We start from the raw sequence: 115,343 nt of genomic DNA, 5'->3' as shown, positions 1-115,343 counted from the left end.
CTCCGGGTCGCTCCGCACGCGCGCCTCGTGGATCTCACGCACGCGGTCCCCGCGCAGGACGTGAGAGCAGGCGCCTTCCTGCTGTGGAGCGCGGTGGAAGCCTTCGCCGAGGGCTCGCTGCACCTCGCGGTGGTGGATCCCGGCGTGGGCTCCGCGCGACGGGCCGTGGCCGTGAGAAGCCACCGGGGCGACGTCCTCGTGGGCCCGGACAACGGCCTGCTGGTGCCCGCGCTCCTCCTGCTCGGCGGACTGGCCGACGCCGTCGAGCTGAACGACCCCGCATGGTGGGGACCCCGTCGCTCGCGGACCTTTCATGGCAGGGATCTCTTCGCCCCCGTGGTGGGCCACCTCGCGGCGGGCGTGCCACTCGAGAAGCTCGGCCGGCGTCTGGAGCGACTGGAGACGCCCTTCACCTTCCCCGAGCCGCGAGAGGAAGGCGGAGGCAGCGCACTCGTGGGCGAGGTGCTGCACGTGGATACCTACGGCAACCTCATCACCAATCTGCCGGTGGCGCGGCTGCCGGCCCGCTTCGACGTCCAGGTCGGCGACCGCCTCGTCCCGGGCGCGCCCCTCGCCCACTATCAGGCCGTCGCTCCCGGGGAGCTCCTCTCCCTGGGAGGCAGCACGGGACTGCTGGAGGTGTCCGTGCGGGACGGCGACGCGGCGCGGGTGCTCGGCGTGGGCCGGGGCACCCGGGTGCGCGTCGCCGCGCGCGGATAGCCCGCCTCAGCGCTTGGTGGGCTTCTTCTTCGGGGGGGTGGGCTTCTTCACCTGATTCTTCGTGGGCAGGTTCGGGCCGGAGGCGAGGTCGAACTCGTAGGTGCCGCCGAGCAGGACGCGGAAGTTGTAGATGTCGGAGAGGTCCGGCGTCACCGCGATGCCCGCCACGGCCTCGAGCACCAGTCCCGGGAAGAGCTCGCGGCGCACCACGGGGATGATCTCCACCTGGTTGGCGTTGTTCGTCCACGTCGGGGTGATGGTGGGCGCGAAGTAGCGGCGGCCGATGACCTCCAGGCCCACGAGGGTCTGGTCGTTGATGTTGTACGTGCCCGCCACGGCGAGCTGGAGCGCGTCCGGGACATCGAAGTCCGGCCGGGACCCGCGGTCACGCGTCCCATGGTGGAGGTAGCTCGGGTTGAGCATGAAGCGCAGGTCCTTGGTCACCCGCAGCTCGGCGATGAGCGTGCCCTCGATGTCCCACGTTCCGTCCGACAGCAGCGGCTGGATGGCGTCCTGGTCGCTCGGCCCGGTGGGGAAGGTGACGCGGCCATAGGCGCCCAGCGCCAGGGGGCCCGCTTCCAGGAACGTCCACTGCAGGCCGAGCGGGATGTCTCCGAAGGCCACCTGGAAGTTGCTCTCCCCGGGCGTGCCGATGCCCAGGACCTCGAAGTAGACGTTGGCCTCCACGTTGTCGACGATGCCCCAGCGGATGCTCGGGGAGACCTGGTGGTAGGGCAGCGACTTGCCCTGCTCGAGCGAGAAGAAGCCCTGGTAGCGCAAACCGAGCTCCAGGTTGCCCGGCCGGGTCGTCGACGCGGTGCGCGTCACCATCGCCCGGTAGGGCTTGGCCGACACGGCGGAGGAGAGAAGGCAGACAGCGACAGTGAGAGCGAAGGAGTAGTACCTGGCGTTCATGCGGCGGGACCATAGTTCGGCGCCCGCGCTCGTGGCGCACGGAGTGAAGGTGTGGTCTCGCCTGCTCCCCGGGCCCACTTCATTCACCGGGCGCGAGACTCCTCCACTCCAGGAGCAGGCACTCGTCGGAGGCGCCCCTCCGCCCGGCCGTCGATGTCTCGAATCAATGCCTCGGAGCCCTCGTTGTCGAGTGCTATACAACCCACCCATTTGTGTTGCATATTGTTTCGAGGTGGTCTTCCAGGGGGAGCCAAACCACGTCCAGCCAGCGTTCGAGCGAGGACCTTCGCAGTGAGTACGTGTCGAGACGACGAGGCGAGCGTGGTGGCGGAAGGCTCCGCCGCCAGAAGGACGAAGGAAACAACCGTCGAGGAGTTGCTCGAGCAGATCCGGCGGATGGCCGCTCGCGAGCCGCATGCCCGATGCTCCGAGGCAAGCGGGCCACTGGCCCCCGTCGTGGTGGCCCTCAACCACCTGTCCACCCAACTCACCGTGGAGCGCACGAGGTCGGAGGACGCGTTTGGCACCCAGGCGCTGATCGCCCAGTCGCCCAACAGCATGTTCTGCTGTGACGTCGAAGCGCGCATCCGCTTCATCAACTTCACCATACCGGGCCTGACGGTGGAGCAGGTGCTCGGCCAGAACCTCTACGACTGGATCGCCCCGGAGTCGCGCGAGACGGCCCGGAGCGTCATCCAGCGGGTGCTCGCCACGGGGGAGACGGGAGGCTACGAGGCCAGGCCCAACGTCAGCGGGGGCCCCGAGTGGTTCGCCGCCCGGGTGGGGCCCATCCAGGTGGGCCAGCGGATCGTCGGCTTCACCGTCATCCTCACCGACATCACCGAGCTCAAGCGGGCGCAGCTGCGCCTGGAGCAGTCCAACCGCGAGCTGGAGAGCTTCGCGTACGTGGCCTCGCACGACCTGCAGGAGCCGCTGCGGAAGATCCAGACCTTCGGCGAGCGCCTGTCGAAGACGGCCACCTCCTTGAGCCCCGAGGCACAGGACTACCTCACGCGGATGCAGGGCGCCGCGACGCGCATGCGCCGGCTCATCGACGATCTGCTCGCCTTCTCGCGCGTGTCCGCCAGGGGTCAGCCGTTCAAGCGGGTGGACCTGTCCACCATCGCGCGCGAGGTGATCGAGGACCTCGAGGCCACCATCGAACAGACCGGGGCGGAGGTGTCGCTCGAGCCGCTGCCCGTGTTCGACGCGGATCCCACCCAGATGCGCCAGCTCTTGCAGAACCTGGTGGGCAATGCCCTCAAGTTCCGCCGCGAGGGCGTGACGCCCCGCGTGTCCATCGGGGCCCAGGTGGAAGCCCAGGGCGGCCGGTGCGAGCTGGTGGTGCGCGACAACGGCATCGGCTTCGAGGAGAAGTACCGGGAGCGCATCTTCAACGTCTTCCAGCGTCTGCACGGCCGGGGCCAGTACGAGGGAACGGGAATCGGCCTCGCCATCTGCCGGAAGATCGCCGAGCGGCATGGCGGAAACATCGAGGCCCGGAGCACGCCCGGAGAGGGCACGGCCTTCCACATCACGCTGCCCATGCGGCAGCCCTTGCACGGATAGAAAGAGCCATGGAGCCGAAACGAGCTGTCACCATCCTGATGGCGGATGACGACCCGGATGACCGGGACTTCGCACGCTCGGCCATGGAGGAGAGCCGGCTCGCCAACGATCTGCGCTTCGTCGAGGACGGCGAGGAGCTCATCGACTACCTGCGCCGCCTCGGCCGCTACGCCAACCCCAAGGACTCCCCACGGCCCGGGTTGATCCTCCTGGACCTGAACATGCCGCGCAAGGATGGCCGCGAGGCGCTCCGGGAGATCAAGTCCGACCCGGAGCTCAAGAACATCCCCATCGTCGTGCTGACCACGTCCAAGGCCGAGGAGGACATCCTGCGCAGCTACAACCTCGGGGCCAACTGCTTCATCACCAAGCCGGTGACCTTCGATGGGCTCGTCGAGGTCGTGAAGGTCCTCAACCGGCACTGGCTGCAGATCGTCGAACTGCCCCCCGAAACACCCCACGAATGAGACGTGAGGCCGATGCACACGCCATCCGCGTCCTGCTCGTCGAGGACGACGAGGATGATTACGTCCTGACCCAGGACTGCCTGCGGCAACTGGGACCGCGGCGGGTGGTGCTCGAGTGGGTGTCCACCTGCGAGCGGGCCCTGGAGGAGCTGGAGTCCGGCAACCATGACGTGTGTCTGGTGGACTACCGGCTCGGCTCCATGACGGGGCTCGAGCTGCTCCAGCAGGCCCGGAGCAGGGGCTGGGAGGGTCCATTCATCCTGTTGACCGGACAGGAGGACGACGACATCGACCATCAGGCCCAGCAGGCCGGGGCCACCGACTTCCTCGGGAAGTCCCAGCTCACCCCGACGCTCCTGGAGCGCTCCATCCGCTATGGGCTCCAGCACACGCGCACGCTGGAGGCCCTGCGCCGCTCCCAGGAGAGCTTCCGCGAGCTCATCGAGCGGCTGCCCGACGGCGTCTGCGTGATGCACGACACGCGGCTCGTCTACATGAACCCCACCTACGTCCGCCTGCTGGGCTACTCGTCCCAGAAGGAGCTGCTGGGCAAGACCCTGCTGGAGCTGGGACAGAAGTTCCTCCGTCCGGAGGATTGGAACCCCCTCCAGGCGGATGTCCAGCGCGCGGAGTCCACGGGCGAGCCCATCCCGCCCCGGGAAGTCCTGCTGCTGGCCCGTGGGGGTGGCCGCGTTCCCGCGGACCTCTTCCATCTCCCCCTGATGTTCGACGGACAGCCGTCCCATGTGTGGCTCGTCCGGGACCTGACCGAGCGCAAGCAGATGGAGGGACGGCTGCTGCGCGCGGACCGCATGGGCTCGCTCGGACTGCTCGCCGCGGGAGTCGCGCATGAGATCAACAACCCGCTCGCCTACACGATGGCCAACCTGGACCACCTGGAGAGCCAGGTGCTGCCCCGGCTGGGGTTGTGCGCCACCGAGCGACGGGAGATCCACGAGCTGGTGGCGGATACCCGGCTCGGCATCACCCGGGTACGCGACATCGTGCGGCAGTTGAAGATGTTCTCGCGAGGGGACGAGGACGGGGCACTGGCGCCCGTGGACGTGCACCGGGTGCTCGAGTCCTCCATCGACATGGCGGTGAACGAGCTCAAGCACCGCACGCGGCTGGTGCGCGACTACGGAGAGCCGGTCCAGGTCCAGGCGAAGGAAGGCCGGCTCGGGCAGGTGTTCCTCAACCTGCTCGTCAACGCGGCCCATGCCATTCCCGAGGGGAACGCGGCGGGCAACGAGGTGCGCGTCGTCACGCGGCGCGAGGGAGCGCGCGTGCGCATCGAGGTGCGCGACACGGGCGTGGGCATCTCCCCGGAGCACCTGGGACGGATGTTCGAGCCGTTCTTCACCACCAAGCCCGTGGGCGTGGGCACCGGGCTCGGCCTGTCCATCTGCCACGACATCGTGACGAGCTTCGGCGGACAGCTGGGGGTGGAGAGCCGCGAGGGACACGGCAGCACCTTCTGGATCCTCCTCGACGCGCTCGGCCCCGAGGCCCGGGCGGAGGCCCCCACAGCGCCCGCCGAGGCGACCCCCGCCGTGCGCAGGGGCCGCGTGCTCGTCGTGGATGACGAGCCGATGATTGGCACGGCCATCCGCCGCACGCTCCAGAGGGATCACGAGGTCGTGACGCTGACGAGCGCGCACGAGGCCTTCGCGCGGCTCATGAGCGGAGAGCGCTTCGACGTCATCCTGTGTGACGTGATGATGCCGGAGATGAGCGGGGTGGACCTGCACCAGCAGCTCGCGCAGCACCTGCCCGCGCTGGCCGAGCAGCTCATCTTCCTGTCCGGAGGCGCCTTCACGCCCAAGGCCCGCGAGTTCCTCGCGCAGGCGGGCAACCGCCGGGTGGACAAGCCGTTCTCCGCCCGGGAGCTGCGGGACGTGGTGCAGTCGGTGCTGGCGCGCTCACTGGACGCCTAGCTGACCGCTCGAGAGTGCATCGCTCCTCACAGGCCCGGTTCGCCGGTGACGGAGTGCCCCGGGGTACGTAGCCCCTCCGGCGGCCGCGGCCCTAACTCCCCGTTTCTGGAATTCCTTCGCCCACGGGAGTCGAGCATGTCCTGGTATCGCGTCGTCCATGGGGTCGTGGCCATCGGTATGGGAGTGGGCTTCGCGCGCGTCGCGGAGGCACAAGGGTGCTCCCCCGCGGCCTGCACCGGCTCCACCGTGGTGGATCACACCTTCGCGTCGGGCTCGAGGTGGAACTTCTCCGTCCAGAATTGTCCCTGTGAGGGGATGGTCATCCAGAAGGCCAGCTACATGCCCGTGGGAGGCACGTCGCGACTGGTGCTCGGCCAGGGGAGCATCGCGGAGCTCCACGTCCCCTATGTCATGGGCACCCCCCGCCCCCTCGACGTCACCAACGCGGGGTTGGGGTTCAATGCCCTCACGCTCACCGAGGCGGAGTGCGCGGGAGGGACGCTGCTGGCCAACAACCAGATCTGCCAGAACGTCGACGATCGCGGCTACGCCTGGAAGTTCAGGGACAACTTCCAGCGGGGAGAGAGCGTCTCGGTGAGCATGGCCTCACAACTCGGCCAGTACACGTACATCAACCAGTGGGAGTTCCATGATGACGGGACCATCGAGCCACGGATGGGGCTGTCGGGCCGGCTCCAGCAGGTCCGCTCGGGCGCGGGCTATGCGCCCTATGGCAGCCGCATGGACTCCGAGACGAACGAGACGCCGGTCTATGGAATCTCCCACCTGCACAACATCTATTACCGGCTGGACTTCGACATCGATGGAGCGGCGAACGACGCGGTCGAGCAGATGACCTTCCAGCCGTCCACGTCCCCTTCTCCCGACAGCTCCTGCGCCACGCCGGGCACCTGCGGGGTGAACGTGAGGACGCCCATCCCGCTCGAGGCCGCCCAGGACCTCGCCCCGGAGAGCTATACGTCGTGGTTCATCTACGACAAGACGAGCACCAACGCCGACGGGCGGAACGTGGGCTATGAGCTCGTCCCGCACATCGAGGGGCTGTGGACCGGCGAGGTCTCCACCACGGAGCCCTGGTCCGCGCACGAGTTCTGGGTCACCCGCTACAACGGGTGCGAGAGTCTCGCGGTGGGCAACTTCCCTCCACACATCGCCTCGGGTTGCAGCACCGCGCCAACGAATGTCAGCGCCATGGTGGACGGGCAATCCGTGGATGGGCAGGACGTGGTGGTGTGGTACGTCAACCGGCACCTGCACGTCCCTCGGGACGAGGACCAGGACAACATGCCCATGAGCTGGCTGTCCTTCGAGCTCAGGCCGAGGAGCTTCCACCACAAGAACCCGCTCGAGCCCTGAGCCGTCCGCGGCACGACACGTCCCGGCTTCCACCCGGTGAGAAAACCCACCTGGGGGACTGGCGCGCCCGCCTTCGAGGGTGCATACCGCACCTGACCGTGAAGAAGCCATCACGGGAGAAGGCAGACACATGAAACCGAAGTTCGGGACAGATTTGACCACGGGCAGCATCCCCCGGCACATCGTGACGTTCTCCCTGCCGATGCTCATTGGCAGCCTGCTGCAGACGGCCTACAGCTTCATCAACGCCATCTGGGTGGGGCAGTTCCTCGGCACCGGGGCGCTGGCCACCGTCACGGTGAGCTTCCCCGTCGTCTTCACCCTCTTCGGTATCGGGATGGGCATGACGCTCGCGACGAACATCCTCGTGTCGCAGAGCTACGGCGCCAAACGCTTCGACGAGCTGCGGCGGGTGGTGGACAGCTCCACCGTGTTGATCCTCGGCCTGGGCATCCTGCTGACCCTGCTGGGCGAGTTCTTCACGCCCCACATCCTGCGCGCCATGGACACGCCGGAGGACATCTTCCAGCCCTCGGTGGACTACCTGCGCATCTTCCTGCTGTCGATGCCCACCAGCTTCGCCATGTTCGCGCTGCGCAGCATGTTGCAGGGCATGGGGGACTCGAAGACGCCCCTGTACTTCCAGCTCATCTCCGTCGTGCTCACCACGGTGTTGGATCCGCTCCTCATCTTCGGCCACCTGGGCCTGCCACGTCTGGGGCTCAACGGCACCGCCTGGGCCACCATCGTCTCCCAGGTGCTCGTGCTGACCGTGCTGGTGGTCTGGCTGCACCGCCAGAAGTCCCCCGTCGCGCCCGGCTGGCCGAGCCTGCGCCACCTCGGTCCGGCCACCTGGCAGACCTTCCGCATCGGCGTGCCCGCCTCCATCCAGCAGTCCCTGGTGTCGCTCGGCATGGTGATGGTGACCGGCATCGTGAACGGCTTCGGGGAGATCTCCACGGCGGCCTTCGGCGCGGCCTCGCGCATCGATCAGATCGCCTTCATGCCGGCCATCAACTTCGGCATGGCCATCTCGACGCTCGCCGGACAGAACCTGGGGGCGGGCCACCTGCCCCGCGTCCGGCAGATCTTCGCGTGGGGATGTGCCTTCAGCGGGGCCATCACCCTCGTCATCTCCCTGGTGGCCGTCCTCTTCCCGGAGACGCTCCTGAAGGTGTTCATCACGGATCCCGTCGTCGTCGAGCTGGGGACCTCGTATCTGCACATCGTGGGCGCCTGCTACGTCTTGTTCGGCCTCACCTTCGTGAGCAACGGCATCATCAACGGAGCCGGCTCGACGATGATCACCACCCTCATCTCCCTGCTCAGCCTCTGGGTGGTCCGGGTGCCCCTGGCCTACACGCTGTCGCGCCAGATGCACGACGTGAAGGGCGTCTGGTACGCCATCGCCATCAGCTTCTTCGTCTCGCTCGGCTGCAGCATGGCCTACTACTTCTCCGGGCGCTGGAAGAAGGCGGTGGCCCACCACAAGCCGACCGTCCTCGAGCAGGCCAAGCCGGACCCCGCCGAGGTCTTCGCCAACGAGGCGGGCGAGGCCTGAGGGTTCAGGGAACCATCAGCGCGGCGAGCTTGGACGCCAGCTCCGCCTCGGCGCGCAGCGCGGCGTCGTCCAACTGCTCCGCGTGGGTGCGCAGCAGCTCCGCCGTCCGGTCCGCCAGCTCCCGGGCCCGGGCCTTGTCCCCCGCATGCCAGGACGAGCACGCCGCCCGGGCGCCGAGGATGAAGTTCGTCAGGGCCGCCGTCTTGCGCACCGTGTCCTCGGAGTACCACGTGCCGGTGGACGAGAGCGGCTCGCTGCCCTCGTAGCTCGCCGTCACGAGCGTGGGCGGGCTCGCCTCGCCGCGAGCGGGTGTGAAGGAGAGCCCCCCCGACATCATCCGTTGTCCGGGCTGGATGTCCGCCTCCCGGGAGAAGCGCGCGAGGATGGCGCCGCGCCGCCGGGAGAGGAAGACCGTGGAGATCTCCAGCGAGGCCTGGCCCGCGCCGGGCTCCACCCCGGGCACGCCATACACCGCCTCCACCCGGAAGCCCGGGGCGGGAGTGAGCACCATCTTCAGGTCATACGCGATGGGCGTCACCAGGTAGTCGAAGTCCTCGTCGAAGACCGTTCGCGTGCGCTCGGCGTCACGCAGGTAGAAGGCATTGGCGCCCCGCACGGAGGAGATGGCCGTGACGAAGGACTGATCGAACGCGATGTTCACCCCGAAGAGCGTCAGGTCCCGGCCCTCCTGGGAGTGGTCGCGCAACAGCTTCATGAACCCGCCCTCTTGCGTCTGGCCCACGTTGGGCATCGCGTCCGTGAAGAGGAAGACGCGGCGGGCGCGTGACGCGTCCGGCGCGCGCGTGGCGAGTTGCGCGTAGCCATCGGCCAGTCCGCACTCGATGCAGGTCGAGCCGTCCACCTGGATGGTGTCGATGGCGCGCAGCAGGGCCGCGCGGTCGCGCACGGGCGTCTGCTTCACCAGCACCTGGGAGACGTCATCGAAGATGACCAGCGAGAAGGTGTCGCTCTCGTCCAGCTTCGCCACCAACCGGCGAGCCGCCTCCTTCACGGCCGCCATCGGCTCGCCCTGCATGGACCCGGAGTGGTCGATGACCAGCGCCGCGTCGAGCGGCTTGCGGTGGAAGGTGGAGGGCTCCACGTTGGACGAGAACCCCACCTGCACGAACACCTCCTGGCGGCCCGTGTCGATGGCCGTCGCGATGCCCTTCGCCGTGCGCAGACACAACACCTGCTCACAGGGCGGGCCCTCCAGGGGAAGATCATGCTCCGCGTAGAGCCCCTCGGCGGTGAAGTCCTCCGCGAGGGGAATCTGCCCCGCCGCGATCTTCGTCCGCGCCAGCGCGATGTCCTGGATTCCGCCAGGAGTCGCTCCCATGTCCCCAGCGGAGGGAGCACCTACCGAACCCAGCCCAGAACAACCTACCAGTGTCAGTACCGTCAGCCCTGTGATCCACAACCGCCGTGTCCTGCTCATGCACATGCTCCGGGTGAAGGGGTGGACCCAGGCCCAAAGCAAGACATGTTCCAGGAATGAACCACTCGGAGGGCGGCGCTCCCCCGCCTCCCCGGCCCCACCGCGCCCTGACACCCGTGTCATGCCCCGGGTGAAACGTTGACGCGGGTGGGGAAGCGACGACGCCGGCCCTTCAGTGCTCGAACAGGCGGTTGAGTCCGTTGAGCGCCGCCACCCGGTAGGCCTCGGCCATGGTGGGGTAGTTGAAGGTGGTGTTGATGAAGTAGTCGATGGAGTTGCCCGGCCCGTCCTGGGACATGATCGCCTGGCCGATGTGGATGATCTCCGAGGCGTTGTCCCCGAAGCAGTGGATGCCGAGGATCTCCCGCGTGTCGCGGTGGAAGAGGAGCTTGAGCATGCCCACCGTGCGGCCGGTGATTTGCGCGCGCGCCAGGCTCTTGAAGAACGCGTGGCCCACTTCGTAGGGCACGCCCTGGCGCGTGAGCTCCTGCTCGGTGCGACCCAGGCTGCTGATCTCCGGGCTGGTGTAGATGCCGCTGGGGATGTCCTTGACCAGCTTGTGCTCCAGCCGCCCCTCGACGATGTGCGTGGCGGCGAAGCGGCCCTGGTCATACGAGGCGCTCGCCAGCGAGGGAATGCCCACCACGTCGCCCACCGCGTAGATGTGCGGTACCACCGTCTGGTAGGCGTCGTTCACCTGGATGTTGCCGCGCGAGTCCAGTTGGATGCCCAGCGCCTCCAGCCCGATGTCCTGGGTGTTGCCGGTGCGCCCGTTGGCCCACAGGAAGACGTCCGCGCGCAGGCGCTTGCCACTCTTGAGGTGCAGCACCACCCCGTCGTCCCGCGTCTCCACGCGCTCCATCTGCTCCTGGTGGCGGATGAGCACGCCCTGCTCGCGCAGGTGGTAGGACAGCGCGTCGGAGATCTCATCGTCCAGGAAGGACAGCAGCCGCTCGCGCGTGTTCACCAGGTCCACCTTCACGCCCAGCTGCCGGAACATGGACGCGTACTCGCACCCGATGACGCCCGCGCCGTAGATGATCATCGTCATCGGCGTCTCGCGCAGGTTGAAGATGGTGTCCGAGTCGAAGACGCGCGGGTGCTGGAAGTCCAGGTCCGGCGGGTGGTAGGGCCGCGAGCCCGTGGCCAGCACGAACGCCTTGGCGGACAGTTGCTCGCTCGCGCCCCGGGGCTCATCCACCTCGAGCGTATGGGCATCCAGGAAGCGCGCCCGCCCCACCACCAGCTCCACCCGGTTGCGCTCGTAGAAGGTGGTGCGCAACTGCACCTGGCGCGACACCACCGTGGACGCCGAGCGCATCATGTCCTTGAACTTCCACTTCTGGCCCAGCTCCACGCGCAGCTCGGGGTGATCCATCTGCACGTCCACGAGGCGTTGGATGGCGTGCCGGAGCGCCTTGGAGGGAATGGTGGCCGTATGGGTACAGGCGCCGCCCACCAGCGGACGCTGCTCCACCACGCACACCCGCTTGCCGGACTTGGCCGCCTTCATGGCCGCGCCCTCCCCGCCGGGGCCCGAGCCGATCACCACGATGTCGAAATGCCGCACGCTCATATTGGCTGGATACTTCTCCACCCCTGGCGCATCGGGAAGAAATCATTCCCGTGCTTGCTAGGATGAGGGCGGAACAGGATGGGGCAAGAGCCCATTCCACCCTCCCACGAGGAACCCTTCCCCATGCCGTTGCGCTTCAAGAACCTGGATGGCAGTGGTCCCCACCCGCTGTCCACCGTCTTCAAGTGGGCGGTGGCGGACAAGGTGGCCGGCAAGCGCCGCAAGAGCGAGGCCACCTGCGCCATGCGCCGCGTGGAGCCGGACCTCGCCGTCCTGGCCGTGCCCCCCGCCCCCGGCGAGGGCGCGCGCCTCACCTGGCTGGGCCACGCCAGCTGGCTCGTCCAGCTCGAGGGCGTGTCGCTGCTCATCGATCCCGTGCTGCGCGACAGCATTCCCGGCTTCATCCGCCGCAACGTGCCCCCCGGAGTGCCGACCGGCCAGCTCCCCCCCATCCAGGCCACCCTGGTGTCCCACAACCACTATGATCACCTGGACATGCCCACCGTGTGCCAGGTGGGCGCGCCCGTCATCGGGGGACTCGGCCTGACGCGCTACTTCCAGCGCACCGGCCTGTCCGTCACCGAGCTGGACTGGTGGGGCTCCACGCGCGTGGGCCCCGTCACCGTGCACTTCGTCCCCGCCCAGCACTGGAGCCGCCGCGGCCTCGCGGACGTGAACGAGACGCTCTGGGGCGGCTTCGTGGTGGAGGGCGCCCACACCCGCGTCTACCACTCGGGCGACACCGCCTACTTCGAGGGCTTCCGGGAGATCGGCCGGCGCTTTCCCGGCATCGACGCCGCCCTGCTGCCCATCGGCGCCTATGACCCGGAGTGGTTCATGGAGAAGCAGCACATGAACCCCGAGCAGGCGGTGCGGGCCTATGAGGACCTCGGGGCCCGGCGCTTCCTCGCCATGCACTGGGGAACCTTCAAGCTCACCGACGAGCCCCTCGACGAGCCGCCCCAGCGTCTGGACGCCGAGTGGAAGCGGCGCGCGCTCCCGGTGGAGCCCCTGCACGTGCTCGCCGTGGGCGAGAGCCTCACCGTCCCACCGGGCGCCCCACGACGAGGTTGAGCGGACCCGGGGGGTGTGCTCAACAGGCGGCCGACATGCTCCTGTCCGCCCTCCTCGCCCTGACGCTCCACCAGACGCCCCTGACCACCGTCGCCGAGCAGAGCGGGTGGCTCCGCACCGGCCGCTACGCCGAGGTGGAGACGCTCTGCCACGCCTTCCCCAAGCGCTACCCCGGCAAGGTGCGCTGTGACTCCTTCGGCACCACCCCCGAGGGCCGCCCCCTGCTGGTGCTCACCGCGAGCGCGGACGGCACCCTCACCCCCGCCGCGGCGGCGAAGAAGGGCCGCCCCGTCGTCTTCTTCCAGGGCGGCATCCACGCCGGGGAGATCGATGGCAAGGACGCGGGCTTCTGGCTCCTGCGCGACCTGCTCGATGGCAAGGCGCTGCCGGGGGTACTCCAGGGCGTGACGGCCGTCTTCGTGCCCGTCTTCAACGTGGATGGCCACGAGCGCTTCGGCCTCAACAACCGCCCCAACCAGGTGGGCCCCGAGGAGATGGGCTGGCGTGTCACCGCGCAGGGCTTCAACCTCAACCGCGACTACGTCAAGGCGGACGCCCCGGAGATGGGCGCCCTGCTCACCCTGCTGCACACGTGGGATCCCCTCGTCTCCATCGACCTGCACGTCACCGACGGCGCCCAGTTCGAGCACGACGTGAGCGTGCAGTTGGAGCCGCAGAAGACGGGCCCCGAGCCGCTCCGGGCCGCCGGCGAGAAGCTGCGCCAGGAGCTGTTCACCGCCCTGGAGGCCCAGGGCCACCTGCCCCTGCCCTTCTATCCCTCGTTCCGCAAGGAGGATGATCCCCGCTCGGGCGTGGGCTACGGCGTGGCGCCGCCGCGCTTCAGCAACGCCTACTGGATGGTGAACCGGCGCTACGGCGTGCTGGTGGAGACCCACTCGTGGAAGCCCTACGCGCACCGCGTGGCCACCACGCGCCACGTGCTGGAGGGGCTCTTGCGGCTCGTCGCCCGGGACGGCCAGGCGCTCATGAAGGCCCGCGCGGCGGTGGACGCCGAGGCCGAGGCCGGCAAGGCACGCGAGGTGGTGCTCGCCTGGGAGAACACGGACAAGAGCCGCCCCATCGACTTCCGCGGCTATGCCTATGAGCGCTCGCCCTCCGAGCTCACCCAGCAGCCGTGGATCCGCTACGACCCCACCCGCCCCCAGGTGTGGACCCTTCCCTACTTCGAGGAGCTCCGCCCCGCCCTCACCACCACCCTGCCCGCGGGCGGCTACCTCGTGCCCCCGGCCCACGCGGAGTGGGTGGCCCGCAAGCTCACCGTCCACGGCCTGCGCTTCCAGCGGCTCGGCCAGGCCCTGCCCCCCACCGGGGTGGAGGTGTTCCGCGCCACCGAGGCCACCTTCCGCCCCGGCTCCTACGAGGGCCGACAGCCCCTGTCCGTGAAGGGCCAGTGGACGAAGGAGACCTGGCCGCTGCCCGCCGGCACGCTCTATGTCCCCGCTGCCCAGAAGAGCGCGCCCCTGCTCGCCCACCTGTTCGAGCCCCTCGGGCCGGACTCGCTCCTCGCCTGGGGCTTCTTCAACAACCACTTCGAGCAGAAGGAGTACATCGAGGACTACGTGGTGGAGCCCTTCGCCCGGGAGTTGCTGGCGAAGGACCCCGCCGTGAAGGCCGCCTGGGAGGAGCGCCTGAAGGACAAGGCCTTCGCCGGGGATGCACGCGCCCGCCTGCGCTTCTTCGCCGAGCGGCACCCCGCCTGGGACTCGCGGCTCCACCTCTACCCCGTCTTCCGCACGGACACCGCGCCCACGGGCCTGAAACCCGGACGGTGAGAAAGAGCGGAATTTTCTTCTCCCACTCGACGTCACCCGCCCTGATTGGTTGTAATGACGAGGGCCCTGGCCCGGCTCCCCACCGGAGGACGATGAGCAACGAACGCGACCTGCTCGAGCAGGCCATGGCGGTATTGGAAACCCAGCGCACGGTGCTCGGCCACGAGGCCACCGAGGCCGCGCTGGCCGCCCTGCGCGTCCGGATCGCCGCCCTCGCCCCGCACGTCCCCTTCGAGCGCCGGCACGTCACCGTGCTCTTCGGCGACCTGTGCGGCTTCACCGCGCTGAGCGAGCGGATGGATCCCGAGGACGTCAGCGAGCTGATGAACCGGCTGTGGGAGCGCGTGGACGGGGCCATCCTCCGGCACGGCGGGCACATCGACAAACACATCGGGGATGCCGTCATGGCGCTCTGGGGCACGGAGGGCGCGAGCGAGGACGACGCCGAGCAGGCGCTCCACGCGGCCCTGGACATCCAGGCGCAGCTGGCCTCCTTCCCCGCGGCGCCCCCGGAAGGGCTGCACATGCGCATCGGCATCCACACGGGGCCGGTGCTGCTGGGCGTGGTGGGCACGCGCGGGGAGCTCACGGTGATGGGCGACACCGTGAACACCGCGAGCCGCCTGGAGCAGGCCGCGCCCGTGGACGGAATCCTCATCTCGCACAACACCTGGCGCCACGTGAGCGGGGCCTTCGCGGCCGAGCCCCTGGCGCCCCTGCGTCTCAAGGGCAAACAGGAGCCCCTGCAGGTGTACCGGGTGACGGCGGCCAAGCCCCGGGCCTTCCTCCGGCGGGGCCGCGGTCTGGATGGGGTCTGGGCCCGGCTGGTGGGACGCGAGCAGGAGACACGCCAGCTGCGCGCGGCGCTCCAGGCGGTGCTCGCGGGCAACGGCAGCCACCGGGTGACGCTCACGGGCGAGGCGGGCATCGGCAAGTCGCGGCTGCTCGGCGAGTTCGAGACGTGGCTCGAGTCGCTGGACACGCCCCCCCTCTGCCTCCGGGGACGCGCCAGTCCGGAAATGCGCCGGCACCCCAACGCCCTCTTGCGCGACCTGTTCTCCTTCCACCTCCAGGTGCAGGAGAGCGACCCACCCAGCGTGGTGCGCGCCCGGCTGGAGGACAGCTTCCACGAGGCGCTCGGCCCCGGGGAGTCGAGCCGCATCCGCGCCCACCTCGCCGGCTCGCTCATCGGCTTCGACTTCAGCAACAGCCCCCACCTCAAGGGCACGCCCATGGACGAGCAGAGCCTCCGGGCCCGGGGCCTGGAGTCGCTCGGCGAGTACTTTCGCGCCCTCTTGCGGCGCGAGCCCATGGTGCTCTTCCTGGAGGACATCCACTGGGCGGACGACAGCGCGTTGGATCTGCTCGAGCGCCTGCACGAGACGCTCGCGCCCGAGCAGCTGCTCGTGGTGTGCACCGCGCGGCCCGAGTTCTTCGAGCGGCGCCCCGGCTGGGCCCACGCCCCCGCCCATGTCCGGCTGGAGCTGCGGCCCCTGTCCCCGGACGACAGCCACCGGCTGGTGGCGGAGCTGCTGCGCAAGGTGGAGTCCATCCCCCCGGCGCTCGAGGAGCTCGTCGTCACGCGCGCCGAGGGCAATCCCTTCTACCTGGAGGAGCTCATCCAGATGCTCCTGGAGGAGGGCGTCATCCTCGCCGGCAAGGAGCACTGGCACGTCGAGCCCCACCGGCTCACCTCGCTCAAGGTGCCCCCCACGCTCAGTGGCGTGCTCCAGGCGCGGCTGGACAGCCTGCCCGCGCACGAGCGCGAGGTGCTCCAGCGCGCCTCGGTGGTGGGCCGCGTCTTCTGGGACGAGCCCCTCTTGATGATGGGCGGCGCCCTGCCCGAGGGCGTGTCCCTGCATGACACGCTGGCGGCGCTCCAGGAGCGCGAGCTCATCTTCGAGCAGTCCAGCTCCGCCTTCGCCGGGGCGCACGAGTACACCTTCAAGCACGCCATCGTGCGCGAGGTGGCCTATGACACCGTGCTCAAGCGCGAGCGACGCGCCTTCCACGGGTGGATCGCCGAGTGGTTGCAGGCGCGCGGAGGCGAGCGCTCGCGCGAGCACCTGGGACTGCTCGCGGATCACCTGGAGGCGTCCGGCCAGGGTGAGCGCGCGGCGACGTTCCTGCGGCGCGCCGCGGAGGAGGCCCTGTCCCTGTTCGCCCACGCCGAGGCGCGCGCCTTCCTCCAGCGGGCGCTCGCCCTGAGCACCGAGGACAATGTCACCGAGCGCTACGCCATCGTGGCGGCGCGTGAGCGCGTCCACGCCATCCAGGGCGAGCGGCGCGAGCAACACATGGCCCTGGACCACATGGAGGAGTGGGCCGAGCGGCTCGACGACGATCGGCGGCGGACCGAGGCGGCCCTGCGCCGGGCGCTGTATGCCGTGGAGGTCGGCGAGTTCGCGATGGGGGAGCAGGCGGTGCAGCGGGCCATCCGGCTCGCCCAGCAGCAGGGGGACGTGGCCAGCGAGGCCCTCGCCCATCTGAGCTGGGGACGGATGCTGCGCCACCTCCGGGGCGACTTCACGAGCGCCCGCGAGCACCTGGAGCGCAGCCTCGCGCTCGCCGAGTCGGCGCGGCTGCCCCAACTGGAGGTGGAGAGCCTGCTCAACCTCAGCGCCGTCATGCACGAGGGGGGTGAGCTGTCGGCGAGCCTCCAGCCCATCCAGCGCGTCATCCCCTTCTGCCAGTCCATGGGGGACCGCTGGCTGGAGTGCTCGGCGCGGCGCTACCTCGCCTACGTGCGCAAGAGCCTGGGAGACTTCGCCGCGTCCCGCGCCGGCTTCGAGCAGACGCTCCAGTTCAGCCGGGTCATCGGCTACCGGTTCTGGGAGGCCATGGACTACACCAACCTCGCGCGGATCCACTACCACCTGGGCGATCCCGCCGGCGCGCTCGAGCTGAGCGAGCAGGGCCTGCGCATCGGCGAGGACATCGGCAGCCTGCGCTACCAGGGCTACGCGTGGATGAGCCGGGGCCTCGCCCTGGGCGCCCTGGAGCGCCTGTCCGAGGCACGCGAGGCCTACCAGCGCTCGCGCGACATCCGGGCGCGCATCCGCATGCCCCACCTGGAGCACGAGGCCATGACGGGGCTGGCCGCCGTGGCGCTGATGGGCGGGGAGTTGCACGAGGCGCTCGAGCTCGTCGAGCAGCTCCTGCCCCACCTGGAAGGCATGCACCGGGGCGTGGAGGAGCCCTTCTGGATCTGGCTCACCTGCTTCCGGGTGCTCCGGGCCCACCAGGACGCGCGCGCGCCCCACCTGCTGGAAGCAGCCCACCAGCGGCTCCAGGCCCAGGCCGACAAGATGCACGAGGAGGAGCTGCGGCGCTCCTTCCTGTCCATTCCCACCCACCGGACGATCCAGGTGGAGTGGCGCCGACAAAAGGATGTACGGGGCTCGCCCGGCCGGGAGCGGCTACTCCTGGAGAGCTCCTAGTTCCCATGACAGTGCGTCCACACGGCGAGGCCACGCGAACGAAGCCGGACAAGACGACCCTCTTGTTCGCGGCGGTGCTCCCGCTGCTGTCCGTGCTGGACGTGCTCATCTTCTCGAGCGTCAACCTCGGGGCGCTCGGCGTGCGCGTGCTGTGGGCGGTGGAGCTGGTGGCCTGCGCGTTCTGGATGGGCCGGCTCTCCGGGTGGCGCCGACGCCTGTTCTTCCTGGTCAACAGCGCGCTCGGCTCGGGCTTCTACCTGGCCATCGTCGCCTGCACCGGGGACGTGGACAGTCCGTACGTCCACCTGGTGATGTGCCTGCCCCTGCTCGTGGCCCTCATCTACGCGGAGGAGGCGGGCGCGGCCATCGTCAGCGGCTGCGTCTGCATGCTGGGCATTGGCGCGCTGGTGGTGCTCACCGGGCACCCTCCGGCCCAGGCCATCACCTGGGCTTCCCTGGTCGCGATGACCAGCTTCTTCGGCGTGGCGGGCTCCACCCAGTTCCGCCGGGCGCTCGAGGCGCGCAACGAGGCCCGGCTGGAGCGCACCCGCCGCGAGGCCGCGGAGAAGTTCGCCCGGACGCTGGCGGATCAAGCCCTCTCCGAGCGGCTCGCCACCGTGGGGCGGCTGGCCGCCAGCGTGATGCACGAAATCAACAACCCGCTGGCCTTCGTCCACGCCAACCTGCGCTTCCTCCAGGAGGAGCTGCACGCCCAGCCCCTGACCCCCGGGGCCCGCGCGGAGCTGGAGCAGGTGCTCGCCGAGACGCGCTCGGGCGTGGAGCGCGTCCAGCGGATCGTCCTGGACCTCAAGGGCTTCTCGCGCCGGGACACGGAGGAGTCCACCGCCTGCGCCCTGGCGGACGTGGTGGCGGACGCGGTGCGGCTGGCGGCGGTACGGCTCAAGCACATGGCCCACGTGAAGGTCGAGCTGCCTCCCGGACTGCCGCCCGTGCTCGCCACGCCCCGGCGGCTCGTCCAGGTGCTGCTCAACCTGCTCGTCAACGCGGGCGACGCCCTCGAGGAGTCCGGCCGGGTGCCGGGGCAGATCCTGGTGCGCGGCGAGGCGCGCGGGCAGCGCGTGATGCTCTTCGTCGAGGACAACGGCCCGGGCTTTCCTCCCGAGGTGCTGCCGCGCCTCTTCGAGACCTTCTTCACCACCAAGGGCCCGGAGAAGGGCACGGGCCTGGGGCTCGTCATCTCGCGCGAGCTGCTGGAGCACTGCGGCGCGACGCTCACCGCGGAGAACCGGGAAGAGGGCGGCGCCCGCCTGCGCATCGAATGGCCCGCCCACGGCCAGACGTCGCGCGACGGCGCCGCCAGCGTGTAGACGCGCTCAGGGACTCGAGGGCGCCGCGGGCTTGTCGATGTCGAGCTGGAAGCGGTAGCCCGCGTCCCGGACATAGACGCTGTTGCCCTGGAGCGACTCGACGGGGGAGATGTCACCCTGGGCGTCGAGCGCGCCCACGCGGACGTAGCGCGAGTCCTGGTTCACCCGGCGGGCCAGACGCACGAGCCAGTGGGCCGCCGGACTCACCTCCTCCGTCAGGCGCAGCTCGTGGCGCTCCACGTCCCGCCCGGCCGCGTCGAAGACCCGGAGCGTCACCGTGCTGCCCGCGCGCAGGTCCTCACGGGCCCGCACCGGCTCGGCTTCCTTCCACTCGGAGGCGGCGAGCGTGGTGCCGATCTCCACGTCCACGCAGGCGTAGAAGGCCTCCGGGCTGTCGGAGCGCTGCCAGATGTTGTAGATGACGTGCCGGCCCGTCCTCCCCGTGGGGAAGGGACAGTTCAACGTGTAGCGGTTGTTCTGCAGGGGCGTGGTGCCCACGGTGCAGAAGGGCGTCGCCTCCAGGTCCGACCACTTGAGCGGCTGCGTGGGATTGTAGCCCTGCCTGGTGACGAAGAACTGGAAGCTGCGCGCGGCATGGGGCGCCGTGGCGTGGTAGACGAAATCGAAGCGGCCCTGGGCATTGGGCGCGATGCGCTTGGCCGGCCAGTCCGACCGCGCGAGATCCAACCCCTTGTGCGACTCATTGGCCGCGCTGCACAGCTTCCCATCCGGGATGAGGGCGCGGTGCTGGCCATTGGCGTTGCCCTGCCGGACGCCATTCCAGTCATAGAAGGCCTGGGTGCCACCGTAGGCGATGGCGGCCTTGCAGGCGGCGGACTGGGGAGTCTCCGGGCCCTCCTTGTAACAGTTGTACACGCGGCTGATGGGAATCTCGATGGAGCCGTGTGCGAGGGATTGCCCGGCGGACAGCGCGGACACCAGGGCGAGGGACGGCGCCAGCATGGACTTGAGCATGAGGACGAACTCCTGTTCGGACAGGGGACGGACCCGGGATTCACCGCGTTCGCGCGGAGTACGGGTATGGAGTTCGTCGCGTGATTATTCGGGTCACCTCCTGGAGCCGAAAAAGGACCGGGGCCGGGCGCCGCTGACGGCTCAGCGGTACCCGGCCCCGGCTGGCTCATCCCTGGCGGGCCTCAGCTCCAGGCCCGCCGGGGGAGTGACTCAGTTCGGCTTCGGCCGGCAGGCGCAGGTGCTCTCGTTGCACACCGTGTCGGACGGGCAGTTGCCACCGCAGTTGGGCTTGCAGACGCAGGCGCAGGCGTTGGCATCGGCCTGGTAGTTCGAGCCGCAGTTGAGCGCCCCCGTGTCACAGACACAACCACAGGCCGCCGCGTCGAACTTGAAGCCCGGCGAGCAGGTGGCGGACTGCACGCAGGTGCACGCGCACGTGGTCGGGTTGCACGTCTCGAAGCTGCCGCAGGCGCCCGCGCATTCCGAGCCGCAGGACCAGCTGCACACGTCCCGGTTGGTGTTGCACACCTGGCCGGGCGCGCCGCCACCGCCGCAATCCGCGGGGCACTCGCACCGGTTCGTCTGCCGGTTGCACACGAGCTTGCCCTTGCAGAAGTCCGCCTGGGTGGAGTCGTAGTACCCCGTGTCGCTATAGCAGGGCGGCTGGTTGCCATCCGTGTTGGCCGTCAGGTCGCTCCAGTAGCGGTAGGAGATGGCGCCCAGGGTGGTGCCCGTCTCGGGCGGACGACACGCACCATAGAAGGACAGGGCCTGGCTGCGGCCGTCCACGTCGAAGCCATCCGTGCGGCTGCGCGGCAGGTCGCTCGGGTTGCACTTCGAGGAGTCACGCACCTTCGCCAGCGCCACGCGCACGGAGGCGCCGATGGGCGGCTTGAGCGTCTTGTAGCCCGCGGAGCCGATCACGCTGTCCATGATGCTGTTGATGGCCGTCTGGATGCCCGTCGCGGTGCGGATGCTGCCCACGATGCCACCCAACGCCTGGATGGCGTCCTTGTGCACCGGGATGAGGTGATCCTCCTGGCTGTTGCACCGGGTGGCGCTGTCGGCGGGATCGCAGATGATGCCGTGCATCTGGATGGCAGCGCCCGTGGGGTTGCCGCTCTTGAAGTAGTTGATGAACTCCGGGAGCGTGTTCCCAGACCCGGCCACGGCATCATCCGTGGATTGATCGCGCGTGTCCGTGAGGATGATGACGACCAGGCGGGCGCCAGTGCGGTACTTCTTGTTGGGATCCGTCGTGCTGGCGGCGGTCATGTCGTTGACCGCCTTGCGCGCCGGCCTCAGGTGGACTTCGTCGGCGATGCCGTTGACACCAATCCAGCAACCCTGCGTGGTGTCCGGGCACGCGGCGTTCTGATCCAGCCAGGCCTTGAACTGGTTGATGTCCCGGGTGAAGCCCCGGAAGATGTTGCGGTTGTTGCTGTAGGTCGCACCGTAGGAAGTGGTGACCAGGGCGATGCGCCAGTCGAGCTGCGAGTTGCCCAATCGCGAGGCCACGGCATTGGCCGCGTTGGCCAGCGCCGTCTGGGACGAGGCCATGGAGCCGCTGTCGTCCACCACGAACAGGAAGTCCGTGGGGCCACTGCCGGCGGAGGCGAAGGTCTCGCACTGCACCGCGTCCGCGTCACCGAACTGGGCCAGCGCCGTGCCACCCGCGGTGTCGCTCATGACGAACACCCCCGGCTCCACGAAGCGGGCCTTGGGAGTGATGGCCAGCACCACGAGCACGCTCGAGTTGGAGCGGTGCACGTACTGCGCCTGGATCTTGAACGGACCCGACACGTCCGTGCCACCGGAGAGCGTCCCCGCCCCCGAGCCGACGATGACGTTGGCCACCGCGTTGGTGTAGGCACCCAGGGTGGTGGTCACCGACTGCTCGTAGTTGCCCTGCACGGCGGCATGACCGTCCCAGGTCGTGAACGTCTGCGTGGTCTCCGTCACCGAGGGATTCAACTGGCCACGAACGAACAGCTCGTCGCCCGCCGCCGTGGTGGAGGTGCCCGCCTGGCCACGCTTGTAGGCGATGAAGGCCACCTTGTTGGTGTTGTCGAAGCCGATGTAGCCCTTGACGTTGCCCGAGGAGATCGTCTTCACCTCATTGAAGGTGGGGCGGAGCGCCAGGCGGATGTCACTGCCGTTGTCCTCCTTGAAGGTCACCTGACGCAGGTTCTGCGCGGAGCACGCCTGGCCCGCGGGAGAAGTGCCGGTGCCGTCCGCGCCATTGCTCGGGTCGAGCTCGCCCGGATCCACGCGGCCGTTCTGGTTGGAGTCCTCGGCGCCGTCGGCGATGCCATCGCCGTCGCTGTCCGCGTTGGTGGGGTTCGTCTTGGTGCCCGGGTCCAGGTCGCCGACATAGCCGCAGGTGGTGATGGGCGCCGCGTTGGTGGCCACGCCACGCTCCACGCCATCCACCAGACCATCTCCGTCCGTGTCGCGGTTGGTGGGGTCCGTCTCGCCCGAGTCGCGCCCACCGCTGGCGTTCAGGTCCTCGCCCAGGAAGGTGCCCTGGTTGGGTCCATCCAACAGCCCGTCGCAGTCCGAGTCCTTCGAGCGGGGATCCGTCTCGCCCAGGTCCACCCGGCCATTGCGGTTGCGGTCCTCCTGACCATCGCGCAGCCCGTCACCATCCGTGTCCGCGTTGCGCCAGTCGGTGCCATTGGCCTGCTCGACCTCGTCCGAGATGCCGTCACCGTCCGTGTCCGTGCCCGTGGCCCCGCCGCAGTCGCCAGCCTTCTTCGGGTCCGTCTCGCCCGGATCCACCAGGCCGTTGCCGTTGCGGTCCTCCTGCCCGTCCACGCAGGTGTCGCCGTCCATGTCGGCGTTGAGCGGATCCGTCTTGCTGTTCTTGAGCTCGACGAAGTCCGACAGGCCGTCGCCGTCCGTGTCGCGCTTGCGGGGATCCGTCTCGCCCGCCTCCACGATGCCGTTCTTGTTGGTGTCCTCCTCGCTGTCCGACAGGCCGTCACCATCCGAGTCCCGGTTGGCGGGATCCGTCTCGCCCGGGTCCAGCCGGCCGTTGCGGTTGCGGTCCTCCACGCCGTCCAGGATGCCGTCGCCGTCCGTGTCCGGATTGGTCGGGTTGGTGCGGCTCGTGGGATCCGCGTCCGCGATGAAGAGCGAGGCGCACAGCGGGAGCGGGTTGAGGGTGGTGGTGCGAGCGGCTTCCACACCATCGCGCAGGCCGTCGCCGTCCGTGTCCCACTTGTCCGGGTCGGTGCGCTTGTCGCCCGCGTAGATGTTGCCCCACTCCTCCGCGTCCGACAGACCGTCACAGTCGGTGTCGATCGTCTTGTTGGTCGGATTGAGGGGACCTGGGGGCTTCTCGAAGGGATCGTCCGTCGGCTGCTGGACGTCGCCGCCGTCGGTGCCACCGTCGTCGGGAGTGGTGGGGCCACCATCGGAGGTGCCACCGTCACCAGTGGGATCCGGATCGGGCTCCGTGGTCGGCGGCTGAGGACAACCAGCGAGGAATGCGACCAGGGCGGCCGCGAGTAAACGTTTAGGGGCTCTCATGAACAGCCTCACGGGGGAAGGGGGGGCGAATTTGGGAATGGGGTTGTCTGTTGCCTAGTGGGTGATTGTGTAACCTGCCCTCCTGTTCCATACGCCGGCCCGCACGGAAACAGAAGAGTACGAAACTCCGCCCCCTGCTGTGCAGATGCGACAGAGGCGTTCACTCCTGAAGAGTGCAGAAGGGTCGAAGAATTTTCCCATCGTCCCAATCTGAGTCTCACCCCGGACAATCCGGGGAGGGGGATTCATCCACTACCATTCTATCCCATCGCCAGCGAGCGCCGGGACGCGGACGCCCGAGCACCTGGCAGGCCCGCTTCGCCCACGACCTGGAGGCGGCTGCGACCCGCGCCCTGCTTCACCACGCGTACCTGCACACCGATGCGCTCGGCGAGCCCCGACACGTGGGAGATGATGCCCACCTGCCTCCCCGTGGCCTGGAGCGCGTCGAGCGTGGCCAGGGCCACTTCCAGCGTCTCGGGGTCCAGCGTGCCGAAGCCCTCGTCGATGAAGAGCGTCTCCACCTGGGTCGTCTCCGAGGAGAGCGAGGCGAGGCCGAGGGCGAGCGCGAGCGAGACGAGGAAGCTCTCTCCGCCGGAGAGGCTGGAGACGGCGCGCACCTCGTCGCCCATGTCTCGATCCACCACCTGGAGGTCCAGGTCGTACCCAGGCACACGCATGAGGTGGTAGCGAGGCGCCAGTTGCTCGAGGTGTGCGTTGGCGTGGTGCAGGAGCGCGTCCAGGGTGAGGCTCTGGGCGAACACCTTGAACTTCTTGCCGTCATGCGAGCCGATGAGTTCACTGAGCGTGCGCCACACGCCGCTCTTGCGCTGCGCCTCCTCCAGCAGCCGGGCCTGCTCGCCGTGGCTCCGCCGGGCGTCATCGTCCTGCTTGAGCCGGGCCCGGAGGCGGGCGGCGGCGTCCACACGGGCCTGGGTGTCCGCGATGGCCCGCTCGCGCGCGGACGCGGCCTCCTCCTCGGAGAGGGAGGGCCGCGCGGAGGACTCGTGCTCGAGGCGCTGGCGCTGGCGCTCCTCGACGAGCAGGAGGGACTTGTCGTGGGCCTGCCGCAGTTGGCCCAGCACCCGCTCCTCGTCCGCGCACCAGGCGGCGCCCCGCGAGAGCAGGCTCCGCACGGTCTCCAGGGAGAGGCCGCGCTCGGCGAGGCGCGTGCCCAGGGTGGCCTCGGCCCTGTCCCGGGAGGTACTCGCCGTGTCCCGTGCCGCGAGCGAGGCCTCGGTCCGGGCGAGCGCCACCGCCACGGCCCGTGCCGCCCGCGCGGCGTCCTCGCGCCGGGACTCGAGGGCCTGGACGAGCGCCTCCCGCTCCTGACGAAGGGCCGCGCGCACCTCGGCGGTGGCACGTCCCCCGAACAGCGCCCCACGTGAGGCGCGCGCGCGCGCGAGGGCCTCTTCCCGCCCGGTCGCGGCCTGGGCACGGGCCGTGCTCTGCGCGTGCAGCAGCTCCACCGTGGCTTGCACCGGGCCCCGCTTCTCCGCCGCGCTCCGCGACTCGGCCTCGGCCTGGCGCAGCTCCTCGTCCTTCGCGTTCCACTCCTTCACGGCCTTCACGCAGCGCGCCTGGAAGGTCGCCGTGTCGGTGGACAGCTCCTTCTCCCAACGGGGCCAGCCCGAGAAGGCCACCGACAGCGCGGCCAGCAGCTCCTCGCGACCGCGCGCCGCCTGCTCCACGTCCCGCAGGTGCAGGGCCTCGGCCTCGACGTTCCTGCGCCACGCCTCGTCCGCCTGGCGCCAGAGCGACTCCGCCGCCTCCGCGTCCGTCCGCGCGGCCTCCCTCCGGACCCGGGCCTCCTTCGCCTTCCGGGCCTGGGCCTCGGCGAGTTCCTCCTCGGCCCTCGACCGCTCGGAGTGGACGCGCACCTCGGCGAGTGCCTCCGCCAGCCAGGCCTCGACCTCCGGGGCATCCACGGACTCGGCGGGAAGCGCACCCGTGAGCTTCGCGCGCAAGAGGCTCCAGCGCTCGCGGGGCGAGGTGCTCCGCCGCGCCGCGGCCTCCCCACGCTCCTCGGCCCGCGCCGCGCGCTGCTCCGCGCCCTGGGCCCGGGCGGTGGCGGCGGATTCGGTCCGCGTCACCTCCTGGAGCTCGTTCTCCAACGACGTCACCCGGCCGCGCCCCTCCTCGACGAGTCCCGCCAGGGGCCCTTCCTCGCGAGCGTAGGGGTGCTCCTTGGAACCACACAGGGGACAGGGCTCGCCCTCGCGCAGGTCCGCCCGACGCGCGCTGAGCTCCAGCGCGGCCCGCGTCCGGTCGAACGCGAGCCGTGCCTCCCTCAGCGCCGGGTCGAGCCCGGTGCGCCGCGCCTTCGCGGCCTCCGCCTCGGCGGTCGCGGTGGCCTGCTCCTTCCGGGCCTCGTCCACCTCCCGGGAGGCCTCGCGCAGCGCCTGGGCCGCTTCCCACGCTTCCTTCCGCGCGAGCTCCAGCTCCTTCAACACCTCCTGCCGGGCACCCAGCTCCTCACGCCGCAGCCTCCGCGCCGCGTCGGCCTCCGCGCCGAGCGCCGACTCCGCCCGCGCGGCCTCCTCCTCGGCCACACGCAGCGCCTCGGACGACTCGCGCCGCGCCGCCTCACGGCGCTCCGCCTCGAGGCGAAGCGGCTCGGCCTCGGCGCGCGTGCGCGTGAGCAGTGCCTGGGCCGCGACCTCCTGCCGTGCCTGTTGCTGATAGCGCTGGAGCTCCGTCTCCCACCGGGACCACTCCCGGGCCACGGGCTCCACGGGCCCGCGCTTGTCCCGCCACGCCTGGATGTCCTCGAGCCGCTTGCGCGCGGAGGCTTCCTGGTCGCTCAGCACCGAGAGCTCGGCCCGGGCCCGCTGCTCGCTCGCGAGCGCCTCGTCCCGCGCACGCACCGCGTCCCGCGCCTGCTCCTCGGCGCGCTGGATCTCCCCATCCAACGCCTCGGCCGCTTCCAGCTCCGGCCGCGCGGCCTCCTCCGCCTTCACCGCCGCGTCCCGCCGGGACTCCGCCTCGAGCCGAACCACCTCGGCCCCGCGATCCACCTCGCGCGCCACCGCCTCCTCGGAGCGCCGCGCGGTCAGCTCCGCGTCCCTCGCCGTCAGGGCCGCCGTGGCCTCGTCCAGCGCCGAGACCGGAGCACGCAGGTCCTCCGCCGCGCGAACCCGCTCCCATTCGAGCCGCCGGGGCTCCGCGTCCTCGAGGGCCCGCCGCGCGCGCTCCAGCTCCGCTTCCGCCTCGCGCTCACGGGAAACCAGGTCCGCCCGCGTCCGGTACCAGCCCACCGCGTGCTCCGCGCGGGACTGCACCGCCTGGGCCTCCGCGCGCGCCGCCTCCTCGCGCGCCAGTCCCTCCTCCTCCTGCCGGCGCGCCTCCTCGCTCAGCAAGGAGATGGCCTCCACGCCCCGCTGCAACTTCTCCAGCGCCTCCTGCACCTGGCGGTGGCGCTGGTGCGCGGCGAGCGACATGCGGCTGTACACCTCCGTGCCCGTCATGCGCTCGAGCAGCTCCGCGCGGTCCTTCTCCTTGGCGCGCAGGAAGGCGGCGAACTCGCCCTGGGCCAGCAGCGCCGAGCGCCGGAACTGCTCGAAGGACAGGCCGAGCTTCTCCTCGATGGCCTTGAGCACCTCGCCCTTCTTGGCACCGAAGCGCTGTCCGGACGCCACCTCGGTGAGGCTCATCTCCGGAGACTGGATGGCGCCATCCAGCCGCTTGTGCGCCCGGCGCACGGACCAGTTGGCCACGTAGCGCTTCCCATCGCGTCCGAGGAACTCCACCTCGGCGAGGCCCTCGGCGGCGCCGCGCCGCAACATGCCCCTCGCGTCGGTGTCCTTGACGCGCGCCTTCTCGTCCTCCCCGGCGCGTCCCACGAGCACCCCGCCGCCCTGCTCCAACCGGGGCGTGCAGTCGAAGAGGGCCAGGCACATGGCGTCCAACAGGGTGCTCTTGCCCGCGCCCGTGGCGCCGGTGATGGCGAACAGCCCCATGCGATCGAGCGGCGGCTTGTCCAGCTCCAGGGCGAAGTCGCCCGCGAGGCTCGTGAGGTTGCGACCCCGGATGACGAGGATCTTCATGACGCGTCCTCCTGCACCTGGGTGAGCAGCTCGTGGAAGGCCTCGAGCAGCGCGGGAGCGAGGGGCTCGGAGTAGTCCTGGGCGTAGCGGGCGTGGAACACGTCCTCGGGGGTGCGATCCTTGAGCGAGGGCCCGGGCCGCGACTCGGCGAGCGCCAGGCCCGTGCCGGTGTACTGGGGAGTGATCTTCACCAGCCGCGCGGCCTTGCCCTCCAGCGCGGCCTCCACCTGCCGGCGCAGGGCGGGCTCGGGCCTGGGCAGCTCCACGCACACCTCCAGATAGGGGCGCTTCCACTCCACCATTCCGGCCTCGGCGGAGGGCAGGGCCTGGAGCGCCTTCACCACGGTGGCGAGGTCCATCGCGGGCGCGCCGCGCTCGGGCACCCGGAGGATCTCCGCCTGACGGGGCACGCGCACGGACTCCACGGAGGCGAGGTGCTCACCCTCGAGTTCCACGAGCAGCACCTGGTGCACGTAGCTCGCCTCGGACAGGGACAGGGGCAGGGGCGAGCCGCTGTAGCGCACTCCCTCGCGACCACCCACGCGCTGGGCCTTGTGCAGGTGCCCGAGCGCCACGTACGCCATGTCCTCGGGGAAGAGGTCCACTGGGAGCGCGTGCTGGTTGCCGCCGAGGATCCGGCGCTCGCTCAGCTCGCTCAGCTCGGTGCCCACCATGTAGCAATGGCCCATGGCCACGAGCGCCTGTCCGGACTCGCGCCGCGCCCGCGCGCCATCGAGCACCTCGGCGTACACCGCGCGCACGCCCTCGATGAGCCGGTCGCCCACCTCGTCTGGGAGGAAGGGGAGGTCCGCGGGCCGCAGGTAGGGCACCGCCGCCACCCACGCGCCCACCTGGCCCCGGGCATCGTGCAGCGGCACCAGCAGCCGCTCCAGGCCGCGGTCATCCCGGGAGCGAGTGAGGCCACCCACCACGCGCACGCCGAGCGCGGTGAGCAGGGGGTCCGGCGCATCCAGCCGCGCCGCCGAGTCGTGGTTGCCGCCGATGACGACGACGTCCAGCTTCGGGCAGCGCTGGCGGGCCTGGGCGACGAACTCGTACCAGGCGGCCTGGGCCTCGGCGCTGGGGTTGGAGGTGTCGAAGATGTCACCGGCCACGAGCAGCGCGTCCACCTCGCGTGCCGCCAGGGTGTCGAGCAACCACGCGAGGAAGGCCGCGTGCTCGGCCTCGCGCGAGGTGTCGTACAGTGAGTGACCCAGGTGCCAGTCCGACGTGTGCAGCAGGCGCATCCGTGCGTACCCCTCCAGGAGCGATGCGAGCGGGACGGGAGAGCCCCTGCCTGCTCGCACGTTCAGGCCGCGCCAGTGTGCCCGTTGGCGTGCGTGGAGCCAAATGCGGAGTGCCCCTCCCCCGTTCTCTCCCGCGAGGAGCAGGCGGGCAGGCGGCTTCGGACGTGCGGAGTGGCGTCCGGGCGGGCATCATGACGCGCCGCCTCCCGCTGCCGGGGGGCGGATGTGCCCCCTGCTGACCGCGAGACACCGAGAATGAGGTACCTGGCCACCCTGTGGTTCTGGCTCGTCTTCCTGAGCACCGCCCCGTTCTGTACGGCGATCGGAGCGCTGATCTGGCTCGTCACCTGGCCCTTCGACCGGAACCGCAACGCGCTGCACGCCTTCGTGTGCGGCTGGTGCCACGTGCTCTACCTGTCGTGGCCGGGCTGGCGGGTGCGCATCGAGGGCCGTGAGCACCTGCCCCCGGGGCCCTCGGTGCTCGTGGCCAACCACCAGTCCGCGTCGGACATCCTCGCGTCCATGGGGCTCAACCACCCGTTCAAGTTCGTCGCCAAGGAGGCGGTCTTCCGCACGCCGTGCGTCGGGTGGCTGATGCAGTTGATGGAGTACATCCCGGTGAAGCGGGGCCATCCCCAGGCGATGGAGCGGATGCTGGAGGACTGCCGCGGGTGGCTGCGGCGGGGGGTGGCGGTGTTCATCTACCCGGAGGGCACCTACGCACGCACGCGCGAGCCCCTGCCCTTCAAGCGCGGCGCCTTCCAACTGGCCATCGCGGAGCAGGTGCCCGTGGTGCCGGTGGTCATCGAGGGCACGACGGACGTCATCGCGGGGGACGGGCCGTTGATGGGGGCGAGTGCCCGGGTGCGGGTGCGCGTGCTGCCGCCGGTGCTGGCGCAGGCACTCGGGGAGGATCCGGTGGAGCTGGCCGGACGCGTGCGCGACATGCACCTCGAGGCGCTGGGCCTGAGCGCGAAGCAGGGCGAGGCGCCCGAGCAACGGGTGGCCTGAGCCCAGGCGGCGAAACACCTTGGCTCCGCCCAAGCCCGTCGGATACGAGAGACGAACGCGATCGAGCGAGAATGAAGGCAGGAGCCCACGTTGATCCCCGACTGGTCACGACTCGCCCCCAACCGCCCACTCAACCCGGGTAACGAGGCGTACGTTCCCCGGCCCGTGGGGGCTCCTCGAATCGCCGACTGGATTCTCGCCGGGCGCTCACCGCTGCTCGTGGTGGGTCCTGTCGGCGTCGGGAAAAGCACGGAACTGGCATTCGCGGTACAAGCGCTCGCAACCAGCCGCTTCGTCTGCCGCATCCCTCTTGACCGCGTTGAAAACATGCGGACCCTGACGGCCGAACGTGCACTGCTTCAAATCGCAGATGTGATCGCTCGGGGCGCACAACATATCTACAAGATAGAGATCAGTCCGAAACTGCTCAATGAACTCGAGCTAGCGACCAGAAATGCTCCACTGGGCGGCGAAGTATCGCAGCAGAGAAACGCTGAGGATCTCGCGGTTCTTATCATACGAGAAGTCAATCAGAAAAGCACTCTAGGCCACGTCGCGCTGCTCATCGATGGGCTTGAAAAAACACCACCTGCTCCCGCCCAGCTTGTTTTCGATGCCCTCCAGCGTCTGCTCTTTAAAACAGAAGTCGAGCTTGTCGTCGTCGTGCCCTGGCATGCCGCTTATGGTCCGGGGGCCGAGACAGTTATCGGTCCAGGAGAGAAGCTAATTGTCGTACCGCCTGTCGAAATTGAGGGCACAGCAGGGTCCGAGGGAGTCGCGTTTCTCCGCACTGTGGCGATACGCCGATTACAGCTAGACCAAGAGGCAATCGCACAGGCTCCAACCGACTTTGGCCAGCCAGGGGGAGTTCTCGACCAGTGCGCACAGTGGAGCGGAGGAATTCCACGTTCGTTCCTTCAACTCCTCGCGGATGCAGCATCCTACGCCCGCGTGACCGACAGCGCAGACTGGCCAACACTCTCCCATGTCGCACAAGCAGTCGCGGATCAACGTGAGAGCTTTCGTCGATTGTTGACTCCAGGAGATGACGCCGCACTTCGCCAAGTCGATGGCACAGACGGGCGCGACATGGCGCTCGATCAGAAACTCCGGATGCTCGCGCATGGCGTTCTTCTGGAGCGGCACGAGAACGGACAGCCTGTCATGCGACCGCACCCCATTGTCCGGTTCCTGATCTGAGCTGTCCATGAATAATCCCGTAGCGAGCATTGCAAACGCGATTCAGCGTGATGGCGGGGACGGCATCGTCGTCGTGTACTACCCAGATCTCGGGACACGTGACTGGCTCGTCGATGAAGTCGAATCGATCGCGGGTGCCGATATGTCCGTGCGCACGGATTCAGTGGCGGAAGCGCGTCAACGTCCAGACGCCCTGGTGCTGCTGACCCCAGTAAACGAGAGGGCTGCGATCGAGGAACTCGATGGGACTCGCGATCAGTTGCTCGAGCCGCGGCGCAAGCACCCCGTCGTGTTGTTCCTTCTGCGAGACGGCGATGGTACGCGCGCGCTCCGTGAGGCACCGAGCCTGGCGAGCTGGATTCGAGGCAGCGATCCCGACCCCGAGAGGCTCGCCGAAGTCGACGTGGAGGCGGAGCGCCAGGCTTTTGAAGCCGAGAACGGCGCTTCTCCTGAAGAGTGGCTCTCACGGTGGCGCGCGAACGGGATTCCACGGGATGCGAGGACAGTTGTGCTCAGCTACCGCGCATCTCTGCTGGAGAAGCGATGAGCGACTGGCTCGAGCTTCACCAGGCACATCGAAAGCTCCGGGCGGAGGGCGGCTCGTCGCTGGGTGACATTCGCCGCGTGCTGCGCCAGCTCACCACTCGCAAGCACGCCGAACCCTCACTCAACAATCGATTCACCTACTTGAAGAACTCGGAGACGGGCCTGCGCGATTGGTACATCGCCGCGCCGCGTAGCGGCGTGAAGGCCAAGGAGTGGTCGGAGCCACTGCACCAACTCGCTCCCGACATCGCCGAGGCGCGCCTGACGCTCCTCGCGCTGACCGACACGTCCAACACCCGGCTGGGCAAGCTCTCGGTGATGATCGAGGGCAAGAGCGTCACCAGCGGCCCCTTCGTCGTGGCGGCCCATCTGGACGACCGGCACATGGGCTCGGGCGCGTGCGGCCACTCCCTGTTCCATTGCCACGTCGGCCCCTCTTTCGAGACGCCGCCCGCGGTCCGGGTTCCCCTTCCCGCGCTCCGGCCCGCCGCGACGCTCGAGTGGGCATTGTCCGTGGTCCTACCTGACTGGGAACCCGTCCCCTGGCCCGACGTGGTCGTGGACACCGAGCGCCGCCGCGCCCAGGGGCTCACAACGTGATGTGGCCCTCGAGGTAGAGCACCGCCTGACCGCCGATGCCCACGCGCTCGCCGCGGTCCTCGCACTGGAGCACGCCGCCGCGGGCGGAGAGCTGGTGGGCGAGCAACTGGCGCTTGCCCAGCACGCGCGCCCAGTAGGGCACCAGCGAGCAGTGCGCCGAGCCCGTCACCGGATCCTCCAGCACGCCCACGCGCGGCGCGAAGAAGCGCGAGACGAAGTCCGCCTCCGTACCCCGCGCCGTCGCCACCACCCCGAAGTACTCCAGCGCGGCGAGCTTCGCCATGTCCGGCGCGAGCGCGCGCACCTGCTCCTCGGTGTCGAAGACGGCCAACAAGTCGCGCGTCGCCAATGTCTCTCGCGGCTCGGCGCCCAGGGCCTCGGCGAGCCCCTCCGGCGCCGCGCACGGCTCGGGCGCCCAGGAGGGGAAGTCCATCTCCATCCACTCGCCCTCCTGCTGCGTCACCACCAGCGGACCCGAGCGCGAGTGGAACTCGGCCTTCTCCAGGCCCGGCGCCAGACGCGTGAAGAGGATGTAGGCCGCGGCCAGCGTGGCATGACCGCACAGGTCCACCTCCTGGGTGGGGGTGAACCAGCGGATCTGCCAGCCGCGCACCTCGTCGCGCAGCACGAAGGCCGTCTCGGAGAGGTTGTTCTCCGCGGCGACCGCCTGGAGCACCTCATCCGGCAGCCAGGCATCCAGCGGACACACGGCGGCGGGGTTGCCGCCAAAGACCTGGGAGGAGAAGGCGTCGACCTGATAGAGGCGCAGACGAGTGGGCATTCGTGGTCCCCTATCTACCCTACCCCGGAGGCCATGCGAAGCCGGGGGGGTTCACTTGGAGGACGAGGTGAGGGCGCTGGCGAACTGCATGGCGTAGTTGATCTCCAGGCCGCCATCCACCACCAGGGTCTGGCCGTTCACGTACGAGGAGCCCTCGGAGCACAACCACTCGATGGCCTTGGCGATCTCGTCCCCGTCGGCCACGCGGCCCACGGGCACGCTGTCGCGCACCTTGGCCTCGAGCGTGGCCCAGGCATCGCCCATGTAGAAGCGGCTGGAGTCGGTGTCGATGTAGCCCGGATTGACGGCGTTGACGCGGATGCCGTTCGGGGCCAGCTCGGCGGCGAGGTACTTCACCAGGATTTCCATGGCGCCCTTCATCGAGCCCAGGAAGCCATGGAAGGGCAGCGGCATGCGCGAGTCCATGCCGGACACCGCGACCATGCGGCCCTTGCGCCCCTCCATCAGCGGCACGGAGCGCTGGGCGCCCAGCAGGAAGCTCTTCACCGTGACGTTGAAGGTCTTGTCCATCTGGTGGAGCTTCATCTGCATGAGCGGCGTGAAGGCAGTGGAGGCGGCGTTGGCCACGAAGACGTCCAGCGCGCCGAACTCCTGCTGCACGAGGTCGAAGGCGGCATGGAGGCTGGCGGGCTCGAGCTGATCCGCGACGACGGTGCGGCAGCGCCGGCCGAGCGCCTCGACGTCACGGGCGAGCAGGGAAGCGGACTCGGCGTCGCGCCGGTAGGTGGACACGATGTCATAGCCCGCCTTCGCGAGCCGCAGGGACAGCGCGCGGCCCACGCCTCGCGAGCCACCAGTGATGAGCGCCACGGGAGCAGTCGTCATACGGACGGGCATAGCACCTTCTCCTCCAAGGGGTAGAGTGCGCCCCCTATGACTGTTCTCCCCGGACCCAAGTGGCTCTACCTGCACGGCTTCGCCTCGGGGCCCGAGTCCGCCAAGGGCGTGAGGCTCGCCGCGCACTATGCCCGCCAGGGCATCCACCTGGAGCGGCTGAACCTGCGCCAGCCCTCGCTCGAGCGCTTGAGCTTCAGCGCGATGGTGAGCACGGTGCGCGAGGCCCTGGGGGGAGAGCGGGATCGGGCCATCCTCATCGGCTCCAGCATGGGAGGGCTGACCGCGTGCCACGTGGCGCAGGAGGACGCGCGGGTGTGCGCGCTCGTCCTGCTCGCGCCCGCCCTGAGCATCGCCCGGCAGATGCGGCGCACGGTGGGCGAGCCGGGCCTGCACCGGTGGCGCGAGACGGGCTGGTTGGAGATTCACGACTACGCGCAGAAGCGGCAGACGCAGGTGCACGCCGGCCTCCTGGATGAACTCGACGCGCTGGAGGCCCGCTCGGGAGGAGGACCCGACGTGCGCGTGCCCACGCTCCTCGTCCACGGCCGGCAGGACACCACCACGGAGATTTCCTACTCACGTGAGTGGGCCCAGGGCCGGCGCCACGTGCGGCTCGTCGAGGTGGACGACGGCCACGAGCTGGTGGCCTCGCTCGAGCGCATTACCGCCGAAGCGGATGACTTCCTCCGCCCCTTCCTCGCCAGCCCGGCCGCCCGGTAGACAGGCTTCAGAATCCTCGACAGGGATTGGAATGACGCGGGTGCGTCATCGCTTTGGGCACCCACGATGCACAAAGCCAATCCGTTGATTTCGTCCGCTTGTCTGCTGGGCGTGCTGCTGGTCACGGCCTGTGAGCAGTCGTCCCCCTCCCCGGTGAAGGAGCCGTCCGTCACGGAGCCCGCCCCCGCGGCGCCTCGCGAGGACGTGGGTTCCGAGAAGAGCGAATCCCTTCCGCCTGGAACGACCACCGGCGGCCCCCCCGCGCCGGGTTTCTCCGCGAGCAATTGCCAGGCGATGACCACCCAGAGCACGTCCGCGAGTGGTGATGACGGCGCGGGCAGCGTGGCCGCCAATACCCAGGACGACAACCTGGGCACGCGTTGGAGCGGGCCGGGCAAGGGGGCCTGGCTCACGCTCGACCTGGGCAGCGCGCAATCGCTCTCGGGCGCCGCCATTGCCTGGCACCAGGGAGACACGCGCCAGAACCACTTCACGCTCGCCACCTCCACGGATGGCACCACCTTCACCCAGGCGTACGCCGGGGACAGCGCCCTGACGGCCGAGGCCCAGACGTACGCCTTCCCCAGCGCGCGCCAGGCGCGCTACGTGCGCGTCACCGTCAACGGCAATACCGTCAATGACTGGGCCTCCATCGCCGAGGCGCGCGCATGCGCCGGAGGGGGGACGACGCCCACGCCCGCGCCCACCACGGACTCGGGCCCGGTACTGCCCCGCCAGCCGTACCTGCAGAGCGTGGGCACCACCAGCGCGCTCGTGGCCTTCCGCACCAGCACCTCCTGCACGCCCTTCGTGCGCTTCGGCGAGGGCGCGTACCTGTCGCGCTCGGCCTCGGCCACGGTCACGGGCTACCGCCACGCGGTGAAGCTGGACGGACTGTCCCCGGGCCGCACGTACAGCTACGTGGTCGAGGCGTGTGGCTCGGTCACGGGCGCGCGCACCTTCCAGACCGCCACGGGTCCGGACATCCCGCGCGTGCACTTCACCGCCATGGGGGACTTCGGCACGGGCGGCTCGCTGCAGCGCAAGGTGCTCCAGGTGCTCACCCCCTCGCGCGCGGGCGAGTTCCTCCTCACGCTCGGCGACAACGCGTACTCCTCCGGCACGGACGCGGAGTTCCAGAGCAACATGTTCACCCCCATGGCGACCCTGCTGCGGCAGACGCCCCTGTTCCCCACGCCGGGCAACCACGAGTACCTCACCAACAACGCCCAGCCCTACCTGGACAACTTCTACCTGCCGGCCAACAACTCCGCGCGCACCGAGCGCTACTACTCGTTCGACTGGGGTCCGGTGCACTTCGTCTCGCTCGACTCCAACTGCCTGAGCTACCCCACCACCGAGTGCACCAAGGCGATTCAACAGGACTGGGTGGCCAAGGATCTCGCCGCCACCACGCGGCCCTGGAAGATCGTCTTCTTCCACCACCCGCTCTGGTCCAGCGGCGAGCACGGCTCGAGCACGTCCATGCGCAAGGCGTTCGCCGCCACCTTCGAGCAGTACGGGGTGGACCTGGTGCTCACCGGGCATGATCACAACTACGAGCGCTCCAAGCCGATGAAGGGCGACGCGGTGGCGGCCTCGGGCACGAAGGGCATTCCCTACCTCGTGGTGGGCAGCGGCGGCGCCACCATGCGTCCCTTCGAGACCTCGCAGCCGAGCTGGTCCGCCTTCCGCGACGACACCAACGTGGGCTTCCTCGACGTGACGGTGGACGGCGGCACGCTGACGGCGAAGTTCATCACCTCCAGCAACACCGTGCGCGACAGCCTCACGCTGACCAAGACGGTGAGCGCCAATGCGAAGGCCACCCTGAGCACCGCGACGCCGGCGTCGGACACGCCTCCGGGCCCGGTGGACAGCCCCTACCGGCAGCCCACGTTCCTCAAGCAGGGGCCGGTGTCTCCCGCCGACACCGCGGAGTCCGTGGCGGACCAGCCCGAGCCCGCGCACCAGTTCGTTCACGATCAGCCGTGACGGCGCTCCCCGCCCGCATCCGGAGGCTTGCCGGTTGGCAGGCCGTCCGGACGCGGCGAGGATGGATGGATGAACGGCATGCACTGGCTGGACGCGCTCGGCGCGAGATGGGTGGTGGCGCGCCAGCCGCGCTTCTTCGAGGACGGATGGGGCTCGTCCGCCCTCCTGGAGAAGCTCACCCGGGGACCCCAGGGCTTCGCCTTCCCGGAGTTGTCCGACGTGCGGATGAGCCCGCCGCGGCACGAGGGGCACCTGCTCGTCCAGGAGGGACGCTTTCCGAGCCCCGCGGCCGTGGGCTCGCTGCCCGCCGCCTGCCAGGAGGCACGCTTCCAGTTGCTGCTCCCCCACGAGGCCGGCCCGCTGCCTCCGGTGTGTGTCTTCCTCGCGTCCTCGGGAGACGAGGGCTTCGGCCTGCGCCGCTTCATCGCCGGGAAGCTGGCCCGCTCGGGCGTGGGCGCGCTGCTGCTGGAGAATCCCTACTACGGCTCGCGCCGTCCCCCCTCCCAGAAGGGCCCCGCGGTGCGCACCGTGGCGGACCTGCTGCTCATGTTCCGCGCCACGGCGGTGGAGGCGACGGCGCTGCTCGGGTGGCTGCTCGCGCGGGGACACCCCAAGGTGGGCATCTGCGGCTACAGCATGGGGGGCAGCATCGCCGCCTACGCCGCCGCCCTGTTCCCCCTGCCCGTGGCCGTCATCCCCCTGGCCGCCGCCCACGCCGCGGCCCCCGTCTTCACCGAGGGCGTGATGTCCGCCCTCCCCGACTGGGAGACCCTGGGCCGGCCCCTGGGAAGCATCGAGGCCGCGCGCCAACGGCTCCACGAGCTGCTCTCCGCCGCGGCCACCACCGCGCTGCCGCCCCTGCCCCACCCCAAGCGGGCCATCTTCATGGCCGCGCGCCAGGATGGCTTCGTCCCCGCCGCCTCCACCCTGCGCCTGCTCCAACACTGGCGGGGAGCCGAGCTGCGCTACCTGTCCGGGGGACACCTGAGCGCCTTCGTCACCAGCCGCGGCGCCATCGTCCGCGCCATCCTCGATGCCTTCTCGCGCGTCGAGGCCCTTCAACTCCCTCCCGACGAGGAGCCGCCGCCGGGTCCCCCGTGAGCCCGGGTCGCCTCAGCGCCTGTTGCCTGGCGCCTGCCCCTGCCCGTCCCCACGGTCACGTCCGCCCCCCCGCCGATCCTCGCGGCGCATCTGGTCGTACTGGGCCTGCTGGGACTCATCGAGCAGGGCCTTGATCTGCGTGTCCGTCTGCTCGCGCAACTGCCGCAGCTCCTGACGCGTGTTCTGCGGCTCCGATCCGCTCTGCATCGCCTGGAAGAGCTCCTGGCGCCGGGTGGACTCGTTCTCCAGGTGGCGCAGGACATCGCGCTCCTGGCTGGAGCTCAACCGCGCCTCGGTGGCGAAGCGGCGCACGCGCTCGGCCTGCTGCGCCTGCGCCTGCGCCATGCCCTGAATCATCCGCTCCTGCCGCTGCTGCCGCTGCTCGGTGCGCATCTCGTCCTGCACCGAGCGCATCACGCCCTTGAGGTACTCGCGTCCCCCCTCGGACTGCAGCGCCTCGCCCGCCACCATGGAGCGCACTTCCGAGCGGAGCTGCTCCACCTCCGAGGCCAGCCCCGCCGGAGCGGCGGCGCCCCCATCCGCCCCCGCGACCGCCGGCCGCTGCTCCAGCAGCATCAACCGCCGCGACAGGCTCAGCGCGTTCTCCTCCAGCATCTTCACCCGGAGTTCCAGATCCTTCACCGCTTGAGGAGCGGACGCGGAGGGCGGGGAAGCAGGAGGCGGGGCAACGGGCGCCTCGTCCCCTCCTCGAGGGCTCCAGACGGCCACGGTGAGGGCCAGCAGGGACACGGCAAGGGACGCGGGGCCAAGGAACCGGTTCATATGTCTCCCAGACGGGTCAACGCTCCTTGTATTCGATGCCCTTCCCGGATGCATCCCGCGACGAGGGGTGGGAGTGGACGACACATGAAACATGGCCGTGGGCGGAGACGGGCGAATGTGCTCCAGATCTCCCCATGCGCTCGTCCTTCCGGATCCTCCTCTCCAGTTGCCTGTTGTTGCTCACCCACTGTGCCCACACGGGGCCCGCGCTGGCCGAGGGGCCCGCGCCCGTGGTCGAGACCGGCCGGGGACCCGTCCAGGGCCTGGCCTATGCGGATGGCAGCGCCGCCTTCCTCGGCATCCCCTTCGCCCAGCCCCCCACCGGCGAGCGCCGCTGGCGCGCCCCCGAGCCCGCCACTGCGTGGAGCACCCCGCGCGATGCCTCGCACTTCGGCCTTCCCTGCCCCCAGGCGGACCTGCGCAACGGCAAGCCCGTCGAGGGCACCAGCGAGGACTGCCTCACCCTCAACGTCTGGACATCCGCGCTCAGGCCCCAGAAGCCCGCGCCGGTGATGGTCTACATCCACGGTGGCGCCTTCACCCTCGGCTCGTCCCGGGACGAGCTGTACGACGGCTCGGCACTGGCCCACGCGGGTGTGGTGGTGGTGAGCATGAACTACCGGCTGGGCGCGCTGGGCTTCCTCGCCCACCCCGCGCTCGGCGCCGGAGCACCCGCGGAGTCCTCGGGCAACTATGGCCTCATGGACCAGCGGCTCGCGCTCGAGTGGGTGCGTGACCACGTCTCCGCCTTCGGGGGAGATCCCACCAACGTCACGCTCTTCGGCGAGTCCGCGGGTGCCATCTCCGCGTGCCTACAGATGCTCTCGCCCGCGGCGCAGGGCCTCTTCCACCGCGTCATCGCCGAGAGCGGCACCTGCTACCTGGGCACCACGCCGCTGAGGGATCCGGGCACGCCCGAGCAGGAGGACAGCGCCGAGGAGCGCGGGGTGCGCTTCGCCCACGAGGTGGGCTGCACGGAGGGAGACATCGCCGCGTGCCTGCGCACCCGGACGCCCGAGCAACTGCTCGCCGCGAGTGGGGCCGCGCTCGACCTGATCAAGCCCCGGGTGGGCTTCGGGCCGGTGGTGGATGGGAACGTCATTCCCGCGGCGCCGCGCCAGCTCCTCGCGGAGGGCAGGTACGCGCGGGTGCCCCTGCTGCTCGGCGCCAACCGGGACGAGGGCACGATCTTCACCCTCCAGGCGAAGATCGACACGCCCGAGCAGTACGAGGCCGCGGTGAACGTGCGCGCGCCGGGCAACGCCGAGCCCCTGCTGCGCGCCTATCCGGCGAAGGACTTCGCCTCGCCCAAGGCGGCCTTCAGCCGGCTGCTGGGGGACGCGATGTTCGTGTGTCCCACCCGCCGACTCGCGCGCACGCTGGTGGAGCAGGGACAGCCCGTGCATGCCTATTTCTTCACCTACGAGCCCAGGAAGGCCTTCGGCAGCATCTTCGGCGGGTTGCTGAAGCTGGGCGCGTACCACTCCGCCGAGCTGCCCTTCGTCTTCGGCCTGAGCCGGGGCCGCTTCGCCCTGGACTCCGATTCCGAGCGGGAGCTGTCCACGAAGCTCATCGGCTACTGGACCCGCTTCGCCACCGGGGGAAACCCGAACGCCGAGGGCACGGTGGAGTGGCCCTCGTATACGCGGGAGGAGGAGAAGTACCTCGAGATCAACACGCAGCTCGGGCACGGCTCGAACCTGAACGCCCAGCGCTGCGACGTGCTGGATTCGCTCGGGCTCTGAGCGACCCGGCGCGAGCGCGCGTCACCGGGTGGAGCGCCAGAAGAACGTGGTGCCCTCTGCCCCCTTCACGGTGAGCCGCTGGAAGCCCAGCCGCTCGTAGAAACGCACCGCCCGGGTGTTGTCGCTGCCCGTGCCCAGGTGCAGGGAGGGGGCGCCCGCGGCCGCCGCGGCGGCGAGGAAGGTCTCCACGAGGCGCCGGCCGTGCCCGGCCCCCTGCGCATGCGGAAGCAGATCGACGTGCAGGTGCGCCGGGTGGAGGGCCAGCTCGGACAGGAGCATCCGCTCGGGGTGGTGCAGCGTGGAGATGAGCCGATCATCCGCGGTGAGTGCCGGCTCGACCGGAGGGGGATGGCGGCCGGCCACGAGGGGCAGCCACCGGGCGCGCCAGGCCTTCACGAAGGACGGCGTGTCGGCGGTGCCGAGCACGTACCCGACCGCGCGTCCGCCCTCGTCGAGCACGAACGCGAGGCGCGGCTCGAGTTCCAGGTAGGGGCCGGCGTAGACGTCGGGGAGCAGGTCGTCGCTCCGGTAGTGGCCCCGGGCGTCCTGGCCGGACGCGCCCGTGCGCACACAGATGTCATACACGGCATCGCGATCGCTCGGGCGGTAGGGACGAAGCTGCATGGGCGGGCTCATCTCCTCCGAGCCTACCCGACGTGCGGCAGCTTCTTCATCGACTCCTGGATGGCCTCACCTGGGTAGGCGAAGTCCTCGAGCTGGCCGGCGAGGTATTGATCATAGGCCCCCAGATCGAAGTGGCCGTGGCCAGAGAGGTTGAAGAGGATCACCCGCTCGTGACCCTCGGCGTCCGCGCGACGGGCCTCCTCGATGGCCGCCTTGATCGCGTGCGAGCTCTCCGGAGCGGGGAGGATGCCCTCGGCACTGGCGAAGAGCATGGCGGCCTCGAAGCAGGCGCGCTGGGGGTAGGCGACGGCCTCCACCAGCCCGGCGGCCACCAACTGGGACACCAGCGGACTGGCGCCGTGGTAGCGCAGGCCGCCCGCGTGGATGCCCGGCGGCATGAAATCGTGCCCCAGCGTGTGCATCTTCATCACCGGCGTCATCTTCACGGTGTCGCCGAAGTCGTAGGCGTAGACACCCCGCGTGAGGGTCGGACAGCTCGTGGGCTCGGCGGCCACCAGCCGCACCTGCTTGCCGTGCATCTTGTCGCGCGCGAAGGGAAACGCGATGCCCGCGAAGTTGCTGCCACCGCCGTGACAGCCGATGACGACATCCGGGTACTCGCCGGCCAGCTTCATCTGCGCCTGGGCCTCCTGGCCCACCACCGTCTGGTGCAGACACACGTGGTTGAGCACCGAGCCGAGCGCGTACTTCGTGTCCTCGTGAGAGGCCGCGTCCTCCACGGCCTCGGAGATGGCGATGCCCAACGAGCCCTGGCTGTCCGGATGCTGGCCGCGGATGACGCGCCCCGCGTTCGTCTTGTCCGTGGGCGAGGCGAACACCTCGGCGCCCCAGGTGCGCATGAGCGAGCGGCGATAGGGCTTCTGCTCGTAGCTGACCTTCACCATGTACACGGTGACGGCGAGTCCGAAGAGCTGCCCCGCGAAGGCCAGCGAGCTGCCCCACTGCCCCGCGCCGGTCTCCGTGGCCAGCCGCCGCACTCCCGCCCTCGCGTTGTAGAAGGCCTGGGCCACGGCGGTGTTGGGCTTGTGGCTGCCCGCGGGGGAGACGCCCTCGTACTTGTAGTAGATGTGCGAGCGCGTCCCGAGCTTGCGCTCCAGCGCCACGGCACGGAACAGCGGCGAGGGTCTCCAGAGGGCCAGCGCGGAGCGGACCTCCTCGGGGATGGGAATCTCCCGCTGGGCGCTCATCTCCTGCTCGATGAGCGGCATGGGGAACAGCGGCGACAGATCGTCCGGCTTGACGGGCTGGAGCGTGCCCGGGTGCAGCACGGGGGCCGGCGGCGAGGGGAGATCCGGGATGATGTTGTACCAGTGGCGGGGGATCTGCTCCTCGGGCAGCAGGTACTTCAACGGCATGGGAGGACCTCCTGGGGAAGGAAAGCCCGTGAAATCTATCTACCCGGGCTGGAACTGTCTCAATCCAGCTCGATGCCCCTGAGCGCGAGCCCCGAATGGTTGGCCCGCAACCCATAACCCCAGTGGACATCCACATGCGGCTGGCGGTCAGCGCGCTCCCCGATATATGGCCGCCTCACGGACGCACGAGCACCTCGCTTTATCACCCCTACATCCGGAATCCGGAGGGCGACATGGACGACAAGGGCCTGCACATCGAGACCCATCCCCGCGAAGGAGATCCCCTGCTGCGCGCGGGGAAACCCGACCCCTGCATCATCGTGCTCTTCGGAGCCACGGGAGACCTGGCCCAGCGCAAGCTCTTCCCCGCGCTCTTCGAACTGGCGCGCCAGGGCTCACTGCCCGACAACTTCGCCGTCGTCGCCTTCAGCCGCTCCAAGCACAACGTGGACAAGCTGCGCGCCCAGGTGAAGGAGGGCCTGCAGAAGTACGCCCGCACCCAGCCCCTGGACGAGGCCACCTGGGAGAAGCTCTCCTCCAAGCTGGAGATGCTGTCGGGCGCCTACGACGACCCCGAGTCCTTCATCCGCCTGCGCGAGCACCTGGACGACACGGCGAAGCGCCTCGGAACCCAGGGCAATCAGCTCTACTACCTGGCCACGCCCGCCTCCACGTTCTCCACCATCCTCAATGGCCTGGCGCAGTCCGGTCTGCTCTACCGCGAGAACGCCGAGGTGAAGAAGCCCTGGCGCCGCATCATCGTGGAGAAGCCCTTCGGCAGGGACCTGGCGAGCGCCAGGGCGCTCAACCGCGAGCTGGCCGCGGTGCTGGAGGAGAAGCAGATCTTCCGCATCGACCACTACCTGGGCAAGGAGACGGTGCAGAACATCCTCGTCTTCCGCTTCGCCAACGCCATCTTCGAGCCGCTGTGGAACCGCCAGCACATCGACCACGTGGAGATCACCGCGGCGGAGAAGGTGGGCGTGGAGGGGCGCGGAGGCTTCTACGACGAGACGGGCGTCATCCGCGACATGGTGCAGAACCACCTGTTGCAGGTGCTGGCCCTGTGCGCCATGGAGCCGCCCATCTCCTTCGGCGCGGAGGACATCCGGGACGAGAAGAACAAGGTGTTCCGCGCGCTGCGCTCCATCGAGGGCAATGAGATCGCCCACTCGGTGGTGCAGGGGCAGTACCAGGGCTACCTCGACGAGGAGGGCGTGTCGAAGGACTCCAAGGTGCCCACCTACGTGGCGTTCAAGGCCTATATCGACACGTGGCGCTGGCAGGGCGTGCCCTTCTACGTGCGCGCGGGCAAGAGCCTGAGCAAGCGCGTGACCCAGGTGTCCATCCACTTCAAGTCCGTGCCGCACTGCCTCTTCAACACCAGCGACACCTGCCAGCGGCTGCAACCCAACGTGCTCACGCTGCGCATCCAGCCGCGCGAGGGCATCGCGCTGAGCTTCGAGTCCAAGGTGCCCGGCGAGGACATCAACATCGCGGGCGTCACCATGGACTTCGACTACGCCCAGAGCTTCGACAAGCCGGTGCCGGAGGCCTACGAGCGGCTGATGCTCGACTGCATGCGGGGCAACCCCACGCTCTTCGCCCGCCAGGACAGCGTGGAGCAGGCGTGGGCCTGGGTCACCCCCATCATCGAGGCGCTGGAAGGGGGCAAGGGCGGCCCGATGCACACCTACGCGCCCGGCAGCGTGGGGCCGGACGCGGCGAGGGACTTGCTGTCGCGGGATGGCCGGCGCTGGATGGAGCTGAAGGGATGAGTTCCACGCCCGTGGTGGTGCAGAAGGACGAGCTGGGCCGGCGGGGCGCGGAGTGGATCTCCCGCGCCCTGCTCGAGGCCGTGGCGGGAGGCCAGCGCGCCAGCCTCGCCCTGTCCGGTGGAAGCACGACGGGACAGGTGTACCGGGAGCTGGCGAAGCAGGACGTGCCCTGGGCGCTGGTGGACTTCTACTTCGTGGACGAGCGCTTCGTGCCGCCGGACAGCCCGGACAGCAACTACCTGCTGGCGAAGCAGACGCTGCTCGAGCCCCTGGGCATCCAGCCCCATCAGGTGTTCCGGATGCAGGGCGAGCGCGAGGACCGCGAGCAGGCGGCTCGCGACTACGAGAAGCTCCTGCCCGAGGTGCTGGACGTGGTGGTGCTGGGCATGGGCGAGGATGGCCACACGGCCTCGCTCTTCCCCGGCCACGCCGCGCTCCAGGAGAAGGAGCGGCGGGTGCTCGCGGTGGTGGGCCCCAAGCCGCCCCCGTGGCGCATGACGCTGACGCTGCCCGTGCTCCAGTCCGCCCGGAAGGTACTGGGGCTGGTGAGTGGGGCGGGCAAGAAGGACATCGTGCAGCGCTTCCGCGCGGGCGAGGACCTGCCGGCGGCGCGGGTGAAGCAGACGCAGTGGATGATGGATGAGGCCGCGGCGGGACAGACGCCCGGGCCCTCGGCGAACACCGGAGCCAAGGACATGAGCACGAAGACACCGCCCCTCGCGCAGTTCGGCGTGGTGGGCATGGGGGTGATGGGACAGAGCCTCGCGCTCAACGTGGCGGACCGGGGCTTCCGCGTCGCCGTCTGGGACATCGAGCCCAAGCGCTTCGAGGACCTGCGCCACAAGGGCGCGCCGCCGAGCCTCCAGGGCCACGCCGCGCTGGAGGACTTCGTGGGCGCGCTGGAGCGGCCCCGCCGCATCCTGATGATGGTGACGGCCGGAGCGCCGGTGGACTCGGTGATGGAGCGCCTGGCGCCGCTGCTCGCGCCGGGGGACATCGTCCTGGACGGCGGCAACTCCTGGTTCCAGGACACCCGGCGGCGCGAGGCGGCGTGGAAGCAGAAGGGGCTGCACTTCCTCGGCGTGGGCGTGTCCGGCGGCGAGGAGGGCGCGCGCCATGGCCCCTCGCTCATGCCGGGTGGCCCCGCCGAGGCGTACGCGCTGGTGCGCCCGGTGCTCGAGGCCATCGCCGCCCGGAGCGAGGAGGGCGTGTGTGTCACCCACGTGGGCCCGGATGGCGCGGGCCACTTCGTGAAGATGGTGCACAACGGCATCGAGTACGCGGACATGCAGCTGCTCGCGGAGACGTATGACCTGCTGCGCCGCGGGCTCGGGATGTCGGCGGACGCGCTCGCGGGGCTCTTCGAGCAATGGAACCAGGGTATCGCCGAGTCCTTCCTCCTGGAGACGACGATCCGGGTGCTGCGCAAGAAGGACGCGGAGACGGGCAAGCCGCTGGTGGAGCAGGTGCTGGACAAGGCGGGCCAGAAGGGCACGGGCAAGTGGACGGTGCAGGTGGCGCTCGACCTGGGCGTGTCGGTGCCATCCATCGCCGGAGCGCTCGACGCGCGCAACCTGTCCTCGCTGAAGGACGAGCGCGTGGCGGCGGGCCGCGTGCTGGCCGCGCCCCAGGGCGAGGCGCTCAGCGCGGAGGAGAAGGCGAACCTGGCGGCGTGGGCGCATGACGCGCTGTACGCGGCGCGGGTGGCCACGTACGCACAGGGCCTGCGCCTCATCCAGGCGGCGAGCCAGGAGTACAAGTGGAACGTGTCGCTCTCGGAGATGGCGCGCATCTGGCGGGCCGGCTGCATCATCCGCGCGCGGCTGCTCACGCCCCTGCGCGAGGCCTTCGAGAAGACGCCGGACCTGAAGAACCTGATGGTGGCCGACGGGCTGGCGCCGGTGCTCGGGAAGATGGCGCCCGCGTGGCGGCGCACCGTGGGGGTGGCCACGCGGCTGGGCATCCCCGTGCCGGTGCTCGGCGCGAGCCTGGCCTACTTCGACAGCTACCGCAGCCCGGAGCTGCCGCAGAACCTCACCCAGGCCCAGCGTGACGCCTTCGGCGCCCACACCTACCAGCGCCGCGACCGGCCCGACGCCGGCTTCATCCACTCCGACTGGAGCTGAGGCCTCGCCCCGCCCCGGAGTCTCCTCTTCGTGGAGGGCTCCGGGGCATGGGCTGTCAGTTGGCGGCGGGTTCGATTCCCGTCGCCGCCCCCACCCGGTGTGGATGGGATTCGGCCCCACAAGAACATAGGTACTTTTATATGAGCAGCAGGATGGTGCGGAAGCTCATGGCGTTGAGCTTATGTCTTCTCATTGGCTCATGTAGCGCCACCCGGCCGATGGTCGCGGGCCCATCCGGACCGCAGGACCTGCCCAGGTACGTGCTGGTCATCGAGAATACGGCAGATGGGCAGGCGACCCATGCCTGGAAACCCGCCAAGTACTTCGACCTGACGGAGTACCGGATACGGTCCCTGGCAGACTGGGAAATGGGGCTACTGCAGGACCGCTTGCATGAAGCAGCTCGCCAACTGCCTGGGAGAAGCGGGCCGTGAGCCTGTGCAGTTCGAGGCCATCGACACCGCGGTCGATTGGCTTGAGCGCCACCAGGATGAGCTTGCGCTCGGAGCCGTAGTCATCATCGCGGGGGTGGCTTTCTATGTTGCCGCCAGTGGAGGCATCGTGCTGCTCGCCCCCGTCTTGCTCTTCGCCGAGGGTCCACAATGACGATAGGGGAGATTCTCAGCTTCGAGGCTCCACGGCTCATCGGAAGGTATCTGACGGAGCAGACTTCTCCCGAGGAGAGAGAACTGCTCCTGGTGGCGAGAGATGCCTTGTTGTTCATCTCCGAGCTTGGTCAGGACTACCGCTTCGAGGATTATCACCGGAGCCCCGACTCCCCTTTCTCGTCCTCCGGGGGCGGGGCCTCCATCAAGACGATCTTGGGTGAAGCGGCGGGGCTCATGGTCCAGCTCCGAGGAAAACTCCACTCACCAGAGGAGAAGGAGCTGGCGTCAGTCCTCATCGACGCACTCAACTTCATCGCCGCGACAGGCCAGCACACGGCGTTCGAGGCATTTCGCCGCGATGCTCTCGCCGCCGGGCCGCCGCACGTCGTCGCCTCTTTCAGGACACGAGAGGAGGCGGAGGCCTGGCTCGACAATCAGCCCGAGCCGCCGGCTCAAGGACAGGTGTTGGTCGCGGGTGAATACTATCAGTTCTACTATTTCCGCGAGCTGAACCGCCGGGGGATCCGACCACAGTTCACCTTGGAGATGCTCATCCGGCAATTGATGGAGGAAGGACCCCCCGCCACAGCGGCCTCCTTTGTCTCTCATGAGGAAGCAGAGGACTGGCTGGCGAAGCAGCTCGCGCCACCGACACATGCCTTCATCTTGATTGCCGGAGAGTACCATCTCGCTGTCTTCCACGAGAACATCCACCACCGAGCCATCCATCCTATCTCCATCGTCGAGAGGCTCGAGAAGTGGCAGCGGGAGCAGGGGACGTGAGACAGGCTGGTTGGCCCGAAAAGGCCCAAGGTGCACGCAGTTCCGCAGTCTCAGCTCCGAGAAGGTGCCTCGAGAAGGCGTCAGAGAATCGTACCGTCCATCGCCGGAGCGCTCGACGCGTGCAACCTGTCCTCTCTCAAGGTGATGGTGGCCGAAAGGCTGGCACCGGTGCTCGGGAAGATGGCGCCCGCGTGGCGGCGCACCGTGGGAGTGGCCACGCGGCTGGGCATCCCCGTGCCGGTGCTCGGCGCGAGCCTGGCCTACTTCGACAGCTACCGCAGCCCGGAGCTGCCGCAGAACCTCACCCAGGCCCAGCGCGACGCCTTGGGCGCCCACACCTACCAGCGCCGCGACCGGCCCGACGCCGGCTTCATCCACTCCGACTGGAGCTGAGGCCTCGCCCCGCCCCGGAGTCTCCTCTTCGTGGAGGGCTCCGGGGCATGGCCTTGGATGGCCGATTCCTCGGTGATGGTCGGGATGATGTGCCGGGCGCTTGGCTGACCCTTTTGATCCAAGGTGATACCGTGGGCATTTCAAGGCAACTCGCGTGGATGTCCGCGCTCCTGCGGTTGCCGGGGGTGCTGCTGCCAGTTGTCTCGGGATGCAGCATCAATCAATACCAACCCAGCCACTTCCAATTCACTACCATCGTCGAAAAAACCGAAGCAGGAGCAGATGGCTGGCGTGCCGCGTGTATCCATGCAACCGTAGTAAACAAATCGACCTTGGAGCCTTATTTTTGCAAGTTCGGAGTGGGAATGCCCATCGCGACCGAAAAGTTTGGACTGATGTCCGAGCCGCTTGCTCAGCGAATCGCCGCCGATTGTGCCAACGAGGCATTGAGAGAGGTGATCGCCTCCCCCGCATCCCCACTTCCTGGCCTCGTCTGTAGGCAATTCACGAGCACCTTCAATGTCGTTTTGAATCGCGCCGTGCTTGGCTCGAGAGTGACAGCCTGGTGTGAAGAGGAAACAAAGCCCATCCGAGTTGACTTCTAAGCCCATGCCAATTTCAGCGGAAGAGTTGCTTTCTGTCGTTCGGAAATACTGGCGTTCGGACCATGAGTTTGATGGCAAGCTGGAAAGGAGCCCCGAGCTGAAGAGGTTCCAGGCCTTGTGGAAACAAGAGCTCAAGAAACTGGATCAATGGCGCGTGCTCATGCGCGAGCTCAGGGCGGCGCTTCCGCAATTCGAGATCGGACATGCCACGGCCACCTCTACTTCCTGTTTCCGCTGTACCGTGTTTACGGATCGGCAGTCCGTGGAGGCGAGTCATGAGGATGGGCCACGAGAGCGCCGCTGGGGGGTTGTCGGCTGCCTCAGCATCCTGGCGCCTATCTATACGGTCTATGGCCTGCAGTACGACTACAAAGGTAAAGACGTGATCGCCGCCAAGGTCTTTTTCGATCCGCTTCCGCCCGAGATGCAGGCACTCGCGGAGGTCGTTGGCAGGAAGATCGAGGCGATGTTCGGGGCTGAGGCCCTTCCTCGCGAGATCGCCGAGACTCGAATCCCGCTCATCGTGGATCTACTGGAGCCGCCTGCTACCACGCTCTTTCATGCGCTCTTCGCGACTGATCCTGAAAACGTGGCTGTGTAGACAACATCGAGGAGCTTCCGGCGCTGCCCCCCTCCAGGGAGGGAGTCATGAGGTTTCTCTATGAGAGTACGGGGCGAAGTAGCCCCTTCGAGTCCAATACCTCCTGAACCCCGCGACCGAGCGACAGGTGCTCTGGGTTCGATGCCCTGAGACGCTCTGGTGCGAGAACGATCAGGGTGCCCTTGTCCTCTACGGGCTCAGTCCGGACAGGTGGCGGAAGCGGAGACACCTCGCCGCGCGTTCGCGCCGGTGTTGGCCATGCGGCTGGTAAAGGTCAGGCTTCGTATTCCGCCAGCAACGCCTCCAGTCGCCGCTGCTCGGGCTTCAGCACCCAGACGTACCGCGCCGTGTTCCAGCCGACGCTGGCGACCAGCGCCACGCCGAATACGAACAGCATCTGCCAGGCGTCGCGGTCGGTGGCCTTGCCGACCTCGCGCAGCTGTTGGACGCCCACCAGCATCGGCGCGAGGAACACCGGCAGCATCATCCAGAAGATCTTGACGTTGGCGCGGGCCCGGCGATTGGCGACCAGCATGGTGGTGAGGGTGTCCCGCACCGGAGAGCCTCCGGATCTACCTCGACTTCGCAGCAAGAAGCCGACGACCAGCACCGCCGCCAGCACCAGCCAGCACATCGCCAGCATGACCAGCGACGCCCACTCCCGGCCGACATCCATCCGCCCGGCGGCGATCGCCTGGACCGTGATGGCCGTGAAGATCGTCATGGCCGTCGCCGGAATCGCGTAGAACAGGAGTTCGCGGCGACGGCGGGCCTTCAGCGTGCGCATCAATTCCTCCATCAGATAGGCCTGGGCGCGGTCGTCGGGCGTGTTGGCCGGCGAGCGCCAGGCGGCTTCGAGCTTGTCAAAATCCATCGTCGGCGCCCTCCACGAGGCTGGTGACGCGCCGGCGGATACGGGTCAGGCGCGCCCCGACATTGGTTTCGGAAAGGCCGTGCAGACGAGCGATCTCGGCGTAGGCCAGCCCGTCCAGCGACAGCAGGATCAACGACCGGTCCAGCGGCGGCAGCACGCGGATCGCCGCGTAGAGCCGCTCCAGCAGGCCTGCCTCCGGCTCGGCGCGATCCTGTTCGGCCCGCCACAGCATCTCGACCTCGATTGCCTCGCGTCGGCGGCGACGGCGGGTCTCGCCGCGCTTCCAGGTCAGGGCCGTGTTGTGGGCCACGCGGTAGACGAAGGTCGTGGCGGCGCTGCGCGCCTGGAAGCTCGGGCGGGCGTTCCAGACCGCCAGCATCAGCTCCTGCATCAGGTCGTATTGGTCTTCCGGGGGCGCGAATGCGCGGGCGATCCGGCGCAAGGTCGCCAGGTGCGGCGCCAGCCAGTCGACGAAAGCCCTGTCCTGATCCTCTCGCGCGTCCATGATCCGTCCCGTGTTCAAGCTGATTAGATGCCGGCCGGGCGGTCATCCTTACGGAAGGGTTTCGTTTTATTCGAACGCGCGTTGGCCTGGGTGCACGGCGTCGGCAGCCCCCTCAGCGCCCCCGAGTTCATCACCAGCGCCCGTGCCGCGGCACTGAAGCTGCCGGCCTCGACCACGGCCACATAGACCTCCGCCGCACGCAGTCTGTCCATGATTGCAAACTCCTGGTTTGTAGTGAATGAAACCATCAGGGATTTATCGCCTACGGGATAGGGAATACACTGGGGCCCTGTTCATCCCCGCACTTCCCTGGTTTCGAGCCGGTGCCGGCTGCCCGAGTGGCGCTGGCCTATCGCCGCAGCGTCGAAGACCGGAAGGCAGGAAGATTCTCAGGGGGGGACTGGCGGGAAATCAGGAGGAGGGTGTTTCGTACGGTGTTGGTCACCCCACTTCCCACCAACGCGGAGAATGCATGCAGTTCCGGTCCACCCTCGTGCGAGTACTGGCCGCGGCCACGCTCGTGCCCGCCCTCGCACTCGCTGCGCCCAACGCGACACCGGCCCCGGCTGTCCCCCGGCCCTCCAAGCAGTACACCGTCGAGCAGTTCATGACGACGACGAAGCTCTCCGGCGCCTCCTTCTCGCCGGACGAGAAGCGCGTCCTCTTTTCCTCCAACGAGAGTGGCATCTTCAACGCATACACCCTGCCCCTCAGTGGCGGGAAGGCGAAGGCGCTCACCCACTCGAAGACGGACTCCACCTACGCCGTGAGCTTCTTCCCCAAGGACGAGCGCATCCTCTTCACGCGCGACCAGGGTGGCAACGAAGCCAACCACCTCTTCGTGCGCACTCCGGATGGCAAGGAGCGCGACCTCTCGCCCGGCGACAAGCTGAAGGCCATGTTCGTGAGCTGGAGCGATGACGACTCGGCCTTCTACGTCCTCACCAACGAGCGCGACGCGCGGTTCTTCGACCTCTACCGCTACGACGCGAAGACGTATGCGCGCACGCTCGTCTACCAGAACGACACCGGTCTCTCCTTCGAGGCGGTCTCGCCCGATGGAAGGTGGATCGCCTTCAACAAGGTGCGGACCACCAACGACGCGGACATCCACCTCTACGACGTGGAGAAGAAGGAACTCAAGCACATCACCCCGCACCAGGGCGACGCGTTCTTCCAGGCGAGCTCTTTCGATCCGAACTCCAGCGCCCTCTACTTCCTCACGAACCAGGGCTCCGAGTTCAAGCGCGTGGCCCGCTACACGCTGACGACCGGAGTGATGGAGGAGGTGGAGCGCGCCGACTGGGACGTGATGTACACGTACTTCTCGCGCAAGGGCGGCTTCCGCGTCACCGCCATCAACGAGGACGGCCGCACCGTCATCCGCGTGCATGATCAGAAGACAGGCAAGCTCCTGGAGCTGCCGCAGCTGCCCGCGGGGGACATCACCTCGGTGCGCATCTCGGACAGCGAGAAGCGGATGGCCTTCTACCACAATGGGGATCGTTCCCCGTCGAACCTCTTCGTCTACGACTTCGGCACGAAGAAGGTCAGCCGTCTCACCGACGCGAGGAACAAGCAGATGGACCCGGAGGATCTCGTCGAGGCCCAGGTGGTGCGCTTCAAGTCCTTCGACGGGATGGAGATTCCCAACATCCTCTTCAAACCGCATCAGGCCACCGCCGACGCCAAGGCACCCGCCATTGTCTGGGTGCACGGCGGCCCCGGGGGGCAGACGCGCAAGGGCTACTCCCCGGTCATCCAATACCTCGTCAACCACGGCTACGTCGTGCTGGGCATCAACAACCGCGGCAGCTCCGGCTATGGCAAGAGCTTCTTCGCCGCGGATGACCAGAAGCACGGCCACGAGCCGCTGCTGGACTGCGTCGAGGCCCGGAAGTACCTGGCCAGTCTGCCCTACGTGGACGCCGAGCGCATCGGCATCGCCGGTGGCAGCTACGGTGGCTACATGACGCTGGCCGCGCTCGCCTTCCACCCGGATGCCTTCAAGGCGGGCATCGACATCTTCGGTGTCTCCAACTGGCTGCGCACGCTCCAGAGCATCCCGCCCTGGTGGGAGAGCCAGCGTGAGGCCCTCTACAAGGAGATCGGCGACCCGGCGAAGCAGGAGCAGATGCTGCGCGACATCTCACCCCTCTTCCACGCGGAGAAGATCTCCAAGCCACTGCTCGTCCTACAGGGCGCCAATGATCCGCGCGTCATCCAGCCCGAGTCGGATGAAATCGTGCAGGCGGTGAAGAAGAACGGCATCCCGGTGGAGTACGTCATCTTCCCAGACGAGGGCCACGGCTTCACCAAGAAGAAGAACGAGGTGGAGGCCTACTCGCGGATGCTCGGCTTCCTGAACGCGCACCTGAGGGACAGCGGCCCGACCCCGGTGAACTGAAGTCACTGGCGTCCCGCCCCACCGGCCCCAGGAGGCCGGCGGGCCCGGAAAGATGGCTTCGATGCCTGGGGCTCCCCCCTCGCCTCCACACCTGCTTGGGGGAGCAAAAATGGCCGCGGTCTGGCGCCTGGAGCGAAGACGCCGTGGAACCTCGTGAGATGTGCCCGAGGCGGAGGCACCAGGGGGGGCCACACGCCGTAACGGTTCCAGCCCGGTCAAGAGCACGGAGTGCTCTTCTCAGTTTCCGATTTTTGACTTAATCTCCACGGAAGCACCGTGACGTTCCGGTCGTGAAACATGAAAGGGGTGCTTCGTACATGGCCGAGGGCGCACCTGAGAACGGAACGTCGGCCGCGAACCAGGTTGTCTACCGCCCCGAAGCCATCGCGGCCCACCGCCAGGCCCGCGAGCACTTCCGTGCATCCCAATACACCTCGTCCCGGACCCTCGCGCTGCTCTGGGCCACCTCGCTGGCGAGTGTGGCTTTCGGCGTGGCACTCGTGGCGGTTCCCGTTCCGGCACATGTGTCGGGCACGGCCATCGTCGTGCCGGCGGCGCCATCGCCTGGAGCGGGCGGAGAAGGGCTGATGCTCGTGGCCTTCTTTCCACCCGAGGCACGTACGCGCCTGGCGGCCGGCCAGCGACTCCTGGTGGACGTGAGTGGAAAGGGCGTTCGCCTGGAGAGCCATATCAAGGAGGTGGAGCAGTCCGTGGTGAGTCCGGAGGCGGCGCTGGAGCGCTTCGGGCTGAAGGGCGACTCCAGACAAGGTCCCAACGGACCCACCGCGTGCGCCTTCGCCGTGTTCGCGCCGCCTGGGACGGAGGGGCTCTCCGCGACGGATTGGCTCGGCAGCACCTTTCGTGTCGAAGTCGAGGTGGGCCAGCAACGCCTTCTCACGTCTCTCCCCATCCTCGCGCGTTTCCTGAAGGGGTGAGCCATGACCGGATCTGGACGCGCTCCCTCCTCTATTGCGAGCAGCTTGTGGCGGCGGCTCTTTCCTCCCCGCCCGCCGCTGGTGCTCCAGGCCACGGCGACCGACTGTGGCGCGGCGTGTCTGGCGCGCATCCTCGCCCACGCCGGACGGCCCACCTCCGTGGCGGAGTGCCAGGATCGGCTGGGCGTGACCCGGGACGGAGTCCGGCCCCGCATGTTCGTGGATGCGGCGCGCGAGCTGGGACTCCGGGCCAAGGTCTTCTCCACCGACCTCGAGCACCTCGGGCAGATCCGGCTGCCGGCGATCGCCCACTGGAACTTCAACCACTTCGTCGTCATCGAACAGTGGTCGCCGAAGGGCGCGGAGCTCTTCGATCCGGTGGTGGGGCGGCGCCACGTGTCCGCCCAGGAGTTCAGCAAGGGCTTCACGGGCGTGGTGCTGACGTTCGAGCCGGGTCCGGAGTTCATGACCGGAGGACCCCTGCCCTCCCCGTGGAGCACGTTCCTGCGCCCGCTGCTGGGCAACCGGGCCGTGAAGGGGCTGGCGCTCCAGGTCCTGGCCGCCTCGCTGCTCCTGCAGGTGCTGGGGCTGGCAGTGCCGTTGATGACCCAGGTGCTGGTGGACCATGTCCTGCCGCTGCGCGGCTTCAGCATGATGGCCCTGCTGGGCGTGGGCATGGTGGCCGTCACCCTCTCCCAGGCGGTGACGGGCTACCTGCGCAACGTGCTGCTCGTGTCCCTCAAGGGACGCTTCGATGAACATCTGTTGCTCGGAATGCTGGGCCACCTGCTGCGGCTGCCCTTCCGCTTCTTCATGCAGCGCACCAGCGGGGATCTGCTCGCGCGGCTGAGCAGCGCGGGGATGATCCGGGAGGTGCTGACCAACCAGACGCTGACCACCGTGCTCGATGGCTCGCTGATGGTCACCTACCTCGCCATCCTCTCCTTCCAGGCGCCGCTCTTCGGCGCGGTGGTGTTCGGCCTGGGGGTGCTCCAGTTGATGCTGGTGCTCATGACGGCCGGCCGCATGCGCGAGCTGCTCAACCGTGGCCTCACCACCGAGGCCGAGTTCCAGAGCTTCACCGTCCAGGCCTTCAAGGGAATGGCCCTGGTCAAGGCCTCCGCGGCGGAGGAGCTGACGCTGCGCTTCTGGTCGTCACTGTTCCACCGGCAGCTCGACGCGTCGCTGGAGCGGGGCCATCTGACGGCCTTCATCAACGCGCTGCTCAACGCCCTGCGCACCTTCGCGCCGCTGGCGCTGCTGTGGCTCGGAGCAATCCAGGTGCTCGACGGGAAGATGGGCCTGGGCACGATGCTGGCGCTGAACGCCATCGCCGCCGCCGTCCTCACGCCGCTGGCGCAGCTGGTCACCACCGGGCAGCAGTTGCACCTGGCGGGGGCCCACATCTCGCGCATCCTGGATGTGCTCGAGGCCGAGCCAGAGCCCCAGCCGGTGACGACCCGGCCCACTCCGCGGCTGCGCGGGCACATCCACCTGGAGAACGTGGGCTTCCGCTATGGCAGGGGGAGCGCCCCGGTGCTCTCGGGCCTCTCCTTCACCATCGAGCCCGGACAGAAGGTGGCGGTGGTGGGTCGCAGCGGCTGCGGCAAGAGCACCCTGGGCAGCCTCCTGCTCGGACTCCTCGAGCCCACCGAGGGACGCATCCTCTATGACGGTCTGCCGCTGCGGGAGCTGGACGTGCGCCAGGTGCGCGCCCAGTTCGGCGTGGTGATGCAGGAGCCGCTGCTCTTCAGCGGCTCGCTCCGGGAAAATGTCTCGCTCAACGCACCCGGGATCGCACTGGGCCAGGTGGAGGAGGCCCTCCGCCTCGCGGCGCTGGAGCAGGAAGTCCAGCGGATGCCGATGCGCCACGAGACGTGGATCGGCGAGGGTGGAGCGGGGCTGTCCGGCGGTCAGCGTCAACGGCTGGCGCTGGCGCGCGCACTGGCGTCGCGCCCGACCCTGCTGCTGCTCGACGAGGCCACCAGCCATCTGGATACCGCCACGGAAGCGCAGGTGGACGCGAACCTGGGTATCATGTCATGCACACGCATCATCATCGCGCACCGGTTGAGCACCGTGCGCAGCGCGGACCTCATCCTCGTGCTGGATCAGGGACGGCTCGTCGAGCAGGGAACGCATGACACGCTCATGAAGCGCAATGGACTTTATGCCGCCCTGGCCCGTGGCCAGGCAGCGGATGCGACCCCCACGCCTCCACGCGAGGCCCGGGGCGAAACGGATCTGGCGCAGGAGCCAGGAGCAAGGGCCTGACGCCGCGAAGCTCCCTTCCTGGAGTGGTTCCAGGCAAGGAGAACCAAGGAGCAACACATGAAGAAGACGATCCAGGCGTGGAAGGATGAGGATTTCCGTCTGTCCCTGACCGAGGAGGAGCGCGCTCAGCTGCCGGCCAACCCGGCCGGTATCGTGGAGCTCTCTGACGAGGCCCTGGACAGCCTGCTGTCTGGCGGTAAGCAGGTGTCGTCGTGCTGTTGGGAAAGCTGCTAGTCGTTTGTAATTCCCCCTCCACGAACAACCCCGGCGAGCGGACTGCGAGCTGAGCCGTCTTCCAGTCCGCCTCGCCACCCTCTCGAGGCGGAAGTCGCCTCGAGGACCTGTCCCACCATGCACGAGTCGATGGAAGTAAACCTCAGGTTGGTCGACTCCCATCTCGATGTCCGGCTCGCCTCGGAGGCAGTGCGCGAGGACATGCGCCGCATCGCACGCATGCTGCCGCCCGTGCTGGGTTTCCAGTTCGAGTGCCGTCTCGGCTCCCCTGCGTCCCGAGTGGACCTGCTGCCGCGCCTGCTGCTGACGGACGGAAGTTGTGATGCCTTGCTCGGCCTTGGCGACACCCCGCCCACGCTCCCTGAAGTGGCACGCGACCACCCCACCTGGCGGGCACTCGGGGACTTCTGCCGGGAGTGGAGGAAGCCTGGTGGCGCGCTGAACACGGGCGTGATGGATGTCTTCCTCGAGTTCGACCTCGACCACCCGCCGCCAGAGGTGCCCGAGCCCTGCGTCTTCATGGACTTCGCACGCCCGGTGCGCCAGACGCGGGAATTCGCCGAGCGGGGCCTGGACCTGCTGCTCGGCGACAGGCTCCCCGCCAGCACCCGGCGACGGCTCGCCGCCTGTTACGAAGCGCTGCCCCCAGAGGCACGGATCTACTCGGTGGGGGTCATGTTCCCCCGGGGCACGTCCGCCTTGCGCCTGTGCCTGTCGGGCGCGAGCCTGCCTCGGTGGCTGTCTTATCTCGAGCGCATCGGCTGGCCCGGCCAGCCCGGTGAGGTGGAGGCGGCGCTCGGGCGACTCCCGGAGCTGGCGGACCAGCTCTCCCTGGACATCGACGTGGGCGAGACCCTGGGCGAGAAGGTCGGCTTCGAGTTCGCCATCCAAGCACCCATCGGCTCGAGCCAGCCCCGCTGGGAGACGCTGCTGGGACACCTCGTCGAGCGGGGATTGGGATTGCCCGACAAGCGAGAGGCGATCCTCGCCTGGGTGGGCCACATGCAGCAGCGAAGCCAGCCGGAGTCCTGGCCGAAGGAACTGAGCCGCATCGCGCGCGAGCTGAACGGACGTGGCCTGAGCCTCTTCTTGCGGCGGCTGAGCCACCTCAAGGTCGTCCACCAACCTGGCAGGCCGCTGGAGGCCAAGGTCTACCTGGAGACCCTGCACCGCTGGCTGCACTACAGTGACGCCCAGCAAGGATACGTGCTTGATGACGATGCGCCCCGAGGCGTCTGAGGTCGTGGAGGGAGTGAACCCGGAAGGTCCGGGCTGGCACAAGGGGACGACCTTGTCGGAGCGTGTCCGGCACCTGGGCCCTCCACCACCGCCTGGCACAACGGCCGAAGCCGGGAAGGACAAGGCCCGGGCCACCCGCCGACTTGCCCGGTGGCGCTCCCGAGCACCCCTGGACCGCGACGAGCTCTTCGCGCAACGGCTCGCGCTGGACGGCGCGACCGAGGAGCAACTGCTCCAGCTACTCGGCGAGTCCACGGAGACGCTGGCGGCGCGGCTCGGCCCCCCTCCCGAATGGCAGACGCGACTGGCCCGCCTCTACACGCACCCGGTGGCGGCGGAGCCACCCGCGCGGGCCATTCCCGGATCGCCTCTCGCCACGCCCACCTTCCTGGTCCTCGCCGAGCCGCTCATCGACGAGAGCCGGGCCCGCCTGGTGCGAGCCCTGGGCGCGGTGGTGACACGGCACCCGGACGCCCCTTTCGAGCCAGAGAGCGCGGCGACCCTGTGCATGCCCTTCCTCTGCAAGCGGCTGCTCTCGCAACTGACGCGAACGCTGGCGCTGGAGTTGAACGTCGCCCGCGAGGAGGAACGGCTCCAGGGAGACAACGCGGAGGAGCGGTTCCGCGGCTTCACCGAGAGCCTGCGCCAGCGGGAAGTGGCACTCGCCCTCTTCGCCGAATATCCCGTCCTGGCTCGCAGGCTCGTCATCTGCGCGGACAACTGGTTCATCTCCTCCCTGGAGATGCTGGAGCGGCTGGCGGCGGACCACCGGGAACTCGGCGCGAGCCTCGGCCTCCCACTCGCACTGGATCGGCTGAGCGCCTGTGAGCTCGGCAAGGGCGATGCGCACCGCGGGGGCCGCACGGTGGCCATCCTCACGTTCGCCTCGGGAGCACGCGTCGTCTACAAACCGCGCTCGCTGGCGGCGGACGTGCACTTCCACCAGCTGGTCGGGTGGCTCAACGCGAGGAGCGAGGCACCACACCTGCGCCCCGTGGGCGCGATCGACCGGGGGGCGTACGGATGGATGGAGTTCGTGGCGCAGCGCTCCTGCGCCACGCGCGAGGAGGTGGCGCGCTTCTACGCGCGGCTGGGGAGCTGGCTGGCCTTGATGTACGCGCTCGAAGCGACAGACGTCCACTTCGAGAACATCATCGCCGTGGGGGAGCACCCCTGCCTGGTGGACCTGGAGTCCCTCTTCCATGCGCACTTCGCCGTGGGGGAGACGCGGGGCGCGGAAGATCTGGCCGAGCGCGCGAAGGATGACTCGGTGATGCGCATGGGACTGCTGCCCCAGCGCGGCTGGTCGGGAGAGGGCTCGGAGGGAATCGACTTCAGCGCACTCGGCTCCACGGCCGGGCAGCTCACCCCCCGCGCCGCCCAGGTCTGGGAACAGACCGGCACGGACGAGATGCGGATGACGCGTCGGCGGGTGGAGGTCGCCGCCAGCGCCAACCGGCCCACCCTGAAGGGCGAGGACGTCAACTTCCTGGACTTCAACGAGCCCTTCCAGGAGGGCTTCTCCCAGATGTACCGGCTGCTGCTCGCGCACCGCGAAGCGCTCCTCGCCCCCGACGGGCCCCTCGAGCGGTTCGCCCCGGACGAGACGCGCGTCATCCTGCGGCCCACGTACTTCTACCACCTGCTGGAGCGGGAGAGCTGCCACCCGGACCACCTGCGCGACGGCTTGGACCTGGAGCGGTTCCTCGATCGGCTCTGGGGCACGATCGATCAGATCCCCTACACCCGACCGCTGATTCCCCACGAGCACGAGGATCTCTGGCACCTCGACGTGCCGTTCTTCGGCTCCCGGCCGGGCTCGCGCGATGTGTGGAGCAGCTCGGGCCAGCGGCTGGCGGAGTTCTTCCCCCGCACGGGACTGGAGCTCTCTCGCGACCGCATCCAGCGGCTGTCGGAGGAGGGGCTGACTCAGCAGCTCTGGTTCATCCGGGCCTCCTTCACCTCGCTGTCGGTGATGGCGGGGGGCGGGCGGATGCCGAGCTACGCGCTCAGTGTGTCGCACGAGGCCCCCCGTCGGGAACCGCTGTTGGAAAAGGCGGAGGCCATCGGAGACCGGCTCGCCGCACTGGCCTTCCGGGGTCAGTCGGACGCCTCATGGCTCGGCCTCACCCCGGTGGGCGAGCGCTACTGGACGCTGTCGTCGCTGGACGTGGACCTGTACAGCGGCCTGTCCGGCATCATGCTCTTCCTGGCCTATCTGGGGCACCTCACGGGCCAGCCACGGCACACGGCGCTGGCGCGCGAGACCCTGTCCACGGTGCGCCGGAGAACGGGGGGTGGCTCCTTCTCCCCGCGCAACCTGGGGGCCACGGGAGATCTGGGCGTCATCCACTCCCTGGTGCACCTGGGGGCCCTCTGGAACCAGCCCGAGCTGTGGGACGAGGCCGAAGCACTGCTGTCCCGGCGGCTGAGGATGCTCATCGCCGAGGACAAGTCCCTCGATGTCTTCACCGGAGTCGCGGGCTGCGGCACGCTCATGCTCGAGCTGCACCGCTGCCGCCCCTCGCCCCAAGCGCTCGAGCTGGCCCGCCAGTGTGGGGAGCGTCTGTTGACGGCGGCGCACAAGACGGAGAAGGGACTCGGGTGGGTGACCCCCCTGGGCCCTCTGCCCCTGACAGGCTTCTCGCATGGAGCCGCGGGCATCGCCTGGTTCCTGCTGGCGCTCGGCACCGAGACGGGCGACCCCCGCTTCCAGGAGGCGGCGCGGCGGGCCCTCGCGTACGAGCGCGCCGAGTTCTCCCCCGAGCGACGCAACTGGAGGGATCTCCGGGCCGTCGCCGCGGAGGGAGGCTTCATGACCACGCTCTGTCATGGAGCTCCAGGCATCGGGTTGGCGCGGCTGCTCTCGCTGCCCTACCTGGATACACCCGAGGTGCGCGAAGAGCTCCGGGTGGCGTTGGAGACCACGCGGGTCCAGGGCTTCGGCGGCAACCACTCGCTGTGCCATGGCGACCTCGGCAACCTGGAGGTGCTGACGCTCGCCGCGCGGACGTTGGCGGACTCCGAGCTGGAACGGGAGTGCGACCGGCTCGCCGGGGCCATCGTCGCCAGCTTCGACCGGGTGGGACTGCTCTGTGGCGTGCCCACGGGCGTGGAGACCCCCGGCCTCATGACGGGACTGGCTGGCATCGGCTACGCGCTGCTCCGGCTCGCCGAGCCATCGCGCATCCCATCCCTCCTCGCGTTCGAGCCGCCGCGCCCCATCGGAGCCCGTGAGCCATGAGGTACCTCTTCTGCTCGCTCGACAACTTCGGCTTCCTGTTCTCGTCCCTGGGGATCGCCGAGGCCCTGCGGCGTCGGGGGCATGAGATCGCCTTCGTCACGGACCTCAAACTGGCCGGGGTGGTGGAGCGCGCGGGCTTCCAGCGCATCCCCCGCGGCGAGCCGGATGGCAGCAGCTTCCTCGTGGAGATCTCCGGCCACCCCATGGACACGATGCGCCAGGTCCGCCACGTCGAGCGGGCCCTGGAGCGCTTCCCCGCGGACGTCCTCGTGACGCAGCAGCTCGCGCTCGGACCGTACGTCGTCGCGGAGCGCAAGGCCCTGCCCGTGGCCACCGTGGGGATGGCCAGCTACCTGTGGCCCCACGGACCTCCTCCCGAGGAGGCCGAGCAGCGTGAAAAGCTGGTGCGGCGCTACCGGGGCTTCTACCTGGCCTACGCGCTGGTGCGCGAGATGCTCGGCATGGAGCGGCGCGCGCACGACATCCACGAGAGTCCCCTCGTCGGAGATCTGTTCCTGCTGCGCAGCGTGCCCGAGCTGGAGGGGAACGTGGAGACACTGCCGCCCCAGGTGCACTTCGTGGGGGATTGTCTCTGGGAGCCCCCGGGTCCTCCCGACGCGGAGCTGGACACGTGGCTGGCGGCGGCGCGGGAGTCGGGCGAGCCCCTGCTCTACGTGCAGCCCGGGCGCGCCTTCAACAAGCGGGCCTTCTGGCGCAGCCTGGTGGAGGCACTCACGGGGCAGCCCGTGCGCGTGGTGGCCGCCGTCGGGCGCATGGACCGCGAGGTGGAGCAGGTGCCCGAAAACTTCTTCGTCCGACCCCACGTGTCCCAGGGAGCCATCCTGCCCCACGCGCGCGCCGTCGTCTCCAACGCGACGACGACGTCCGTGCTGGGCGCGCTCACCCACGGGCTGCCGCTGCTGCTGATTCCCGGCGGGGGCGGTGCCGAGCAGCCGGATATCACCCAGCGCTGTGTGCGCGTCCAGGCGGGCCTGCACCTCGAGGACAACGAGGCCGAGCCCGCGCGCCTCCTGGAGATGGTGCGGGAGCTGCTCGGGCGTGAGGAGCTGCGGACCGCGGCGGCCCGGCTCCAGAGCACCTTCCAGCGGGCCGGCGGCCACGAGCGGGCCGCCCACCTATTGGAGGAGCTGGGCCGACGGCGCGCGCCCGTGTGGCGCGAGCCCCCGAGCGCCACGCAGACGCCTGCTCGTGGAGAGACATGATGTCGGAGAAGACGCGCACCAGCCTGGTCAGGGATCTTCAGCGCCTGCTCGAAGGAGAAGTCACGGAGGAGCCGGAGGTCCTGGAGCGCTACTCCCAGGACTTTGGCCGCACCGTGCGCCGGATGCCAGCGGCCCTCGCGCGGCCCCGTGACGCCGAGGAGGTCGCGCGCATCGTGCGCTACGCCCACGCGCGGGACCTTCCCGTGGCCTCGCGCGCCATGGGTCACTCGATGCGGGGCCAGTCCCTGTGCGAGGGGGGCATCGTGATCGACATGAGGGCGCTGCGCGGGCTCGAGGAGATCTCCCCGGACGCGCGGACCTTCGTGTCCCAGCCAGGAGTGCTCTGGCGGGAGGTGGTCGCCGCCTCGACGGCCCACGGACTCACCCCGCCGGTGCTCACGAGCTACCCGCACGCGTCCGTGGGAGGGACGCTCTCCGCCTGCGGCTGGGGTACGGCGTCCGTGCGGTACGGAGCGCAGCTCGACCATTGCGTGGAGTTGGAGGTCGTCATCGGCACGGGCGAGCACCTGCGCTGCAACCGCGAGCAGGAGCCGGAGCTGTTCGACCACGTGCGTGGCGGCATGGGGCAGTTCGGCCTCATGACGAAGATCCGCTACCAACTGCGCCGCTACCACTCCACCGTGAGGACCTACGTTCTCGAGTACGACGACCTCGGGGCCTGGCTGGAGGACAGCCGCACCCTGGTGGTGAGGGACGAGGCCGACCACCTCGACTGCGCCCTCCAGCAGAAGCCCGACGGACAGGGCGTCCGGTGGACGGGTGTCATCACCGCTTCGCTGGAGAGGGAGGCCCCGGAGGACCGCGACGGCCAGCGGCTGCTCGCCGGACTGCGCTTCGCTCGCCACATCTCCACGCAGGACGTGCCCACCGCGGCCTTCGTCTCGCAGGCGAGCAACCCCGAGAAGCCCCCGCTCCCGGGCGAGGCCTATCCCTGGATGGTGACGTTCATGCCCTGGTCCCGCGTCCAGCCCTTCCTGGAGCTGTGCATCCGGCGCATCCCCCCGGCGGCGCTCGGAAGCGCCAACGGACCCATGCGCCTGTGGCCCGCGTTCCGGCGTGTCACCCAGGTGCCGATGCTCCAGATGCCCCGGGAAGAAATCATGGCGATGCTCAGCATCTGCCCGGCGACCACGCAAGAAGGACTCCCCATCATGATGTCCGTGATGAGCAAGCTGAGCGACGTGGGAATGGAGGTCGGCGCCCGACGTCATCTGGGCACCTGGGTCCACTTCGATCGGGCGCGCTGGCGCATGCACTTCGGCGAGGCGTGGCCCACCATCAACCGCCTCAAGCGCACCTACGATCCGAAGGGCATCCTCAACCCCGGCTTCATCGACTTCGAGCCGGAGTCCGCGCTCGCGTCGTGAGCCGTCGCCCGCGAAGCAGGCCCACGCGCCCGAAAAAGCCGCCCCGCGACGGAGACCGTTCCGCCGCGGGGCCCGCGTCACCTGCTCAGTCCGGGATGCGGTACGAGTGGTGCGAGTACTCCGCCGAGAAGGAGTCGGTGAACCTGCCGCCGGAGTAGGAGATGGAGCGGTTCTCGCCCAGCACTTCGAGGGTCCCGCTCGCGGGGAGCTCCGCCGGGAGGGTGAAGGTGTAGGTCCCGCTGGTGAACTGCCGCTTCTGCATGGCGAAGACGTAGGCCGCGCCATCGCGGTACTTGAGCATCGTGCTCAGGCTCGGGTTGAACTGCCACACATAGGACTGGGTGTTGAGAATCCGGGCCAGCGCGGTCACCTCGGCGTTGATCTTCTTCACGCGCTCGCGCGTCGCCTGGTACTCCGCCCGCGAGTCGTTGAGGACATCGGTGGAGAATGGGTTCGCGGTGGAGTCGGAGAAGACGTGCGAGAAGTACCCGAGCATGCGCGCCTCGTGGATGAGCGTCGACCACACCGCCCCCTCCACCTGGTCGGCGGTGATGACACTGCCCTGGGCCTGTCCGCCAAGCTCCACGATGACGCCCAGCGGGATGCGCGGCTCGCCATTGTTGCCGGCGCCCGACGCGCTCCGCAGGTTCGTCATCAGGATTTCACCGTAGTTGGCGGCCCGGCGCACCTCGTTCGCGGGAATGCCGAACCAGTTGGGCGCCTCACCGCCAATGTTGCCATCCGTGTAGAAGTAGATGTCGCCGGTGACCATGCCGAACCGCCAGTTCGCCCTCGGATCCGGGCCATCCGCTCCGTTGATGCCAATCTCCCGCTGCTCGTCCGACCACCACATCAGCGCGCCCTTGCCCACGTTCGCGTAGATGAAGGCATTCGGGTTGTTCAGCTCCTGATACAGCGCGTTGTAGATGGTGAAGCCACAGCGGCGCGGGTCGTCCGGGATGCACACGTCATAGGTGGCCACATTGCCGGTCCACGGATCCCATCCGGGTCCAGCCCACATATCCGTCTCATCGTAGAAGGTCGTTCCCACCGCCTCACCGCCCAGACCCGAGCCGGCGAGGTTCCAGATGCCATGCTGGCGCATCCATCCCGCGGACGAGCCGTTGCCGGCATAGGTCTCCAGGAAGGTATTGATGCCGTGCGCCTTGTCGGTGGCGATGCGCCGCTCTTCGTCCGTGTACGCTCCCCAGTAGCCGATGGGGAAGAAGTCCTCTGACAGCCAGGGCGTGCCCGCCATGGCCGGGAAGCGTGCGTAGAAGGCAGGCCCGCCCTCCCAGGGAACACGGGGCAGGTTCAACCCGTCAGGTGGCTGTTGGTCGGACGTGGTGGCCGAGGCCGTGTTGGAGGCAGCGCCGACATTGCCAGCGAAGTCCCGGGCCTTCACCGTGTAGTGGTAGAGCGTGGAAGCCGCGAGGCCCAGGTCCCTGTAGCCGCGCGTCGTCCCAGACACCGAGGCGACCTCATCGCCATCACGGAAGATGAGATAGGCCGTCACCCCGACATCGTCCGTGGCCGCGTCCCAGGTGAGCTGGATGCTCCCCGGAGCGGAGGCGGTGGCGACGAGCGAACCCGGAGCGGAGGGAGCGCTCGTGTCGGGGGTGGGGAGGAAGAGCACGTCCACGAAGTAATGGGTGTTCTGATAGCTCTGCGTGGGGAAGCCGCCGCTTCCATAGACATAGACGCCGTTCTGGCCATCCACCCCGGACGCCAGCGCGGTGAGGGGGCCATTCGTCGCGTCCTGCCCGGCGAAGTAGCCGACCGTCGCGGAGTAACGGCCGCGCGGTGCGAGGTAGGAGGCGACATAGGTGGTATTGGCCGTGATGCTCACGGGCGAGGCGAAGCGCACCGTCTGCCACCCGGTCGCGGTCTCGTTGGTGAACGTCGCGGAGGCGAGCCGCTGCCCGGCGCGGTTCCAGAGGCTCCCGACATGCGTGCCCGCGTTGGCCGCACTGCCCTTGTAGAAGCGGATGCCGGTGACGGCGCCGGGGACGCTGGAGCGGAACTTCACGCCCAGCTCGACGGAAGCCGTGTCCGAATCCTCGAGCGAGGAGGGCGACACGCTCGTGCCGAAAATACTGATTTCGCTCGCGAGGCCACTCGCGGTGGACCTGGATTCATGGACAGCGGGCGTGCCCTGGGTGCAGCCCATGATGATGCCTAGCGACAGGAACAGACACAAACGCGACGCGGAATGGTGAAACCGACGCATCTCTCTTCCTCTGCAACTCGGTTGCGATGTGGGGTCTCCGAAAGCCACACGGAAAAGGTGCGAATCATGGCACGAACAGCCACTGAGAAAAACCAGATTATCGTTTCAAGAGACCATCGCCGGTATCCATCGCGCCTTCGAGCGTTTCGAGCAGGGGCTGTCGGACTACGGCCTCCGGAAGCGGCGCTGAGTTCCGCGCGGTTCGGGGACCGTCCTCGAACGCGAATGAATGAGAGGGAGGCGGCGCCGTCCCCCCATCGAGTATCCACCCGCGCGGCGCGCTCAACCATAGTCAGCTTTGCATATTCGCTATTCATTCCTGCATGCATCTGGCCTGACTCAATGGCAGCCGAGCACCTCTTGCTCGTGTGCTCCAGCCCATCGTCCAAAAGCTTGCTTTCCGTGCCGAAAACGGTAATCAGAGGAAGATGGGCGCTACCGGTATCCATCCCGGTCGCCTTGCTCGAGCGGCAATGAAGCCACTCCAACGAAAGGAATACATCCCATGTTCAAGACCCTGGCCGTCGGCCTCCTCTCTTCCTCCGCGCTCGTCGCCGACGTCAGCGTCGACCAGCCCACCTCCGAGCAGTTCGAGATCCCCAGCTCGGGTCTCACCTTCTGGGCCGGGAAGACCTTCGACAGCCCGTACATCAACTACCAGACCGTGTCGTCCGAGTGCACCAACCTGCCATTCGACGCCTGGGCCGGCCTGAACATGATCAGCGGTGACCGCATCCTCGCCTACACCGGACCCGACTGCACCGGCATCGCGTTCGGGTTCAGCTTCCATTCCTTCAATTACGCGGCGAAGAGCTTCAAGCCCCGCTGAGCCAGGCCGCAGCCGCACCAAGACAAAGGGCCCCGGGTTCCAAGAACCCGGGGGGCTACCCTCGCCAGGCCGATTCCCGAATGACACGGCAGAAGTTGCCGCGGATGAACAGCGGCTCCTTGTCCGCGATCACGTCCGCCTTGACGTTGCCGAAGGTGGTCCGCGGCTTGTGCTTGATGCCATCGTAGAACGCCTGGATGATGTCTTCCTTGAAGTGCTCGGTCCGGGGATGGGCGGCGACCACCGCCTCACGCTCGTCGTCGGGGTACTCGGCGTAGGTCACGCAAGCGCTATGCGGCGGGCACCGCGCGCCAGGCACCGTGAGACGCGGCCTGGCTTCATGCCCCCGCGCTTCCACCCTCCAGGTAATCAATCGTTTCCCGATCGAGCCGAACGTCAAGCGCGGCGAGATTCTCCCGGAAATGGTTGAACCGGCTGCCACCCACGACCGGAATGATCGCCGGCTTCCGGTGCAGCATCCAAGCAAGCACCAGGGTATTGCCGTCGATGCCCAACCGCTTTCCAACCACCTCGAGCCGTTCGAGGCGCGCGGCTGAATCCGGCGTGTCGTAGAGGGGCCAGTTGTAGTACGCGAGCCGCTTTTCCCTGCTCGCGTAGATACCCTTCAACAAGGGTGAGTACGCGAGCAGGGTCATCGAGGGGTCCTCCGCGAGGTAGTCGAAGAACTCGTCATCCGCATGAACCGCGATGCCCAGATTGGCGCCGGCGGCGGGCCGCAGGAAACTATACTCCTGCTGGACCGCGACCGGTTGCGCCCAGCCGTTGCGCTCGCAGATCGCGCGTATCCGCTCGAGCCGCCAGGTACGGACGTTGCTGTATCCAAGATGGCGAACCACGCCGGAGGCAACGAGCTCATTCATCGTGCCGAGGGTTTCCTCGAGTGGCGTCTTGCGGTCATCGACATGGACATAATAGAGGTCGATATAATCGGTGCGCAGCCGGCGGAGACTGTCGCGGACCGCCCCGAGGATGACCCGGCGCGAGGCGCCCTCGTAGTTCGATGGGACCTCGGCCCAGCGCGGGGTTCCATCCGCGTCGCGGATGGCCCGCGAGTCGGGAATGCGGGCGCCGCACTTGGTCGCGAGGAATACCCGCTCCCGGTTCCTCCGCGCCTGCATCCACTCCCCGAGCATGACCTCGCTCTCATCCCCGACGTTCTCTCCCTTCCCCACCCACCAGGAATAGCAGTTCGCCGTATCGATGAAGTTTCCGTTCTGCTCGGCGAAGAAGTCCAGCGTGCGGAATGATTCGTCCCTGTCCATGAGGGTTCCCATCGTCATGGCCCCGAGACACACCCGGCTCACCTCCGCCCCCGTCTTGCCCAGTCTCGTGTAATCAATCATTTCCATTCTCCCCATTCCAACATGTGTACCCCCGCGCCTCCCACTCCGCCCCGAACCGACTCACGTCGTCGCGGGTTGGCGGCGGAAGAGCACGCTGGCGAGCTCCGTCATTACCACCTCGCCCTGCTGGTTGCGCACCTCCATGCGCGTCTTGACGCTGCCGCGATCCGGCTTGCTGCGCGAGGGCGTGACCTCGAGCACCTCGATGCGCGCGGAGAGCGTGTCCCCGGGCCGCACCGGCCGCAGCCAGCGCAGCTCGTCCAGGCCCGGCGAGCCCATGCTGGCGGAGTCCTCCAACACGGCGCGCACCAGCAACCGGTGGCAGATGGCCGCGGTCTGCCAACCGCTCGCGATGATGCTCCCGTAGATGGAGCGTTGGCCCGCCTCCTCGTCCAGGTGGAAGGGTTGCGGGTCGTACTGACGGGCGAACGTGAGGATCTCCTCGCGCGTCACCTCGTACGTACCGAGTTCGTGTATCTGACCGACCTGGAAGTCCTCGAAGTAGCGCATGTGTTCCTCGGGGGACGGAATGGACCCCTCTTCTCCTCGTCCGTCCTTCTGACATATCGCTCCGGGAAGGTGTCAGAGGACTCGTTCCGAGCCCCCCTTGGCAGAAACCGAATGAGTCCCCCTACTTCTTGGTTGCTGAGTGGTAAGCATCTTTCATACGCACCAAGCTGGCCAAAGCATGCCGACGAAGCACCCACACCGGTGCTCGTCCGCGCACTCCAGGTCCATTCCCTGACGGAAATGAACTCCGCCGGAGCCAGCACCCCACCAGCTCATCCATTGCTTTTGTCTTCGATTGTATTTGTATGCGCCGGAAACAGGCGTTAGTCTGACCACGGCTGGATCCAGCCATCGCGGTATTCGTTTCAGCACCACTCACAACAATCCCCCGGAAAAAACACCATGCATCTCTCGACTCGACTGCGTGCCCTGGGCGCGCTGCTCTCGCTTGGAGTCTGTGCACTGTTCGGAGTTCCCACCGCGCACGCCGCCAACTCAACCGCCTGCTCGGGAGGCGGCTTCGCCCTGACGCTGCCCAATGGCACACCCCTCGTCATCAAGGCCAAGGGAGGAGGGGACAGGATCGAGGTTCCCAGCCAGAGCCTGCCCTCACATGGCATTTTGAAGGTCCGCGGTAAGTACGTCGACTTCGACGTCGATGTCTCGACGTTCGCTGTCTACAACTACACGCTCAAGGCCACGAGCAACCCCCTGGACATCACGGGTGGGGTGACCACGATGCTCTTCACGCGCAAGGAGCCGATCCTCGGGACGACGACGCTCGATGGCAGCTCCATGCGGGTGGAGAACAAGGACGGCGGCGTGCGGCTGATCCGCGAGGGCCAGAGCCTCAAGATGAAGATCCAGGCCAATGACTGTGCCCAGGGTGGCATCTTCCAGCTGGAGCCGGAGTGGGCCACCGAGACGGGAACGATCGACTTCGTCCATACGCTGGGTCCGAACGTGTTTTATTTCACCAATCCCTACACCGGGAAGATCAACTTCGGCAACCTGGATCTGATCCGGGGCAAGGACAGCCCCCAGGTCGCCGCGAAGCTCGTCCAGGATGAGCACGAGACGGTCTGGCGTGTCACGTCCGGTGGCCGCATGGGCGGCGTGCTGGGTGAGGACGCGGTGGAGAACTCCCCCGCCGCCACCCCGTGCACCAAGAACTGCCAGGCGCAGAACCAGGTCCATGGCAGGTATGACGTGCCGGATCCCGTCTACGAGAGCGACGGCGACGGCGAGGACTAGCGGCTTTCTTCAAAATTCCCCTCGGGCCGTGCTCGCCCGGAAGAGCACCCCGCCCGAGGGGGATTCCTGAGAGGTTTTTAAGCCAGACGCCGGCGGGAATCCTGAAAGGATTCTCAGCCGGCGAGTGCGTTTGCTGGATGGAGCTGGGGCGGGAGTTCACCTCGTCGTGACGAATCGCCTCGAGCCCGCGCCAGCCCCCGTCCCCGTTGGAGTCCCCACTGGTAACGCTGGAGCCGAAGGCTCGCGTGATTCCAGGCGGGCCATTCCTCAGAGAACTCTCAGACAAGCCCGCGCGCCCGGTTCCACTGCCAGTGAGTTCGCGTGGTTACGGACAGGCTTTACTTCGCTGACTTCATCTCATTAATGGTTCACCGTCACTCACTGTCGCCAGGAAAGCACTTGCTATGGCCTGCAAGGGTTTTCTCCGAAGAGACACATTCCCAAGAAGACTCTCAGCTTGAGAAAGCTCTCAGGAATGGCGGGTACACGGCTCATTCAGGACGGAACAAATGTCGGCACGACAAAGACTCGATAGGGCCTGGCGGCCCGGTTGGCATCCGGTGTCACGCCGGGCGCTTCTGGCCACGCTATTCGCGGTGGGGTTGGCCTGCCAGGGCGACACCACCGACACCGGGCAGGAGGAGGCGGTCTCCTCCGGAGTCCAGCCCATGGCCTCGCAAGACATGCCCCTGGTGGGGCCAGCGCCCACGGCTGGCACGCGGGTGTCGTGTGCGCGCACCCTCACCGCGAACGTGGTGGCGTTGGATCAGGTCTACACCTACAACCGGTTCGGCGCGTACAACCCCTCGGGGATGATGTACGCCCTGAAGCGGGACGTGGAGGCCATCGACGCGTCCAAGCCCATCGGGCCCGGCAACGCACGGCTGCGCTTGGACAAGCGCCCGCGGCCACTGACCCTGCGCGCCAACGTCGGGGACTGTCTGCGCATCCAGTTCACCAACTGGCTCGCGCCCACGCGCGCGGAGATCCCCAATCCCTCACAGTCCCAGCCCACTCCCAGCCAGGTGGTACAGCCCACCGCGGGATTCGGGATGGTGCGCAAGATGCTGCCCACGTGGTTGCCCACGGAGTCGTGGGATCCGCTGGCCTCGCTGGTGACAGGGCATGCGGTGGGCGGGAAGTGGTTCGGCGCCGCGCCGGAGGTGGAGGAGCCCGGTGAGGGCGAGGAACCGGGTGAGGTGGAGGAGCCTGGAGAGGGCGAGGAACCGGGTGAGGGCGAGGAGCCCGGTGAGGGAGAAGAGCCGGACGACATCGAGACCGCCAACAAGGAAGACTCCCCCTTCACCCGCCGGGCCTCGGTGCACGTGCAGGGCCTCCAGTACCTGAGCATCAAGGACGACGGAGCGAACGTGGGCAAGAACGCCAGCACCCTCGTCGCGCCCGGTGACAGCACCACGTACACGCTCTACGCGGACCACGAGGGCGTCTTCTTCATGCACAGCATGGGCGCCACCTTTGGCGGCGAGGGCGACGGCGGCTCCACCGCCCAGGGCCTCTTCGGTGCCGTCAACGTGGAGCCCGCGGGCTCGAAGTGGTACCGCTCCAAGGTGTCCGCCGAGGTGCTCCAGGCGGCCACGCGCAAGGACGCCCAGGGCAACCGCCTGTCCAACCCGGATGGCACCCCGCTCATCAACTACGAGGCGAGGGACGCCAATGACCGGCCCCTCTTGAACATCCTCGACACGAAGACGAACGAGATCTGGCACGGCGACCTGGAGGCCATCATCACCGACTACGCCCACACCAGCGTGGGCACCTTCTCCTCGAAGGACCAGGGGCACTTCCGGGAAATCACCGCCATCTACCACGACGAGATCAAGGCGGTTCAGGCCTTCGACGAGCTGGAGTGGAACCCCACCCTGCACGGCGTGCGCGACGGCTTCGGCATCAACTACGGCGTGGCCGGCCTGGGCGCGGAGCTGATGGCCAACCGGGCGAAGGTGGGCCCCACCAAGGACTGCGCGGACTGCGCCTTCGAGGAGTTCTTCCTCGAGTCCTGGGCCAATGGAGACCCCGCCCTCAACGTGGAGAAGGACTGGCAGGGCAACGCCGTGCGCGCGCTCTACGCGGACGATCCCTCCAACGTGCACCACAGCTACCTGGGCGACCCGGTCCGCATCCGCAACATCCACGCGGGCCCGGCCGAGACGCACGTCTTCCACCTCCATGCCCACCAGTGGAAGTACAGCCCGGGCGAGGACAACTCCAACTACCTGGACTCGCAGACGATCGGACCGGGCGCGACCTTCACCTACGACATCAACTACGGCGGCTCCGGCAACCGCAACCTCACCCCGGGCGACTCCATCCACCACTGCCACCTCTATCCGCACTTCGCCCAGGGCATGTGGGCGCTCTGGCGCGTGCATGACGTCTTCGAGGCCGGCACGCAGGACCGCCGCCTGCCGGACGGGGAGATCTCCGGTGGCACGCCCAACCCCGCCGTCATCCCCATTCCCTCACGGGCCATGCCGCCCATGCCCACCTACGCGGACTCGGTCGTCACCGACGCGAGCGGCAAGCAGGTGCACCGGCCCGCCTTCCCGGGCTACCCCTTCTACGTCGCGGGCAAGGCCGGCCACCGCCCGCCCCAGCCCCCGTTGGATCTGGAGCAGGACGGCGGACTGCCGCGCCACATCGTCACCGCCGCCGTCGGGACCTCCACCTATGGCCAGCCCGGCAAGCGCTTCTACGTGGACCACCAGGCGCTGGACGTGAAGCTGCTGCCCCAGGACGGCACCACCCTGGAGAAGAAGGCCATGTCCTTCCACGGCGGTGGGTTCCCCGGCGCCAGCTACGTGCCGAGGCCCTACTACACGAGCGACATCGTCGCGGCCTATCCGGCCTACACGGCGACCGGCGCCCGGGGCTTCTTCTACGTCAACGGCCGCAAGCCCGTGGCGGGCGCGCCCTTCGCGGACCCCTGCCCCGCCTCCGCGCCGCGCCGCGACTACCGCGCCAGCTACGTGCAGATCGACATGCAGAACATCAACCGGGAGGGCTGGCACGATCGGCAGGCGCGCCTCATCGTGCTCGATGGCGACGTGGCGGACACCCAGAAGGGGCTGCGGCCTCCGGAGCCCTTCTTCTTCCGGGCCGAGTCCGGGGAGTGCATCAACTTCTACCCCACCAACCTCATGCCCAAGGAGCTCGAGGCGGACGACTTCCAGGTCTACACCCCCACGGACACCGTCGGGCAGCACATCCACCTGGTGAAGTTCGACGTGATGTCCGCGGACGGCGCGGGCAACGGGTGGAACTACGAGGACGGGACGTTCTCCTTCCAGGAGGTGCTGCATCGCATCGAGAAGATCAACACCGCGGGCGGTGCCTTCGCGGCGGATGGCACGGTGGAGACCACGGGGCCGCGGCTCCAACTGGCGGCCCGGATGCACCCGCGCCTGGGAGTGATGGGCGCGCAGACCAGCACCCAGCGCTGGTGGGCGGATCCGCTCGCCGACGCCAAGGGCCGGGAGCGGCCCATCGAGACGGTCTTCACGCACGACCACTTCGGGCCCTCCAGCCATCAGCACCACGGCTTCTACGGCGCCCTCATCGTGGAGCCCAAGGGCTCGAAGTGGAGGAACCCGGAGACGGGCGTCTTCTACGGCACGCGCTCGAGCGATGGCGGCCCCACGAGCTGGAAGGCGGACGTGCTCACGGCGGATCCCGCCAACAGCTTCCGCGAGTTCGCGCTCGCCCTGGCCGACTTCGTCCCGGCCTATGACGAGTGTGGCCAGCCGGTGAACCCGCCCAACCACATCGAGGGGGAGCTCCCGTCGACGGTGGCCTTCCAGACGACCCCCATGCCCGAGGCCATCAGCGTCACGGACCCCGGCACCATGACCATCAACTACCGCAACGAGCCCATCCCCCTGCGCATCGGCCAGCGGACCGCGAGCTGCGCCCAGCGCACGCAGCGCACGGACGAGCGGGGAGACATGGCCAACGTCTTCCGCTCGGACCTGCATGGCGACCCGTACACCCCGCTGCTGCGCGGCTACGAGGGCGACAAGGTGAAGATCCGCCTCATCCAGGGCTCCCAGGAGGAACAGCACTCCTTCACCGTCCACGGCACCAAGTGGCTGCGTGAGGGCGCGGACCCGAACAGTGGCTACCGCAACGCGCAGGCCGTGGGCATCTCCGAGCACTTCGAGTTCAACCTGACCAACGGCCTGCCCACCCTAGGCGGCACCTACGACACCGCCGACTACATGTACCAGGGCGCCGCCACCGACGACCTGTGGAACGGCGCGTGGGGCCTGATGCGCACGTACAAGAAGAAGCAGACGGGCGAGAAGACCCTGGGCCACCTGGCGCTCCAGGCCGCGGAGCTCACCACGATGGATTCCTCCGCCCTGTCCTTCAGGACGCAGGCAAGCACCTGGGCACCAGCGCCGCTGCTGGAGCTGCCCACGGAGTCGGTGCTCGGCAGGATGAATCCGGAGACCGAGGAGACGCTCCAGCGCTCCTACGAGGTGGACGAGTCGGGCCGGCAGGTCAAGGAGCGCAAGCTGGAGTACGCCATGACGTACCCCGAGAAGATGCGTCAGCTCGACTCCGGTCTCGTGCAGGCGGCGGAAGCACAGGGGAAGTTCGGCCAGAAGGCCGCCGCCGTGGACGCGTGCCCCCGGGGCAGCGCGGTGCGCCTCTACCGGGTGTCCGCGATCGACGCGGCCCACTGGTTGCCGGGAGGCGCGCTCGTCTACAACAGCAAGTACGGCCTCTATGACCCCGACGCCATCCTGTTCGCCCGGGACGAGTACCTGACGAGCCTCCAGGATGGGACACGCCAGCCCGAGCCGCTCATCCTGCGCGCCCGAGCCGGCGAGTGCCTCCAGGTGGTGCTCACCAACCGGCTCCCCGCCCAGCTCAGCAAGACGCCGCAGTGGGCCTACCAGCCGCCCATCACCCCGGGCTTCAACGTCAACCAGGTGACGCCCTCCAATCACGTCTCGCTGCATCCGCAGCTCGTCAACTACGACGTGAACACGGACGACGGCGCCAACGTGGGCCTCAATGCCCTCCAGACGGTGCCCCCCGGCGGCCAGCGCACCTACCGCTGGTACATGGGCGACTACCGCAGCTACAGCCACGGGTCGGCCACGCGGCGCGGCGTCTACACGCCCGTGGAGTTCGGCATCGTCAACCTGCGCAACATGGCGGATGTGGTGAACCACGGCATGCACGGCGGCATCGGCGCGCTCATCGTCGAGCCGCCCAACGCCATCTGGACCACGGACGTGGGCACCGACGCCCAGGCCCGCGTGAAGTACCCGATTGGCGGAGGCCACGGCGACGATGAGGACGACGATGAGGACGACGATGAGGACGACGATGAGGACGCGGCCGTCCGGACGGAGACGTTCCGCGAGCTCGTGCTCGTCTTCCAGGATGACCTGGGCCTGCACTCGAGCCAGGAGCGGTTCTGGGACACGAAGCCACGCAACAGCGGCACCGCCCTGTGCAACATCGGGGACACCGACGACGCCGAGGACTCCGGTCAGAAGGCCTTCAACTACCACACCGAGCCGCTGTGGGCCCGGTTGGGCCTGCCGCCCCAGACGGATCCCAATGACCTCAACGATCAGGAGTTGGGCGACCTCCTCAGCTCCTCGGTCCACGGAGATCCGGCCACGCCCCTGTTCACCGCGAACGCGGGCGAGCCGCTGCGCATCCGCGTGGCGCATCCCTCGGGACACGCGCGCCAGCACGCCTTCGCGCTCCACGGCGCCGAGTGGCAGGGCAACCCCTGGGCCCAGGGAGCCTCGTCCCTGCGCATGGGCCCCAATGCCACCTCGAACATCATCTCCAGCCAGAGCGGCATGTCCGTCATGGAGTCCTGGAACATCAACCCCCTGTATGGCGCGGGCGGCATCTCCCAGGCCCCGGGTGATTACCTCTACCGCGACGTGACCAGCTTCGAGTGGAGCGGTGGCGGACTCTGGGGCGTGCTCCGCGTGCAGTAGTCCTCTCTCGTCTCTCCAGAGCGGCACGGGGCCCTCATACGCCCCGTGCCGCACTCCCCTCCCCCGGAATCAATTCCCTCCATGCGAAAGCACATCCTCCTCACCATGGGCGTCGTGCTCGCGGCGCTCGTGACCCTCGTGGGATGGCGGTTGTCACACCGCGGCGAACCGCCCCCCGTGCCCCGTCCCGAACCCGTGGCCCTGCCCGCGCAGCCCCCCGTGACGGTGACGCATCCGGACGTGGCCGTGAGCTTCGATCTGCGGCTGCATCCCCGAATCCCCGGCGCCGAACGCGGCACGCCCCTGGAGGGCACCGCGCGCTTCGCGCTCACGAATCCCCGCACCGGCGAGCCCCTGCGCGGAGTCCGCCCCCTCGGGTGGCTCAACCGGCGCGCACACGGACAGGCCGCGCCCGACGAGGCGACCTGCAAGGAGCGCATCCAGACCTACCTGGGAGGCTTCCTGGCCGCTCGGGCCGACGCCAATCTCAACTCCTATCTCTTCCTCACCCTCAACCATGACCAGACGCTGTCGGTGATCGATCCGCAGATCTCCCTGGACCGCACCAAGCTACAGAACCTGGTGTCGCTGGGAGGCGAGCCCGCGGACTGGGCGCTGCCACCGGACATGAGGGCGCTCTTCCTCTCCATCCCCGTGCACGGGACGGTGTCCGTGGTGGACCTGCGCCGCTTCGTGGTGGTGCGCAACGTACACGTGGGAAAGAACCCGGGCCGGCTGGCCGTCAGCCCGGACGGGCGCACCGTCTGGGTGGCCAACGAGGCGGACGGCACCGTGTCCGTCATCGACACGGCTTCCTACCAGGTGCTGCGCACGCTCGAGGTGGGCGGTGGCGGACACGCCTTCGCCTTCAGTGACGGAGGCCGGACCGCGTGGGTCTCCAGCTCCGAGGGCGAAGCCCTGGTGGCGGTGGATGTGTCCTCGCTCGAGGAGACCGGACGCGTGGAGGTGGGCCGCGGCGTGGGCAGCCTCGCCTACAGCGAGGTGGCCAAGGCCCTCTACGCCGTGCAGGAGCGCACCCACGAGGCGCTGGTGGTGGACACCACCCGCCGCGAGGTGGCGCGCCACATTCCCCTGGCGCCCTCGCCCGGCATGCTGCGCTTCGACAACTCCGGCCGCTGGGCCTTCGTCCTCTACCCGCACGGCGACCGCGTGGATGTCCTCGACGCGGCCTCCAGCCAGCTCGCCCACACCCTCACCGGCTTCTCCCAGCCGGATCAGCTGCTCTTCACCAGCGCCTACGCCTACGTGCGCAACACCGAGGACGCGCGCGTGTCGCTCATCGAGCTGGCCTCGCTGGCCAGGGAGGGCAAGCCCTCCATCGCCCAGGTGGCCATGGGTCAGAAGAAGCCCTCGGAGTCCAGGGGGCTGGGCCGCGCCCCGCCCTTCGCCGTGATGCCCGAGGGCAACAGCGCCATCATCGCGGGCACCGCGGACCGCGCCCTCTTCCTCTACAGCGAGGGCATGATGGCGCCGCGAGGCAGCCTGCTGAACTATGGCCGCGAGCCCAAGGCCGTCCTGGTGTTGGATCGCTCGCTGCACGAGGTGGAGCCCGGCGTCTTCACCGCCGAGGCCGTGGTGCGGGAGAACGGCCCGCATGACGTGTACTTCCTCCTGGACAACCCACGGACCGTGGTGTGTCTGGAGTGGGACGTCCAGGGCATCCCCGAGGACGTCTCCGCCGTGGGGAAGCTGCCCCTCGCGCTCACCCCCGAATTCAATCCCTCCACGCCCCTCTCCCCTGGCGTGTCCACCCCGCTGCGCTTCCGGCTGAGCCCCCTCCCGGACGCGAAGGACCCCCGCCCGGTACGCGCCGAGGAGGTGCGGGTGCTGATGTTCCGCCCGCCCTCGGGGCGCTGGTTGCAGCGGCCCGCCCCCCGGCGCGTGGAGGAGGGGCTGTTCGAGGTCGAAGTCACCCCCTCCGAACCCGGCCAGTACCAGCTCCTCGTGGGCGTGGAAGGCCGGGGTGCCCCGTTCGGCGTACTCCCCCACTTCACCTTGAGCGTCCAGCCCACGCTGGCCGCACGTCCCTCCCCCGAGGCCCCCCAATGAAGAACGCCCCCCTCCAGGCCCTGGCCCTGCTGCTGCTGCTCTCCGCTCCGGCTCTCGCGCAGGACACGGCACGAGTCCCCACTCCAGACGCGCGCTTCCTCCACCTCCAGGTGCCCGACGTCCCCCTGGTGGATCAGCACGGCCAGCAGGTGCGGCTGTGGTCCGACCTCGTGCGTGGCCAGACCGTGGCCATCAACTTCATCTTCACCCGCTGCAAGACCATCTGCTCGCCGATGACGGCCACCCTGTCGCGCGTGAGCAAGGAGCTGGGGCCCGACAGTCCCGTGCGCTTCATCTCCATCACCCTGGACGTGGCCAACGACACGCCCGAGCGCCTGGCCCAGTTCGCCGCGCCCTTCGCCCCCGGGCCCCGCTGGTCCTTCCTCACCGGCGAGCCGGCCCGGGTGAAGGAGGCCCTGGTGGCGCTGGGCGGCTACACCTCGGACAAGGAGGCCCACCGGCCCTTCGTGCTCGTGGGCAACGCCACGGCGGACAAGTGGCTGCGCGTGGAAGGCCTCGGCTCGGCCACCGCCATCCTCGAGGGCATTCGCGAGGTCCGCGCCGCCTCCGCGCCCCCTCCGGAGCTCGCCCCCTCCTCCCCCGGAGCCCAGGACGCCGCCTCCGCTCGCTACTTCACCAACACCGAGCTGGTGGACCAGCACGGCAGGACGCACCGCTTCTACGAGGATCTCATCCGCGGCCGGAAGGTGCTCATCAACTTCGCCTTCACCTCGTGCCAGGGCATCTGCTCCCCCATGACGAGGCACCTCGCCGAGGTCCAGAAGAAGCTCGGCGGCCGCGTGGGCAAGGACATCACCATGCTCACCCTCTCCGTGGACCCCGCCAACGACACCCCGGAGACGCTGGCGCGCTTCGCGAAGAAGTTCGACGTGGGGCCCGGCTGGTACTTCCTCACCGGCGCCCCCGAGAACATCTCCCTCGTGCTCAAGAAGCTCGGTGGCTACACGAACGAGCCTGGCACCCACAGCTCCACCCTGCTCATCGGTGACGCCACCACGGGCATGTGGGTGAAGGCCGCCGCCATGTCGGACGTCGACCAGCTCGTGTACACCGTGGAGCACCTGGATGATCCCCGCTAGGGGCCCGCGAGGCCGGACACTCCACGTGGTGCTCGTGGGATTGTCGGTGCTGCTGGGAGCCGCCTGCCGCAAGGAGGCGCCCCCCGCTCCCTGGGATGCGGAGGCGGCCAGGAGGGGAAGGAGCCTCTTCCAGCGCGGCATGAGCACCCGGGACACCCCGCTCGTGGGCCTGCTCGGGCCCGAGCGGATAGAGCTGAGCGGCTCCGTGGCCGCGTGCGCGCGCTGTCACACGCCCTCCGGACGCGGCAGCCAGGAAGGCGGCGTGGACGTGCCGGACATCCGCCCCGAGGCCCTGCGGCACCCGCGCTCGCGCGCCTCCGTGGACGTGGAGGATCGCTCGCGCCCCGCGTATGGACGCGACACCCTGCTGCGCGCCATCACCGAGGGCCTCTCCGCCAGCGGCCGTCCCCTGGGGACGACGATGCCGCGCTACGTGCTCGGGCAGGCCGAGCGCGAGGAGTTGCTCGCCTACCTGGAGAAGCTGGGCGAGACACCCGACCCCGGCATCACCCCCACCACCCTCACGGTGGGCGCGGCGCTGCCCCTCGAGGGGCGGTTGGGCGAGGCCGGACAGGACGTGGCCCAGGTGCTGCGGGCCGCCTTCGAGGAGGTGAACGCGCAGGGAGGCATCTTCCGGCGGCGCTTGGAGCTGGTGGTGGAGGACGACTCGGCGCTCCATGGGCCGGCACCCGATTCGGGAGCACCAGACGCCACCACGCGGTTGCTGGAGCGGGGAGTGCTCGCCCTGGTGGGCAATCCACGCGAGGGCTCGCCCACCTCGGATGCCTTGCTGCGGCGCGAGGGGACGCCGCTCGTGCTGCCCATCGCGATTGGCGAGCAGGCCGCGGGCAGCGACAGCCCCATCTTCTTCCTCTACCCCGAGGAACCCATCCAGGCCCGCCTGGTGGTGCAGCACCTGGCTCGAGAGGACGAGCACCTGCTGCGCCACCACGCCCTGGCGGTGGTGCGGACGGAAGACGCGGCGGGACTCGCCTGGGCCCGCGCGGCGCGCGAGGAGGCCCTGCGGCGCGAGCTGCCCGCCCCCGTGGAGGTCCCCTTCAGGGACGGAACCGCCGAGCCCGGAGCGCTCGAGCGCCTGCGCCAGACGCCGCCTCCAGCCATCCTCTACGCCGGCCCTCCCGCGGGGCTGAAGGCGCTGCTGGAGACGTTGGAGTCCTGGAAGCTGGAGACGCGCGTGTACGCCCCGGCCCGCCTGGCCGAGCCCTCCGCGGTGACGGGCGGCCCGCTCCCCGTCTTCTTCGTCTACCCACCGGGAGTGGCCGCGCGCGAGGAGCACCTGCGCACCTTCGCCGCCTTCCTCGAGCGCCACCAACTGCGCCCGCGCCACGTGGCCTTCCAGCTCGGCGCGTATGCGGCGTCACGTGTGCTGGTGGAGGCCTTGCGACGCTCGGGCGCGGACGTGACGCGCGCGGACCTGATGCTCCGGCTGGAGGAGCTGCGGGACTTCGATACCGGGGTGACGCCCCCGGTGACGTTCGGGGTGAACCGCCGCGTGGGCGTGCAGGGAGCCCAGCTCGTCCGCCTGGACGCGGTGAGTGGCCGGCTGGAGGCGGCCTCCGCCTGGATTCCCCTCTCCCCGTAGCTCAAGCGAACTGGGATCGCGTGGGCAGCTCCAACACCAGCTCCGCTCCCCGGGCCCGGCTCGGCTCCACCCAGGCGTGGCCTCCGTGCCGCCGCGCCACCTCGCGGACGATGGCCAGGCCGATCCCCGCTCCGGGCTTGGCACCGGACAACCTCCGGAAGGGAGCGAACACCGAGTCCCTCTCCGAGAACGGAATGCCGGGGCCCTCGTCCGCCACGTTGATGCGCACCCACTCCCCCTCCCGCCACAAGCGCACGTGGATCTCCCCTCCGCTCGGAGAGAACTTGAGGGCATTGGTCAGCAGGTTGTCCACCGCCCGCCGCACCCCACCCGGATCGAACCAGAGCTCCTCCCGCGCGGGAGCCTCCAGACGGATGATGAGCCCGCGCACCTCCGCCTCGGCGCGCGCCGCCTCCACCGACTGACTCACCACCTCGACCAGATCCGCTTTCTTCCGATCCCACTCCCCCCGTCCCACCGCGGCCAGCTCCAGCAGCTCGCCCGCCAGCACGGCCAGCCGCTCCACCTCGCCACGCGCCTCGCGGAAGGAAGCACGCAGCTCCTCGGCGCCCCGCTCGCGCCGCAGGGCCAGGTCCATCCGGGTCCGCATGAGGGAGAGCGGCGTGCGCAGCTCGTGGGCGGCGTCCGCGATGAGCCGATCCTGCGCGTCCCGGGCACCCCGCAACTTGTCCGTGACCTCGGCGAGCACCTCCCGGAGCTGGCCTATCTCATCCGCGCCCCCATCCAGGGGAGGCGCCTGGGAGAAGTCTCCCTCGCGCAGGAGCTTCAGATGGCGGGTGATGGCGCTCAACCGGTACGCCATGCGCCGGGCGAGGAACGTCTGGAGCACCAGCAACGTCAATGCCAGCAGCGCCGCCATGGAGAAGGCCCTCTGGTGGTAGCCGCGCACCGAGTCATCCACCTGCTCCAGCGACGCGGTCAGACGCAGCGCATACAGCTCGCCCTGGGGCGAGCGGACGCTCACCACCGCCTCACGCTCACGCGTTCCATCCGGCAGGGGGCGGGTCGACAGATGGGGCTGAAGCTCCGGCTCTCCCGGCATCAGCGAAGCCGTGTCGGACTCCTCATCATCCGGCGAGGGTGGATACCGCATCAGCAGCCGTCCGTCCTGGCCGAAGAGTTCACCCCGTGGGGCGAAGGGCCGCACCTGCTCGAGGAGCGGGTACATGGACATGTTCAGGCGCAACCTCTTCTCGGAGCCCTCGAAGAGGTCGACGCTGAGGCTCTCCACCGCGGCCTGGGTCAGCAGGGCATGGTCCAGCGCGGTCTCCAGGTCATACCGGAAGAGCTGCCCGGCGACGACGAGCGCTCCCAGCGAGGCCAGGGACGGCACCAGGACACCGAGCAACCAGAGGCGTCTGGCGAGCGTCATGGCTCGCGAGGTCCCTGCTCGACGAGCAGGGTGTAGCCCACCCCCCGCACCGCGCGAATGGAGACATCCTTGGCACCCAGCCGCTCCAGCTTCGTGCGCAGGTAGCCCACGTACACCTCCAGCACGTTGGCGCTGCCCTCGAAGTCCGGGCCCCAGGCCTGCGCCATCAACCTCGCGCGCACCTGGGGCGTGCCCTGCTGACGCGCCAGCGAGGAGATCAGGGAGAACTCACGCGCGGTGAGCGATTCCTCCTGGAGCCCCCGGCGCAGCACCCTGCGGCGGGGATCCAACAACACCGAGCCCATCCGCACCGGTCCGCCCTGCTGCTCACCCCGGCGCTGCAGGGCCTCCAGCCGCGCCAGCAGCTCGTCGAAGTCGAAGGGCTTCACCAGGTAGTCGTCCGCTCCGGCACGCAACCCGATGACCTTCTCCCCGGTCGTGCCCCGGGCCGTCAACATCAACACCGGCGTCTGCAGGCCCGCCTCACGCCACTGGCGCAGGACGGAGACGCCGTCCAGGCCCGGCAGGGACCAGTCCAGGAGGATGACGTCGAAGTGCTCGAGTTCATCCTGGCTCGGGGTGGTTCGGCCGCTATTGCAGACGCGGACCTCGTGTCCCTCTTCTTCCAGGCCCTGCTTCAGCAGGTCCACCATCTTCTCTTCGTCTTCGACGAGCAGGAGCTTCAAGGCGCTTCACCATGAACCGACCCGGCGCACGCCTCCAGGAGGAGCGGACGCCGCGGGTGGATGGGGCCGGTGGCGGAACAGGATGAACACGCTGGACATCTTCCGCGCCCAGTTGGCCGATGAGCACCGGGCTGGACGATGGGGCGTTGTTCCATTCCACGATTCCATGAAAATCAAGAAAAATCAGCTTTAGTCTATTTTCCTTATATGCGGCGAGTACCCCGTTTTCAATATTGTTATTGTTGCAGCCCATAGAAAGCACATCGCGGTTCCCACGGGTCCGCGCCCGCGAGGTGGTCACGCCGCCTGCTCCGGTCGAGTTCCGCACGGCTGGCGACTTCCAGGATGGGCGCACGTTGTGCGCCGACGTGGGTTCTCCATCAAATCCGCATACACCTGGCCTGATTGATGGCATCCGAGGACCTCGTGCTGGACAGGGTGGGAATCGGCGTATGGGAAAGACAGGCGCTCTGTTCAAACACCCCGCATAAACGTGACGGCGTCCATCGAGCGCACCGCGGGCCACGCCCGTTCCATTCGCGGGAGTCCCCGCTGGAGGAGAACGAACACGTCCGGGCCATCCGCTGAGGCCATGGGCTCCGGCCCGGGTGCCATGGGAGGCACGGCGGTTCGTCCCCGCCAGCGCTCCGTTCATCCCAAGGGGTGTGGCGACCATCGAGTCCGCACACCGGGCAGAAGGACTGACTCCGGCACGAGAACAGCTCGGGGCCCGCACTCCTTGACGCATCATGCACGTCATATTATCAACATAATAAATATTTCGCAACGGGAGACACCGGATGACTCAAGACGAGAGCACCCTCATCCATCGCGAGTACGTGAGTGGCCGTCCCTTCGAGGCGGTGATCGAGGCCTTCGAGGCCGTGGTGGGCACCCTCGACGACGCCTCACTCCAGGAGGCGGTGACGGCCTCGAGCGATGAGGCGGGCTTCGAGGCTCGCCTTCGTGCCTTCGAGGGCTCGAGTGGCTTCATGAAGTTCTTCGTGGCGGATCATGGTGCCTGGCTTGCCCGGGTGGGGCAGAAGGCCCGGGCACGGATGTATGTGATAGGCAATCCGCTGATCGCGCGCACCATGCTGCGCCATGACGTGGCAATGGGCCTGCACGTCCCGGTGCGCGTGCTCATCTACGAGCACCGTGGCGACGGCAAGTGCCACCTGGGCTATGACGTGCCCTCCTCGCTGATGGCGCGCCTGGGCAACGAGGAGTTGCTCGTCGCCGCGAGGAAGCTCGATGACAAGCTCGCGAGGCTGGCCGAGCAGGTGACAGGAGATTCGGCGCGCGGGTGAGGGTGGGTCACGCGCGGGCGTGGCTCCCTCTGTGGGGTGGTCCACATCTGGCAGGAACCGCTGGACGGGTGTCACCCAACGCAGGTTGCTCTACATCTGCCCTCCACTTTGGTGCCCTGGCACTGCCGCGCGCCTGGGGGGGGGTCCTCGTGCAACAGTTCTGGTCCTGGCCCAGGAGTATCCTGGGCTTCGTATGTTTGTTCACCGCCCTGGCCTTCCCGTCGTTCGAGTCCAGGGGACGAGCCAGCGAACCGCGCTCCCTGGCCTTGCCGGGCGGCTTCACCCAGGAGGTGATCGCCTCCGGCCTGAACTTCCCCACCGCCTTCGCCAACCTCCCGGATGGACGCTTCCTGATCGCCGAGAAGTCCGGCGTGGTGAGGGTCTACAAGAATGGGGCCCTTCTCGGCACGCCCTTCATCGACATCCGGGATCGCGTCAATGACTACTCGGACCGCGGATTGTTGGGCCTGACCATCGACCCGAACTTCGCGCAGAACGGCCTCGTCTACCTGCTCTACACCTACGAGAACGACCCGAACGACTACACGGGACCCAAGACGGGACGACTGGCGCGCTATACGGCGGAAGGAGATACGGCTTCGCCGAGCAGCGAGGCGGTGCTCCTGGGCACCACCGTGGGCCGCTCCTGCAATGACTTTCCCCCGGGCACCGACTGCATCCCCTCGGAGTCGCCGTCCCACTCCGTGGGCAACGTCAAGTTCGCGCCCGATGGCAGCCTCTTCGTGACACTCGGGGATGGGGCCCTGTTCACCCTCGTCGATCGTGACGCACTGAGGGCCCAGGCGCTCCACTCGCTCGCGGGCAAGGTGCTTCGCATCACCCCCGGCGGGGCCGGGCTGCCCACCAACCCCTTCTGGAATGGCGATGCCACCGCCAACCCGTCGAAGGTCTGGAGCCTCGGTCTGCGCAACCCCTACCGGTTCAACCTGCGCCCGGGCAGCGCCATCCCCTACCTGGGCGACGTGGGTTGGGACACCTACGAGGAGATCAACGTCGCCCCCCCAGGAGCAAACCTCGGTTGGCCCTGCTACGAGGGTCCCGATCGTCAGAGGGGTTACGAGGCCGAGCCGGAGTGCCAGGCGCTCTATGCGCTCGGCCCGTCCGCCGTGAAGATGCCGCTCTACGCCTGGCCGCACAATGGAGGGACGGGGGCCGCCACGGGCGGGATGTTCTATACCGGCACGGCCTACCCCAGTGCGTACCATGGCGCGTTCTTCTTCGGAGACTACGCGCAACGCTGGTTGCGCACCCTGCACGTGGACGCCGAGGACAACCTCATCGGCGTGAGCGATTTCGCGACCGACATGGATGGAGCCGCCGACATCGAGTCCGGCCCGGACACCCACCTCTACTACCTCGCCATCGCCCAGGGAGAGCTGCGCCGCATCCGCTATACGGGAGAAAACTCGCCACCCATCGCGGTGGCCTCGGCGACTCCGACGAATGGGAGCGTGCCCCTGAGCGTCCAGTTCTCCAGTGCCGGTTCCAGTGACGCGGATGGTGATTCCCTGCGCCCCACCTGGGACTTCGGAGATGGCACGCCGACGACGGACGAACCCCATCCGCTGCACACCTATGCCGAGAAGGGCACCTATTCCGCACGGCTGACCGTCGAGGATGGAAGGGGAGCCAGCAGCTCGGCGGTGGTGAGCATCTCCGTCGGCAATACCGCGCCCACGGTGACCCTCCTCGAGCCCCTGCCCTCGGCCCGCTTCAAGGTGGGGGAGGTCATCGCCTTCTCCGGCGCGGCGACAGACCCCGAGGACGGAACCATCCCCGACGCCGGCCTGGCCTGGACCCTCATCCTGCAACACTGTCCAGGAGGACAATGCCACCCCCATCCGCTGCTCTCGCGCACCGGAGCGTCCGGAAGCTTCACCATCCCGGATCACGGTGACGAGTTCTTCATCGAGCTGCGGCTCACCGCCACGGATTCCAATGGGCTGTCGAGCACGGCGGTCGCGCAGCTCCACCCCCAGACGGTCCAGCTCACCCTGGACACCTCACCCCCCGGGTTGCAACTGGTGTACGACGGCACCACGGCAACGGCCCCCATCACGCGCACGGCCATCGTCGGCAGTACACACACGCTCTACGCGCCTTCACCCCAGGGGGACTTCACGTTCGAGTCCTGGTCGGATGGTGGCGGCATCCAGCACCCGGTGACGGTCGGCGCGACGGACAGCACATACACCGCGACCTTCGCCAACTCGGGGATCATCGTCTGTCCGGTGGGGGAGTTCCGCGCGGAGTATTTCAACAACCGTTCCCTGTCCGGGTCTCCCTCCCGGGTCCGCTGCGAGCCCGCCCCCATCCACTACGACTGGGGCGTGGACGCGCCCCCGGAAACCGGCCTGGGACCGGACGAGTTCTCGGTGCGTTGGACGGGACGCTTCTCCTTTTCCCTGGGCCTCTACAGGTTCACCACCCGTGCCGACGACGGTGTGCGGCTCTGGGTGGGCGGCGGCTCGCCCATCATCGACGTGTGGAGGGATCAGTCTCCCACGAGCTACTCCACCTTCCTCTTCATGCTCAGAGGGGTACACGAGGTGAGGCTCGAGTACTACGAAGCGGGGGGTGGAGCGGTCAGCCAGCTGCGCTGGAGTCGGATATAGCATCGTCCGCATGTCTGGTTTTGAACGAACGTACGCGACCCTGGACCGGAAGTGGGTGGGTCAGACGTTTCTTTAAACTGAAACACGCAACCGGGTATTTTTCCCGGCAACAGGGGGAAGCCATGCGTCTCCGTACGGTGTCTTGGATGGCCGTGTCCGTCGTATCCGTGTCCTTGCTGGTGGGTTGCGCGACCAGGAATGTTCCCATTCCCCAGCCACCTTCCGAAGAGCCCTGCCCACAGGCCGCGCTCGGGTCCGAGGCGCGCACCGGGAAGTTCGTCACCGTGGCCCATGCGGTTCCGGGTGAGTACATCGTCGTCCTCAGGACACCGCGTCCGGGTGAGACGCCGCTCGCGCCTTCCGTGGCGGCGGACAACCTCTCGGCACGCCACGGAGGCCGCGCCTTCCGCACGTACGCGCAGGCCCTGCGAGGGTTCGCCAGCCGGATGACCGCGGAGCAGGCCCGCGCGATGGCCGCCGATCCCGAGGTGGCCTACGTGGAGGAGAACGGGGTGATGCGCGCCATCGGTGAGCGCCAGCCCGGTGCCACCTGGGGCATCGACCGTGTCGATCAGCGTGACCTGCCGCTGGACAACGCCTATCTCTACAGCACCATCGGCAAGGGCGTGCATGCCTACATCATCGACACCGGCATCCGCACGTCCCACACCGACTTCGACGGGCGCGCGCAGGCCGACCACGATGTCTTCTCGGACGGTCAGCAGGGCATCGACTGCCATGGGCATGGCACGCACGTGGCCGCCACCGTGGGAGGCCGCGTCTACGGCGTCGCCAAGGGAGTGCGTCTGCACGCGGTGCGCGTGCTCGACTGCGGGGGAAGTGGCTCGACCGCCGGGGTGATCTCCGGCGTGGATTGGGTGACCCAGAACCGACAGCTCCCCGCCGTGGCCAACATGAGCCTGGGGGGCGGCAAGAGCCAGGCGCTCGATGACGCGATCCGCCAGTCGAGCGCCGCGGGGGTCACCTACGTGGTCGCCGCGGGGAACAACAACCAGGACGCCTGCGCGGTGTCTCCCGCGCGGGCCCCCGAGGCCATCACCGTGGGCGCCACCGAGGGCAGCGACAAGCGCGCCTCCTTCTCCAACTGGGGCAGTTGCGTGGATGTCTTCGCGCCTGGCCACGACATCTCCTCGGCCTGGCTCTCCGATGACAACGCCACCCGTGTCCTCAGCGGCACCTCCATGGCCGCGCCGCACGTCGCCGGCCTCGCCGCGCTCTTCCTGGAGCGCAACCCCACCGCCGTTCCCGCCGACGTGTCCTCCGTGCTCGTCACCAACTCCACGCCCGGCAAGGTGGCCAACGCGGGGCGGTGCTCGCCCAACCGGCTGATGTACTCCGGCTTCCTCGGGGACCCCGCGTTCAGGAGCCCCCCCGTCCAGACGGTCAAGGACGCGCGGTAGAGGGGCGCTCCGCAGGAAACCGCGAACCGCAACCCCGCGCCGGTGCCAGCCCGGCGCGGGGACGGACCTCTAGCGGCTCACCGGCCGGTACTTCACGCCCAGCTCGTTGAAGAGGAAGGCGTGGACATCCACCTCCTCGGCGATGGTTTCCGACAGCGGCGTGCCCATGCCGTGACCCATGTCGTTGGTGCGCAGCAGCACCGGGCGCTTCGAGCCCGCGACCGCCCGCAAGCGCGCCACCATCTTGCGCGAGTGGAAGGGGTCCACGCGCGGGTCGTTCTCGCCGGAAGTGAAGAGCACCGAGGGGTACTTCGTCCCGTCCTTCACGTGGTGGTAGGGCGAATAGGCATACAGCGACTGGAATTGCCCCGGGTCCTTCACCGTGCCGTACTCGGTGGTGTTGAACTGCCCGTTGGGCGTGAGCTCCACCCGCAGCATGTCGTAGATGCCCACGTGCGCGAGCACCGTGCGGAACAGCTCCGGATGCTGGGTGAGCGCGGCGCCCATCAACAGGCCGCCGTTGCTGCCGCCCTCGATGGCCAGGCGCTCGGGCTTCGTCCACTTCTTCTCCACCAGCAGCTTCGCGCAGGCGTGGAAGTCATCGAAGACGTTCTGCTTCTTCGTCAACGAGCCCTGCGTGTGCCACTCCTCGCCGAACTCCGAGCCACCGCGCAGGTTGGCCACGGCCACCACCCCGCCCTGCTCGATGAAGGCGAAGCGGAGCACCTGGAAGCTCGGGGACAGGGAGATGTTGAAGCCACCGTACCCGGTGAGCAGCGTGGGGTTGTTGCCGTCCCGCTTCGTTCCTTCCGCGTACAGGAGGTTGAGCGGCACCTGGGTGCCGTCCTTCGAGGTGCACATGAGGCGTTCCACCCGCACGTGGCTCGTGTCCACCGGAGAGGAGCGTCCCAGCGCCGTCTTCGCCAGCGTCCCGTCGCCAGCCGAGTAGCGGAACACGCTCGTCGGCGCGAGGTAGCTGATGGAGCCGAAGAGGATGTCGTCTCCCCCCAGGCGCGTGGGCCAGCCCACCGAGGACACCGGCGGCGTGGGCACCCGTCCGAGGTCCTTTCCATCCAGGCCCACCATGCGCATCCGCATGGGGCCGCCGAGCTGCTCCGTCACGTAGAGGCGCGTGGCGGTGGCGAGCAACCCGTCGATGGAGGCCTCTCCCTGGGGGATGAAGACGGTGGCCTTGTCCAGGCTCGGCGTGGCGAGTGGAATCCGCAGCACCTTGCCGCGCGGCGCGTCCCGGCGCGACAGCGCGTAGAGCGCCCCGTCCTGACCGAAGGCCACGGAGACGAGCTTGTCCTCGAACCGGGAGAGCTGCGTCCAGGCGCCCTGCCGGGGCCGGAGGTAGACGGCGTACTCGCCACCGTCCCCATTGCCCAGGATGGCCATCACGTACGCCCCATCCTCGGAGGTGGAGAGCGCGTAGTTGGCGATGCGCGGGGCCCCCTTGCCCAGCTCGTAGGTGTCCTGCGCCGTGGGCGTGCCGAGCGCGTGGAAGTACACCTGCTGGAAGAAGTCCCGGTCCTCGGGCGGGCGCTCCTCGCCACGCGGGTAGCGCGTGTAGAAGAAGCCCGTGCCGTCCGCGTTCCACGTGAGCGAGCCGCCCGCCGTGCCACCGTTCACCCGTGGCACCGACTCGCCCGGCAGGGACTTGCCCGTGGCCACGTCGTAGACGGTGACGTCCCCACTCTCCGTGCCGTCCTTCGACAGCGACACGGCCACCTTCTTGCCGTCGAGCGAGGGGACGAAGAAGTCGATGGTGGTGCGGCCGCTCGGGTCCAGCGCCATCGGGTCCACCAGCACGCGGGCCGTGGAGGGGTCCTCCACGGATGGCAGGACCACCAGGAAAGGCTGCTGCTTGGGGGGCTGGGACTTCAGCGCGAAGAGCGTGCCGCCGCGCTGCCGCAGGGCGAAATGCGACGCGGACTGGTGGGTGAGGAGCGTGGTGACGCGGGCGCGGATGGCCTCGCGCGAGGGCAGCTTGTCGAGCATCGACCGCGTGTACGCCGTCTCGCCCTGGAGCCACTGACGGACCTCGGGGTCGTCACCCTTTTCGAGCCACTGATAGGGGTCCTCCACCTTCACCCCATGGTAGGTGTCCACCACGGGTTTCCTCGCCGCGACGGGTGGGGCGGGTACGGCGGTGCCCTTGCCCGCGGCGAACGGCTTCAACGGAGCGAGCAACGACAGCGTGGCGAGTGCCAGCTTGATGCGGGGGTGGTGCACGGGTCCCTCGGGTTGAAAGGAGGGCTCGCAGCCTGCCACGCGGCGCCGGGGTTTGCTCGTACCGCGCGGCCCTCGGAGGAACATCCGTCTGGCCGCTGGCGTGACGGGCTGACCGGAGGACAAGCCAGGGAGCAACCTGGAGACCGTCGCGGGTCTGAGTTCCACGAGCGCGGTTGACCTTGACGCAACGTCAAGGTGTAGCTTGGTTTCAATGACTCCAACGAGGAGGGAGCCCGATGGAATGGTCCATCCAGGACATCGCTCGCCTGGCGGGAACGACGAGCCGCACCTTGCGTCATTACGACGACGTGGGACTGCTCAAGCCGAGCCGCATCGGGAGCAATGGCTATCGTTACTATGATCAGGCGGCGCTCGTCCGCCTGCAACGCATCCTGCTGCTGCGGGAGCTCGGCCTGGGTTTGCCCGCCATCGCCGAGGTGCTGGAAGGGCAGAAGGACACCACCAGGGCCTTGCAGACCCACCTCACGTGGCTGAGGCGGGAGCAACAGCGTCTGGCGCGTCAGATCACGTCGGTGGAAACGACGATTCGCAAGTTGAACGGAGGAGAGCAGATCATGGCCGAGGAGATTCTCGATGGCTTCGACAACAGCCAATACGAAGAGGAGGTGGTCCAGCGGTGGGGACGGGACGACTACGACAAGAGCACACGCAAATGGACCACCCTGGGCAAGGACAAGCAGCGCGACCTGATGGCCGAGCAGGAGCGGATCGCCCAGGCACTCGCCGAGGCAAGCATGCGCGGCGAGGATGTCGGCGGTGACGAGGTGCAGGAGCTGGTGCGCCAGCACCACGCGTGGGTGTCGTTCTTCTGGGTACCCAACCGCGAGGCCTACATCAACCTGGGCGAGATGTACGTCGCGGATCCGCGCTTCACCGCAGTCTACGACAAGCACGCCCAGGGCGCGACGCGGTTCATCCGGGACGCCATGCGCGTCTTCGCGGAGAAGAACCTGGAATGATCGAACGAAGCACCCGCCGGAGCCCGGGGGAGGGCCGCCCTCCCCCGCCCTCCGTTTCAATGACTGTCGAAGGCACTGGCGGCCCACTCCGCCGCGCCACGGGAACGATGGTGTGTGCGAGCATCGCGGCCCCATGCGAAAGCCCCTCTTGCTGTCCTGTCTGCTCCTGTCGGTTGGTTGTACCACCCCGTCCGTGCCCCGAACGGGGCCCTCCCCGGACGGCGGCGATTCACCGCACCAGGTGAAGCGCGTGAAGGTCGCGGAGGGCGTCGAGCTCGAGGTGCTCGACTTCGGAGGCCAGGGCCCGGCGCTCGTGTTCCTATCGGGCCTGGGCAACACGGGCCACGTCTTCGACAAGCTCGCGCCCGAGTTCATCGCCAGTCACCACGTCTACGCCCTCACGCGCCGCGGGTTTGGCGCCTCGAGCTGGCCCGACACCGGCTATGACACCGCCACGCTGGGCCTGGATGTCGTTCACGCGCTCGACGGCCTGGGAATCCAAAAGGCGGTGCTGGCGGGCCACTCCATGGCGGGAGACGAGATGACCTGGGTGAGCGGCCACCACCCGGAGCGCGTCGACAAGCTCGTCTATCTGGACGCGACGGATGACCGGGCGGGAATCGCGGCGTTCCTGATGGACCTGAGCAACCCGCCCATGCCCACCGTCGAATTCCCGGCGGGGGCGTCACGCGACGCCATCGTGGCCATCCTCACGCGCGACCTGGGCGGCCCCTATCCCGCGCACGAGCTCGATCAGGGCCACGAGTTCGACCCCACCACCGGCGGCTACGTGCGCCCGCACCGGCGCTCCGATGCGGTGGAGCAGATGCTCCGGGGGGTGGCCAAGGCGGACTTCTCCGCGCCGCGCGTGCCCGTGCTCTCGCTCTTCGACGGACAGGGGTTCGCCGAGTGGATGGAGGCCATGATGGGGCTCGAGAGCACGCCCGCGGACTTCCGGGAGAAGGCGCGGGACTTCCTGCCCGAGCTGCGGCGGGACACGGAGGCCGCGGACGCCACGCTGCGCAAGCAGCCGAACTGGAAACTGGTGAAGCTCGAGAACGCGCGGCACTACCTCTGGCTCACCCACCATGCCGATGTCGTGCGGGAGATGAACGCCTTCCTCGCCCCCTGAAGCTGGCAGGCGCCGTGTCGCCGGGGCGAACCCGCCCCCGTTCGAAGCGCGACGGTTCCGTGGGCGGAACCTGTCCCGCGCCAACAGGCTCGAGCGATACTCGTCCCAGTGGGAAGCCATCGTCCCCCTGGGAGGAAGCGTCCGAGCCGTGACCCGTCCGCTCCATATCGTCTGTGATCCCAATCCATTCTGCTACGGCTCCATCTCCGCGCTGAGGGCCGTGGCCCACCACCTGCCGGAGGCACGGTTGACCGTTCTGGCGACGGGGCCGGTTCGCGAGCAATGCGATGCGGCCACCTTCGCCCAGGTCATCCCCTGTGACGTCAAGAATCCCGCGTCGGTGAGGCAGACACGCCCCCAGTGGGAGACGGCCGACCTGTACCTGGCTGTCTCCAACAACACCAACATCGACCTGGTGTTGGAGTGGGGAATGCCCCTGGTCTTCATCGACATCCTGTTCTGGATGAAGCGGCGGGTGACCTCCGCCATGCGGCACGCGCACAGCTACATCATCGAGAACTTCCCGGGTGTGGCCGAGACCCTGCGCCAGTATGAGCGAGAGATGCACCGGCCGCGGGTCGTGGGACCCTTGATCTCCGCCTCCCCGCATCGGACCTGGAGACCCGGCACGTCCCAGCTCTTGGTGAACTACGGCGGCGCCCACTCGCCCGACATCATTCCCGGAAAGAACACCTGTTATCCGTCATCGATGACCCGGCTGGTCCAGGAGCTGCTCTCCGACCTGGGATGGCCCGGGGAGGCCGTGACGATCGCCGCGGGCGCGCGTGCTGTCGCGCGCATCCGGGAAGACGGGGTGGACGGCGGGCTTCGGGTGCGGACCCTCCCCCAACCAGAGTACCTGGAGCTGATGGCCACCTCGCATCACCTGCTGACCGCCCCGGGGCTGAACGCGCCCTTCGAGGGCTTTGCCCTGGGTGTGCCCACCAGCTTCCTTCCCCCCCAGAACCTGACCCAGGTCTGCCAACTCGCGGTCTACCAGGAACAGGGCCTGGCGCCTCGAGGTCTGAATCTGACCGAGCTGTATCCGGACCATGCCATCCTTCCCCAGGCACCCGAGGCGGAGGGGACGGCTCGCGTCCTGGAGTTGGTGACCCGCCTCGACACGGACAGGTCCGCCAGGGAGGCGGTGCGACAACGCGTGGTGGCGCAGCTCCTGCGTGGTCATGCGGAACGCGAGCGGCAACTCGCGGCCCAGCGCTTGTTCCTGGAGCGGTTGGGTCCTCCAGGCTGCGAGGAGGCCGCCTCCGAACTGCGTCAGGTGCTCGCGCGCCCATCCTCCCGCCCTCACGTGCCGACATGAACCCGGGCCCCCTCTCCGTCATCATTCCCACGCGGGAACGTCCCACACTCTTGCAGCGCGCCCTGGAGAGCGTGAGGGAACAGACCCGCCCGCCCGATGAAGTGATTGTCGTCGACGATGGAGACTCGCCCCTGGACGACCTCACCTCCGCCGACGTCCGATGCGTGCGTCAGGAGGCACCACATGGAGCCGCCCGTGCCCGAAACCTGGGAGCCTCCGTGGCGGTCGGAACGATGCTGGCCTTCCTCGATGACGACGATACATGGGCACCGTCCTACCTGGCCGAAGCCGAGCGGCTCGTGCATGCCCACCGGCTGGAACTGGTCCTGACGGCGTTCCTCAAGGTGAAGCAGCGGGAGGATGGAACACGGGAAATCCTTCCGGAGAAGGTACCGCCCCCCACCCTCCAGCCCGAGGACTTCCTGGTCCGCAATCCCGGCATCCGGGGTTCCAATCTCTTCATCTCCCGGGAGCTGTTCCTTCGCTCGGGTGGCTTCGATCCCTCGCTGCCCTCCTTCCACGACATGGATCTCGGCTTCCGGCTCGCGGGCATCCCAGGACTCCGCTATGCACGCAACGAGCAACCCCGGGTTCTCTTCCACGCCCACCCGGGACCGCGTCTGTCCACTGCGGGCTCTTCCACCAACGTGGCGGGCCTGCGCGCCTTTCTGACCAAGCACGCGGAGCACATGGGTCCGGAGCGGGTTGCCGCCTTCCGCCAGCGGGCACTTCAGCTCTTCGGAGTGGACCCATGAAGCGCCTGACGTGGGTGGTGGGGCCTCCCGCCGCCGGAAAGACCACCTGGGCGGAGCGACTCCGGACTCAATCGCCCGCCCCCCGGATCCTGGAGTTCGCGCAGCTCCTCCACCCGCTGGTGGATCCCGTTCACCCTCGCAAGGGAATGATGCAGGCCAAGAGCCTCTTCATCCGCGCCATCCGCCAGGTGGAACTGCATCCAGCCAACGTCGGACTTCCTCCCCTGGTCGTCATCGTGGCGCTCATCCATGAGGAGGCATTGCTGCCCCTGTCCGAGGAGGAGGAACTCATCCTGATCCTTCCCCCACGGGCGCAATGGGAGCGCCAGTTCCTCGATCGCTCCGCGCCTCCTTCTCCGGGCAGTCGCCCCATGGGGTTGGAGGAGGCTCGGGGTTGGTACGAGCGCTACCTGCGCTGGCGGTTTCCACGAACGACGCCCTGACCCCACAGGAAGCCTCTCGTTCGCGGTACCAGTCCACGGTCCGCCGCAATCCCTCCTCGAAAGACACTTCCGGTCTCCAGCCCAGCTCGCGCTCGGCGGCTCCCACATCGGCGTGACTGTGCAGGATGTCGCCCGGCTGCCGAGGTCCGTACCTCGGGGGCCGGGAACATCCCAGCAGCGCGGCGATGCGCTCGTAGACTTCGTGCACGGAGACCCGTCCACCCGTTGCGATGTTATACACGCGGCCAGAGCACTCCTCCCGCGCGGCGAGCGCTCGGAGATTCGCGGTGACGACATTCCCCACGTAGGTGAAGTCGCGCGTCTGCTCGCCATCCCCATGAATGACCGCCTCGCCTCCGCGAAGGCAGGCCATCACGAAGCGGGGAATGACGGCCGCATAGGAAGACAGGGGCTGCTGCCGGGGACCAAACACGTTGAAGTAGCGCAGTCCAATCGTGGGCAGACCAAAACTCCGGCTCCAGGCCCGCGCGAGCTGCTCTAGCGCGGCCTTGGTGGCCCCATAGGGGCTGCACGCGTCGATGGGCAGCGCCTCGTGCTTCGGCAATCCCGGCGCCACTCCATACACGGAACTGCTGCTCGCGTAGAGCACCCGGGCCACGCCCTCGAGCCGCGCGGCTTCCAGCACATTGAGTGAGCCCACCACGTTGACGTCGACCGTGGGACGTGGCTCGACCAGTGAGCGCGGAACAGAGTTTCGAGCCGCCAGGTGCACGACCGCCCTGGCATGGCGGACCCCCCGTGCGCAGACCCTGGGGTCCAGGATGGAGCCGACGAGCACCTCCAAGCGGGGCTCGTTCCGCGGCAGGTTGTCCAGCCGCCCCGTCGACAGGTCATCGAGGACCGCCACCTCGTGGCCCTCGCCGAGCAACGCCTCCACGAGGTGGGAACCAATGAACCCCGCCCCGCCTGTCACCCATACGCGCATGGTCACCTCCGGCTCAGCTGGCTCCAGCGGGTTGGACCAGGGGATGGCGTGGCGTGGTGAACTCCCTCGGCAGTTGGAAGCGCGGAGACTCACGCATGACCTGCCCCGGTCGACAGGTGAGCGCACACGTCGCGCCCGCCCCTTCGACCAGGTGCGCGACGCGCTGATCGAAGTTTCCATCGGGGTAGGCGAATGGCGCGGTGCGCTGCCCCGACAAGCGGACCACCCACTCCAGCGAAGTGTTGATCTCCAACGCCGCCGCCTCCACCTCCATCTCCGTCAGATGCCGATGGCTCAACCCGTGTCCCCCCAATCCATGGCCGGCCCGAGCCAGGGCCTCGACTTCACGCTCCGAGGGATGGAGTACCCGGGGCAGCTCGTCTGGCAACGCGACGCCCAGGGCCTCGGCGAGCCGTGCCAACACTTCGCGCACCTCCTCGCGAGGGCCCTTCACCACGAATTGCTTCAAGCTCCCACGCACGAGCGAGTTCTTGCCCTCATCCGACTCCAGCGAGCCCTGAAACCAGATGTCATCGGGCAATCGCAGCGTGAAACATGGATGCCTCGCATGATCGAGCAGCCAGTAGAACACGTCGACCGGATGCGACTGGGAGGCCGACGCGAGGAACGCCGGGCAGACGAAGAAGGTCGCGGGGATGCGCCGCTCCTCGAGCCGCGGCGCCACCTGATCGATCCATTCCCGGTAGCCGTCATCGAAGGTGAGCACCAGCCCCGGCGGCGGAGGCTCGTTCGCCTCGAGCGCTCCGGTGACTTCGTCGAGAGAACGGAACGGCCCAGCTTCCAGCACCCGATCGAGTTCCTCCAACGTCAGTGCCGTTCCCCTCAACCGGTAGCAGGAGGGTCGGCCAAACGCCGTCACCTGGTCGGGTATCACCCGGTGCAACATGAGCAGGCGGGTCATGAGCTCTCTCCCCAGGGGAGGATGCTGTAGATCTTCGAGTGCCGCTCACAATCCGTGAGGTCGACCCGCGCGAGCAGCCGTCCATCGGAGAGATCCATCAACAACAGGGAGGTCTCGGTTCCCTCCGGCTCCCGGTCCGCCCAGCGGTGCCGTGGCAGCTTCCCTCGCCGCACTTCCGTCAATCCCACGACCAGCAGACGGCCATCGGTCCACAAGCCGCGGCACCAGCCCGCATGCCCCGTGGCGAAGACCTGCAACCGCGTCACGGCCTCACCCGATACCCGTCCCGCCCGGAGGGGCGCCGCATACACCCGGCCATCGATGCTCGTGGTCCAGAAGGCCTCGCCCGTGAGAACCCCATCGTGCGGGTGGGACTCCGGCAGGCTCAGGACGGTCTCGAAGGTCCGCAAGTCTCGCACCGAGCCATCGTAAAGACAGGTCACCAGTGTCTGCTGGGAGGTGGGGCGGATGTGATTGGGATGGAGGTAGTCCGGAACCTTCAACCGGGCAAAGGGCAACCGGTGCCTGTCGTGACCGAGGTCATGGTAGGCATCCAGTTCGCGCGGCTCCAACCACGGCGCCGGTGGCCCCCCGTCCCATCCGCCATCCAGCACATGGGACCAGTCCGAGGGATCCTGGCCCGACATCCGCCAATGATTCGCCCAGGAGGGCAGCAGCGCGTGCGAGCCGACGAAGCGGCCTCCCAACTCGTGGATGTCGATCGTCCCCAACCCCGTATTGACGATGTACAGGCGCCCGTCCGAGACGGCGACATGGTGGAGGTCGTTGAAGCTGGGTTGGTGCAGTACTCCCGTGACCCTGGCGCTGGACAGCCCGACCCGGACCACGGCCGCATGCGCGGCCACATACAGCGAGTCTTCACTCGCGAGACAACCCCCCGCGAATCCCTTCCGGGGAACGCGCAGGTGCGCGGGAGGCACCCAGCGCAGGAACACGTCCGCTCGCGCGCTCGTCAGATCCACGTGCCACACGGCACCTTCCCCGGAGCCATCGAAGTAGCCGCCCGTGACCAGGAAGTTCAACCCCATGTCGCTCTCCACTCCGGCAGGGACTCGACCAGCTGCCGGGCGAAGTCCGCGAGCCGCTCGGGCAGCGCGGGATCCTCGAGCGCGTCCACGGCGCGAGCCAGTTCCTCCACCTGGGCCAGTGCCGTGAGGCAGGCATGCGCACTCTCGCGCTCCTGCCGCCACCACCAGGCCTCCTCGGAAGCCAACACCCGACGGGCCTCCGCGACCGCCCGCCGCACGCCTTCCCGACTCCGCGCCAGCAACTCCCGACGCACCGAGATCTCGTGTTCGGCGCTGGAGGTCTCCACGACGGTGTCCCGCTCCAACAATCGCGCCAGCACCACACCCCGCTCCTGGCCCTCCACGAACCGCTGGAGCGCCACGGGATCCGGCCGCTGCGCGGTCAGGGGCGAGCTTCCATCACCCCTCCATCTGCCATGTCTCAAGTCCAGGTCCGCCTGAACGATGCGGCTCGAGGGCTCGCGCGCGGTGAGGTGCGCCCAAAGCGTATCGGCCCGGCGGGTCATGACTCCGTCCTCGCTCCTCAACACCGGATAGGGAGCCGCCACCAGCGCATCCAGATCGAAGAACAGCGCATTGCCGCCCCGGTTGCGGCTCGGTGCGAGCGTGCTCGAGGGCACGTGGGTCAGAGGCCGGGTGACCTGCTGTCCGTGAGGCACCCGGGTGAACGACTCGCAGAGCGTTCTGAAGGCGTCACGGACACACCAGGGCGCACGACCGGGAGGAATCCAGGGGAACACCGTCTGGAGGTGCGCCGTCGAACCCCGGGCATGATCGTAGTAGTAGTCGGTCAGCTCGCGGGGAGAAGGACCCGGCGTCCAAGGCGCCTCGGGGGAAAGCGCCGCCATCGCTCGGAGATTGCCCGCCAGGTCATGCGTCTGGACGTACAGCGTCGCGTAGCCCGGAATGGGTGGCTCTCCCGTGAAGGAGCCCAGGACGACGGACACCTCGGGATGGCGCCTCCAGAGCAGCTCCGCCCGGCGGAAGGGTTCTTCCGCGGGTTCCACCACGAAGCCCTCCGCTGTCTCGCGCAGCCGCTGGAAGGCCAGGTCATCGTCCAGCATCCACACGGCAATGGGACCCCGCCCGTCACGAGGATGAGGCAGTTCCAGGTTTCCCGTCCGCAAGTGCTCGTGCAGGAGGCTCGTCTGGAGCGTGCGAGCAGCCCCGATAGGCAGAGGCAACGGTGTTTCGATGGGCAGCAATCCCCACTTCCGCGAGGGGGCGAGGCGCGCGAGTTCCTGTCGCGCCCGGACCTGGGTCACCCGGAGCCCGCGCCGCCGGGTTTCCTCCAGCACCGTCTCGAGCGCGTCCCGCCGCGCCTCGGCCCGCCCATTGTCGAGCAGAAGCACGCCGACGGAAGCACTCGGGCGCTGCTCTCGCTCGAGTGTCTCGACCACGGAGCGAAGCAGGACATCCACCCCCTCGGTGCGATCGGTCACCGCGAGAGTGAGGATGAATCGGAGCGGAGGCCGGGCGTGTCCGGCCTCCCCGAACAGGCCGGGCCCGTGCCGCCGCGGGACATGGAGGGCCTGATCGATCAGCTCCATGGGAAGCCCGATCGTGGTGTGAAGCAGCGAGGCGAGGGCGTCCCATCCTTCGAGCGGACGCGTGGTCTCAAGACCACCCGCGACGCGCCGGTAGCGGCCATCACGGACCGAGGCCAGAACCCACTCCGAGACCCGGACCGCCCGAATCGACTCGAGCAACGGATGGGCATCGGGCCGCGGCTCGCTCACGCGGTAGAGACACGGTCTTGGCGTGAAGTGGTAACCGGTGCGGACCGTTCCATCAGGGCGCAGGTGAGACAGCCGGTACCACTCATCACCTGTCCGCTCGAAGCGGAAGACCTCTCCGTAGGAGGTGAACTCCAGCGGCTCCGTGCCCAGGACGAAAGGTCTTGGGAAGGGGTGTCCGTACCCGACGTCCACGGCGAAGAACCCCTCGGGAAGGTGAACGATTCCCACCCAATGGTTGTCGGCTCCATCGGTTCGCGCCTCGGTGAGCCATGCATCGAAGCCCAGGGCGCGCAGCAGGGCGACGAAGGGGGGCGTGAGGCGGTCGCAGGTGCCGCCCAGGCCCGCGAGGTTGCCTTCCACGGCGGACTCGAGCGAGAAACCCCCACGAGCGGTGTCCTGCCCCGCCAGCCACGGCAGGTTGTGGAAGGGCAGCGCGAAGAGGTGGGCTCTCATCAAGCGCGTCAGCCCATCGGCATCCAGGGAGAACTCCGAAACACCGAGCCGGGTGAGGTAGGCGCGAACCGTGGCATCGTCGAGCCGGGACTCACTCATGAGGCGCCTCGTGTCATCCGATCGACCCATCGGAACACCACGCGGAGTTCCTCGGCGTGGAGGGCAAAGGTCCACAGAGGAACCGACTCATCGGTGCCGTGAATGTGGGAGCGGGAGTCATTGATGCCAAGGGCGAGGTAGCGGGCTCCCACCGGCAGGCAGTAGTTGAAGGGGCATCCGCCATCGACTGCCCCTTTGTTCAAGCCACGAACCTCCAGGCGCGCCCCGATTCCCCAGCACCTGGCCAGCAGCAGCAGGTCATCGAGCAGGCTCTGCATCACCATGTCCGGAGGAAGACTCCGTTGTGAAGCGGGACCCATCTGGCGCGCGATGAGCCGCAACGTTCCTTCCTCATGATCGTGGTAGCCCGTCTCATCCAGCCAGAGGTCCGCATGGAGGGCGGGGATGCGCTCACCCAGGACCTGGGAGGCCACTGCGGAGCCCGTTTCCTCCTCACCTTGGATGAACCAGGTCATCGCGGGGGTGGACTCGAGCCGGGCCAGCGCCATGAGACGGGCCGCGAGGGGCCCCTTGTTGTCGGCCACTCCCCTGCCGAACCAACGGCCCTCCATTTCCGTCAGGACCTGCGGCGGCGTGCTCCAGCCCTGGGCGTCCGGGTGACAGGACGCCACGTCATAGTGCCCGTACAGGACCACGTGTCCCGCGAGTCCCCGTGCGGGCCGGTGCGCTTCAATCAGCGGAGGAGCGCTCTCGATGGGCCGATGCAACCGGCAGGAGAACCCGAGTGCGGCCAATCGCTCGATCAGCCAGCACGCACAGTCGAGGTGAGCTCCGCCATGCGGGCTGGTGTCGAAGGAGAGCAGGGCTTCCAGGGTCTCTCGCGTTCCCGGCAGAGGTAACACCGGAGGGAGCATGGGAGGACTCGCAATCGTCAGTGGGTGACGAGTGGGAAGGGACGCTCATGTTCGTCGTGCTGGTCAGCACCTGTCATGCCCCTCCCCTCCTCGACAAGGTTCGGACAACGTAGCAGGACTCCTTGGCTCACTGTCCCGCCCGTCCTGGTACTCGTCCTCCTTTTGACACGACCGGCACGTCCCATGGAAGAAAGTACCCCCTCTCCCCATGCCAATCTCCCTCACGACGTCGTGGCCCTGAACCGAGCGCTCACGCCACGCGTGTCGCGCGCTGTCCGCGAAGGAGTGACTCGACATGTTCCCGCGTCTCCGCGTCCAGGATGAACACGTGGGTGCCCCTCATTCCACGCGAGAGAAGTACCCGGTATACGTTGCGCAGCTTGATCACGGCATCCTCGCCACTCGCGCGGACGTCACGCTTGAATGTCTTGTCCTTGTTCTTCGAGAGGTCCGCCACCCACCGATCCGTGCGCCAGACGAGATCCTCGCCCCAGATCACGCCCACGTAGTCGAACTCAAAGCCCTGCACCGAGTAGATGGACCCGACCTGCTCGTAGTATTCGTCCTCGTTGGCCCAGCGATAGTACTGATTCTCCAGGGGTTTACGCCCCTGACCTGTCTTCTCTATCCACGGAGCGCTCCACGCTCCGAAGCGCTTGTCCTTCACGTCGCGCACCAGACGCTCCGGACCCGAGCCCACAGGTGACCACGGCCAGCAGTAACCCGCGACGATCCGGCTGCGGTATCCCTGATTGCGGAGCGCGCGCAGCCGCTGGTCCATCCGGACCATGTCTGGCTCGACCTCGAGCGCATAGGCCTCTTGCGCTCTCCACGCGAGGTCCGCGCTGTCACGAAAGCCCAGGAGGGCGTCAACCCACCGGACATAGCTCTCGCTGCCGCCACAGCGGAACTGCAGATCCAATTCCAGTTCCACCAGCCGCACCCCGAGGCGCTTCGCCGCCTCACGGACCACCGACGACTGGCCGATCTCACCGGCACGCACAGCCTGGTTGTCGTCGAGGAAGAATGCCGTGACGCGGCTCGCGCGGATCACCTCTTCAATCATGGGAGTGTCCGAGAGCCGCCGGATCTTCCCGTTCGGGAACTTCATCCGGCGGAAATCCCAGAGCCGGTGAGCCTCATCGGCCACCACCAGGTCCAACACGTCCGCCTGGCGTGCTCCCGCCTTCGCGACATCCGCGAAGGTACAGAAGATCTGCTCGATGGGCAGTTCCTTCTTGAAACGCACTCCCTGGAGCGTCTTGTGAAGCTGCTCGGAGAAGGCGAGCGTCTTGCCCTGGAGGTTCGTCTGGAAGGCCTGAGAGCCCGTGGCATGAACCACGCGCCAGTGCTTGTTGGCACCGTGTGCCAGGAGTTGAATCGCCAGCACGCTCTTGCCCGTGCCTGGGCCGCCCTTCACCAACACCACCGTACGAGACCCGTCCGAGCGGCCCTCCTCCACGGCGGTGATGATTCTCAGATAGGCCTGCCGCTGCACGTCGAGCAGTCGCCACTCGAACTCACCCTGGATGGTGCGCACGACCATGTCGAGGAGCTTCTCCGAAGGCCGTGTATGACCGGTGGCAATGAGTTCCGCCGCTCGAGTTCCCTCCCCATGCCCGAGCTGAGCGTGTAGCCAGTCGGCGAAACGACGCTGCTCCCGCTTCACGAACAAGGGGTACTCGCGGAAGAGATCCCCGAAGGCATCGGGATTCCTCAACAACGAGATGGACCTTGGCTCCTCCATCCCATGCAACCAGACGCAGCCGGTGATGTGGACCCCGTCCTGGACGAAGGCTGAATGGTAGTACCGGAGAAAACCCACGTAGTCCCGCACCTGGGCCGAGGGGTGGGGACGACTGTCATTCATCACGGAGACTTCTTCCCGCCAGGGAGAAGTGCGCACCATCGTCCATTGCTTGAGTTCGACGACCACGGCCGACAGAAGGCCCTCGAGGTTCCTCCCCGTCAGCAGGGCATCACACCGCCGTCCCCGGATGGGCATCCACAACTCGACGAAGATCTCCGAGCGCCGCAACCGCTCGTCACGCAGGACCTCGGCGAGCGCACGCAGGGAGTGCTTCCAGGCCGTCACCTCTCCTTCCGACGGTGATTCTCCTTCGAGCGCCTGGAACCGCTCCTTGAGCATCCCTGGCAGCGAGTCCGCGTCCACATCGTCGAGGAAGCGCGGGACCGGAGCACGGTACAGGTGTTGTGTACCCAGTGCCGCGGAGTACATCTGCCCACCATCCGCGGCCCTCGGAGGGTGGGCGGAAGGCGAAGCATCAGGGAGTGCCTCGTCGGACACCTCCTCGGATGTCGGCCGCTCGTTGCGATTCTTGCGTCTGCCCGCCACGGATGACTCCCTGGGAAATGGCTCGAGTCTATCCGAGTCAACGAGCGGCAATACGCAGAGCAGGAACCTGGAGGACGCCCACCTGCCTGGCGACCGCACACATTCAACGAAAGGCATCAGTTCCGCGCGGCATCCGGCTCGAGCGCGCCAGCCCATAAATATGCCTCAGGGAGTGGAGGACGAGCCCTCCAACTCCCGAGGCACGTACCCGCCAGGGAGAGGGGGAGAACCCTGGCGGTACGCAAACCGTTGATTGCAGCGCATGTGCCAGGGCGTCTTCCTCTGGAAGAAGGCTCCGCCCCCCACGGCGAGGGTGAGGCAGGGCGCCCCACCTGGGGCACGATGCCCCGCTCGCGCCACTACTGCTTCGGCTTCAGAAAGGTGAGCACCTGGGTGAACGTCCTGTCTCCGTTGGGGGTCGTCGTCAGCACCCCACTCGCCCCCACATAAGCGCCCGTGCCCCCGACGATGGGAATCAAGGAGGTGCCGCTCTCCGCCTCACGGCCCGCGACGGTGATGGTGCCGTCGGCCATGGTGAGCGTCCACTGGCACTCACTGAACTGGCCGGGCAACGTCCGGATGCAGAAGCCGCTGTTGGAGCCAATGTTCTCCTTCGCCTCGTTCAACAGTGGCTGATCAAACACAAACATGTCACCCGGAGAATCACCCGGCGGAGCCATGTCCACCGGCGAGGCAATGCCGCTGCGAGCATCGGCGATGGTGGTCAACGTCCAGGACTCCTCCGCGTGGGCGTTGTCGACACAGCCCAGCATCGGGGTGGTCAGGGACACGACACTCACTGCCAGGAACATGGCCTTGCGCATCTCGTTCTTCCTTGTGGTATTGCCCATTTCAGGGCAGCGCGGACAGGTAGCACGTGGGCAATCCGCGTTCCACTCACCTGGGGGCGGCTCGCAGTACCTCGGACACGAGCCGGCCAGACAGGGCGACATCGTCTTCGTCAGCATCAACTACCGATAGTCCAGGAGATGGCGAATCGGGCCCGGTGAGCTAAGCCGGAGGTCCATGCCCCCTCTGCCGCTCCAGAAGAAGGTCGTCCTCGGCCTCCAGCACACCATCGCCATGTTCGGCGCCACCGTGCTGGTGCCCCTGCTCACGGGCCTCAATCCGAGCGTCGCCCTGTTCGGCGCCGGACTCGGCACCCTGCTCTTCCATGCCCTCACGGGCCTGGGCGTCCCCATCTTCCTGGGCAGCAGCTTCGCCTTCATCGCCCCCATCATCGCGGTGATGAAGGCCGAGGGCCCCGCCGCCGTGGGAGGCGGCCTCGTCGTCGCGGGCGCCATGTACGTCGTCTTCTCCGCCGCGGTGAAGGCCGTGGGCGTGAGCCGCATCCAGAAGGTGTTTCCCCCCATCGTCACCGGCCCCGTCATCATCGTCATCGGACTGAGCCTCGCCGGGGTCGCCATCAACCAGGCCCAGAGCCACTGGGGACTGGCGCTCGTCACGCTGCTGGCCGCCATCCTCACCAGCGTCTTCGCCCGCGGCCTCTTCAAGATGATCCCCATCCTCATCGGCGTGGTCACCGGCTACGGGACGGCGCTGGTGCTCGGCGGTGTGGAGCCCGCCAGGCTCGACGCCATCCGCGACGCCGCCTGGGTGGGCCTGCCCCCCTTCCACGCTCCCCACTTCTCGTGGACGGCCATCTTCGTGCTCGCCCCGGTGGCGCTCGTCACCTTCATCGAGCACATCGGCGACGTCATCGTGAACGGCCGCGTGGTGGGCAAGAACTTCCTCGAGTCGCCCGGCCTGCCCCGCACCCTGTTCGCCGATGGCATCGCCAACATGGCCTCCGCCGTGCTCGGGGGGCCCGCCGCCACCACCTACGCGGAGAACACGGGCGTGCTCGCCGTCACGCGCGTCTATGACCCGGCCGTCATCCGGATCGCCGCCGTCTTCGCCATGCTCTTCGGCCTGTCACCCAAGCTGGCCGCCGTGTTCCAGAGCTTCCCTCCGGGCGTGCTGGGCGGCGTGAGCATCCTGCTCTTCGGGATGATCGCCTCGGTGGGCATCCGCACCCTGTCCGAGGCGCGGATCGACTTCGCCCACAGCCGCAACCTCATCGTGGTGAGCCTCATCCTCGTGCTGGGCCTGGGAGGCGCCAAGGTGCCGGTGACGCTCGGCGAGGTGCACCTGGAGTTGCACGGCATGGCCCTGGCCGCGCTCGTGGGCCTGCTCGCCAACGCGCTCCTCCCCGAGTCCCTCAACCGCGAGGAGCACGACGCGCACTCCGCTTGAGCCGTGGACGGGCCCTCAGTCCTTCGCGGGGGGCCGGCCCAGGGCCAGGGCCCTCAGCTCGTTGCGGCGGATCTTCCCGCTCACCGTCTTGGGCAGCTCGGTGACGAATTCAATCTCGCGCGGGTACTTGTAGGGCGCCGTCGTGCGCTTGACGTGCTCCTGCAACTCGCTCGCGAGCGCCTCCGAGCCCGTGAAGCCCGGCGCGAGCACCACGTAGGCCTTGAGGCGCTGTCCCAGGCGCTCGTCCGGCACGCCCACCACGGCCGACTCCACCACGGCCGCGTGCTCCAGCAGCGCCGACTCCACCTCGAAGGGCCCCACGCGGTAGCCGGATGTCTTGACGACGTCGTCGCGCCGGCCCACGAACCAGAAGTAGCCGTCCGCGTCCTTCACCGCCCGGTCGCCCGTCACGTACCAGTCGCCGCGGAACGCCGTCTCGTTCGCCGCGTCGTCCTCGAGGTAGCCGTCGAAGAGCCCCACGGGCCGCTCCGGCTTCACCCGCACCGCGATGTCGCCCTCCTGCCCCGAGGGCACCTCCCGGCCCGCGTCGTCGATGACCGACACGACGAAGCCCGGCGTGGGCTTGCCCATGGAGCCCACGCGCGGCTCCAGGCAGGAGAACATGCCCACCACCACCACCGATTCCGTCTGGCCGTAACCCTCGCGGATGGTCAGCCCCGTGGCCTGCTTCCAGGTGTCGATGACCTCGGGGTTGAGCGGCTCGCCCGCGCTCGCCACGTGCCGCAGCGCGGACAGGTCATACGCGGACAGGTCCTTCTGCACGAGCGCCCGCCATGCCGTGGGCGGCGCGCAGAACGTCGTCACCCGCTGCCGCTCGAGCATCCTCAGGAAGCGCTCGGGGTCGAAGCGGCCCCGGAAGTCGTACACCACGTTGCACGCGCCCTGGCTCCACGGACCGAAGAGCTTGCCCCAGGCGCACTTGGCCCACCCCGTGTCCGACAGCGTCAGGTGCCGGTCCTCCGGCGTCAGGTCCAACCAGTAGCGGCCCGTCACCTCGTGCCCCAGGCCATAGCTGGCCTGCGTGTGCTGCACCCGCTTGGGCATGCCCGTGGTGCCCGACGTGAAGTAGAGCAGCATCGGATCATCCGCCCGCGTGCGCTCGAAGGAGTCGCCGGACGCGTCCTCCGGCGCCGCCTCGGACGAGTACGCCACCCAGGGAGAGGGCGCCGACCCCACGGACACCCAATGCCTCACGGCGCCCGTGCCCGCGAGCCCCTCGAACCGGTCCAGGCAGCTCGCGTCCGCGATGACGCCGTGGGCTCCCGCGGCCTCCAGCCGGTAGCGCACGTCCTTGGGGGTGAGCATGGGGGTGCCCGGCATGAAGACGATGCCCGCGCGGATGCACCCGAGCACCAGGAACCACCACTCCGGCACCCGCGGCATCATCACGAAGACGCGCTCGCCCTTGCGCAGGCCCAGGCCCGTCAGGAAGCGCGCCGCATGCAGCGAGTGCCGCCGCACCTCACTCCAGGTGAAGCTCCGCTCCGCCCCGCCCTCGTCGCTCCATTGCAGCGCCAGGGCCTCGGGGCGCTCCCGGGCCCAGCGGTCGGTGACGTCCGCGGCGAAGTTGAAGAATTCCGGGCGGTTCCACCGGAAGCCACGCCAGGTGGCTTCGTAGTCGGTCATGTTACGAGGGGGTGACGAGGCCATGGAACGCTCCTATCGAAGGGTGGCACGAGCCCGGCCGCCAACGCCCGCCCTGACAGAATATTCATGGGTTGGCGCCCTGGTGGAAGCGGTTGGCGGTCGTAGGAAAGCAGTCATCCCCCCAGTCAAGGCAATCAGTGGGCTCCCACGACACCGCTCCGTTGACGGGAGACCACCATGAACGCGAACGCGATTGCGCTGACTCAAACCACCCCCCACCGGTCGTTTGGCGTCTACGCCCGGGTGCTCGCCACGCAGATCCTCTATGTGGCGCCGCTGCTGTGGCTGCTCGAGCTGGCCCAGAACCAGGCCTGGAAGGCGGTGAACGGGACCTACGGCTGGCTGTACCCGGACTCCCCCTACGGCTGGTTCTCCTTCGGGAGCATGGTGCTGTGGGTGGGCTCGGTCTTCCTGATGTGGACGATGCACTACTACTGGTTCCACCCCCGGCAGATGAAGGCTTGGTCGCGCGTCTGCATCGGCTCGGTGGTGTGCTGGGTGGGAGAGTGGATCGGCGGCTTCATGGCCGTGGCGCTCACCGGCAAGCACCTGCACGTCTGGCCCGGCGCGGCGCTCGTGTACGTGAGCGTCCCGGCCATCTTCTTCTGGGTGAGCAACGTCATCATCTACCACCTGCTCACGATGCACGTGGTCGACCTGACGCCGCGCTACGACGTGCCGGCGGACGAGTGATGTTCCACACCGCGTCCACCCTGGCGCGGTAAGGCTCGCCCGCTTCGACCTCCGCCTCGGTCCTCGAGGTGTTGAGCACGAGCGGGCTCAGGCCCTCCACTCCCGGAGGGCGCACTGGTTCCCAGGCTGGCGAGGCCGACGAGCGCTCGGCGAGCACGGTTCACGGCGTGGTCCCCCCGCGGACGGTGGACGCGGTGGTCCGGGTGATGGACTCGAGCGTGGCGCTCCCCTCCATCTCGGACACGCTCATGGTATTGCCCGGCTTGCCCCACCAGAGGCACGCCCACCAACGTCCCCGCTCCTGGAGATGGACGCGTCAGTCGTCCACGCCGGGCGAAGGCGTACGAGTGCTCGGGGCGCGGAGGACCGGCCCCTGTTGCTCCCTTCACCCGTATCGCCAGGGCCCCTCCTGGTGGGAGGAGCCCGAACCCGCCCGCATGGGCGGACCCTCGCCTTCCGGCAGCACCCCCGGAAACGAGCTGTCGGGCTCGCCCTCCCCCTCCCTCGGGGGAAGGCACACCAGGCCCACGAGCGTACTCGAGTCCCCGCGAGACGCCGGGCGCTCCCCGTGCGAGGACCTGGCCGGGCGGCACACCACCCGAACTTCGAGAGAGGCCGCTCGTCAGCGAAGACGCCGTGACGAAGGGCCTTGGCGACACACTCTCCCTGCCGCGAACGACTCCGGGCATGCTCACCTGCCCGCGGCGAACTGTTCGCTCCACCCGCATGACTCCGGCAACCGCCTCACGGAGCACATGCGCGTCATTCCCTCTAGAGGAGGGGAGCACCTGGTGTACCCACGGGTGCTCGGTTCTTCCTGCCAGCGCCGGAGGGGACACCTCCGGGCGGGGAGCGGACAGCGGGAGCCCCGGCTTCACCGCGGGGGGCGGTGGAACCTCCGGGCGGACCGCGAGGCCCACCAGGAGCACTCCCCGGACACGGGCGGAGCGCTGGGGTGACACGGTGTTCCGCGCGGGAGCGGGGGGCCTGGGGGCCGGACCGTGCGTGTGCGGGATGTTCTCCTCCAAGTAGAAGGAGAGCGCGTCGAGCGAGGTGTCCACACTCGCGCAACCGGAAGCCAACAGGGAGAGACACAACGAGGCCACGAGGAGCCGCGTCCCGCCGGGCCCCGTGCTTCGCCGTCCTCTGTTGACTTCACCTCTCATGCGTACCGCCTGTGTTACCGCGCCGCGCGGCAAGCGCAATTCTTCGGCCGATGAAGAAGATCTCTGGCGGAGGCCGCGCACTGCTCCGTTACGCTCCGCCACGTCGCGCTACAGCTCCCCCAACCCACGAGGCATCACCATGGACATCAAGGCCGCCATCGCGTTCGAACCCGGCAAGCCCCTGCGCATCGAGACGGTGCATCTCGAAGGACCCAAGGCGGGCGAGGTGCTCATCGAGCTCAAGGCGACGGGCATCTGCCACACGGACGCGTACACGCTGTCCGGCAAGGATCCCGAGGGCCTGTTTCCCAGCATCCTCGGCCACGAGGGCGCGGGCATCGTGGTGGACGTGGGCCCGGGCGTCACCTCGGTGAAGAAGGGGGACCACGTCATCCCGCTCTACACGCCCGAGTGCCGCCAGTGTAAGTCGTGCCTGTCGCGCAAGACGAACCTGTGCACGGCCATCCGCGCCACCCAGGGCAAGGGGCTCATGCCGGATGGCACCAGCCGCTTCCGGCTCGGCAAGGAGCCCATCCACCACTACATGGGCACGTCCACGTTCGCGCAGTACACGGTGCTGCCGGAGATCGCCGTGGCGAAGATCCGCGAGGACGCGCCCTTCGACAAGGTCTGCTACATCGGCTGCGGGGTGACCACGGGCGTGGGCGCCGTCGTCTACACGGCCAAGGTGGAGGCGGGCGCGCGGGTGGTCGTCTTCGGCCTGGGCGGCATCGGGCTCAACGTGGTGCAGGCGTGCCGCATGGTGGGCGCGGATCAGATCGTCGGCGTGGACCTGAACCCCGGCCGGCGCGCCATGGCCGAGAAGTTCGGCCTCACGCACTTCGTCAACCCGGCGGACATGCCCGCGGCGGAGCTCGTGCCCTACCTCGTCAACCTCACCGGTGGCGGCGCCGACTACAGCTTCGAGTGCATCGGCAACGTGAACACCATGCGCCAGGCGCTCGAGTGCTGCCACCGCGGCTGGGGCGAGAGCATCATCATCGGCGTGGCCGCCTCCGGGCAGGAGATCAGCACCCGGCCCTTCCAGCTCGTCACCGGACGCGTGTGGAAGGGCAGCGCGTTCGGCGGCGCTCGCGGCCGCACCGACGTGCCCCGCATCGTCGACTGGTACATGGACAAGAAGATCAACGTGGATGACCTCGTCACCCACACCCTGCCCCTGGAGCGCATCAACGAGGGCTTCGACCTGATGCACAAGGGCGAGTCCATCCGCACGGTGGTGAAGTACTAGCCATGGACGCCCTGAAACCCCACGCCGAGAACCGCTGCTTCGGCGGCTCCGTCGGCTTCTACAAGCACACGTCCCAGGAGTGCGGCGGCGAGATGCGCTTCGCCGTCTACCTGCCGCCCCAGGCCCAGGCGGGCAAGGTACCGGTCCTCTACTACCTCTCCGGCCTCACGTGCACCGAGGACACCTTCCTCATCAAGGGCGGTGCACAGCGGCTCGCCGCCGAGCTGGGCTTGATGCTGGTGGTGCCCGACACCAGCCCGCGCCAGACAGGCATTCCCAAGGAAGACGTGGACTGGGAAGTGGGCACCGCCGCCGGCTTCTACCTGGATGCCACCCAGGTGCCCTGGGCCTCGCGCTTCCGCATGTACAGCTATGTCACCCGGGAGCTGCCCGAGCTGGTGGGCAAGCACTTCCCCGCCCGGATGGACCGCGAGGGGATTTTCGGCCACTCCATGGGAGGCCATGGCGCGCTCGTCTGCGCGCTGCGCCAGCCGGGCCGCTACCGCTCCGTGTCCGCCTTCGCCCCCATCAGCGCGCCCATGCGCTGCCCCTGGGGACAGAAGGCCTTTGGCACCTACCTCGGACCGGACACCGAGGCGTGGCGCGCCTGGGATGCCACGGAATTGCTGCGCGGCGGGGCGCGCGTTCCCCCCTTGCTCGTGGACCAGGGCACGAACGACAAATTCCTCGCGGAGCAGCTCAAGCCCGAATTGTTGCGCGCTGCCTGCGAGCAGGCGGGGCAGCCCCTGACACTCCGCTCCCAGGACGGGTATGACCACGGTTATTACTTCGTTTCGACCTTCATGGCGGACCACCTGCGGCACCACGCCGCGGCGCTAAACGCCTGAAACCTCTCGTCTCAATGACTGCTCACCCCGAGGGCCTGCTCCAGGGCCCTCGGGGGGCTCCTTCCTGGGCAGGCGAGCCAGCCTCGATTTCCCATCGGGGGGATGACGGGGACACGTCATTGGGAAGTTAAAAAGCAAGTCGCTTGTCCTTGTGGTCCCAACGACGAAAGGACACAGATTGAAGCGACTGCTGAACGTTGCCGCCCTCGCGCTGCTGGTGCCCACCCTGGCCTCGGCCTCCGTCGTCTGGAAGGGCGACCTCGAAACCGGAAATCTCTCTCAGTGGGACGCCGAGCAGAGCGTGTCCTCGAACCGCCTGTTGGTGGTGACCTCGCCGGTGCGCGAGGGTCGTTACGCGTTGAAGACCACCGTGCGCCAGGGGGACAATCCCATCAAGGCCAGCGGCAACCGCAACGAACTGGTCTATCTGAGCCGGGAAACCCCGGGCTCCGAATACTTCTACAAGTGGAGCACGCTCTTCCCCGCCAGCTTTCCGAGCTCGCCCAAGTGGGCGCTGTTCACCCAGTGGCACCAGGAAGGCCACAGCGGCTCCCCCCCGCTCGAGCTCTACGTGGTCAATGATCGGCTGAACCTGCGGGTGGGTGGCAGCAGCGGCAAGGTCGTCTGGACGTCGCCCATGCAGCGCGATCACTGGAACGACTTCATCCTCCACGTGAAGTGGTCCTCCGACAAGAAGGTCGGCTTCATCGAGCTGTACCACGATGGCAAGGTGGTGCTGCCCAAGACGTACATGGCCACGCAGTTCGGCAGCCAGCGCAACTACCTCAAGATGGGCCTGTACCGGGACGCCTCCATCAAGCCGGAGGGCATCGTCTACCATGACGGTTTCGTGCAGAGCACGGCCCTGGAAGACGTGCTGCCCGCCGTGGCCACCCAGGAGCCCCAGGTGGATCCCTCCGCGCCGGAGCAGCCGATCGACGCCGCCCCCGACATGGACGATCCGACCAGCGGCCCGCCCGATGAGTCGAACAACGGCGGCGCCGTCACCCAGGGTCCCTCCTCGGGCAGCTCCCCGGGAACCTCCGGCCTGGTGCCTGGCTCGCCGAACCCCTACGAGGACGGCCTGCAGCCCCAGAGCTGCGGTGGTGCCTCGGCCACCGGCGGCACGCCCCTGCTCCTCGCCGGCATGGTGAGCCTGCTCGTCCTGGTCAGCCGCCGCCGCAAGACGGCACACGCGCTCGCGCGCCGCTCCACCCAGCGCTAGGACAGTCGGGGCCCCCCTCCCGCATGTGAAACAGGGCGGCCCCCTTCCACTCAGCGTATGGGTCCGAAGGCCAGAACCCTCGCGTTGAAGTGCAGTGATGGCGCACGCTGAACAAAGGGGATGTACCGGGGAATGAGACGGTGTCCACCATCCGGGGTCATTTGGAGGAGGATCGCCCAGAGGGTGGTAGACTCCCGGACGTGCCGCGGTGCGTGACATGCGGACAGCGTTGGGAGGGGGCCCACGCGCATTGTCCCCGAGGAGCAACCCCGACCGACTCACCCCACGGGGGGGACGGCCGGGCGGCGCCATGGCGTCACATCGCCGGCTATCTCCTGGAAAAGGAGATCGCTCGCGGAGGGTTCGGCTCGGTCTACTCCGCCCGGCGCGAGTCCGATGGCGAGCGCGTGGCCATCAAGGTCGCCCACCCCGAGATTCCCCAGGCGCGCGCCCAGCTCGAGCGCGAGGCCCAGGTGATGCGCGCCATCGGCCCGCCCACCGTGCCCGCCGTGCACCACACGGGGGTGCTGCCCGATGGGGCCGCCTACCTCGTCATGCAGTTCATCCCCTGGCCCACCCTCGCCCAGCGCATGGCGCAGCGGGCGGGCCCCATGCCCCTGGCCGAGTTCACCCCCCGGGCGCGCGCGCTGCTCGACGCGCTCGCGGTGGTGCATGAGCGGGGCTTCCTGCACGGGGATCTCAAGCCCGAGAACATCTTCCTCGACGACACGACGCACACCGCGGGCTTCTTCGACTTCGGCCTCGCGCGGCCCGCGGGCGACCTCATCGTCACCGCCTCCCCAGACGACGCCACGCCCCCCCTGGGCCTGTCCTTCGCCGGCACCGCCGAGTACATGTCCCCCGAGCAGTGCGCGGGTCCCCACGGCCTCGACGCCCGCTCGGACCTCTATGCGCTCGGCGTGCTCTTCTACGAGATGCTCACCGGACGGCCGCCCTTCTTCGGCACCTCGGTGGACGTCATCCAGGCGCACCTGTCGCGCCGACCCCTGCGGCCCTCGGAGCTGGCCCCGATACCGGCGCCCCTCGAGCAGCTCGTGCTGCGCTGCCTCGCCAAGGAGCGCAGGTTCCGCCCCGACTCCGTGGCCGACCTGCGGCGCGAACTCCAGGAGGCCCTGACACAGGCCGAGAAGCCTCCCAGTCCCGTGCAGCTGCTCGTGCCCACGGTGGACAGGCCCGCCGCCTCCCCGTCCGCGGGCGTGCGGCGCTCGGTGGCGGTGCTCTTCTTCCGCTCGGGCGCCAATCCCGTCACCGTGCAGAGGGCACTGGCCAGCTTCGGCGGACAGATGGTCTTCCACGACGGCACACGCTTCGCGGGCGCATTCGATCCGGACGCGGGCGAAAACCCCGTGCAGCGCGCCCGCCAGGCCGCCGAGGGGCTCGCCCTGCAGAACCTCGCCCCCGCCGCGCTGGTGGACGTGGTCACCGTGACGGTGCAGCGCCGCGCCGGAGGCCCCGCGCGCTACCTCAGCCCCATCTTCGCGCGCCAGGACCGCTACCCGAGGGACCAGGACACCTCGGCGCTGTTGCTCACCGGCGCGGCGGTGGAGGCCCTGCCGGATCTGCGGTGCGAGCCCGTGACGGAGCGCGACGGCATCTTCCGCATCGCGTCCACCAGCCCGGGGCCCGAGGACGTCACCATCCTCCAGCACGGCAGCGGGGTGCTGGTGGGCCGGGGCAACGAGCTGACCGAGCTGCTCGAGAGCGCGGGCCGGGCGCTGGTGGATGGAGCGCCCACGCTCGTCACGGTGCTGGGCGACCGCGGCCACGGCAAGACGCACCTGAGCGCCGCGCTCGCCCAACAGCTCCACATGTCGCTGACCCACACGCGCATCGCCACGTGGCGCGCCCGCGAGCCCGTGCAGGGAGACCCCGAGGGCACCCTGCGCATGCTGCTGCGCGGCGCGCTCTACGGCTTCCGCAACGAGCAGGAGCTGACGGGCTCGGAGACGGAAGGGCGCGCCACCTGCACGGAGCTGCTCGGCCCCGCGCTGGCCCAGGAGCTGTGGCCCGGCGTGGCCTCCACCCTGGGCTGGCTCGCGCCGGGTGCCGCCGGACTGCAGAACTGGGCCGCGGCCCCCGGTGCGCTGCGCACGCTGGCCATGCGCGCCACGGGCGAGCTGCTGGCCGCGCGCGCCCGCCGCCAGCGGCTGTGCCTCATCCTCGACGACGCGCAGTACGCCGAGGAGACGGCGCTGGACGCGCTGGAATACGCCGCGCTCGCCGAGTCGCGCCTGCCCCTGTGGATCTGCGTGTTCGCGCGGCCGGGCTTCGAGCGCATCCGCCCCTCGTGGGGCACGCGCGCCGCGCGCCGGCACGTGCTGCCCCTGGGGGCCCTGGCGCCCCCGAGCGCCATGGAGCTATGCCGCACGCTGCTGCGCCCGGTGGAGAACGTCCCCGCGGCCGCGCTGGAGCGTCTGACCGAGCGTGCCCAGCGTGTCCCCCTGTTCCTCGTGGAGCTGGTGCGCGGCCTCAAGCGCCAGGGGCTCGTGCGCCAGCGCGCCAGTGGCGGGAGCTGGTTCCTGGCCACCGACGAGCTGGAGCGCATGCCGGAGATGCGGCTGGTGGACTGGCTGGCGGATCGCGAGCTGGGAGCGCTGCCCGCGGAGCTCGCGGCGCATGCGCGCCTGTGCGCCCTGCTCGGTCCGGACTTCACCGCCGCCGAGGCCGAGGGCGTGGTGTCCAAGCTGGAGGAGACGGACTTCCCGTTGGATCCCCGCCACGCCACGCGCCGGCTGGTGGACCTGGGGCTGCTCGTGTCCCACCGCCAGGAGGGGCTGAGTTTCCGCAACGAGCTGTTGCGCGTCACCGTGGAGCGCTCGCTGCCCGAGGCGGACCGCGAGCGCATCCACAGCGCCGCCTTCCGCTACTACTCCAGCGCGGCGGGCGCCGCCGAGCGTCAACGCCTGCCGCGTCTGGCCCTGCACGCCGCCGCCGCGGGCCTGCACGACGAGGCGGCCGC

General features: G+C 68.6%; 82 protein-coding genes and 2 pseudogenes (2 of these 84 only partly in view). 53 read left to right on the top strand and 31 right to left on the bottom strand.

From position 1 onward, the window contains the following. A protein-coding gene (locus CYFUS_RS06470; protein WP_095991838.1) for an SAM hydrolase/SAM-dependent halogenase family protein crosses the window boundary here: on the top strand, positions 1 to 720 show its 3' portion. It extends 78 nt beyond the left edge of the window; only the last 720 of its 798 coding nucleotides appear in the window; the start codon falls outside the window, past its left edge; its stop codon occupies positions 718 to 720. A 6-nt stretch (positions 721 to 726) separates the two neighbouring features. On the opposite strand, the gene CYFUS_RS06465 is transcribed toward CYFUS_RS06470, so the two are convergent. Next, positions 727 to 1,635: a hypothetical protein gene (locus CYFUS_RS06465; RefSeq protein WP_095984438.1), complete on the bottom strand. Its 909-nt coding sequence runs from the start codon at positions 1,633 to 1,635 to the stop codon at positions 727 to 729. Positions 1,636 to 1,926: 291 nt separating this feature from the next. On the opposite strand from CYFUS_RS06465, the gene CYFUS_RS06460 reads away from it, so the two are divergent. From CYFUS_RS06460 to CYFUS_RS06440, 5 genes are all read left to right on the top strand, one after another. Next, on the top strand, positions 1,927 to 3,204 hold the full coding sequence (locus CYFUS_RS06460) for a sensor histidine kinase (protein WP_232537405.1): 1,278 nt from the start codon (positions 1,927 to 1,929) through the stop codon (positions 3,202 to 3,204). Between the two features lie 8 nt (positions 3,205 to 3,212). Continuing rightward, positions 3,213 to 3,671, top strand: a complete 459-nt coding sequence (locus CYFUS_RS06455) for a response regulator (RefSeq protein WP_095984436.1) — start codon at positions 3,213 to 3,215, stop codon at positions 3,669 to 3,671. Then, on the top strand, positions 3,668 to 5,608 hold the full coding sequence (locus CYFUS_RS06450; protein WP_095984435.1) for a response regulator: 1,941 nt from the start codon (positions 3,668 to 3,670) through the stop codon (positions 5,606 to 5,608). Before CYFUS_RS06455 ends, CYFUS_RS06450 begins: the two co-directional genes overlap by 4 nt. Positions 5,609 to 5,743: 135 nt before the next feature. Beyond that, entirely contained in the window at positions 5,744 to 6,985 is a 1,242-nt protein-coding gene (locus tag CYFUS_RS06445; protein ID WP_095984434.1) for a hypothetical protein, read from the top strand. A 130-nt stretch (positions 6,986 to 7,115) separates the two neighbouring features. Continuing rightward, entirely contained in the window at positions 7,116 to 8,546 is a 1,431-nt protein-coding gene (locus CYFUS_RS06440; protein WP_198316475.1) for an MATE family efflux transporter, read from the top strand. A 4-nt stretch (positions 8,547 to 8,550) separates the two neighbouring features. Here the strand turns inward: CYFUS_RS06440 and CYFUS_RS06435 are convergent, their stop codons facing one another. Both CYFUS_RS06435 and sthA read right to left on the bottom strand, forming a co-directional pair. Further along, on the bottom strand, positions 8,551 to 9,885 hold the full coding sequence (locus CYFUS_RS06435) for a vWA domain-containing protein (RefSeq protein ID WP_198316474.1): 1,335 nt from the start codon (positions 9,883 to 9,885) through the stop codon (positions 8,551 to 8,553). Positions 9,886 to 10,156: 271 nt separating this feature from the next. Then, positions 10,157 to 11,560 (bottom strand): Si-specific NAD(P)(+) transhydrogenase, encoded by a 1,404-nt coding sequence (gene sthA / locus CYFUS_RS06430; RefSeq protein WP_071901603.1) that lies wholly within the window; start codon positions 11,558 to 11,560, stop codon positions 10,157 to 10,159. Between the two features lie 123 nt (positions 11,561 to 11,683). Between sthA and CYFUS_RS06425 the strand changes: the two genes are divergently transcribed. From CYFUS_RS06425 to CYFUS_RS06410, 4 genes are all read left to right on the top strand, one after another. Then, positions 11,684 to 12,634 (top strand): MBL fold metallo-hydrolase, encoded by a 951-nt coding sequence (locus tag CYFUS_RS06425; protein WP_095991837.1) that lies wholly within the window; start codon positions 11,684 to 11,686, stop codon positions 12,632 to 12,634. 35 nt (positions 12,635 to 12,669) lie between these two features. After that, positions 12,670 to 14,427: a M14 family metallopeptidase gene (locus CYFUS_RS06420; protein WP_095984431.1), complete on the top strand. Its 1,758-nt coding sequence runs from the start codon at positions 12,670 to 12,672 to the stop codon at positions 14,425 to 14,427. Between the two features lie 92 nt (positions 14,428 to 14,519). Further along, positions 14,520 to 17,867 (top strand): ATP-binding protein, encoded by a 3,348-nt coding sequence (locus CYFUS_RS06415; RefSeq protein WP_095984430.1) that lies wholly within the window; start codon positions 14,520 to 14,522, stop codon positions 17,865 to 17,867. A gap of 5 nt (positions 17,868 to 17,872) precedes the next feature. Next, positions 17,873 to 19,195 carry a sensor histidine kinase gene (locus CYFUS_RS06410; protein ID WP_095984429.1) on the top strand — a complete coding sequence of 441 codons (1,323 nt, stop codon included), beginning with the start codon at positions 17,873 to 17,875 and terminating at the stop codon, positions 19,193 to 19,195. A 6-nt stretch (positions 19,196 to 19,201) separates the two neighbouring features. Here the strand turns inward: CYFUS_RS06410 and CYFUS_RS06405 are convergent, their stop codons facing one another. The 4 genes from CYFUS_RS06405 to CYFUS_RS06390 form a co-directional block, all read right to left on the bottom strand. Next, positions 19,202 to 20,170 (bottom strand): lytic polysaccharide monooxygenase, encoded by a 969-nt coding sequence (locus CYFUS_RS06405; RefSeq protein ID WP_095984428.1) that lies wholly within the window; start codon positions 20,168 to 20,170, stop codon positions 19,202 to 19,204. 210 nt (positions 20,171 to 20,380) lie between these two features. Continuing rightward, positions 20,381 to 23,704 carry an adventurous gliding motility lipoprotein CglD gene (cglD, locus tag CYFUS_RS06400; RefSeq protein ID WP_095984427.1) on the bottom strand — a complete coding sequence of 1,108 codons (3,324 nt, stop codon included), beginning with the start codon at positions 23,702 to 23,704 and terminating at the stop codon, positions 20,381 to 20,383. 260 nt (positions 23,705 to 23,964) lie between these two features. Next, on the bottom strand, positions 23,965 to 27,750 hold the full coding sequence (locus CYFUS_RS06395; protein WP_095984426.1) for an AAA family ATPase: 3,786 nt from the start codon (positions 27,748 to 27,750) through the stop codon (positions 23,965 to 23,967). Then, positions 27,747 to 28,997 carry an exonuclease SbcCD subunit D C-terminal domain-containing protein gene (locus CYFUS_RS06390; RefSeq protein WP_095984425.1) on the bottom strand — a complete coding sequence of 417 codons (1,251 nt, stop codon included), beginning with the start codon at positions 28,995 to 28,997 and terminating at the stop codon, positions 27,747 to 27,749. The genes CYFUS_RS06395 and CYFUS_RS06390 overlap by 4 nt, the downstream gene beginning before the upstream one ends. A 255-nt stretch (positions 28,998 to 29,252) precedes the next feature. Here CYFUS_RS06390 and CYFUS_RS06385 point away from each other — a divergent pair, with 255 nt between their 5' ends. From CYFUS_RS06385 to CYFUS_RS06365, 4 genes are all read left to right on the top strand, one after another. Next, positions 29,253 to 30,008: a lysophospholipid acyltransferase family protein gene (locus tag CYFUS_RS06385; RefSeq protein WP_095984424.1), complete on the top strand. Its 756-nt coding sequence runs from the start codon at positions 29,253 to 29,255 to the stop codon at positions 30,006 to 30,008. Between the two features lie 90 nt (positions 30,009 to 30,098). Then, the gene (locus CYFUS_RS50370; RefSeq protein WP_157758276.1) at positions 30,099 to 31,208 is read left to right on the top strand and encodes an ATP-binding protein; all 1,110 of its coding nucleotides are present in this window, start codon (positions 30,099 to 30,101) and stop codon (positions 31,206 to 31,208) included. Positions 31,209 to 31,215: 7 nt separating this feature from the next. Next, positions 31,216 to 31,755, top strand: a complete 540-nt coding sequence (locus tag CYFUS_RS06370) for a hypothetical protein (protein WP_095984421.1) — start codon at positions 31,216 to 31,218, stop codon at positions 31,753 to 31,755. Beyond that, a complete protein-coding gene (locus CYFUS_RS06365) occupies positions 31,752 to 32,354 on the top strand; it encodes a hypothetical protein (protein ID WP_095984420.1) in 603 nt (200 codons plus the stop codon). The genes CYFUS_RS06370 and CYFUS_RS06365 overlap by 4 nt, the downstream gene beginning before the upstream one ends. On the opposite strand, the gene CYFUS_RS06360 is transcribed toward CYFUS_RS06365, so the two are convergent. Together CYFUS_RS06360 and CYFUS_RS06355 are read right to left on the bottom strand one after the other, a co-directional pair. After that, entirely contained in the window at positions 32,344 to 33,135 is a 792-nt protein-coding gene (locus CYFUS_RS06360; protein ID WP_095984419.1) for a PhzF family phenazine biosynthesis protein, read from the bottom strand. The two genes, CYFUS_RS06365 and CYFUS_RS06360, sit on opposite strands and share 11 nt — an antisense overlap. Before the next feature lie 51 nt (positions 33,136 to 33,186). Next, positions 33,187 to 33,993 (bottom strand): SDR family oxidoreductase, encoded by an 807-nt coding sequence (locus tag CYFUS_RS06355; RefSeq protein WP_095984418.1) that lies wholly within the window; start codon positions 33,991 to 33,993, stop codon positions 33,187 to 33,189. A gap of 36 nt (positions 33,994 to 34,029) precedes the next feature. Between CYFUS_RS06355 and CYFUS_RS06350 the strand changes: the two genes are divergently transcribed. The 3 genes from CYFUS_RS06350 to CYFUS_RS06340 all read left to right on the top strand — a co-directional run bounded on the left by CYFUS_RS06350 (position 34,030) and on the right by CYFUS_RS06340 (position 37,809). Then, on the top strand, positions 34,030 to 34,713 hold the full coding sequence (locus CYFUS_RS06350; RefSeq protein WP_095984417.1) for a YqiA/YcfP family alpha/beta fold hydrolase: 684 nt from the start codon (positions 34,030 to 34,032) through the stop codon (positions 34,711 to 34,713). A gap of 66 nt (positions 34,714 to 34,779) precedes the next feature. Further along, positions 34,780 to 36,708, top strand: a complete 1,929-nt coding sequence (locus tag CYFUS_RS06345; RefSeq protein ID WP_095984416.1) for a discoidin domain-containing protein — start codon at positions 34,780 to 34,782, stop codon at positions 36,706 to 36,708. A 69-nt stretch (positions 36,709 to 36,777) separates the two neighbouring features. Further along, positions 36,778 to 37,809, top strand: coding sequence for an alpha/beta hydrolase family protein (locus CYFUS_RS06340; protein ID WP_095984415.1), 1,032 nt, complete (start codon positions 36,778 to 36,780; stop codon positions 37,807 to 37,809). A 12-nt stretch (positions 37,810 to 37,821) separates the two neighbouring features. Here the strand turns inward: CYFUS_RS06340 and CYFUS_RS06335 are convergent, their stop codons facing one another. Next, complete coding sequence (locus CYFUS_RS06335; protein WP_095984414.1) at positions 37,822 to 38,592, bottom strand: hypothetical protein; 771 nt, start codon at positions 38,590 to 38,592, stop codon at positions 37,822 to 37,824. 134 nt (positions 38,593 to 38,726) lie between these two features. On the opposite strand from CYFUS_RS06335, the gene CYFUS_RS06330 reads away from it, so the two are divergent. Continuing rightward, on the top strand, positions 38,727 to 40,337 hold the full coding sequence (locus CYFUS_RS06330; RefSeq protein ID WP_157758275.1) for a carboxylesterase/lipase family protein: 1,611 nt from the start codon (positions 38,727 to 38,729) through the stop codon (positions 40,335 to 40,337). A 21-nt stretch (positions 40,338 to 40,358) separates the two neighbouring features. Here CYFUS_RS06330 and CYFUS_RS06325 read toward each other — a convergent pair whose 3' ends face one another. Further along, entirely contained in the window at positions 40,359 to 40,961 is a 603-nt protein-coding gene (locus CYFUS_RS06325) for a GNAT family N-acetyltransferase (protein ID WP_095984412.1), read from the bottom strand. Positions 40,962 to 40,984: 23 nt separating this feature from the next. Then, the gene (locus CYFUS_RS06320) at positions 40,985 to 42,337 is read right to left on the bottom strand and encodes a TrpB-like pyridoxal phosphate-dependent enzyme (RefSeq protein ID WP_095984411.1); all 1,353 of its coding nucleotides are present in this window, start codon (positions 42,335 to 42,337) and stop codon (positions 40,985 to 40,987) included. A gap of 233 nt (positions 42,338 to 42,570) precedes the next feature. Between CYFUS_RS06320 and zwf the strand changes: the two genes are divergently transcribed. The 8 genes and pseudogenes from zwf to CYFUS_RS06290 all read left to right on the top strand — a co-directional run bounded on the left by zwf (position 42,571) and on the right by CYFUS_RS06290 (position 49,231). Beyond that, positions 42,571 to 44,115 carry a glucose-6-phosphate dehydrogenase gene (gene zwf, locus CYFUS_RS06315; RefSeq protein WP_095984410.1) on the top strand — a complete coding sequence of 515 codons (1,545 nt, stop codon included), beginning with the start codon at positions 42,571 to 42,573 and terminating at the stop codon, positions 44,113 to 44,115. Continuing rightward, positions 44,112 to 44,759, top strand: a pseudogene (gene pgl, locus CYFUS_RS54470) (6-phosphogluconolactonase); the annotation flags it as partial. The gene zwf and the pseudogene pgl, both read left to right, overlap by 4 nt. A 51-nt stretch (positions 44,760 to 44,810) precedes the next feature. Beyond that, positions 44,811 to 46,241, top strand: coding sequence for an NADP-dependent phosphogluconate dehydrogenase (gene gndA, locus CYFUS_RS06310; RefSeq protein WP_198316815.1), 1,431 nt, complete (start codon positions 44,811 to 44,813; stop codon positions 46,239 to 46,241). A 393-nt stretch (positions 46,242 to 46,634) separates the two neighbouring features. Then, positions 46,635 to 46,847: a hypothetical protein gene (locus tag CYFUS_RS06305; RefSeq protein WP_095984408.1), complete on the top strand. Its 213-nt coding sequence runs from the start codon at positions 46,635 to 46,637 to the stop codon at positions 46,845 to 46,847. Then, positions 46,844 to 47,632, top strand: a complete 789-nt coding sequence (locus CYFUS_RS06300) for a hypothetical protein (protein WP_095984407.1) — start codon at positions 46,844 to 46,846, stop codon at positions 47,630 to 47,632. Before CYFUS_RS06305 ends, CYFUS_RS06300 begins: the two co-directional genes overlap by 4 nt. Positions 47,633 to 47,662: 30 nt before the next feature. After that, positions 47,663 to 48,025, top strand: coding sequence for a hypothetical protein (locus tag CYFUS_RS52380; protein ID WP_269770214.1), 363 nt, complete (start codon positions 47,663 to 47,665; stop codon positions 48,023 to 48,025). 47 nt (positions 48,026 to 48,072) lie between these two features. Continuing rightward, entirely contained in the window at positions 48,073 to 48,630 is a 558-nt protein-coding gene (locus CYFUS_RS50365; protein ID WP_157758274.1) for a hypothetical protein, read from the top strand. A 4-nt stretch (positions 48,631 to 48,634) separates the two neighbouring features. Beyond that, on the top strand, positions 48,635 to 49,231 hold the full coding sequence (locus tag CYFUS_RS06290) for a hypothetical protein (RefSeq protein WP_095984405.1): 597 nt from the start codon (positions 48,635 to 48,637) through the stop codon (positions 49,229 to 49,231). Between the two features lie 58 nt (positions 49,232 to 49,289). Here the strand turns inward: CYFUS_RS06290 and CYFUS_RS06285 are convergent. The 4 genes and pseudogenes from CYFUS_RS06285 to CYFUS_RS06270 all read right to left on the bottom strand — a co-directional run. Further along, positions 49,290 to 49,466 (bottom strand): annotated as a pseudogene (locus CYFUS_RS06285) (Imm52 family immunity protein); the annotation flags it as partial. 39 nt (positions 49,467 to 49,505) lie between these two features. Next, a complete protein-coding gene (locus CYFUS_RS06280; RefSeq protein ID WP_095984403.1) occupies positions 49,506 to 50,105 on the bottom strand; it encodes a hypothetical protein in 600 nt (199 codons plus the stop codon). Then, positions 50,095 to 50,610: an RNA polymerase sigma factor gene (locus CYFUS_RS06275; RefSeq protein ID WP_095991836.1), complete on the bottom strand. Its 516-nt coding sequence runs from the start codon at positions 50,608 to 50,610 to the stop codon at positions 50,095 to 50,097. Before CYFUS_RS06275 ends, CYFUS_RS06280 begins: the two co-directional genes overlap by 11 nt. A gap of 23 nt (positions 50,611 to 50,633) precedes the next feature. Further along, on the bottom strand, positions 50,634 to 50,822 hold the full coding sequence (locus CYFUS_RS06270; RefSeq protein WP_095984402.1) for a hypothetical protein: 189 nt from the start codon (positions 50,820 to 50,822) through the stop codon (positions 50,634 to 50,636). Positions 50,823 to 51,082: 260 nt separating this feature from the next. On the opposite strand from CYFUS_RS06270, the gene CYFUS_RS06265 reads away from it, so the two are divergent. The 8 genes from CYFUS_RS06265 (at position 51,083) to CYFUS_RS06230 (ending at position 63,554) form a co-directional block, all read left to right on the top strand. After that, positions 51,083 to 53,017 carry a prolyl oligopeptidase family serine peptidase gene (locus CYFUS_RS06265; protein WP_095984401.1) on the top strand — a complete coding sequence of 645 codons (1,935 nt, stop codon included), beginning with the start codon at positions 51,083 to 51,085 and terminating at the stop codon, positions 53,015 to 53,017. Between the two features lie 317 nt (positions 53,018 to 53,334). Further along, entirely contained in the window at positions 53,335 to 53,952 is a 618-nt protein-coding gene (locus CYFUS_RS06260) for a hypothetical protein (protein ID WP_095984400.1), read from the top strand. A 3-nt stretch (positions 53,953 to 53,955) separates the two neighbouring features. Then, the gene (locus tag CYFUS_RS06255; RefSeq protein WP_095984399.1) at positions 53,956 to 56,226 is read left to right on the top strand and encodes a peptidase domain-containing ABC transporter; all 2,271 of its coding nucleotides are present in this window, start codon (positions 53,956 to 53,958) and stop codon (positions 56,224 to 56,226) included. Positions 56,227 to 56,283: 57 nt separating this feature from the next. Beyond that, entirely contained in the window at positions 56,284 to 56,460 is a 177-nt protein-coding gene (locus tag CYFUS_RS06250) for a mersacidin/lichenicidin family type 2 lantibiotic (RefSeq protein WP_095984398.1), read from the top strand. 147 nt (positions 56,461 to 56,607) lie between these two features. Continuing rightward, entirely contained in the window at positions 56,608 to 57,699 is a 1,092-nt protein-coding gene (locus CYFUS_RS06245) for a hypothetical protein (RefSeq protein WP_095984397.1), read from the top strand. Continuing rightward, positions 57,674 to 60,943, top strand: a complete 3,270-nt coding sequence (locus tag CYFUS_RS06240; RefSeq protein WP_095984396.1) for a type 2 lanthipeptide synthetase LanM family protein — start codon at positions 57,674 to 57,676, stop codon at positions 60,941 to 60,943. Before CYFUS_RS06245 ends, CYFUS_RS06240 begins: the two co-directional genes overlap by 26 nt. Further along, positions 60,940 to 62,166: a glycosyltransferase gene (locus CYFUS_RS06235; RefSeq protein WP_095984395.1), complete on the top strand. Its 1,227-nt coding sequence runs from the start codon at positions 60,940 to 60,942 to the stop codon at positions 62,164 to 62,166. The genes CYFUS_RS06240 and CYFUS_RS06235 overlap by 4 nt, the downstream gene beginning before the upstream one ends. After that, positions 62,163 to 63,554, top strand: coding sequence for an FAD-binding protein (locus CYFUS_RS06230; protein ID WP_095984394.1), 1,392 nt, complete (start codon positions 62,163 to 62,165; stop codon positions 63,552 to 63,554). Before CYFUS_RS06235 ends, CYFUS_RS06230 begins: the two co-directional genes overlap by 4 nt. An 85-nt stretch (positions 63,555 to 63,639) precedes the next feature. Here CYFUS_RS06230 and CYFUS_RS52375 read toward each other — a convergent pair whose 3' ends face one another. Next, the gene (locus tag CYFUS_RS52375; RefSeq protein ID WP_095984393.1) at positions 63,640 to 65,784 is read right to left on the bottom strand and encodes a DUF4082 domain-containing protein; all 2,145 of its coding nucleotides are present in this window, start codon (positions 65,782 to 65,784) and stop codon (positions 63,640 to 63,642) included. Positions 65,785 to 66,289: 505 nt separating this feature from the next. Between CYFUS_RS52375 and CYFUS_RS06220 the strand changes: the two genes are divergently transcribed. Continuing rightward, positions 66,290 to 66,613: a hypothetical protein gene (locus tag CYFUS_RS06220; RefSeq protein WP_095984392.1), complete on the top strand. Its 324-nt coding sequence runs from the start codon at positions 66,290 to 66,292 to the stop codon at positions 66,611 to 66,613. 55 nt (positions 66,614 to 66,668) lie between these two features. Here the strand turns inward: CYFUS_RS06220 and CYFUS_RS06215 are convergent, their stop codons facing one another. From CYFUS_RS06215 to CYFUS_RS06205, 3 genes are read right to left on the bottom strand one after another with little or no spacing between them, the layout of a single operon-like run. Continuing rightward, on the bottom strand, positions 66,669 to 66,896 hold the full coding sequence (locus tag CYFUS_RS06215; RefSeq protein WP_198316473.1) for a hypothetical protein: 228 nt from the start codon (positions 66,894 to 66,896) through the stop codon (positions 66,669 to 66,671). Between the two features lie 55 nt (positions 66,897 to 66,951). Further along, entirely contained in the window at positions 66,952 to 67,977 is a 1,026-nt protein-coding gene (locus CYFUS_RS06210; protein ID WP_232537403.1) for an aldo/keto reductase, read from the bottom strand. A gap of 60 nt (positions 67,978 to 68,037) precedes the next feature. Then, positions 68,038 to 68,487 carry a MaoC family dehydratase gene (locus CYFUS_RS06205; RefSeq protein WP_095984390.1) on the bottom strand — a complete coding sequence of 150 codons (450 nt, stop codon included), beginning with the start codon at positions 68,485 to 68,487 and terminating at the stop codon, positions 68,038 to 68,040. 402 nt (positions 68,488 to 68,889) lie between these two features. Between CYFUS_RS06205 and CYFUS_RS06200 the strand changes: the two genes are divergently transcribed. From CYFUS_RS06200 to CYFUS_RS06180, 5 genes are all read left to right on the top strand, one after another. Next, complete coding sequence (locus CYFUS_RS06200) at positions 68,890 to 69,741, top strand: hypothetical protein (RefSeq protein ID WP_095984389.1); 852 nt, start codon at positions 68,890 to 68,892, stop codon at positions 69,739 to 69,741. 668 nt (positions 69,742 to 70,409) lie between these two features. Continuing rightward, the gene (locus tag CYFUS_RS06195) at positions 70,410 to 75,731 is read left to right on the top strand and encodes a copper oxidase (protein ID WP_232537402.1); all 5,322 of its coding nucleotides are present in this window, start codon (positions 70,410 to 70,412) and stop codon (positions 75,729 to 75,731) included. Between the two features lie 81 nt (positions 75,732 to 75,812). After that, entirely contained in the window at positions 75,813 to 77,801 is a 1,989-nt protein-coding gene (locus tag CYFUS_RS06190) for a hypothetical protein (protein ID WP_095984388.1), read from the top strand. Further along, entirely contained in the window at positions 77,798 to 78,901 is a 1,104-nt protein-coding gene (locus CYFUS_RS06185; RefSeq protein WP_095984387.1) for an SCO family protein, read from the top strand. Before CYFUS_RS06190 ends, CYFUS_RS06185 begins: the two co-directional genes overlap by 4 nt. Further along, positions 78,888 to 80,504, top strand: a complete 1,617-nt coding sequence (locus CYFUS_RS06180) for an ABC transporter substrate-binding protein (protein ID WP_232537401.1) — start codon at positions 78,888 to 78,890, stop codon at positions 80,502 to 80,504. The genes CYFUS_RS06185 and CYFUS_RS06180 overlap by 14 nt, the downstream gene beginning before the upstream one ends. 1 nt (position 80,505) lies before the next feature. Here the strand turns inward: CYFUS_RS06180 and CYFUS_RS06175 are convergent, their stop codons facing one another. Together CYFUS_RS06175 and CYFUS_RS06170 are read right to left on the bottom strand one after the other, a co-directional pair. Beyond that, complete coding sequence (locus CYFUS_RS06175) at positions 80,506 to 81,897, bottom strand: sensor histidine kinase (protein ID WP_095984386.1); 1,392 nt, start codon at positions 81,895 to 81,897, stop codon at positions 80,506 to 80,508. After that, complete coding sequence (locus tag CYFUS_RS06170; RefSeq protein WP_095984385.1) at positions 81,894 to 82,583, bottom strand: response regulator transcription factor; 690 nt, start codon at positions 82,581 to 82,583, stop codon at positions 81,894 to 81,896. The genes CYFUS_RS06175 and CYFUS_RS06170 overlap by 4 nt, the downstream gene beginning before the upstream one ends. Positions 82,584 to 83,383: 800 nt before the next feature. Here CYFUS_RS06170 and CYFUS_RS06165 point away from each other — a divergent pair. From CYFUS_RS06165 to CYFUS_RS06155, 3 genes are all read left to right on the top strand, one after another. Then, on the top strand, positions 83,384 to 83,893 hold the full coding sequence (locus CYFUS_RS06165; protein ID WP_095984384.1) for a DUF302 domain-containing protein: 510 nt from the start codon (positions 83,384 to 83,386) through the stop codon (positions 83,891 to 83,893). 197 nt (positions 83,894 to 84,090) lie between these two features. Then, on the top strand, positions 84,091 to 86,529 hold the full coding sequence (locus CYFUS_RS06160; protein ID WP_232537400.1) for a PQQ-dependent sugar dehydrogenase: 2,439 nt from the start codon (positions 84,091 to 84,093) through the stop codon (positions 86,527 to 86,529). 152 nt (positions 86,530 to 86,681) lie between these two features. Then, the gene (locus tag CYFUS_RS06155) at positions 86,682 to 87,950 is read left to right on the top strand and encodes a S8 family peptidase (protein ID WP_095991833.1); all 1,269 of its coding nucleotides are present in this window, start codon (positions 86,682 to 86,684) and stop codon (positions 87,948 to 87,950) included. 69 nt (positions 87,951 to 88,019) lie between these two features. Here CYFUS_RS06155 and CYFUS_RS06150 read toward each other — a convergent pair whose 3' ends face one another. Then, a complete protein-coding gene (locus CYFUS_RS06150) occupies positions 88,020 to 90,185 on the bottom strand; it encodes a prolyl oligopeptidase family serine peptidase (protein WP_095984382.1) in 2,166 nt (721 codons plus the stop codon). Between the two features lie 236 nt (positions 90,186 to 90,421). On the opposite strand from CYFUS_RS06150, the gene CYFUS_RS06145 reads away from it, so the two are divergent. The 4 genes from CYFUS_RS06145 to CYFUS_RS50350 all read left to right on the top strand — a co-directional run bounded on the left by CYFUS_RS06145 (position 90,422) and on the right by CYFUS_RS50350 (position 94,373). Next, positions 90,422 to 91,165: a MerR family transcriptional regulator gene (locus tag CYFUS_RS06145; protein ID WP_095984381.1), complete on the top strand. Its 744-nt coding sequence runs from the start codon at positions 90,422 to 90,424 to the stop codon at positions 91,163 to 91,165. A 133-nt stretch (positions 91,166 to 91,298) separates the two neighbouring features. Continuing rightward, entirely contained in the window at positions 91,299 to 92,297 is a 999-nt protein-coding gene (locus CYFUS_RS06140; RefSeq protein ID WP_232537399.1) for an alpha/beta fold hydrolase, read from the top strand. 148 nt (positions 92,298 to 92,445) lie between these two features. After that, on the top strand, positions 92,446 to 93,618 hold the full coding sequence (locus CYFUS_RS50355) for a hypothetical protein (RefSeq protein ID WP_157758272.1): 1,173 nt from the start codon (positions 92,446 to 92,448) through the stop codon (positions 93,616 to 93,618). Then, a complete protein-coding gene (locus CYFUS_RS50350; RefSeq protein WP_157758271.1) occupies positions 93,615 to 94,373 on the top strand; it encodes a glycosyltransferase family 2 protein in 759 nt (252 codons plus the stop codon). Before CYFUS_RS50355 ends, CYFUS_RS50350 begins: the two co-directional genes overlap by 4 nt. 288 nt (positions 94,374 to 94,661) lie before the next feature. Here the strand turns inward: CYFUS_RS50350 and CYFUS_RS06125 are convergent, their stop codons facing one another. The 7 genes from CYFUS_RS06125 to CYFUS_RS06095 all read right to left on the bottom strand — a co-directional run bounded on the left by CYFUS_RS06125 (position 94,662) and on the right by CYFUS_RS06095 (position 104,079). Continuing rightward, entirely contained in the window at positions 94,662 to 95,762 is a 1,101-nt protein-coding gene (locus tag CYFUS_RS06125) for an NAD-dependent epimerase/dehydratase family protein (protein WP_095984378.1), read from the bottom strand. A 13-nt stretch (positions 95,763 to 95,775) separates the two neighbouring features. Then, positions 95,776 to 96,684: a polysaccharide deacetylase family protein gene (locus tag CYFUS_RS06120; protein ID WP_095984377.1), complete on the bottom strand. Its 909-nt coding sequence runs from the start codon at positions 96,682 to 96,684 to the stop codon at positions 95,776 to 95,778. Then, entirely contained in the window at positions 96,681 to 97,733 is a 1,053-nt protein-coding gene (locus CYFUS_RS06115) for a hypothetical protein (RefSeq protein WP_095984376.1), read from the bottom strand. The genes CYFUS_RS06120 and CYFUS_RS06115 overlap by 4 nt, the downstream gene beginning before the upstream one ends. Further along, positions 97,724 to 100,024 (bottom strand): arylamine N-acetyltransferase, encoded by a 2,301-nt coding sequence (locus tag CYFUS_RS06110; protein ID WP_198316472.1) that lies wholly within the window; start codon positions 100,022 to 100,024, stop codon positions 97,724 to 97,726. Before CYFUS_RS06110 ends, CYFUS_RS06115 begins: the two co-directional genes overlap by 10 nt. After that, on the bottom strand, positions 100,021 to 100,899 hold the full coding sequence (locus tag CYFUS_RS06105) for a M20/M25/M40 family metallo-hydrolase (RefSeq protein WP_095991831.1): 879 nt from the start codon (positions 100,897 to 100,899) through the stop codon (positions 100,021 to 100,023). Before CYFUS_RS06105 ends, CYFUS_RS06110 begins: the two co-directional genes overlap by 4 nt. 250 nt (positions 100,900 to 101,149) lie before the next feature. Further along, complete coding sequence (locus CYFUS_RS06100) at positions 101,150 to 103,138, bottom strand: DUF2075 domain-containing protein (RefSeq protein WP_157758270.1); 1,989 nt, start codon at positions 103,136 to 103,138, stop codon at positions 101,150 to 101,152. Positions 103,139 to 103,614: 476 nt separating this feature from the next. Further along, positions 103,615 to 104,079 carry a dirigent protein gene (locus CYFUS_RS06095; protein WP_232537398.1) on the bottom strand — a complete coding sequence of 155 codons (465 nt, stop codon included), beginning with the start codon at positions 104,077 to 104,079 and terminating at the stop codon, positions 103,615 to 103,617. A 202-nt stretch (positions 104,080 to 104,281) separates the two neighbouring features. Between CYFUS_RS06095 and CYFUS_RS06090 the strand changes: the two genes are divergently transcribed. Continuing rightward, a complete protein-coding gene (locus CYFUS_RS06090; protein WP_095984373.1) occupies positions 104,282 to 105,511 on the top strand; it encodes a uracil-xanthine permease family protein in 1,230 nt (409 codons plus the stop codon). Between the two features lie 15 nt (positions 105,512 to 105,526). Here CYFUS_RS06090 and CYFUS_RS06085 read toward each other — a convergent pair whose 3' ends face one another. Then, the gene (locus CYFUS_RS06085) at positions 105,527 to 107,182 is read right to left on the bottom strand and encodes an acyl-CoA synthetase (protein ID WP_198316471.1); all 1,656 of its coding nucleotides are present in this window, start codon (positions 107,180 to 107,182) and stop codon (positions 105,527 to 105,529) included. Positions 107,183 to 107,356: 174 nt separating this feature from the next. On the opposite strand from CYFUS_RS06085, the gene CYFUS_RS06080 reads away from it, so the two are divergent. The 5 genes from CYFUS_RS06080 to CYFUS_RS06060 all read left to right on the top strand — a co-directional run. After that, positions 107,357 to 107,872 (top strand): hypothetical protein, encoded by a 516-nt coding sequence (locus CYFUS_RS06080; protein ID WP_095984371.1) that lies wholly within the window; start codon positions 107,357 to 107,359, stop codon positions 107,870 to 107,872. A gap of 1,305 nt (positions 107,873 to 109,177) precedes the next feature. Next, complete coding sequence (locus CYFUS_RS06075) at positions 109,178 to 110,290, top strand: S-(hydroxymethyl)glutathione dehydrogenase/class III alcohol dehydrogenase (RefSeq protein WP_095984370.1); 1,113 nt, start codon at positions 109,178 to 109,180, stop codon at positions 110,288 to 110,290. 2 nt (positions 110,291 to 110,292) lie between these two features. Further along, entirely contained in the window at positions 110,293 to 111,138 is an 846-nt protein-coding gene (gene fghA, locus CYFUS_RS06070; protein WP_095984369.1) for an S-formylglutathione hydrolase, read from the top strand. Between the two features lie 178 nt (positions 111,139 to 111,316). Continuing rightward, a complete protein-coding gene (locus CYFUS_RS06065) occupies positions 111,317 to 112,363 on the top strand; it encodes a polysaccharide lyase (protein WP_095984368.1) in 1,047 nt (348 codons plus the stop codon). A gap of 200 nt (positions 112,364 to 112,563) precedes the next feature. Further along, positions 112,564 to 115,343, top strand: partial view of a serine/threonine-protein kinase PknK gene (locus tag CYFUS_RS06060; protein ID WP_232537397.1) — the 5' portion only. Its footprint extends 1,243 nt past the window's final position; the window shows 2,780 of its 4,023 coding nt (coding positions 1-2,780); the start codon lies at positions 112,564 to 112,566; its stop codon lies off the right edge, out of view.

This window comes from Cystobacter fuscus (genome assembly GCF_002305875.1).
Taxonomy (GTDB): Bacteria; Myxococcota; Myxococcia; order Myxococcales; family Myxococcaceae; genus Cystobacter; species Cystobacter fuscus_A.
This window is presented reverse-complemented; position numbering and strand designations above follow the sequence as displayed.

Excerpts from the sequence above, each read along its gene's own strand:
- CYFUS_RS06210 (WP_232537403.1), bottom strand. The coding sequence starts at position 67,977 with ATGATTGATTACACGAGACTGGGCAAGACGGGGGCGGAGGTGAGCCGG.
- CYFUS_RS06255 (WP_095984399.1), top strand. The coding sequence starts at position 53,956 with ATGACCGGATCTGGACGCGCTCCCTCCTCTATTGCGAGCAGCTTGTGG.
- CYFUS_RS06420 (WP_095984431.1), top strand. The coding sequence starts at position 12,670 with ATGCTCCTGTCCGCCCTCCTCGCCCTGACGCTCCACCAGACGCCCCTG.
- CYFUS_RS06330 (WP_157758275.1), top strand. The coding sequence starts at position 38,727 with ATGCGCTCGTCCTTCCGGATCCTCCTCTCCAGTTGCCTGTTGTTGCTC.
- CYFUS_RS06180 (WP_232537401.1), top strand. The coding sequence starts at position 78,888 with ATGATCCCCGCTAGGGGCCCGCGAGGCCGGACACTCCACGTGGTGCTC.
- CYFUS_RS06240 (WP_095984396.1), top strand. The coding sequence starts at position 57,674 with ATGACGATGCGCCCCGAGGCGTCTGAGGTCGTGGAGGGAGTGAACCCG.
- CYFUS_RS06110 (WP_198316472.1), bottom strand. The coding sequence starts at position 100,024 with ATGAGTGAGTCCCGGCTCGACGATGCCACGGTTCGCGCCTACCTCACC.
- CYFUS_RS06145 (WP_095984381.1), top strand. The coding sequence starts at position 90,422 with ATGGAATGGTCCATCCAGGACATCGCTCGCCTGGCGGGAACGACGAGC.
- CYFUS_RS06385 (WP_095984424.1), top strand. The coding sequence starts at position 29,253 with ATGAGGTACCTGGCCACCCTGTGGTTCTGGCTCGTCTTCCTGAGCACC.
- CYFUS_RS06455 (WP_095984436.1), top strand. The coding sequence starts at position 3,213 with ATGGAGCCGAAACGAGCTGTCACCATCCTGATGGCGGATGACGACCCG.
- CYFUS_RS06115 (WP_095984376.1), bottom strand. The coding sequence starts at position 97,733 with ATGGGGTTGAACTTCCTGGTCACGGGCGGCTACTTCGATGGCTCCGGG.
- CYFUS_RS06300 (WP_095984407.1), top strand. The coding sequence starts at position 46,844 with ATGACGATAGGGGAGATTCTCAGCTTCGAGGCTCCACGGCTCATCGGA.
- CYFUS_RS06360 (WP_095984419.1), bottom strand. The coding sequence starts at position 33,135 with ATGCCCACTCGTCTGCGCCTCTATCAGGTCGACGCCTTCTCCTCCCAG.
- CYFUS_RS06345 (WP_095984416.1), top strand. The coding sequence starts at position 34,780 with ATGCACAAAGCCAATCCGTTGATTTCGTCCGCTTGTCTGCTGGGCGTG.
- CYFUS_RS06440 (WP_198316475.1), top strand. The coding sequence starts at position 7,116 with ATGAAACCGAAGTTCGGGACAGATTTGACCACGGGCAGCATCCCCCGG.
- zwf (WP_095984410.1), top strand. The coding sequence starts at position 42,571 with ATGGACGACAAGGGCCTGCACATCGAGACCCATCCCCGCGAAGGAGAT.
- CYFUS_RS06355 (WP_095984418.1), bottom strand. The coding sequence starts at position 33,993 with ATGCCCGTCCGTATGACGACTGCTCCCGTGGCGCTCATCACTGGTGGC.
- CYFUS_RS06120 (WP_095984377.1), bottom strand. The coding sequence starts at position 96,684 with ATGACCCGCCTGCTCATGTTGCACCGGGTGATACCCGACCAGGTGACG.
- CYFUS_RS06305 (WP_095984408.1), top strand. The coding sequence starts at position 46,635 with ATGAAGCAGCTCGCCAACTGCCTGGGAGAAGCGGGCCGTGAGCCTGTG.
- CYFUS_RS06335 (WP_095984414.1), bottom strand. The coding sequence starts at position 38,592 with ATGAACCGGTTCCTTGGCCCCGCGTCCCTTGCCGTGTCCCTGCTGGCC.
- CYFUS_RS06185 (WP_095984387.1), top strand. The coding sequence starts at position 77,798 with ATGAAGAACGCCCCCCTCCAGGCCCTGGCCCTGCTGCTGCTGCTCTCC.
- CYFUS_RS06260 (WP_095984400.1), top strand. The coding sequence starts at position 53,335 with ATGGCCGAGGGCGCACCTGAGAACGGAACGTCGGCCGCGAACCAGGTT.
- CYFUS_RS06270 (WP_095984402.1), bottom strand. The coding sequence starts at position 50,822 with ATGGACAGACTGCGTGCGGCGGAGGTCTATGTGGCCGTGGTCGAGGCC.
- CYFUS_RS06080 (WP_095984371.1), top strand. The coding sequence starts at position 107,357 with ATGAACGCGAACGCGATTGCGCTGACTCAAACCACCCCCCACCGGTCG.
- CYFUS_RS06415 (WP_095984430.1), top strand. The coding sequence starts at position 14,520 with ATGAGCAACGAACGCGACCTGCTCGAGCAGGCCATGGCGGTATTGGAA.
- CYFUS_RS06175 (WP_095984386.1), bottom strand. The coding sequence starts at position 81,897 with ATGACGCTCGCCAGACGCCTCTGGTTGCTCGGTGTCCTGGTGCCGTCC.
- CYFUS_RS06075 (WP_095984370.1), top strand. The coding sequence starts at position 109,178 with ATGGACATCAAGGCCGCCATCGCGTTCGAACCCGGCAAGCCCCTGCGC.
- CYFUS_RS06425 (WP_095991837.1), top strand. The coding sequence starts at position 11,684 with ATGCCGTTGCGCTTCAAGAACCTGGATGGCAGTGGTCCCCACCCGCTG.
- CYFUS_RS06390 (WP_095984425.1), bottom strand. The coding sequence starts at position 28,997 with ATGCGCCTGCTGCACACGTCGGACTGGCACCTGGGTCACTCACTGTAC.
- CYFUS_RS06090 (WP_095984373.1), top strand. The coding sequence starts at position 104,282 with ATGCCCCCTCTGCCGCTCCAGAAGAAGGTCGTCCTCGGCCTCCAGCAC.
- CYFUS_RS06465 (WP_095984438.1), bottom strand. The coding sequence starts at position 1,635 with ATGAACGCCAGGTACTACTCCTTCGCTCTCACTGTCGCTGTCTGCCTT.
- CYFUS_RS06350 (WP_095984417.1), top strand. The coding sequence starts at position 34,030 with ATGACTGTTCTCCCCGGACCCAAGTGGCTCTACCTGCACGGCTTCGCC.
- CYFUS_RS06195 (WP_232537402.1), top strand. The coding sequence starts at position 70,410 with ATGGCCTCGCAAGACATGCCCCTGGTGGGGCCAGCGCCCACGGCTGGC.
- CYFUS_RS06125 (WP_095984378.1), bottom strand. The coding sequence starts at position 95,762 with ATGCGCGTATGGGTGACAGGCGGGGCGGGGTTCATTGGTTCCCACCTC.
- CYFUS_RS06365 (WP_095984420.1), top strand. The coding sequence starts at position 31,752 with ATGAGCGACTGGCTCGAGCTTCACCAGGCACATCGAAAGCTCCGGGCG.
- CYFUS_RS06325 (WP_095984412.1), bottom strand. The coding sequence starts at position 40,961 with ATGCAGCTTCGTCCCTACCGCCCGAGCGATCGCGATGCCGTGTATGAC.
- CYFUS_RS06220 (WP_095984392.1), top strand. The coding sequence starts at position 66,290 with ATGTTCAAGACCCTGGCCGTCGGCCTCCTCTCTTCCTCCGCGCTCGTC.
- CYFUS_RS06370 (WP_095984421.1), top strand. The coding sequence starts at position 31,216 with ATGAATAATCCCGTAGCGAGCATTGCAAACGCGATTCAGCGTGATGGC.
- CYFUS_RS50365 (WP_157758274.1), top strand. The coding sequence starts at position 48,073 with ATGGCCTTGGATGGCCGATTCCTCGGTGATGGTCGGGATGATGTGCCG.
- cglD (WP_095984427.1), bottom strand. The coding sequence starts at position 23,704 with ATGAGAGCCCCTAAACGTTTACTCGCGGCCGCCCTGGTCGCATTCCTC.
- CYFUS_RS52375 (WP_095984393.1), bottom strand. The coding sequence starts at position 65,784 with ATGCGTCGGTTTCACCATTCCGCGTCGCGTTTGTGTCTGTTCCTGTCG.
- CYFUS_RS06435 (WP_198316474.1), bottom strand. The coding sequence starts at position 9,885 with ATGGGAGCGACTCCTGGCGGAATCCAGGACATCGCGCTGGCGCGGACG.
- CYFUS_RS06200 (WP_095984389.1), top strand. The coding sequence starts at position 68,890 with ATGCATCTCTCGACTCGACTGCGTGCCCTGGGCGCGCTGCTCTCGCTT.
- CYFUS_RS06105 (WP_095991831.1), bottom strand. The coding sequence starts at position 100,899 with ATGCTCCCTCCGGTGTTACCTCTGCCGGGAACGCGAGAGACCCTGGAA.
- CYFUS_RS06445 (WP_095984434.1), top strand. The coding sequence starts at position 5,744 with ATGTCCTGGTATCGCGTCGTCCATGGGGTCGTGGCCATCGGTATGGGA.
- CYFUS_RS06190 (WP_095984388.1), top strand. The coding sequence starts at position 75,813 with ATGCGAAAGCACATCCTCCTCACCATGGGCGTCGTGCTCGCGGCGCTC.
- CYFUS_RS06265 (WP_095984401.1), top strand. The coding sequence starts at position 51,083 with ATGCAGTTCCGGTCCACCCTCGTGCGAGTACTGGCCGCGGCCACGCTC.
- gndA (WP_198316815.1), top strand. The coding sequence starts at position 44,811 with ATGAGCACGAAGACACCGCCCCTCGCGCAGTTCGGCGTGGTGGGCATG.
- CYFUS_RS06450 (WP_095984435.1), top strand. The coding sequence starts at position 3,668 with ATGAGACGTGAGGCCGATGCACACGCCATCCGCGTCCTGCTCGTCGAG.
- CYFUS_RS06410 (WP_095984429.1), top strand. The coding sequence starts at position 17,873 with ATGACAGTGCGTCCACACGGCGAGGCCACGCGAACGAAGCCGGACAAG.
- CYFUS_RS06405 (WP_095984428.1), bottom strand. The coding sequence starts at position 20,170 with ATGCTCAAGTCCATGCTGGCGCCGTCCCTCGCCCTGGTGTCCGCGCTG.
- fghA (WP_095984369.1), top strand. The coding sequence starts at position 110,293 with ATGGACGCCCTGAAACCCCACGCCGAGAACCGCTGCTTCGGCGGCTCC.
- CYFUS_RS06100 (WP_157758270.1), bottom strand. The coding sequence starts at position 103,138 with ATGTACTCCGCGGCACTGGGTACACAACACCTGTACCGTGCTCCGGTC.
- CYFUS_RS06320 (WP_095984411.1), bottom strand. The coding sequence starts at position 42,337 with ATGCCGTTGAAGTACCTGCTGCCCGAGGAGCAGATCCCCCGCCACTGG.
- CYFUS_RS50350 (WP_157758271.1), top strand. The coding sequence starts at position 93,615 with ATGAACCCGGGCCCCCTCTCCGTCATCATTCCCACGCGGGAACGTCCC.
- CYFUS_RS06275 (WP_095991836.1), bottom strand. The coding sequence starts at position 50,610 with ATGGACGCGCGAGAGGATCAGGACAGGGCTTTCGTCGACTGGCTGGCG.
- CYFUS_RS06205 (WP_095984390.1), bottom strand. The coding sequence starts at position 68,487 with ATGCGCTACTTCGAGGACTTCCAGGTCGGTCAGATACACGAACTCGGT.
- CYFUS_RS06140 (WP_232537399.1), top strand. The coding sequence starts at position 91,299 with ATGCGAAAGCCCCTCTTGCTGTCCTGTCTGCTCCTGTCGGTTGGTTGT.
- CYFUS_RS06165 (WP_095984384.1), top strand. The coding sequence starts at position 83,384 with ATGACTCAAGACGAGAGCACCCTCATCCATCGCGAGTACGTGAGTGGC.
- CYFUS_RS06250 (WP_095984398.1), top strand. The coding sequence starts at position 56,284 with ATGAAGAAGACGATCCAGGCGTGGAAGGATGAGGATTTCCGTCTGTCC.
- CYFUS_RS06340 (WP_095984415.1), top strand. The coding sequence starts at position 36,778 with ATGAACGGCATGCACTGGCTGGACGCGCTCGGCGCGAGATGGGTGGTG.
- CYFUS_RS06395 (WP_095984426.1), bottom strand. The coding sequence starts at position 27,750 with ATGAAGATCCTCGTCATCCGGGGTCGCAACCTCACGAGCCTCGCGGGC.
- CYFUS_RS06290 (WP_095984405.1), top strand. The coding sequence starts at position 48,635 with ATGCCAATTTCAGCGGAAGAGTTGCTTTCTGTCGTTCGGAAATACTGG.
- CYFUS_RS06235 (WP_095984395.1), top strand. The coding sequence starts at position 60,940 with ATGAGGTACCTCTTCTGCTCGCTCGACAACTTCGGCTTCCTGTTCTCG.
- sthA (WP_071901603.1), bottom strand. The coding sequence starts at position 11,560 with ATGAGCGTGCGGCATTTCGACATCGTGGTGATCGGCTCGGGCCCCGGC.
- CYFUS_RS06085 (WP_198316471.1), bottom strand. The coding sequence starts at position 107,182 with ATGGCCTCGTCACCCCCTCGTAACATGACCGACTACGAAGCCACCTGG.
- CYFUS_RS06230 (WP_095984394.1), top strand. The coding sequence starts at position 62,163 with ATGATGTCGGAGAAGACGCGCACCAGCCTGGTCAGGGATCTTCAGCGC.
- CYFUS_RS06095 (WP_232537398.1), bottom strand. The coding sequence starts at position 104,079 with ATGCGCAAGGCCATGTTCCTGGCAGTGAGTGTCGTGTCCCTGACCACC.
- CYFUS_RS06280 (WP_095984403.1), bottom strand. The coding sequence starts at position 50,105 with ATGGATTTTGACAAGCTCGAAGCCGCCTGGCGCTCGCCGGCCAACACG.